Origin of the sequence: Sphingobium lignivorans (assembly GCF_014203955.1) — a bacterium.
Taxonomy (GTDB): Bacteria; Pseudomonadota; Alphaproteobacteria; order Sphingomonadales; family Sphingomonadaceae; genus Sphingobium; species Sphingobium lignivorans.
In genome coordinates, this window is the sequence record NZ_JACHKA010000001.1 from 3937672 (window position 1) to 4048538 (window position 110867).

Annotated in this window: 113 protein-coding genes, 2 tRNA genes and 4 pseudogenes (2 of these 119 only partly in view); 52 read left to right on the top strand and 67 right to left on the bottom strand. The window is 65.8% G+C overall.

Features of this window, described 5'->3' with window-relative positions; translation table 11 throughout:
* On the top strand, positions 1–629 hold the 3' portion of the coding sequence (locus HNP60_RS18355) for a glycosyltransferase family 2 protein (protein ID WP_184156379.1). The gene continues 325 nt to the left of window position 1, outside the view; the window shows 629 of its 954 coding nt (coding positions 326–954); its start codon lies beyond the left edge, outside the window; its stop codon occupies positions 627–629.
* A gap of 33 nt (positions 630–662) precedes the next feature.
* Here the strand turns inward: HNP60_RS18355 and cobT are convergent, their stop codons facing one another.
* Positions 663–2489: a cobaltochelatase subunit CobT gene (gene cobT, locus HNP60_RS18360; RefSeq protein WP_184052250.1), complete on the bottom strand. Its 1827-nt coding sequence runs from the start codon at positions 2487–2489 to the stop codon at positions 663–665.
* Positions 2490–3201: 712 nt separating this feature from the next.
* Between cobT and HNP60_RS20375 the strand changes: the two are divergent.
* Together HNP60_RS20375 and HNP60_RS18370 are read left to right on the top strand one after the other, a co-directional pair.
* Positions 3202–3306, top strand: a pseudogene (locus HNP60_RS20375) (PEPxxWA-CTERM sorting domain-containing protein); the annotation flags it as partial.
* A gap of 500 nt (positions 3307–3806) precedes the next feature.
* Positions 3807–4163, top strand: a complete 357-nt coding sequence (locus HNP60_RS18370; protein ID WP_014078027.1) for a PEP-CTERM sorting domain-containing protein — start codon at positions 3807–3809, stop codon at positions 4161–4163.
* 122 nt (positions 4164–4285) lie between these two features.
* On the opposite strand, the gene cobS is transcribed toward HNP60_RS18370, so the two are convergent.
* The 3 genes from cobS to HNP60_RS18385 all read right to left on the bottom strand — a co-directional run bounded on the left by cobS (position 4286) and on the right by HNP60_RS18385 (position 7285).
* Complete coding sequence (gene cobS / locus HNP60_RS18375) at positions 4286–5293, bottom strand: cobaltochelatase subunit CobS (RefSeq protein WP_184156383.1); 1008 nt, start codon at positions 5291–5293, stop codon at positions 4286–4288.
* 83 nt (positions 5294–5376) lie between these two features.
* The gene (locus HNP60_RS18380; RefSeq protein ID WP_184156385.1) at positions 5377–6675 is read right to left on the bottom strand and encodes an Hsp70 family protein; all 1299 of its coding nucleotides are present in this window, start codon (positions 6673–6675) and stop codon (positions 5377–5379) included.
* A 64-nt stretch (positions 6676–6739) separates the two neighbouring features.
* On the bottom strand, positions 6740–7285 hold the full coding sequence (locus HNP60_RS18385) for a J domain-containing protein (RefSeq protein ID WP_260394971.1): 546 nt from the start codon (positions 7283–7285) through the stop codon (positions 6740–6742).
* A gap of 197 nt (positions 7286–7482) precedes the next feature.
* Here HNP60_RS18385 and HNP60_RS18390 point away from each other — a divergent pair, with 197 nt between their 5' ends.
* From HNP60_RS18390 to HNP60_RS18405, 4 genes are read left to right on the top strand one after another with little or no spacing between them, the layout of a single operon-like run.
* Positions 7483–7767 carry a BolA family protein gene (locus HNP60_RS18390; protein ID WP_014078031.1) on the top strand — a complete coding sequence of 95 codons (285 nt, stop codon included), beginning with the start codon at positions 7483–7485 and terminating at the stop codon, positions 7765–7767.
* Positions 7764–8219, top strand: coding sequence for an NUDIX hydrolase (locus tag HNP60_RS18395; RefSeq protein ID WP_184156389.1), 456 nt, complete (start codon positions 7764–7766; stop codon positions 8217–8219). Before HNP60_RS18390 ends, HNP60_RS18395 begins: the two co-directional genes overlap by 4 nt.
* Positions 8220–8233: 14 nt before the next feature.
* Positions 8234–9121 carry a tyrosine recombinase XerC gene (locus tag HNP60_RS18400; RefSeq protein WP_184157182.1) on the top strand — a complete coding sequence of 296 codons (888 nt, stop codon included), beginning with the start codon at positions 8234–8236 and terminating at the stop codon, positions 9119–9121.
* Positions 9121–9486: a GatB/YqeY domain-containing protein gene (locus HNP60_RS18405; RefSeq protein WP_184156391.1), complete on the top strand. Its 366-nt coding sequence runs from the start codon at positions 9121–9123 to the stop codon at positions 9484–9486. Before HNP60_RS18400 ends, HNP60_RS18405 begins: the two co-directional genes overlap by 1 nt.
* Before the next feature lie 27 nt (positions 9487–9513).
* On the opposite strand, the gene HNP60_RS18410 is transcribed toward HNP60_RS18405, so the two are convergent.
* Genes HNP60_RS18410 through rsmI form a run of 4 tightly spaced genes read right to left on the bottom strand, consistent with a single transcriptional unit; the run spans position 9514 to position 12352 of the window.
* On the bottom strand, positions 9514–10122 hold the full coding sequence (locus HNP60_RS18410) for a DedA family protein (protein ID WP_184156393.1): 609 nt from the start codon (positions 10120–10122) through the stop codon (positions 9514–9516).
* A gap of 29 nt (positions 10123–10151) precedes the next feature.
* Entirely contained in the window at positions 10152–11111 is a 960-nt protein-coding gene (gshB, locus tag HNP60_RS18415; RefSeq protein ID WP_420825233.1) for a glutathione synthase, read from the bottom strand.
* 27 nt (positions 11112–11138) lie between these two features.
* On the bottom strand, positions 11139–11516 hold the full coding sequence (locus HNP60_RS18420) for a YraN family protein (RefSeq protein ID WP_184156397.1): 378 nt from the start codon (positions 11514–11516) through the stop codon (positions 11139–11141).
* Positions 11513–12352 (bottom strand): 16S rRNA (cytidine(1402)-2'-O)-methyltransferase, encoded by an 840-nt coding sequence (rsmI, locus tag HNP60_RS18425; protein ID WP_184156399.1) that lies wholly within the window; start codon positions 12350–12352, stop codon positions 11513–11515. The genes HNP60_RS18420 and rsmI overlap by 4 nt, the downstream gene beginning before the upstream one ends.
* Before the next feature lie 11 nt (positions 12353–12363).
* On the opposite strand from rsmI, the gene HNP60_RS18430 reads away from it, so the two are divergent.
* Positions 12364–13566 (top strand): penicillin-binding protein activator, encoded by a 1203-nt coding sequence (locus HNP60_RS18430; protein WP_260394972.1) that lies wholly within the window; start codon positions 12364–12366, stop codon positions 13564–13566.
* A gap of 201 nt (positions 13567–13767) precedes the next feature.
* On the opposite strand, the gene fsa is transcribed toward HNP60_RS18430, so the two are convergent.
* On the bottom strand, positions 13768–14421 hold the full coding sequence (gene fsa / locus HNP60_RS18435) for a fructose-6-phosphate aldolase (RefSeq protein ID WP_184052224.1): 654 nt from the start codon (positions 14419–14421) through the stop codon (positions 13768–13770).
* Between the two features lie 179 nt (positions 14422–14600).
* Here fsa and HNP60_RS18440 point away from each other — a divergent pair, with 179 nt between their 5' ends.
* Positions 14601–16769, top strand: a complete 2169-nt coding sequence (locus tag HNP60_RS18440; RefSeq protein WP_184156400.1) for a primosomal protein N' — start codon at positions 14601–14603, stop codon at positions 16767–16769.
* 101 nt (positions 16770–16870) lie between these two features.
* On the opposite strand, the gene HNP60_RS18445 is transcribed toward HNP60_RS18440, so the two are convergent.
* Positions 16871–18076: a hypothetical protein gene (locus tag HNP60_RS18445; RefSeq protein WP_184156402.1), complete on the bottom strand. Its 1206-nt coding sequence runs from the start codon at positions 18074–18076 to the stop codon at positions 16871–16873.
* Positions 18077–18169: 93 nt separating this feature from the next.
* A complete protein-coding gene (gene ada, locus HNP60_RS18450) occupies positions 18170–19210 on the bottom strand; it encodes a bifunctional DNA-binding transcriptional regulator/O6-methylguanine-DNA methyltransferase Ada (RefSeq protein ID WP_184156405.1) in 1041 nt (346 codons plus the stop codon).
* Between the two features lie 233 nt (positions 19211–19443).
* On the opposite strand from ada, the gene HNP60_RS18455 reads away from it, so the two are divergent.
* Positions 19444–21018, top strand: coding sequence for a S1C family serine protease (locus HNP60_RS18455; RefSeq protein ID WP_184156407.1), 1575 nt, complete (start codon positions 19444–19446; stop codon positions 21016–21018).
* Positions 21019–21025: 7 nt separating this feature from the next.
* On the opposite strand, the gene HNP60_RS18460 is transcribed toward HNP60_RS18455, so the two are convergent.
* Positions 21026–22771, bottom strand: a complete 1746-nt coding sequence (locus HNP60_RS18460) for a methyl-accepting chemotaxis protein (protein ID WP_184156409.1) — start codon at positions 22769–22771, stop codon at positions 21026–21028.
* A gap of 376 nt (positions 22772–23147) precedes the next feature.
* Here HNP60_RS18460 and HNP60_RS18465 point away from each other — a divergent pair, with 376 nt between their 5' ends.
* The 5 genes from HNP60_RS18465 to HNP60_RS18485 all read left to right on the top strand — a co-directional run bounded on the left by HNP60_RS18465 (position 23148) and on the right by HNP60_RS18485 (position 28013).
* Positions 23148–23702, top strand: a complete 555-nt coding sequence (locus HNP60_RS18465; RefSeq protein ID WP_041393709.1) for a F0F1 ATP synthase subunit delta — start codon at positions 23148–23150, stop codon at positions 23700–23702.
* Between the two features lie 34 nt (positions 23703–23736).
* Complete coding sequence (atpA, locus tag HNP60_RS18470) at positions 23737–25266, top strand: F0F1 ATP synthase subunit alpha (RefSeq protein WP_184156411.1); 1530 nt, start codon at positions 23737–23739, stop codon at positions 25264–25266.
* A 77-nt stretch (positions 25267–25343) separates the two neighbouring features.
* Positions 25344–26216 (top strand): F0F1 ATP synthase subunit gamma, encoded by an 873-nt coding sequence (locus HNP60_RS18475; RefSeq protein ID WP_184052211.1) that lies wholly within the window; start codon positions 25344–25346, stop codon positions 26214–26216.
* A gap of 28 nt (positions 26217–26244) precedes the next feature.
* Positions 26245–27690 (top strand): F0F1 ATP synthase subunit beta, encoded by a 1446-nt coding sequence (gene atpD, locus HNP60_RS18480; protein WP_014078050.1) that lies wholly within the window; start codon positions 26245–26247, stop codon positions 27688–27690.
* A 68-nt stretch (positions 27691–27758) separates the two neighbouring features.
* The gene (locus HNP60_RS18485) at positions 27759–28013 is read left to right on the top strand and encodes an ATP synthase F1 subunit epsilon (protein ID WP_014078051.1); all 255 of its coding nucleotides are present in this window, start codon (positions 27759–27761) and stop codon (positions 28011–28013) included.
* A 23-nt stretch (positions 28014–28036) separates the two neighbouring features.
* Here HNP60_RS18485 and HNP60_RS18490 read toward each other — a convergent pair whose 3' ends face one another.
* From HNP60_RS18490 to HNP60_RS18510, 5 genes are all read right to left on the bottom strand, one after another.
* Positions 28037–28963, bottom strand: coding sequence for a lysylphosphatidylglycerol synthase domain-containing protein (locus HNP60_RS18490; RefSeq protein WP_184707848.1), 927 nt, complete (start codon positions 28961–28963; stop codon positions 28037–28039).
* 82 nt (positions 28964–29045) lie between these two features.
* Positions 29046–29840 (bottom strand): class I SAM-dependent methyltransferase, encoded by a 795-nt coding sequence (locus tag HNP60_RS18495; RefSeq protein WP_184156415.1) that lies wholly within the window; start codon positions 29838–29840, stop codon positions 29046–29048.
* Complete coding sequence (locus HNP60_RS18500; RefSeq protein ID WP_184156417.1) at positions 29828–31087, bottom strand: glycosyltransferase; 1260 nt, start codon at positions 31085–31087, stop codon at positions 29828–29830. The genes HNP60_RS18495 and HNP60_RS18500 overlap by 13 nt, the downstream gene beginning before the upstream one ends.
* Positions 31087–32760: a glycosyltransferase family 39 protein gene (locus tag HNP60_RS18505; protein ID WP_184156419.1), complete on the bottom strand. Its 1674-nt coding sequence runs from the start codon at positions 32758–32760 to the stop codon at positions 31087–31089. The genes HNP60_RS18500 and HNP60_RS18505 overlap by 1 nt, the downstream gene beginning before the upstream one ends.
* 5 nt (positions 32761–32765) lie before the next feature.
* Positions 32766–33764, bottom strand: a complete 999-nt coding sequence (locus HNP60_RS18510) for a glycosyltransferase family 2 protein (protein WP_184156421.1) — start codon at positions 33762–33764, stop codon at positions 32766–32768.
* Between the two features lie 260 nt (positions 33765–34024).
* Here HNP60_RS18510 and HNP60_RS18515 point away from each other — a divergent pair, with 260 nt between their 5' ends.
* Together HNP60_RS18515 and HNP60_RS18520 are read left to right on the top strand one after the other, a co-directional pair.
* Positions 34025–35551: a TadA family conjugal transfer-associated ATPase gene (locus tag HNP60_RS18515; RefSeq protein WP_184156423.1), complete on the top strand. Its 1527-nt coding sequence runs from the start codon at positions 34025–34027 to the stop codon at positions 35549–35551.
* Positions 35552–35666: 115 nt separating this feature from the next.
* Positions 35667–36473, top strand: a complete 807-nt coding sequence (locus tag HNP60_RS18520; RefSeq protein ID WP_184156425.1) for a class I SAM-dependent methyltransferase — start codon at positions 35667–35669, stop codon at positions 36471–36473.
* 499 nt (positions 36474–36972) lie between these two features.
* Here the strand turns inward: HNP60_RS18520 and HNP60_RS18525 are convergent, their stop codons facing one another.
* The gene (locus HNP60_RS18525; protein ID WP_184156427.1) at positions 36973–38163 is read right to left on the bottom strand and encodes a trypsin-like serine protease; all 1191 of its coding nucleotides are present in this window, start codon (positions 38161–38163) and stop codon (positions 36973–36975) included.
* 330 nt (positions 38164–38493) lie between these two features.
* Positions 38494–41169 (bottom strand): aconitate hydratase AcnA, encoded by a 2676-nt coding sequence (gene acnA / locus HNP60_RS18530; protein ID WP_184156429.1) that lies wholly within the window; start codon positions 41167–41169, stop codon positions 38494–38496.
* Positions 41170–41477: 308 nt separating this feature from the next.
* On the opposite strand from acnA, the gene HNP60_RS18535 reads away from it, so the two are divergent.
* Both HNP60_RS18535 and HNP60_RS18540 read left to right on the top strand, forming a co-directional pair.
* Positions 41478–42554, top strand: a complete 1077-nt coding sequence (locus HNP60_RS18535) for a helix-turn-helix domain-containing protein (RefSeq protein WP_184156431.1) — start codon at positions 41478–41480, stop codon at positions 42552–42554.
* 61 nt (positions 42555–42615) lie between these two features.
* Positions 42616–42691 (top strand) — tRNA-Val (locus HNP60_RS18540).
* 167 nt (positions 42692–42858) lie between these two features.
* On the opposite strand, the gene HNP60_RS18545 is transcribed toward HNP60_RS18540, so the two are convergent.
* The 8 genes from HNP60_RS18545 to HNP60_RS18580 form a co-directional block, all read right to left on the bottom strand.
* Positions 42859–43260: a VOC family protein gene (locus tag HNP60_RS18545; RefSeq protein ID WP_184156433.1), complete on the bottom strand. Its 402-nt coding sequence runs from the start codon at positions 43258–43260 to the stop codon at positions 42859–42861.
* Positions 43261–43430: 170 nt separating this feature from the next.
* On the bottom strand, positions 43431–43877 hold the full coding sequence (locus HNP60_RS18550; protein ID WP_184156435.1) for a TonB family protein: 447 nt from the start codon (positions 43875–43877) through the stop codon (positions 43431–43433).
* Positions 43878–44158: 281 nt separating this feature from the next.
* A complete protein-coding gene (locus HNP60_RS18555) occupies positions 44159–46312 on the bottom strand; it encodes a TonB-dependent receptor (RefSeq protein WP_184156437.1) in 2154 nt (717 codons plus the stop codon).
* A 139-nt stretch (positions 46313–46451) separates the two neighbouring features.
* Positions 46452–46859 (bottom strand): DUF2946 family protein, encoded by a 408-nt coding sequence (locus tag HNP60_RS18560; protein WP_184156439.1) that lies wholly within the window; start codon positions 46857–46859, stop codon positions 46452–46454.
* Positions 46859–47005, bottom strand: a complete 147-nt coding sequence (locus HNP60_RS18565; protein ID WP_184156441.1) for a hypothetical protein — start codon at positions 47003–47005, stop codon at positions 46859–46861. The genes HNP60_RS18560 and HNP60_RS18565 overlap by 1 nt, the downstream gene beginning before the upstream one ends.
* A gap of 14 nt (positions 47006–47019) precedes the next feature.
* A complete protein-coding gene (locus HNP60_RS18570) occupies positions 47020–47880 on the bottom strand; it encodes a class III extradiol dioxygenase family protein (protein ID WP_184156443.1) in 861 nt (286 codons plus the stop codon).
* 1 nt (position 47881) lies between these two features.
* Positions 47882–48256, bottom strand: a complete 375-nt coding sequence (locus HNP60_RS18575; RefSeq protein WP_184156445.1) for a protocatechuate 4,5-dioxygenase subunit alpha — start codon at positions 48254–48256, stop codon at positions 47882–47884.
* A 188-nt stretch (positions 48257–48444) separates the two neighbouring features.
* Positions 48445–49905, bottom strand: coding sequence for a lignostilbene-alpha,beta-dioxygenase I (locus HNP60_RS18580; RefSeq protein WP_184156447.1), 1461 nt, complete (start codon positions 49903–49905; stop codon positions 48445–48447).
* A 204-nt stretch (positions 49906–50109) separates the two neighbouring features.
* Here HNP60_RS18580 and dinB point away from each other — a divergent pair, with 204 nt between their 5' ends.
* Entirely contained in the window at positions 50110–51210 is a 1101-nt protein-coding gene (dinB, locus tag HNP60_RS18585) for a DNA polymerase IV (RefSeq protein ID WP_184156448.1), read from the top strand.
* 54 nt (positions 51211–51264) lie between these two features.
* Here the strand turns inward: dinB and HNP60_RS18590 are convergent, their stop codons facing one another.
* Complete coding sequence (locus tag HNP60_RS18590) at positions 51265–51855, bottom strand: ankyrin repeat domain-containing protein (RefSeq protein ID WP_184157186.1); 591 nt, start codon at positions 51853–51855, stop codon at positions 51265–51267.
* A gap of 115 nt (positions 51856–51970) precedes the next feature.
* On the opposite strand from HNP60_RS18590, the gene HNP60_RS18595 reads away from it, so the two are divergent.
* From HNP60_RS18595 to HNP60_RS18605, 3 genes are read left to right on the top strand one after another with little or no spacing between them, the layout of a single operon-like run.
* Positions 51971–52627: an SCO family protein gene (locus tag HNP60_RS18595; RefSeq protein WP_184156450.1), complete on the top strand. Its 657-nt coding sequence runs from the start codon at positions 51971–51973 to the stop codon at positions 52625–52627.
* Complete coding sequence (locus HNP60_RS18600) at positions 52624–53049, top strand: YcgN family cysteine cluster protein (protein WP_184156452.1); 426 nt, start codon at positions 52624–52626, stop codon at positions 53047–53049. Before HNP60_RS18595 ends, HNP60_RS18600 begins: the two co-directional genes overlap by 4 nt.
* Positions 53030–53743 carry a M48 family metallopeptidase gene (locus HNP60_RS18605; RefSeq protein WP_184156454.1) on the top strand — a complete coding sequence of 238 codons (714 nt, stop codon included), beginning with the start codon at positions 53030–53032 and terminating at the stop codon, positions 53741–53743. The genes HNP60_RS18600 and HNP60_RS18605 overlap by 20 nt, the downstream gene beginning before the upstream one ends.
* Before the next feature lie 30 nt (positions 53744–53773).
* Here the strand turns inward: HNP60_RS18605 and HNP60_RS18610 are convergent, their stop codons facing one another.
* From HNP60_RS18610 to HNP60_RS18645, 8 genes are all read right to left on the bottom strand, one after another.
* Positions 53774–55873 (bottom strand): transglycosylase domain-containing protein, encoded by a 2100-nt coding sequence (locus tag HNP60_RS18610; RefSeq protein ID WP_184156456.1) that lies wholly within the window; start codon positions 55871–55873, stop codon positions 53774–53776.
* A 105-nt stretch (positions 55874–55978) separates the two neighbouring features.
* Positions 55979–56377, bottom strand: coding sequence for a peptide-methionine (R)-S-oxide reductase MsrB (gene msrB / locus HNP60_RS18615; RefSeq protein ID WP_184052160.1), 399 nt, complete (start codon positions 56375–56377; stop codon positions 55979–55981).
* Positions 56378–56438: 61 nt separating this feature from the next.
* A complete protein-coding gene (locus HNP60_RS18620; protein WP_184156458.1) occupies positions 56439–56717 on the bottom strand; it encodes a TehB family protein in 279 nt (92 codons plus the stop codon).
* Positions 56714–57163 carry a group III truncated hemoglobin gene (locus HNP60_RS18625; RefSeq protein WP_184156460.1) on the bottom strand — a complete coding sequence of 150 codons (450 nt, stop codon included), beginning with the start codon at positions 57161–57163 and terminating at the stop codon, positions 56714–56716. Before HNP60_RS18625 ends, HNP60_RS18620 begins: the two co-directional genes overlap by 4 nt.
* 61 nt (positions 57164–57224) lie before the next feature.
* Positions 57225–58208, bottom strand: a complete 984-nt coding sequence (locus HNP60_RS18630) for a DNA polymerase III subunit delta (RefSeq protein ID WP_184156462.1) — start codon at positions 58206–58208, stop codon at positions 57225–57227.
* A gap of 10 nt (positions 58209–58218) precedes the next feature.
* Entirely contained in the window at positions 58219–58707 is a 489-nt protein-coding gene (gene lptE, locus HNP60_RS18635; RefSeq protein ID WP_184052152.1) for an LPS assembly lipoprotein LptE, read from the bottom strand.
* Positions 58707–61232: a leucine--tRNA ligase gene (gene leuS / locus HNP60_RS18640; RefSeq protein ID WP_184156464.1), complete on the bottom strand. Its 2526-nt coding sequence runs from the start codon at positions 61230–61232 to the stop codon at positions 58707–58709. The genes lptE and leuS overlap by 1 nt, the downstream gene beginning before the upstream one ends.
* 124 nt (positions 61233–61356) lie before the next feature.
* Entirely contained in the window at positions 61357–61806 is a 450-nt protein-coding gene (locus tag HNP60_RS18645; protein WP_184156465.1) for a DUF3576 domain-containing protein, read from the bottom strand.
* A 500-nt stretch (positions 61807–62306) separates the two neighbouring features.
* Between HNP60_RS18645 and HNP60_RS18650 the strand changes: the two genes are divergently transcribed.
* The gene (locus tag HNP60_RS18650) at positions 62307–62927 is read left to right on the top strand and encodes a hypothetical protein (protein ID WP_184052148.1); all 621 of its coding nucleotides are present in this window, start codon (positions 62307–62309) and stop codon (positions 62925–62927) included.
* 57 nt (positions 62928–62984) lie between these two features.
* On the opposite strand, the gene HNP60_RS18655 is transcribed toward HNP60_RS18650, so the two are convergent.
* Positions 62985–63521 carry a thiamine phosphate synthase gene (locus HNP60_RS18655; protein WP_260394973.1) on the bottom strand — a complete coding sequence of 179 codons (537 nt, stop codon included), beginning with the start codon at positions 63519–63521 and terminating at the stop codon, positions 62985–62987.
* A 73-nt stretch (positions 63522–63594) separates the two neighbouring features.
* Between HNP60_RS18655 and HNP60_RS18660 the strand changes: the two genes are divergently transcribed.
* On the top strand, positions 63595–64287 hold the full coding sequence (locus HNP60_RS18660) for a YggS family pyridoxal phosphate-dependent enzyme (protein ID WP_184156471.1): 693 nt from the start codon (positions 63595–63597) through the stop codon (positions 64285–64287).
* 33 nt (positions 64288–64320) lie between these two features.
* Here the strand turns inward: HNP60_RS18660 and HNP60_RS18665 are convergent, their stop codons facing one another.
* Both HNP60_RS18665 and pdeM read right to left on the bottom strand, forming a co-directional pair.
* Positions 64321–67179, bottom strand: coding sequence for a TonB-dependent receptor (locus HNP60_RS18665; protein ID WP_184156473.1), 2859 nt, complete (start codon positions 67177–67179; stop codon positions 64321–64323).
* Between the two features lie 143 nt (positions 67180–67322).
* Positions 67323–67994, bottom strand: a complete 672-nt coding sequence (gene pdeM / locus HNP60_RS18670; protein ID WP_184156475.1) for a ligase-associated DNA damage response endonuclease PdeM — start codon at positions 67992–67994, stop codon at positions 67323–67325.
* Positions 67995–68116: 122 nt separating this feature from the next.
* Between pdeM and trhO the strand changes: the two genes are divergently transcribed.
* Complete coding sequence (gene trhO / locus HNP60_RS18675; protein WP_184156477.1) at positions 68117–68971, top strand: oxygen-dependent tRNA uridine(34) hydroxylase TrhO; 855 nt, start codon at positions 68117–68119, stop codon at positions 68969–68971.
* Here the strand turns inward: trhO and HNP60_RS18680 are convergent.
* The 6 genes from HNP60_RS18680 to HNP60_RS18705 form a co-directional block, all read right to left on the bottom strand.
* Positions 68918–69988, bottom strand: a complete 1071-nt coding sequence (locus HNP60_RS18680) for a retroviral-like aspartic protease family protein (RefSeq protein WP_184156479.1) — start codon at positions 69986–69988, stop codon at positions 68918–68920. The two genes, trhO and HNP60_RS18680, sit on opposite strands and share 54 nt — an antisense overlap.
* A 71-nt stretch (positions 69989–70059) precedes the next feature.
* Complete coding sequence (locus HNP60_RS18685; RefSeq protein WP_184156481.1) at positions 70060–72471, bottom strand: ligase-associated DNA damage response DEXH box helicase; 2412 nt, start codon at positions 72469–72471, stop codon at positions 70060–70062.
* A gap of 31 nt (positions 72472–72502) precedes the next feature.
* On the bottom strand, positions 72503–72700 hold the full coding sequence (locus HNP60_RS18690) for a hypothetical protein (RefSeq protein WP_014078090.1): 198 nt from the start codon (positions 72698–72700) through the stop codon (positions 72503–72505).
* A gap of 230 nt (positions 72701–72930) precedes the next feature.
* The gene (gene pgmG, locus HNP60_RS18695; protein ID WP_184156483.1) at positions 72931–74313 is read right to left on the bottom strand and encodes a phosphoglucomutase/phosphomannomutase PgmG; all 1383 of its coding nucleotides are present in this window, start codon (positions 74311–74313) and stop codon (positions 72931–72933) included.
* A 67-nt stretch (positions 74314–74380) separates the two neighbouring features.
* Complete coding sequence (locus HNP60_RS18700; protein ID WP_184156485.1) at positions 74381–74791, bottom strand: J domain-containing protein; 411 nt, start codon at positions 74789–74791, stop codon at positions 74381–74383.
* A gap of 3 nt (positions 74792–74794) precedes the next feature.
* A complete protein-coding gene (locus tag HNP60_RS18705; RefSeq protein ID WP_184052129.1) occupies positions 74795–75595 on the bottom strand; it encodes a division plane positioning ATPase MipZ in 801 nt (266 codons plus the stop codon).
* A 109-nt stretch (positions 75596–75704) separates the two neighbouring features.
* Between HNP60_RS18705 and panC the strand changes: the two genes are divergently transcribed.
* Both panC and HNP60_RS18715 read left to right on the top strand, forming a co-directional pair.
* Positions 75705–76547, top strand: coding sequence for a pantoate--beta-alanine ligase (gene panC / locus HNP60_RS18710; RefSeq protein ID WP_184156487.1), 843 nt, complete (start codon positions 75705–75707; stop codon positions 76545–76547).
* A 121-nt stretch (positions 76548–76668) separates the two neighbouring features.
* Entirely contained in the window at positions 76669–76968 is a 300-nt protein-coding gene (locus HNP60_RS18715; protein WP_014078095.1) for a sel1 repeat family protein, read from the top strand.
* Positions 76969–77013: 45 nt separating this feature from the next.
* Here the strand turns inward: HNP60_RS18715 and HNP60_RS18720 are convergent, their stop codons facing one another.
* The 4 genes from HNP60_RS18720 to HNP60_RS18735 form a co-directional block, all read right to left on the bottom strand.
* The gene (locus HNP60_RS18720; RefSeq protein WP_184156489.1) at positions 77014–78159 is read right to left on the bottom strand and encodes a GNAT family N-acetyltransferase; all 1146 of its coding nucleotides are present in this window, start codon (positions 78157–78159) and stop codon (positions 77014–77016) included.
* A gap of 68 nt (positions 78160–78227) precedes the next feature.
* The gene (locus tag HNP60_RS18725; RefSeq protein ID WP_014078097.1) at positions 78228–78692 is read right to left on the bottom strand and encodes a RidA family protein; all 465 of its coding nucleotides are present in this window, start codon (positions 78690–78692) and stop codon (positions 78228–78230) included.
* Between the two features lie 32 nt (positions 78693–78724).
* Positions 78725–79366, bottom strand: a complete 642-nt coding sequence (locus tag HNP60_RS18730) for an HAD family hydrolase (RefSeq protein ID WP_184156490.1) — start codon at positions 79364–79366, stop codon at positions 78725–78727.
* Positions 79363–79635 (bottom strand): DUF3572 family protein, encoded by a 273-nt coding sequence (locus tag HNP60_RS18735; protein ID WP_184052120.1) that lies wholly within the window; start codon positions 79633–79635, stop codon positions 79363–79365. Before HNP60_RS18735 ends, HNP60_RS18730 begins: the two co-directional genes overlap by 4 nt.
* Positions 79636–79703: 68 nt before the next feature.
* On the opposite strand from HNP60_RS18735, the gene HNP60_RS18740 reads away from it, so the two are divergent.
* The gene (locus HNP60_RS18740; RefSeq protein ID WP_014078100.1) at positions 79704–80087 is read left to right on the top strand and encodes a response regulator; all 384 of its coding nucleotides are present in this window, start codon (positions 79704–79706) and stop codon (positions 80085–80087) included.
* Positions 80088–80194: 107 nt separating this feature from the next.
* On the opposite strand, the gene rpmG is transcribed toward HNP60_RS18740, so the two are convergent.
* The gene (gene rpmG, locus HNP60_RS18745; protein WP_184052116.1) at positions 80195–80362 is read right to left on the bottom strand and encodes a 50S ribosomal protein L33; all 168 of its coding nucleotides are present in this window, start codon (positions 80360–80362) and stop codon (positions 80195–80197) included.
* On the bottom strand, positions 80316–80474 hold the full coding sequence (locus HNP60_RS18750; RefSeq protein ID WP_184156492.1) for a hypothetical protein: 159 nt from the start codon (positions 80472–80474) through the stop codon (positions 80316–80318). Before HNP60_RS18750 ends, rpmG begins: the two co-directional genes overlap by 47 nt.
* A gap of 117 nt (positions 80475–80591) precedes the next feature.
* Between HNP60_RS18750 and HNP60_RS18755 the strand changes: the two genes are divergently transcribed.
* From HNP60_RS18755 to HNP60_RS18765, 3 genes are all read left to right on the top strand, one after another.
* Positions 80592–80966, top strand: coding sequence for a hypothetical protein (locus HNP60_RS18755; protein WP_184156494.1), 375 nt, complete (start codon positions 80592–80594; stop codon positions 80964–80966).
* 14 nt (positions 80967–80980) lie between these two features.
* Positions 80981–81562, top strand: a complete 582-nt coding sequence (locus HNP60_RS18760; RefSeq protein WP_184156496.1) for a hypothetical protein — start codon at positions 80981–80983, stop codon at positions 81560–81562.
* A gap of 131 nt (positions 81563–81693) precedes the next feature.
* On the top strand, positions 81694–82185 hold the full coding sequence (locus HNP60_RS18765) for a Dps family protein (RefSeq protein WP_184053857.1): 492 nt from the start codon (positions 81694–81696) through the stop codon (positions 82183–82185).
* Positions 82186–82263: 78 nt separating this feature from the next.
* Here HNP60_RS18765 and HNP60_RS20130 read toward each other — a convergent pair whose 3' ends face one another.
* Positions 82264–83058 carry a cold-shock protein gene (locus tag HNP60_RS20130; RefSeq protein WP_184156497.1) on the bottom strand — a complete coding sequence of 265 codons (795 nt, stop codon included), beginning with the start codon at positions 83056–83058 and terminating at the stop codon, positions 82264–82266.
* A gap of 273 nt (positions 83059–83331) precedes the next feature.
* On the opposite strand from HNP60_RS20130, the gene HNP60_RS18775 reads away from it, so the two are divergent.
* The 5 genes from HNP60_RS18775 to rpoN all read left to right on the top strand — a co-directional run bounded on the left by HNP60_RS18775 (position 83332) and on the right by rpoN (position 87660).
* Positions 83332–83949, top strand: coding sequence for a ribonuclease D (locus HNP60_RS18775; RefSeq protein ID WP_014078106.1), 618 nt, complete (start codon positions 83332–83334; stop codon positions 83947–83949).
* Entirely contained in the window at positions 83942–84631 is a 690-nt protein-coding gene (gene lptC / locus HNP60_RS18780) for an LPS export ABC transporter periplasmic protein LptC (protein WP_260394974.1), read from the top strand. Before HNP60_RS18775 ends, lptC begins: the two co-directional genes overlap by 8 nt.
* A complete protein-coding gene (locus tag HNP60_RS18785; RefSeq protein WP_014078108.1) occupies positions 84631–85179 on the top strand; it encodes an LptA/OstA family protein in 549 nt (182 codons plus the stop codon). Before lptC ends, HNP60_RS18785 begins: the two co-directional genes overlap by 1 nt.
* 151 nt (positions 85180–85330) lie before the next feature.
* Complete coding sequence (gene lptB, locus HNP60_RS18790; RefSeq protein WP_184156499.1) at positions 85331–86107, top strand: LPS export ABC transporter ATP-binding protein; 777 nt, start codon at positions 85331–85333, stop codon at positions 86105–86107.
* Positions 86108–86151: 44 nt separating this feature from the next.
* On the top strand, positions 86152–87660 hold the full coding sequence (rpoN, locus tag HNP60_RS18795; RefSeq protein WP_184156501.1) for an RNA polymerase factor sigma-54: 1509 nt from the start codon (positions 86152–86154) through the stop codon (positions 87658–87660).
* Between the two features lie 100 nt (positions 87661–87760).
* On the opposite strand, the gene HNP60_RS18800 is transcribed toward rpoN, so the two are convergent.
* Both HNP60_RS18800 and HNP60_RS18805 read right to left on the bottom strand, forming a co-directional pair.
* A complete protein-coding gene (locus HNP60_RS18800; protein WP_014078111.1) occupies positions 87761–87946 on the bottom strand; it encodes a DUF1328 domain-containing protein in 186 nt (61 codons plus the stop codon).
* Between the two features lie 154 nt (positions 87947–88100).
* Entirely contained in the window at positions 88101–89168 is a 1068-nt protein-coding gene (locus HNP60_RS18805) for a peptidylprolyl isomerase (protein WP_184156503.1), read from the bottom strand.
* Positions 89169–89233: 65 nt separating this feature from the next.
* Between HNP60_RS18805 and HNP60_RS18810 the strand changes: the two genes are divergently transcribed.
* A tRNA-Ser gene (locus tag HNP60_RS18810) sits at positions 89234–89324 on the top strand.
* 185 nt (positions 89325–89509) lie between these two features.
* Positions 89510–90763: a tyrosine-type recombinase/integrase gene (locus HNP60_RS18815; RefSeq protein WP_184156505.1), complete on the top strand. Its 1254-nt coding sequence runs from the start codon at positions 89510–89512 to the stop codon at positions 90761–90763.
* On the opposite strand, the gene HNP60_RS20235 is transcribed toward HNP60_RS18815, so the two are convergent.
* The 8 genes and pseudogenes from HNP60_RS20235 to HNP60_RS18855 all read right to left on the bottom strand — a co-directional run.
* Positions 90660–90941: a helix-turn-helix domain-containing protein gene (locus tag HNP60_RS20235; RefSeq protein ID WP_184156508.1), complete on the bottom strand. Its 282-nt coding sequence runs from the start codon at positions 90939–90941 to the stop codon at positions 90660–90662. The two genes, HNP60_RS18815 and HNP60_RS20235, sit on opposite strands and share 104 nt — an antisense overlap.
* The gene (locus tag HNP60_RS18825; protein ID WP_184156510.1) at positions 90938–91162 is read right to left on the bottom strand and encodes a DUF2274 domain-containing protein; all 225 of its coding nucleotides are present in this window, start codon (positions 91160–91162) and stop codon (positions 90938–90940) included. The genes HNP60_RS20235 and HNP60_RS18825 overlap by 4 nt, the downstream gene beginning before the upstream one ends.
* A gap of 1 nt (position 91163) precedes the next feature.
* Positions 91164–92347, bottom strand: a pseudogene (locus HNP60_RS20380) (TraB/TrbI/VirB10 family type IV secretion system protein).
* Complete coding sequence (trbG, locus tag HNP60_RS18835) at positions 92344–93180, bottom strand: P-type conjugative transfer protein TrbG (protein WP_184156512.1); 837 nt, start codon at positions 93178–93180, stop codon at positions 92344–92346. Before trbG ends, HNP60_RS20380 begins: the two are co-directional and overlap by 4 nt.
* Complete coding sequence (gene trbF, locus HNP60_RS18840) at positions 93177–93998, bottom strand: conjugal transfer protein TrbF (protein WP_184156514.1); 822 nt, start codon at positions 93996–93998, stop codon at positions 93177–93179. The genes trbG and trbF overlap by 4 nt, the downstream gene beginning before the upstream one ends.
* A 3-nt stretch (positions 93999–94001) precedes the next feature.
* Positions 94002–95327, bottom strand: a complete 1326-nt coding sequence (gene trbL / locus HNP60_RS18845) for a P-type conjugative transfer protein TrbL (protein ID WP_184156516.1) — start codon at positions 95325–95327, stop codon at positions 94002–94004.
* Positions 95328–95467: 140 nt separating this feature from the next.
* Positions 95468–96223, bottom strand: coding sequence for a P-type conjugative transfer protein TrbJ (trbJ, locus tag HNP60_RS18850; RefSeq protein ID WP_184156518.1), 756 nt, complete (start codon positions 96221–96223; stop codon positions 95468–95470).
* Positions 96223–97746 (bottom strand): annotated as a pseudogene (locus tag HNP60_RS18855) (TraG/VirB4 family ATPase); the annotation flags it as partial. The pseudogene HNP60_RS18855 and the gene trbJ, both read right to left, overlap by 1 nt.
* Between HNP60_RS18855 and HNP60_RS18860 the strand changes: the two are divergent.
* The 3 genes and pseudogenes from HNP60_RS18860 (at position 97702) to HNP60_RS18865 (ending at position 99764) form a co-directional block, all read left to right on the top strand.
* The gene (locus tag HNP60_RS18860) at positions 97702–97971 is read left to right on the top strand and encodes a DUF2958 domain-containing protein (RefSeq protein WP_184157189.1); all 270 of its coding nucleotides are present in this window, start codon (positions 97702–97704) and stop codon (positions 97969–97971) included. The pseudogene HNP60_RS18855 and the gene HNP60_RS18860 overlap by 45 nt on opposite strands.
* A gap of 103 nt (positions 97972–98074) precedes the next feature.
* Positions 98075–98182: pseudogene (locus HNP60_RS20250) on the top strand (hypothetical protein); the annotation flags it as partial.
* 1 nt (position 98183) lies between these two features.
* Positions 98184–99764, top strand: coding sequence for a ParB/RepB/Spo0J family partition protein (locus HNP60_RS18865; protein WP_338056743.1), 1581 nt, complete (start codon positions 98184–98186; stop codon positions 99762–99764).
* 173 nt (positions 99765–99937) lie between these two features.
* Here HNP60_RS18865 and HNP60_RS18870 read toward each other — a convergent pair whose 3' ends face one another.
* Together HNP60_RS18870 and HNP60_RS18875 are read right to left on the bottom strand one after the other, a co-directional pair.
* Entirely contained in the window at positions 99938–100291 is a 354-nt protein-coding gene (locus HNP60_RS18870) for a hypothetical protein (protein ID WP_184156520.1), read from the bottom strand.
* Positions 100288–100563 (bottom strand): HU family DNA-binding protein, encoded by a 276-nt coding sequence (locus HNP60_RS18875; RefSeq protein ID WP_184156522.1) that lies wholly within the window; start codon positions 100561–100563, stop codon positions 100288–100290. Before HNP60_RS18875 ends, HNP60_RS18870 begins: the two co-directional genes overlap by 4 nt.
* A gap of 362 nt (positions 100564–100925) precedes the next feature.
* Here HNP60_RS18875 and HNP60_RS18880 point away from each other — a divergent pair, with 362 nt between their 5' ends.
* The 6 genes from HNP60_RS18880 to HNP60_RS18905 all read left to right on the top strand — a co-directional run bounded on the left by HNP60_RS18880 (position 100926) and on the right by HNP60_RS18905 (position 104312).
* A complete protein-coding gene (locus HNP60_RS18880; RefSeq protein WP_047166849.1) occupies positions 100926–101225 on the top strand; it encodes a DUF736 domain-containing protein in 300 nt (99 codons plus the stop codon).
* 120 nt (positions 101226–101345) lie between these two features.
* Positions 101346–101576, top strand: coding sequence for a helix-turn-helix domain-containing protein (locus HNP60_RS18885; protein ID WP_184156525.1), 231 nt, complete (start codon positions 101346–101348; stop codon positions 101574–101576).
* The gene (locus tag HNP60_RS18890; RefSeq protein WP_338056744.1) at positions 101573–102154 is read left to right on the top strand and encodes a S26 family signal peptidase; all 582 of its coding nucleotides are present in this window, start codon (positions 101573–101575) and stop codon (positions 102152–102154) included. The genes HNP60_RS18885 and HNP60_RS18890 overlap by 4 nt, the downstream gene beginning before the upstream one ends.
* On the top strand, positions 102142–102753 hold the full coding sequence (locus tag HNP60_RS18895) for a lytic transglycosylase domain-containing protein (RefSeq protein ID WP_184156529.1): 612 nt from the start codon (positions 102142–102144) through the stop codon (positions 102751–102753). The genes HNP60_RS18890 and HNP60_RS18895 overlap by 13 nt, the downstream gene beginning before the upstream one ends.
* Before the next feature lie 109 nt (positions 102754–102862).
* The gene (locus HNP60_RS18900) at positions 102863–103234 is read left to right on the top strand and encodes a hypothetical protein (RefSeq protein ID WP_260394976.1); all 372 of its coding nucleotides are present in this window, start codon (positions 102863–102865) and stop codon (positions 103232–103234) included.
* 127 nt (positions 103235–103361) lie between these two features.
* Positions 103362–104312: an IS1595 family transposase gene (locus HNP60_RS18905; protein ID WP_184156534.1), complete on the top strand. Its 951-nt coding sequence runs from the start codon at positions 103362–103364 to the stop codon at positions 104310–104312.
* A gap of 164 nt (positions 104313–104476) precedes the next feature.
* Here the strand turns inward: HNP60_RS18905 and HNP60_RS18910 are convergent, their stop codons facing one another.
* On the bottom strand, positions 104477–105277 hold the full coding sequence (locus HNP60_RS18910; RefSeq protein WP_184156535.1) for a DUF3800 domain-containing protein: 801 nt from the start codon (positions 105275–105277) through the stop codon (positions 104477–104479).
* A 1-nt stretch (position 105278) separates the two neighbouring features.
* Between HNP60_RS18910 and HNP60_RS18915 the strand changes: the two genes are divergently transcribed.
* Positions 105279–105431 carry a hypothetical protein gene (locus tag HNP60_RS18915; protein WP_184156537.1) on the top strand — a complete coding sequence of 51 codons (153 nt, stop codon included), beginning with the start codon at positions 105279–105281 and terminating at the stop codon, positions 105429–105431.
* Here HNP60_RS18915 and HNP60_RS18920 read toward each other — a convergent pair.
* A complete protein-coding gene (locus tag HNP60_RS18920; RefSeq protein WP_184156539.1) occupies positions 105428–105796 on the bottom strand; it encodes a hypothetical protein in 369 nt (122 codons plus the stop codon). The two genes, HNP60_RS18915 and HNP60_RS18920, sit on opposite strands and share 4 nt — an antisense overlap.
* 245 nt (positions 105797–106041) lie before the next feature.
* Between HNP60_RS18920 and rlxS the strand changes: the two genes are divergently transcribed.
* Positions 106042–108006: a relaxase/mobilization nuclease RlxS gene (gene rlxS / locus HNP60_RS18925; protein ID WP_184156541.1), complete on the top strand. Its 1965-nt coding sequence runs from the start codon at positions 106042–106044 to the stop codon at positions 108004–108006.
* A gap of 166 nt (positions 108007–108172) precedes the next feature.
* On the opposite strand, the gene HNP60_RS18930 is transcribed toward rlxS, so the two are convergent.
* Positions 108173–109309 (bottom strand): cysteine desulfurase family protein, encoded by a 1137-nt coding sequence (locus tag HNP60_RS18930; RefSeq protein ID WP_184156543.1) that lies wholly within the window; start codon positions 109307–109309, stop codon positions 108173–108175.
* A gap of 99 nt (positions 109310–109408) precedes the next feature.
* On the opposite strand from HNP60_RS18930, the gene dndB reads away from it, so the two are divergent.
* The gene (gene dndB / locus HNP60_RS18935; RefSeq protein ID WP_184156546.1) at positions 109409–110482 is read left to right on the top strand and encodes a DNA sulfur modification protein DndB; all 1074 of its coding nucleotides are present in this window, start codon (positions 109409–109411) and stop codon (positions 110480–110482) included.
* On the top strand, positions 110472–110867 hold the 5' portion of the coding sequence (gene dndC / locus HNP60_RS18940; protein ID WP_221414667.1) for a DNA phosphorothioation system sulfurtransferase DndC. 1164 nt of this gene lie beyond the right edge of the window; the window shows 396 of its 1560 coding nt (coding positions 1–396); it begins with the start codon at positions 110472–110474; the stop codon falls past the right edge of the window. Before dndB ends, dndC begins: the two co-directional genes overlap by 11 nt.

Consider the following 110867-nt stretch of genomic DNA (forward strand, 5'->3'; position numbering starts at 1 on the left):
CCAGCGCCCTCGCCGCGCTGGCGACTTCTCCGCAGGCCGGCGCTTATGTCTGCGGCTATGACAGCGGCGCTTTCCGCGCCCAGCGCCCCAACAAGGTCGCGGCGCTCGTCGACCGGGCCACGACGCGCGGTCTCGACCCGCAGGCAAGTGGCGAGGCCATCAAGCAGATGGTGGATGCGCTGCATTCCAGCTGCGTCGTCATCCGCAAGACGCTTTTCGACCGGATCGGCGGCTATTTCGCCCGCTATCGCTGCCTGTATGGCGAGGATTCATGGCTCTGGCTGCAAGTGCTCTTCGCCGGGCCGATCCACTGGGATCCTGCCGAGCATGTGCTTTTCCATGTCGAGGATTCCGCGCTCGGCTTCGCGCATCGCGGCGGCCGGAAACGGCCTCGCCCGATCTCCTCGCACCCCGATCTTCTGCTCGATGGCTGCCCGCCCGATCTGCGGGACGCGATGAGTCGCGCCATCGCGCGCTTCGTGGCCCTCGATCTGCCCCTGCTCAATGCCGCCCATGCCTATATCGCGGCCTATCGGCTGCGCAGGCTGCACGGCATGCCGGCGATCCGTGGGCTGGTGGCGGACCTTGGCGGCCGGGTCCGCAACAAGATCGGCTTCGGGACGCGGTGAACTGCCAGGACGACCTGTCCCGGGTCCCTGCGTTCAATCCTTGTCGAACAGGGCCGCGAGCTGCTCCACCATCGCGCCGCCAAGCTGCTCGGCATCCATGATCGTGACGGCGCGCTTGTAATAGCGCGTCACGTCATGGCCGATGCCGATGGCGATCAGCTCGACCGGCGACCGGCTCTCGATCCACGCGATCACTTGCCGCAGATGCCGCTCCAGATAGGTGCCGTTGTTGACCGAAAGCGTCGAATCGTCGACCGGCGCGCCATCGGAGATGACCATCAGGATGCGCCGCTCCTCGGGCCGGGCAAGCAGCCGTCCATGGGCCCAGAGCAGCGCCTCGCCGTCGATATTCTCCTTGAGCAGCCCTTCGCGCATCATCAGACCCAGATTGGCCTTGGCGCGGCGCCAGGGTTCATCCGCCTGCTTATAGATGATGTGCCGCAGGTCATTCAGCCGGCCGGGCTTGGGTGGCCGCCCGGCGGCAAGCCACTGCTCGCGGCTCTGCCCGCCTTTCCAGGCCCGCGTGGTGAAGCCGAGGATCTCGGTCTTCACGCCGCAGCGCTCCAGCGTGCGAGCCATGATGTCCGCGCTGATCGCCGCGATGCCGATGGGGCGGCCGCGCATGGAACCGGAATTGTCGATGAGCAGCGTGACCACGGTATCCCGGAAATCGGTATCGCGCTCCATTTTGTAGGACAGCGAATGGGCGGGATTAACGACCACGCGAGCGAGGCGCGCGGCATCGAGCAGCCCTTCCTCCTGATCGAAATCCCAGCTGCGGTTCTGCTGGGCCAGCAGCCGCCGCTGCAGCCTGTGCGCCAGCTTGGAGACGGCGCCCTGAAACGGAGCGAGCTGCTGGTCGAGGAAGCCGCGCAGGCGCACCAGTTCATCGACATCGCACAAGTCGCGCGCGCCCACGGTTTCATCGAACTTGGTGGTGTAGGCCGTGTAATTGAAGTCGGGCGGCAGGTCCGAGAAGGGACGGTTCGGCCGCACCGGCATGACGCCCTCGTCGTCCTGCGCGTCGCCATCGCCCTCGTCGTCCGAATCCGAATCGTCATCCTGACGATCCTCGGTCATTTCCTCGCCCGATTCGCCCTTGTCTTCGCCGCGCGTCTCGGCGCGGGACTGGTCGTCATCCTCGGGCTGCTCGTCCTGATCCTGCTCGTCCTGCTGCTCCTGCTCGCCTTCCTCGCTTTCCTCATCCTCATCGGGCGATTCGGGCGGGACCTCGGCGCGCACGAGCTCGAGATGCTCGAGCATGGACATCACCTTGTCCTGGAACGCGGCCTGATCGTCGAGGCAGAGCGCCAGTCCCTCGAAATCCGTCGCGGCCTTCTCGTCGATCCACTCGCGCAGATATTCGATGCCCTTGAGCGCTTCGGGGGGCGGTGCCTGCCCGGTCAGCCGCTCGCGCAGCAAGAGGGCGACGGCGCCCTGAATGGGCACTTCGCTCGCCGACTGGGCCCGCGTGATGGGATCGGCATGCGTGCGCATGTCGAGCGCGGCCGCGAGATTCGCCCGCATGCCGGGATAGTTCCGGGAACCCAGAGCCTCGTAGCGGACCATCTCGACCGCATCATAGACTGCCCGCGCCGCCGGCTGGGCAGGCGCGCGACTGGCATGGAGCCGCGCATCATGATGACGAAGCTTCAGCGCGAAGCTGTCCGCGAAACCACGGGCGAGCGCCACCTGCTCGGGCGGCAGGCCGCGCGTGGGCGTGGGCACCTTGATCTGCTTTCCGACCAGATGAGGGGCATCGGCCGTGAAGCCGAGCTCGACTTCCGGGTCGTGCGCGATGGAGCGGGAAGCGCCGGCAAGGACATCCTTGAAGCGATCAAGCAGGGAACGGTCGGCCATGCGGATGGGGCTGAGCCAGGCTTGCCCGGCTGTCAAGCCTCTCGCCGCCGCGCGGACCGCCTGCAAGGTCGCTCGTTCGCCTCGTTAACTTCTTCGCTCGCCGCTGTCTCGCCGCGAGACAGCGGGAAAAGACCAGGGAATTTCGTGGTTAAGCGCGTTTATGATCGGCCCCGCCTCCCCTAACTCCGCATCGGGGACATCGCCGCAAGCACCCGTTCGCGGTTTGCAAAGGAAGCCACAGCCCATGATCCGCGTCGTCAGCCTTATCGCCATCGCCATGGCCACCGCATCGCTGCCAGCGCAAGGCGCGCAGGCGACCGTCACGATCAACGGGCGGATCAGCCAGGTGGTCGGCGCGCTTCACAGCAGCGCCCATCTCTCGCCCGACGGCTTCGCCTTCTCCGTCCGGAACGGCGCCACCACGCAGCAGCTGTTCACCGGCATCGAAGGTGTCCGCGCGTTCAACCAGATCGGCCAGCTGAACAGCTGGGCCAACGGTTTTGGCAGCTCTTCCTACGGCTCGGGCTACAGCTTCACCCATTCCGTGCTCGGCAGCTACTTTAACCAGGGCCAACAGGGCGGCGGCTATCGCTTCACGCACAGCGTGCTCAACAGCTATTTCGGATCGCCCTCGCCGGAGCCGGCCCTGACCGCCCAGCTGAGTTTCGCCGAACCGCTGTCCGAGCCCCTCCCCACCGAGGTCGCGCCGATTGCCGGCACCGTCCCCGAGCCCGCCACATGGGCCATGCTCATTGCGGGCTTCGCGGGGATCGGCGCCCTGATGCGCCGCCGGTCGCACGTCGCCAGCCTGGCCTGATCCGTCAGGCCGGCCCGCCGCGCGGACCCCCTATCACCGGGCGGCCTGATCCCCGTGGAGACGCGGACGCCGTTGTGCCGCGCACAATCAGGTCATGGCAAAGCGTGCACAGCTTATCGACGCTTTCGGCGCTTCGTGCCGGTAAAGCCGCCCAACAAATGCATGAAATTCAATCGGAAAGATTCGGCATCCGCTTGTCGCCGAGTGCCTGAAGAGCCCATGAATCCGGGCTTTCCTGGCCTTTCCGGAGCCACGACGGGCCGAAGCATCCGCGCCCGCAACGGACTGATCTGGCGATCCGGACCGGCTCCGGCCGGATTTGTCACGGGCCGTTAACTATGGCAAAGTTCTCCTGCTGCATCGCAATGAGAGCGATGACTGGTCGCTGATTCCGACGGCATTTTGCCGAGTGGAGCGGAAGATGAAGGCGCTGCAGCGACATCGAGCGTAACCGCGGCTCGGCCTCGCGAGAGGTCCGCCGCAAACAAGTGGGAGAACGCATGTTCAAGACTGCGCTCATGATGACGGCCGCCTCTGCCGTGTTGCTGGCGACTGCGCCGGCAGCGGCAACGGTGACGCTATCCGGGACCCCGGTGGCATCCTCCTCCCCGTTCGGGGAGAAGAGCGATTCCACGTTCAGCTGGGTCAACATCAAGCCCGGCGTATGGGCTTTTGAACCCGGAAAGCCGACCGTGTTCGAGGCAAGGGGCGGACCGGCTCCGATCACCGATTTCGATGAGGTCACGGCGCTGCCCGAGCCGATGAGCTGGGGTATGATGCTGATCGGTCTCACCGCCGTCGGCTGGACCTTGCGCACGCGCAAGCGTTCGGAGCAGAGGATCGTCTCCTTCGTTTGAGACGCCCCGTCAAATGATCGAAAGGGCGGCCCTATGCGGGGCCGCCCTTTCTTTTTTCCGATGATTTTGACGGGACCAACCGGCGCCTCATGGACCGGCGCGCGAACCCGTCACGCGATCCTTCAGTCAGCCTTGGCCGCCACGCTTTCCGGCAGATCCTTGCCGAAGACGCGCTGATAATATTCGGCCACGAGTGCACGCTCGGCCTCGTCGCACTTGTTGAGGAACGACAGCCGGAACGCGAAACCCACATCCTTGAAGATCAGGGCGTTCTGCGCCCAGCTGATGACCGTGCGCGGGCTCATCACGGTCGAGATGTCGCCATTGACGAAGCCCTGCCGGGTAAGCTCGGCGACCCGGATCATGTTCTGGACTTCCTTGCGGCCGCCCTCGTGATCATATTCGCCGGACTTGGCGAGGACGATCTGCGCCTCGGTTTCGGCGGGCAGGTAATTCAGTGTGACCACCAGGTTCCAGCGGTCCATCTGGCCCTGATTGATCTGCTGCGTCCCGTGATAGAGGCCGGTCGTGTCGCCCAGGCCCACCGTGTTGGCGGTGGCGAACAGGCGGAACCAGGGGCTGGGGCGAATCACCCGGTTCTGGTCGAGCAGCGTCATCTTGCCGTCCGCTTCCAGCACGCGCTGGATGACGAACATGACATCGGGGCGACCGGCGTCATATTCGTCGAACACCAGCGCGACGGGGCGCTGCAGGGCCCAGGGCAGCAGCCCTTCCTTGAACTCGGTGACCTGCTGGCCATCCTTCAGCACGATGGCATCGCGCCCGACGAGATCGATGCGGCTGATATGCGCGTCGAGATTGATGCGGATGCAGGGCCAGTTGAGCCGCGCCGCCACCTGCTCGATATGCGTGGATTTACCGGTGCCGTGATAGCCCTGCACCATCACGCGGCGATTGAAGGCGAAGCCGGCGAGAATGGCGAGAGTCGTGTCCGGGTCGAACACATAAGCGGGATCGACATCCGGCACCCGCTCGTCCGCTTCGGAGAAAGCCGGGATGGCCATGTCCACATCGATACCGAAGACCTGGCGCGCGTCCACCGTGCGGTCGGGAGCATCGAGCAGTACTTCGCTGCGCATGTCGGTATTGGTGTTCGGAATATCGGTCATATCGTCTTTTCCACAGAGTCGAGACTGCCCCTAACCGATCGGGGAAGCATGTGTCGAGGGACAGGGGCCGTTCACGGCGCCGATCATGCCTCCCATGCGGCGGGATCGTCTTCCTGTCCGATGAGCGCAAGCCCGTGCGCGATCGACGTCAGCTCGCCCCCGCTGGCGATGCGGCCGGCGCCGAAGCGCGCGTCGAAAAGGCGACGGATCGCCGGGATCAGGGACGATCCCCCGGTCAGGAAGACCTGGTCGATGTCCGCCTCGGTCACGCCTGCCGCCGCGAGCGCCTGATCGACGGTCGCGTCGATCCGCGCGATGTCCGCCGCGATCCAGCGCTCGAAATCGGCGCGCTTTATGTCGGCCTCGATGAGGAGGTCCTCCGCCTCGAACCGGAACGAGGCATGCTCCGCCTGCGACAGCGTCCGCTTGAGCGCGCCGACCGCATCGTAGAGCCGATAGCCCAGTTCCTGCTCGATCAGCATGATCATGCGCCCGATCGCCGCCGGATCGCTCGCGCTGCGCCGGAGACGGTCGAGCTCGCCCAGCGTCCGCCGGTTGCGCATCAGCGCGAGCCGCGACCAGTCCGCGAAGTCCGCGAAATAGTTGCGCGGGATCTCCAGTAGCTTGTCGAACGAGCGATAGGTGCCGCCCTTGCCCAGCATGGGCAGGACAAGATGGTCGACGATGCGATAGTCGAACGTGTCGCCCGCGATGCCGATGCCGGCCGAGCCCAGCGGCTCGCAGCGACGATTCGCGCCTGGCGCAGCGATGCGGACCACGGAGAAATCGCTGGTGCCGCCGCCGAAATCCGCGACGAGAATGGTCGCCGGGCGGGTGAGCCGGCTTGCATAGCTGAACGCGGCGCCCAGCGGCTCGTACACATAATGGATCCGGGTGCCGAAGGCTCGGAACATGGCGTCGTAACGCTGGCGGGCCAGTGCCTCGTCCGGCCGCGCGCCGGCATAGCGCACCGGCCGCCCGACAATGATCCGCTCGGGCCGTGCGTCAAGACGGCCGCCGGCATGCGCCACCAGCCTTTCGAGGAACAGGGCGCCCAGTTCCTCGAACCGGAACCGCTTGTCGAACACGCTGGCATGCTCGAACAGGGCACTGGCCGCCACGGACTTGAACGACTGGATGAACCGGCTGCCTTCCGGGAAGTCGAGATATTCGGCGATCGCCCAGGGGCCGGCCTCGTGCGCCAGGCCGCCACGCACCGCTTCATCCTGCCAGAAGCACAGGGCCGAGCGGAAGACAGCGCTGCTCGCTGCCTCTCCCTTGAACTCGACAAGGCGCGAGCCATCCCCGTCCGCCAGCGCGACGACGCTGTTGGTCGTGCCGAAATCGAGCCCGAGGGCGTGAACCGTCACGCCGTCTGGCATGGCCTGTCTCCGGTCTTGAAGGGCCGGCGCCTATGGCAGCCGTGGCACGGAACCGCAAGGCCGCTCAGGCGAATGCCGGCGCCTTGCGCAGATGGCCATAAGCCGCGATCACGTCCTGAAGCGCCTTCTCATGGGTGCGGTCGCCGCCATTGTGATCGGGGTGGAAGCGCCGCACCAGCTCCGTGTACCGTGTCCGCAGCGCCCGCCGGTCCGCGTCCGGCTGCAAGCCGAGCGTCTTCAGCGCGGAACGGTCCGCGCCGGAAAGCGGCTTGCCATCGCGCCGCTCGGCCATGTCCGCAGCGCGGGAGCGGAAGCGGGCACCGATGGCATCGAGCGGATCGGCAAAGTCCGCCCAGCGCGGCGGCGGCGTGCCGCTCGCCGCCTGAGAGGAGAATGCCCGCGTCTCGGCGCCCCAGCCCGAATAAGGCCGTTGGGCTTCGTCAATCTCTTCCGCGCTCATTCCCTTGAAGAAATTATATCCCTGATTGAACGCGCGGATATGGTCGAGGCAGAACCAGCGCCATTGCGGCGGTCCATCGGGCGCGTCCCGGGGATTTTCGGGCGGCGCGCGAAATTCCCCCGCCTCCTCGCAGCCGGGGAAGAAACACATATGGCGCGTGCCTTCGACCCGGCCGTGGAAACGCGTGTGGCGACGTCGACCATTTTCACTGGCGTCCTGCCCTGACAAAACTGCGCGATCCTTTCTGCTTGTATTGAGCGTCGCTGAAAAGGCGGCCGGGCGACCCGAAACCGGCCTGAAAGGCGAATTCTCGAACTGACTTTGGGCAAAGCGCCTATATATGGGAAATGACTGACTCTTCGCTAGGCCCGGTAGGGCGTGAAATTGCCGAACGGCTGATGGCCGCCCTGTCGCCTGACCGCCTCGTCGTGACCAATGACAGCGCGAAGCATCGCGGCCATCTGGGGGACGATGGATCGGGCGAAAGCCATTTCACCGTCGAGATCGTGACCGCGCGCTTCGCCGGCCAGTCGCGTCTGGCGCGCCAGCGCATGGTCAATTCCGCGCTGGCCGATCTGCTGCGGGAGAAGGTCCATGCCCTCGCCATCGTCGCGCGGGCGCCCGGGGAATGATCCGGCGCGCCAGGCGGCCCGCTGCCCGGCTGCTGGTCCTCGACCCGCAAGGCCGGCTGCTGCTCTTCCGCTTCACGCCGGATGATCGTCCGCCCTTCTGGGTGACCCCGGGCGGTGCCGTGGACCGGGGGGAGACGTTCGAGCAGGCCGCCCGGCGCGAATTGCGCGAGGAAACGGGGCTGCTCCACGATCCGGGACCGGAAGTGGCGGTGCGCCACGTGACCTTCGTGACGCTCGAAGGCATCGAGGTGGATGCCGAGGAGCGTTATTATGCGGTGCGTGTCGAGGACACGGCGATCGACACCTCCGGCCATACGAATGTCGAGCAGGCCTTCATGCTGTCCCATCGCTGGTGGACGCCCGAGGACCTGCTGGCGCAGGAGGAAGTCTGGTATCCGGTCGACCTCATCGACATCTGGCGTGATCTGCTCGACCGCCGGAGCGCGGCGTGAGCGCGGAGACGCCGATGACGCTCGTCGGGAGCTGGCGTGGATATCTCGCGCAGGGCCGGCGTCGCTCGCCTCACACCGTCCGGGCCTATGTGGCCACGGCGGAGCGCCTCATGTGCTGGATGGAGGAGATGGACGGCCGTGCCCCGGACCGCGCGGCGCTCCTGGCGCTGACGACGTCCGACCTGCGCGCCTATCTCGCGGCCCGGCGCGCCGAAGGCATCGAGAACAGCTCGACGGCGCGTGAGCTCTCCGCCCTGCGCGCTTTTCTCCGCTTCATCGGCGGCGAAGGCGCGTCCATCCCGCTCATGCGCGGGCCGCGCGTGAAGCCCGGCGTCCCTCGCCCGGTGAGCCCCGACGAAGCCATTGCCCTCGCGCAGGACGTGGCGGAAACGGCACGGGAAGGCTGGATCGGCGCGCGGGACTGGGCCGTGCTGCTGCTGCTCTACGGCGCCGGCCTGCGTATCAGCGAGGCACTGGGGCTCATGGGCGATGTGTTGCCGCTGGGCGAGACGATCCGGGTGCTGGGCAAGCGCGGAAAGACCCGCATCGTGCCGCTGCTGCCGCAGGTGCGCGAGGCGATCGACGACTATCTCGCGCTTTGCCCTTTCGCGCCGGCCGGGGATGAACCGCTGTTCCGCGGCGCGCGGGGCGGCCCGCTCTCCCCTGCGCTGATTCGCCGGGCCGTGCAGGGGGCCCGCAGGCGCCTTGGCCTGCACGAGCGCACGACGCCGCATGCGCTACGTCACAGCTTCGCGACGCATCTCCTCGGTCGCGGTGCGGACCTGCGGGCGCTTCAGGAACTGCTGGGCCATGCCAGCCTTTCCTCGACGCAGATATACACCCGGGTGGACGCGGCTCATCTGCTCGACGTCTACCGCAACGCGCATCCCCGCGCGTCCTGATGGGCGCGGATGCCGCCGCCGCGATGCAGGCACGCCTGCGCGCCGACCTGAAGCAAGCCATGCAGAGCCGCGCGACGCTGGACACGCGCGTCATCCGGGCCCTCATCGCCGCGATCGACAATGCGCAGGCCATCACAATCGACCTGGATGGCGCGGCCAGCGCCATGCGCGCCTTCGGCGATTCGTCCGGCGAAGTTCCTCGGCGGCCGCTCTCGGCTGAGGACCTGCGCGCGCTGCTGATGCGCGAGGCGGGGGAGCGGGAGGCCGCTGCGCTGGACCTGAAGGATCTCGGCCGCCCGGAGGACGCCAACCGGCTTCTGGCCGAAGCGGCGATCGTGCGGCGCTACGCTGCCCTGCCGGGGTAAAGGCCAGTGAGCGGCGCGGAGCTATGGCTAGGCGCCCCGGTCCTGATCCTTCCAGCGCACCAGTCGCCACACATAGGCGATGGCCATCAGCCCCACGGCCGCATTGGCGAGCGGCCCCAGCCAGTCATCGATCGCCTTGAAGTTGGTGCCGAGATAATAGCCCGCGCCCACCAGCACGACGTTCCAGATCAGCGCGCCACCCGTCGTCCAGAGCGCGAAACGCCAGGGCGACATGCAGAAAAGCCCAGCCGGCAGCGAGATGATCGTCCGGAAGGCAGGCATGAAGCGGAAGATGAAGACGATCTTCTCGCCATGCCGCCGGAACATGTAGCGCAGCCACTTGATGTCGCGCCAGCGCAGGGTCAGCCATCGCCCGTGCCGCTCGACAAAGGGGCGCAGGCGCTTCCAGCCCAGCCGGTATCCCAGGAAATACCAGAAGAAATTGCCGATCGTGGTGCCGAGCGTGCCGGCGACGAGGAGCGGGAGGACGGCCATCCGGCCCTGCCCCACGCGAATGCCGCCGATGCCCATGATGAGTTCGGACGGAATGGGCGGGAACACATTTTCCAGCACCATCAGCAGGGCAATGCCCCAATAGCCGCCCCCGTCGATGAGGCGGACGACCCAGTCATTCATGGCGGGTGCTCATGCGGAGGGCCGGCGGCTCAGGCCGCCCGCTCCCGGAGACGGCGCTCGACGGCGTCCCAGATCATCGCTCCGGTGTCCGTGCCGTTGAAGGCGTCCATTGCCACGATGCCGGTCGGGGAGGTCACATTGATCTCGGTGAGATATTTTCCGCCGATCACGTCGATGCCGACGAACAGCAGGCCTTTCTGTCTCAGCTCCGGACCGAGCGCCGCGCAGATCTCCAGTTCGTCGGGCGTGAGATCGGTCTTCGCGGCCGTGCCGCCGGCGGCGAGGTTGGAGCGGATCTCGCCCTGGCCGGGAATGCGATTGATCGCGCCTGCGACCTCGCCATCCACCAGCACGATCCGCTTGTCGCCCTTGGCGACATCCTTGAGGAACGCCTGCACCATGAAGCTCTCGACCCACATCTGGCCGAAAAGTTCCACCAGCGCGGCGAGATTTCCGCCGTCCTGACCGATCCGGAAGACCGCCGAACCCGCATTGCCGTAAAGCGGCTTCACCACGATCTCGCCATGCTCCGCCAGAAAGGCGCGCGTTTCGTCGAGACTGCGCGTGATCATCGTCGGCGGCATGAACCGGGCGAAATCGAGCACATAGAGCTTCTCGGGCGCATTGCGCACCGAAGCGGGATCGTTGACCACAAGCGTCTCGCCGGTGATTCGCTCCAGCAGATGCGTCGCCGTGATATAATTGAGGTCGAAGGGCGGATCCTGGCGCATCCAGACCACATCGACATCCCGCCCCAGATCCAGCCGGACGGTCGCTCCGAACCTGTAATGATTGCCTTCCACGCGCTGAACCGTCACTTCGCGCGCCTGCGCATAGAGCCGGTCATCCCGCCAGGTCATGTCGTCGGGGCGGTAGTGATAGAGACGATGCCCGCGCGCCTGCGCCGAGAGCATGATCGCGAAGGTCGAATCGCCCGCGATGTTGAGCGATTCCATGGGGTCCATCTGCAAGGCGACCTTGAGCGACATGCGGGGCATTCCTCCCTTTGCGGGGCTTCATCCCCCGTGCCAGACATTCTCCAGATGGCGAGGCGGGCGGCCCGGCGCAAGGAGGATCACGTCGATGCGCATGTCGTCCCCCGGGCCGAGCCATGTGGCGGCCACTGCCTCGGCGGCGGCAGCGACACGGGCAAGCCTCCGCTCGTCGATCGCTTCGTCCAGCGACCGGGCGCTGGCTCTGGCCTTCACTTCGACAAAAGCGACCATATTGCCGCGACGCGCGACCAGATCGATCTCGCCGGCCCGGGTGCGCACGCGCCGCGCCAGGATGGACCAGCCCTTGAGGCGCAGCCACCAGGCCGCGAGCCGCTCTCCCTGCCGGCCCCGTTTCTCCGCGGCAAGCCGGGAAGGCACGGGCCCGCCGCCTCGCGTCATGCCTTGCCCCGCATGGTCATGGCGCGCGCATAGAGCGCCTTGCGGTCGAGCCCCAGCGCGCGGGCGACTTCCCCGGCGGCCTGCGAAACGGGCAAGCGCGCCAGCGCATCGCGCAGAGCCGCCTCGATCTCGGCTTCATCCGGCGGCGGCCGCTCGCCCGGAGGTCCGACCACAAGCACGATCTCGCCCCGGGGCTCGCGCGCCGCGCAGGCAGCGGCGAGTTCAGAAAGCGAGCCGGTCAGCACTTCCTCGAAGGTCTTGCTGATCTCCCGGCACAGCGCGGCGGGCCGATCGCCTAGCACCGCCTGCATATCCCCGAGCGCCGCGGCGCAGCGCGGCCCGCTCTCGTAAAAGACCAGCGTCGCGCGCACCGCACGAATCTCGTCCAGCGTGTCGGACCGCGCCTTGGTCTTGCTGGGCAGGAAACCCATGAAGAGGAAGCGGTCGCTCGGCAGGCCGGAAAGCGTGATCGCGGCAATGGCGGCGCAGGGGCCGGGAAGGCTCGTCACCATTCGCCCGGCCGCGCGCGCATCGCGCACCAGCTTGTAGCCGGGGTCGGAAATCAGCGGCGTGCCGGCGTCCGACAGGAGTGCCACCGCCTCTCCCGCCATGCGCTCGACGAGCCGGGCACGCACTCGCTCGTCGCTATGATCATGGTACGGCACCATCGGCCGGTCGGACCCCGCATGGCGCAGCAGCCGCGCGCTTACCCGGCTGTCCTCCACCGCGATCACATCGGCATCCCGAAGGATTTCCGCCGCGCGCGGCGACAGATCGGACAAGTTGCCGATCGGTCCTGCAACGATATATAGGCCGGGCGAAAGTTCAGCGGACATAGAGGTGAGCCATGGCAGAGAGGAGCCTTGCGGGGCAAGAGGGGGTTGGATTCGTACCGACCCGGTTGCGGCAGGGCCTTGCGCTGCTGGGCGCGTTGTTGCTGTCGGCGTGCGCCTCGGTCGTCCCGCGCACCGAACCGCCTCCGCCGCCCCCACCGCCAAAGACGGGCGATCTCGATCTCGACAAGGGACTGCCCACCGACACGGAGCGGCATCGCGTCGCGCTGCTGGTGCCGCTGAGCGGGACCAATGCGGGCGTCGGCCGTTCCATCTCCAATGCCACCACGATGGCGCTGCTCGACACCAAGACCGAGCGCCTGCGCGTCACCACCTACGACACCGGCAAGGGCGCTGCGGAAGCGGCGAAGCAGGCGGTGGCGGAAGGGAACCGGCTCATCCTTGGGCCGCTGACCGCTGACGAAGTGCGCGCCGCCGCGCCGGTCGCCCGGGCAGCGAAGGTCCCGATTATCAGCTATTCCAACGACGAGAGCGTGGCCGGAAATGGCGTGTTCCTGCTGGGCTACAGCCCCGAGCAGTCCGTGGAGCGCGTGGTCGGCTATGCTCGCTCGCGCGATCTCACCAATTTCGCCGCACTGGTGCCGCGCGGGGTCTATGGCGAGCGCGCGGGCGCCGCTTTCCTCTCGCGCGTGAAGGCGGCCGGCGGCACTGTCGTCGCGATGGAAACCTTCGATCGGTCAGCTGCTTCGGTGCAGGCGGCGATCAAGCGCCTCGCGGCCAGTTCCAGCTACGATGCGCTGCTCATCGCGGATGTCGGGCGAATCGCGTTGCAGGCCGGGCCGCTCGTGCGGGCCAATGGCGGGGCCGATGTCCGCATCCTCGGCACGGAACTGTGGAATACGGAAACCGGCCTGACCAGCAGCACTGCCCTGCGCGGCGCCTGGTATGCCAGCGTCTCGGACAATCTCTACCGCACGCTTTCCAGCAAATATCGCGCATCCTTCGGCACGGCGCCCTATCGGCTGGCCTCGCTCGGCTATGATTCGGTGTTGCTGGCCGTGCGAATCGCGGCGGACTGGAAGCCGGGCACGGCCTTCCCCGTCGGGCGCCTCACCGATCCGGAGGGTTTCTCCGGTATCGATGGCGCGTTCCGCTTCAGCCGGGACGGCATTGCCGAACGGGCGCTGGAAGTCACGGAGATCGGCGCCGGCGCCACCAGCGTCGTCGACCCCGCGCCCCGGGGCTTCGCGAAATAGGCGAGGCTCCCCGGCGGGGACGGCTCGGAAGGGAACGGCGCGGGCCGGTGGAATGGCTTACAGTCCGCCGGTCGATCCGAGGGCCCGCCATGGCCCGGAAAACCGTTCTTTTTTTGCCGATCGGCGGCGGAGAAACCGGACAAAACAGGACACATAAAAACAGCACAGCCGCCGCCCTTGCCGGGGCGGCGGCTGCGATCGTTACAGGATCGACTGGCCCGTCTTCGCCCAGTCGGCCGCGAAGGAAGCAAGGCCCTTGTCGGTCAGGACATGGTTGAACAGCGACTTGATGACTGCGGGCGGCGCGGTGATCACGTCGGCGCCGATCTTCGCGCATTCCAGCACATGGATGGGATGGCGCAGCGAGGCGGCGAGGATCTCGGTCTCGAAGCCATAATTGTCGTAGATCAGCCGAATGTCCTCGATGAGCTTCATCCCATCGAACCCGTTGTCGTCATGGCGGCCCACGAACGGGGAAATGAAGCTCGCGCCCGCCTTGGCCGCGAGCAGCGCCTGATTGGCCGAGAAGCAGAGCGTCACATTGACCATGCAGCCCTCTTCGCTCAGCGCCTTGCAGGTCTTGAGCCCGTCAATGGTGAGGGGCACCTTGATCGCGACATTGTCCGCGATCTTCCGCAGCACGGCGGCTTCCTTCATCATGGTTTCGTGGTCCAGCGCCACGACTTCGGCGGAGACGGGGCCGTCGACCAGCCCGCAAATCTCCTCCACCACTTCCAGAAACTTGCGGCCGGACTTGTGGATCAGGCTGGGATTGGTGGTCACGCCGTCCAGCAGGCCCGTCTCGGCGAGGTCCCGGATTTCGGCGGTGTCGGCTGTATCGACGAAGAATTTCATGGTCGGCGCGCTCCTGTCTCTCAAATCGTGGGGCGCCTATAGCGAAGGGCGCGGCCCTGCGTAAGGAGATTGCGCCCGTCTTGCGCAGCCAGTGCAGGGGGGCCTGCGAGCATATATTCCGCGCGTGGCCGCCATGCGGGTTCCAAGGTCCGGGCTCAGCGCCTAACTAGGCAGCTTCGATGACCCGCGCGCGCCTCATCCTGCTCAATGCCGCTCTTGGCCCCCTCGACTACCGCGTGCCGGCAGGCATGTCGGTGGAGCCGGGCAGCATCGTCGTGGCGCCGCTCGGCCCCCGGCCCATGATCGGCGTGGTCTGGGAAGCCGAGCGCTTTCCCGATGTGCCCTCGGTGGGCGACAATCGCCTGCGGCCGCTGCTGGGCGTGCTCGATGCGCCGCCACTGCCCGCGCCGCTGCGGCGCCTGATCGAATGGACCGCTGCTTATTATCTGGCGCCGCACGCCGCGGTGCTGCGCATGGCGCTTGCCTCCATGTCCGCTCTGGAAGGCGGCAAGACCGTCATCGAATATCGGCCGAGCGGCGCCTTGCCGGAGAGGCTGACCGCGCAGCGCGCACAGGCGCTGGAGCGAATCGGCGAGCGGCAGGGCCTCGTGCGCGAGCTCGCGGCGATCGGCGATGTCAGCGACGCGGTCATTCGCGGCCTCATCAAGCAAGGCGCGCTCGAGGCCGTCGAGGTGTCGACCGACCTGCCCTTCCCCCGGCCCGACCCCGACCACGCCGCCATATCGCTGAGCCCGGGGCAGGAAGCCGCCGCGCAGCGCCTCGTCGAACAAGTGAGGTCCGGCGAATCCCATACCGTGCTGCTCGACGGCGTCACCGGATCGGGGAAGACGGAAGTCTATTTCGAGGCGATCGCGGAAGCGCTGAAGCAGGACCGCCAGACCCTCGTCCTGCTTCCCGAGATCGCGCTGACGGAACCTTTCCTCGACCGCTTCACCGCGCGCTTCGGCTGCGCGCCTGTGCCCTGGCACTCGGGCCTCAAGCAATCCGACCGGCGGCGGGCATGGCGCGCCATTGCCGAGGGTGAGGCCGGCGTCGTCGTCGGCGCCCGCTCCGCTCTGTTCCTGCCCTATCGCAAGCTCGGCCTGATCGTCGTGGACGAAGCGCACGAGACCAGCTTCAAGCAAGAGGAAGGCGTGCGCTACCATGCCCGCGACGTGGCGGTGATGCGTGGCCTCATGGAAAGCTGCCCGGTAGTGCTCGCGTCCGCCACGCCGGCCATCGAAACCCGCCATCAGGTGGAGCTGGGCCGCTATGAGGAAATCAAGCTCCCGTCCCGTTACGGCGGGGCAGAGCTGCCCGAGATCATCGGGGTAGACCTCACCCACGACCCGCCGGATCGCGGGCGCTGGCTGGCACCGCCGCTTGTCCAGGCCATGCGCGAGACGCTGGCGCGCGGCGAGCAATCGCTGCTATTCCTGAACCGGCGGGGCTATGCGCCGCTCACCCTGTGCCGCCATTGCGGCTACCGCTTCCAGTGCCCCAATTGCTCCGCCTGGATGGTCGAGCATCGCCTCACGCGGCGCCTTGCCTGCCACCATTGCGGTCATGAGGTCCCGACGCCGGACAGCTGCCCGGAATGCCATGAGAGCGACGCGCTCGTCGCCTGCGGCCCCGGGGTGGAGCGAATCGCGGATGAAGTGAAAGCGCTTTTCCCGGACGCGCGGACGGCCATCGTCACGTCTGACACGCTCTGGTCGCCGGCCAGGGCGGCGGCGTTCGTAAGGGATGTGGCGGGCGGCGCGGTGGACATCATCGTCGGCACGCAGCTCGTCACCAAAGGCTATCATTTTCCGGAACTGACGCTGGTCGGCGTCGTCGATGCCGATCTGGGCCTTGATGGCGGCGATCTGCGCGCGTCCGAGCGGACCTATCAGCAGATCGTGCAAGTGTCCGGCCGCGCCGGGCGGGGTGAGAAGCCCGGCCGGGTCTTCATCCAGACGCGTGCGCCCGATGCGCCGGTGATGCGCGCCCTGCTCGAAGGGGACGACGCGGCTTTCTATGCGGCGGAAACGGCGAGCCGCCGCTCCGCCAACGCGCCTCCGTTCGGGCGATTCGCCGCGATCATCGTGAGCGACACGGACGCGGCGCTCGCACGGGAAACGGCGCGGCGTATCGGGGCTGCCGGACCCCGGCAGGAAGGACTGGAAATCTATGGACCGGCCGAAGCGCCGCTCGCCGTGCTGCGCGGACGGCACCGCTGGCGGTTGCTGGTGCATGCCCGACGCTCGATCGATCTGCAGGCCATCGTGCGGGACTGGCTCTCGGCGATCGACTGGAAAAGCAGCACACGCGTGAGCGTGGACGTCGATCCTTACAGCTTCGTTTGAGAGAAGCACGACGCAGCCGCCCGGCGGTGGGAGGGGGGTGGTGCCGGGCGGCTGCTCGACCCTGTCAAAGGGCCGACTTGCGTTCGAATTTACTCCAGAGCTTATGTACGGGCAGGCTTCCAGCCCCGCGAGGGCGATGCGACTGGAGCACCGAAGCTGTAGACAGGCTGACGCGCGGGCTCGGCTGCCGGCGCCGGGGCGGGCGTGACCTGCGCCGGACGATGGGGCTCCTGCGTGGAGGCCACCGGGGGCGTACCCTGGCGGAGGAGGAAAGAGGCCCGACGCAGGCGCTGACGACGCGTGCGGAACGGATTCTCGGCAGAGGGCGCCTCGGCAACCATCGCCTCCAGCGCGCTGTCGCCCTTGAAATCCCTCGCCGGACTTGCCGCGCGCGCGGCAGCCGGGGCGGGTGCCGTAGCAGACGCCGTAGCAGACATAGCGGCGGGCTCGACCGGACGCGCGGCAGGGGCCACCGGCGACACCGGAACCGCGTCAGCCTGCGTCACCACGACCGGCTCATGCGCGGACGTAGGTGCAACATGATCGCGAGCGGGGACATAAGCCGGAGCAATGGCGTCTTCGCCGCGCTTGCGACGACGGAGCATCACGAGGCCGCCCGCGCCAAGGACGAGAACGGCACCGGCCGCGCCAAGAGCCCAATAAGCGGTCTCGTCGCTCTCAGCCTGCTGCGGCGTTGCGGCCATGGTTTCTATCGCGGCCGGGCTCTCACCCGCGCCTTGTGGGACAACCGTCTCGTTCGGAACGTCAGGGGCGACCGTGGCCGCGAGCGGGGCCGGGGCTTCCTGTGTCTGGGCTGCTTCCTGGGTAGGGGTGGATTCGCGCGGGGCTTCAGCGGCCGGGGCGCTGGCTGAGCGCTGCGTGCCTTCACCCGACCGGGCCGTCGACGCGGGCGTTTCCGCACGCGGCGCAGCCGGCGCCTGGCGTGCTTCCGGGGCCGGGGCGTTCACCGCGGGCAGCGGCGGCGCAGCGACCGGAGCCGTTGAACTCATCGACGGCGCCGGAGCGGCCGTCGTCGCGACCGGCGGAGGCGCACTGGTGGCGGGCGCATTGGTCGTGGGCGCATTGTTGGTAACAGGGGGCAAAGTCGTCTGGGGCAGCGGGATGGGCTGGCTCGACTCTGCACGCGGCACCACGATCGATGGCGCACCGGTTTGCGGGGCCGCGTCGGACGGCGCGGGCTCGGAAACCGGCGCCGCGACCTGCGCGACCCCAGTTGTTGAAAGGAGCGCCAATGCGGCGGCAATCGCCGTCGGCGCAGGGCGGATGAGGGGGGTGTGGTTCTTCATAGCAGGGCAAAAACTCCGCGTGGGGATGGCGGGTTGCTTCAGAGGGGCCCGTTTCGGGGCGATTTGTTGGATATGAGCGCCAGAATGACGCGTTCAGCCCTGCGACTCGCGGGAAAGGAGCGCCGCTTTCCGCTCCACGCCATAAGCATAGCCGCCCAGAGACCCATCGCTGCGCAGCACACGATGGCAAGGAACGAGCACGGCGAGACCGTTTCGACCGCAAGCCGACCCCGCCGCGCGGACGGCACCCGGCCGGCCTGCGGCGGCCGCAATCTGGGCATAGGTTCGCGTCTGCCCGGCCGGAATGGCGCGCAGGGCCGCCCAGACCGCTTGCTGGAAAGCCGTGCCCGCGACGTCGACAGGCAAGTCGATCGAACGGGCCGGGTCATCCACCAATGCCACCACATCGCGGATCAGCGCCTCGAAATCGGCATCGGCTTCCACGATGCGCGCATTCGGGAACCGTGCGCGCAGGTCTGTCGCGGTTTCGTCGAACGCGATGCGGCAAAGGCCGCGCGCGGTCGCCGCGACGAGCAGCGGGCCGAGCGAACTTTCGGCCAGCGCGAAGCGGATGACAGCGCCCTCTCCGCCCTTGCGCCAGGCGGACGGGCTCATCCCCAGCCGCGCCTGCGCATCGGCATAAGCGCGGCTGGGCGCTTCATAACCGGCTTCATAAATGGCGTCGGTGATCCGGCCTTGCCTGCCCAGTTCCTCCGCGAAGCGCCGCGCGCGCAATCCGCGCGCATAAGCGGCCGGCGAGACGCCCACCTCCCGGGTGAAGAGGCGCTGGAAATGGTGCGGCGCATAGCCAACCGCAGCGGCAAGCGCCGCGAGGGCAGGCGCACTCTCGCTGTCGCCCAGGATGGCGAGGGCCTGGTCGATCGCCCGCCGGTCCCGGCTCACCTCATCGGGCCGGCAACGCAGGCATGCACGATAGCCCGCCGCGCGCGCGGCTGCATTGTCCGGATAAAGCCGGACATGTTCCGGGCGCGGATGGCGGGCGGGGCAACTCGGCTTGCAATAGATGCCCGTGCTCGTCACCGCGATGACGAACTGCCCGTCCTTGCTGCGATCACGCGCCTCGAAGGCCGCCAGTGCGGCTTTCTCGCCGAGCTCCTCGAGCATTGTGGGCATGGCATCTGGTCCTGTGGTTGCGGGCCGCGAAACGATCAACGGCGCTCGCGGGGTTGACTATAGGCCGCAGCCCTTTGCCCGGACAACATGCGGATCGAACGGGCTTGCGATCCCGAAGGAACCGGGGCCTTGTCGTCGATGCCGGCGGCTCCCGCTTCCCATCGATTGCGATCAAAGCGGGCGCGTGCAAATTCCCCTGTTGGGGAAGCCGTGTCGACGCTAAGAAGCCCGGCATGACGGCATGCTTCCACGGACCGCGCTCGCGCCTCATTGCGGCCCTTCTCCTCTCGTTCCTGATGCTCGTGCGGGCGCCTTCCGCTCATGCGGAAGTGCAGGACATTGCCGCGGCATCGCGCAGCGTGGTCCGCGTGGCACTGGTAGCCACCGATGGCGACAATGCCTATTTCGTCGGCCATGGCAGCGGCGTGGTCGTTGCGCCGGGGAGGGTCCTCACCAATGCGCATGTCGTCGAGCTCACCCGCAGCGAGCCGAACATCGTCATCGGCATCATCCCGCCCCAGGGCAAGAAGAGCTTTGGCGGCAAGGTCATCGCTTATTCGCCGGGGAACGACCTTGCCCTGATCGCCGTGGACGGCGCATCGCTGCCGATCGCCACATTCTTCACCGGCTCGCCGCAGGATGGCGACCAGGTGACGGCGATCGGCTATCCCGGGTCCGTGGACCGCGCGCAGGGCATGAGCCTCGAGGACATCATCCGGCCGATGGCGCCGGTGCGCACCTCCGGCACCGTGTCCGGCGGACGCGCCTCCAAACAGTTCGACACCGTGCTGCACACCGCGCCGCTCGCCTCCGGCAACAGCGGCGGACCGCTGGTCGACCAGTGCGGGCGCGTGGTGGGGCTCAACAGCTTCGGCTCGCTCTCGGAAGGCAGCGATGCCGAATATGGCTTTGCGGTCTCCAATCGCGAGATCGCCAGTTTCCTGCGTCAGGCGGGAATCCAGGCCGCCCGCTCCAGCGAGGCCTGCCGCTCGATGGACGAGATCGAGGCGGCGCAGGAAATCGCCGACGAGCGTGCCCGCGCCGCGGCCGCCAAGCGCGCGAGCGACGCGGAAATGGCGCGGCGCGAACAGGTGATCGCTGCCCGCGCGCAGGCGCAGCAGGACGTGATTGCCCGGCGCGAGAACATGATGGCGCTTTCGGCCCTGCTGCTTGCCCTCGCGGTCGCCGCCGGCGGCATGGCGATGCTCGGCCAGTCCAAGGGCGATGTCACACGCACCCGCCGGTTCGGCGCCGCTGCGGGCTTCCTGACGCTGGCCGCGATCGCCGTCTTCCTGCTTCGCCCCGGTTTCGACAGCCCCAATGACGCAGAAGGGGACGCGACGAATGAAGCGGCCGGGCCCGACAACATGGCGGAAGCAGCCCCCGCAGCCTCCGGAGATCGCCTTTGCAAGCTCGATACGAGCCTGAGCCGGGTGACCGTCTCGGAGACGCAGGACATGTCCTTCAACTGGCGGGCGGACGGCTGCGTGAATGGCCAGACACAATATGTCCGGGCCCAGGAGCAGTGGGTGCGGGTCCTCGTCCCCACCGACGACGCGGCGATCTCGGTGCGCCGCTTCGATCCCTCGATCGGCCGCTATCGCACCGACCAGTATCTGGTGGACGCCGAGACGCTCGAAAATGCGCGGACGATGCGCGATGGCCTCGCCCGGTCGGGCTGCACGACGGACCCGCAGAAGCTGGCGGAGCTTGCCGCCGCCCAGGCTGACATCCAGGCCCTGCTGCCGGCGCAGCCCAACGAGCGGCTCGTCTACCAATGCCAGGCTGCCGCGCGCGGCGAGCCCTGACCTCGGATCAGGCCGCGCTGCTCAGGTCGCCGCGCAGGGCACTGAACTCGCGGCCCAGCTCCGCGATCTGACCGGCAATGGCATCCGCCGTGTCACGCAGGCACGCCGCAGTCTCGACCAGCTCGGACGAGCCGGCGCTCGCGTCCTGCGCAGCCTGCGCGATTTCGCGCATCTGGACATGCGTATCCGAGATCGAAGCCACCATGCGCCGACTCGCATCTTCCTGAGAGCCGGCGAGAGCCTCCACCGAATCGGCCTGCTCGCCGACGCCCGTGGCGAGTTGCTCGACGAGAGTCGTGCTCGCCAGGAAATCCGCCGCCGTCTCGTTCACGAAGGCGAGCTGACGCGCGATCTGCCCGGCCGCCTCGCCTGAATCGAGAGACAACGCCTTGATCTCCCGCGCCACCACGGCAAAGCCGAGCCCCGCCTCGCCGGATCGATGCGCCTCGATATTGGCATTGACCGAAAGCAGATTGGTCTGCGCCGCCACGCGCTTGATGAGATCCAGCGCATGGCTGATGCCGCTCACCAGCTCCGAGAGGCGCTGCGCATGCGCGCGGTTGCGACCCGACTGGTCTATGACTTCATTGCTGTGCATGCGCGTGGTGCCCGCGCTGCTGCGCACGTCACCGACCAGCCGCAGCAGGCCGATGCCGTCCTTCTGCACCTCGTCCGCCCGCATCGCCGCGGCAGCGATGCTCCGCGCGATGGCGTCGGCCCGGTCCCGAGACTGGGAGGACGCCGTCGCAAGCGTCATCGCCATCTCGCGCATGATCGCGGAGGCATGGGAAAGCGCGGCCACGAGCTGGGACAAGGCGGCGTCGAAACGCGCGAAACCCTCGTCGACCAGCCGGGCACGGGCCTGAGCGCGACGCGAATCGTCCAGTTCGCGGCGGCGCAGCGCGTCCTCGGCCTGTTCCCGGTCGCGTCTCGACTGGTCGGCCAGGCGCGCCGCATCCTGCGCGTCACTCAAAGCCCGCGCGATCGCCCCGATCTCATCCTCGCGCTCAAGGCCGGGCACCGCCTCCGCCGCCGGTCCCGTCCCGCCCTGCCGCACATGATCGGCAATGGCGACGAGCGGCCGCGCGAGGCGTCTCTCCGCCATGCGCGCGATCAGGATGCCGCCCGCGAGCGCGGCGATGGAGACGGCGACGAGCAACAGTTCAGCGGCAAGATTGACCCAGCGAAGCACCGCGCGATCCTGCCCGGCAGTCGCGCGCAGTTCCTCGGTCGTCCGGGCGATCTTCCCGAGCAGCGGATCGACCCCGCCGAAGAACTGCCCTGAAAGGAAGAAGTCCAGCCGTTCGCGATCGCTTCGTTCGAGCAGGACCTGGAGACGATCCAGCGCCCGGTCGGCATCGGGCCGCTCTCCCGAGAATCGCGTGGCCACGGTCGCGCCCGATTCGCCCAGCTCTCTCCAGTCCCGGCCCGGCCTGCTCCTGATATCCCGCAGGGCGGTCGCGCCGCCGGTCGGGTCGATGGTGCCGACACGCACCTTGTCGGCAATGGCCCAGCTCGTCTGATAGGCCGAAGCGATGGTCTGCAGCTGGCTCATCGGCGCGATGCGCTGCTCCACCAGCCGGGTGGAAATGGTCCGGTTGATCGTCAGCGCGCCGAGCTGGGCCACGATCAGCAGCGAGAGCAGCGCCCCGGCGGCCAGCAGCAACCGGCGAAACTGTCGCGAGATCGAATCTCTTCTTTCATACCGCGTGACGATGGTCCCGCCCGACTGCCCGTCGCGAAGCGCATGCATTGATATGGCCTCTTGCTGTTCCCTGGTCCGGCCCGCCGAATCCCCTGCGCGGCCAGATAGTGAATCGCTCGTTGACGAACCATGAAGATTTCGGGAATATGGCTGTAATATCAATGTCATAAAACTGTCATCGAGCCGCGGAGGAGCGAGATCGCACGGTGTCGGCGATGCCAGGCATCGCCTCCGATGCGCGCATCGGGAGGACCGGCGGCGTCGCTCCGGCGGGCGGAAAGGCGGACCCGGCGCGCCACGTCGCCTCTCGACTTGCATCCGCGGGCCACCCCTGCTAACCGCCGCCGCGTGTCGAGGGGGGTGCTGCAACGCCTCCCCTTTTCTGGCGCAATTCAACTCGATGAAGACGAGGTATCAGGCGCGCGTGGAGAATTCCGGCGGTATTCAGGCTAGCTTGGCAGGGCGCTATGCGCTTGCGCTGTTCGAGCTGGCACGGGACGAGAAGGCTCTCGATTCGGTCGACGCGAGCCTGACCACGCTCAAGGCGGCAATTGCCGATTCGGCGGATCTGCGGACGCTCATCCAGAGCCCGCTCATCGGGCGCGACGCTGCGGGCAAGGCAATCGCTGCCGTGGCCGCCCAACTGCAGCTCGACATGCTGACGACCAGAACGCTGGGCGTGCTCGCACAGAATCACCGTCTCGGGCAGCTGCCGGCCGTCATTCGCGCGTTCCGCACCCTGCTCTCCGCCCACAAGGGCGAGACGCGTGCCGAGGTGACTTCGGCCTTCCCGCTGACCAAGACGCAGCAGACTGCGCTTGCCAAACAGCTCAAGGCACGCACCGGCCGCGACCCGGCTCTCGATCTCACTGTGGACCCCGCGATCATGGGCGGCCTCATCGTCAAGATGGGCAGCCAGATGATCGACGGCTCGCTCCGCACCCGACTGAACAGACTCGCCCAGGCGATGAAGGGCTGAAGAGCCCTCACAAAGGTTCGATGAAAGGCTGAACATGGACATCAACGCCGCAGAAATCTCGAAGGTCATCAAGGACCAGATCGCCAATTTCGGCACCGAGGCCGAGGTCAGCGAAGTCGGCACCGTGCTGAGCGTCGGCGACGGTATCGCCCGCATCCATGGGCTCGACAATGTGCAGGCCGGCGAGATGGTCGAGTTCGCCAATGGCGTGCAGGGCATGGCCCTCAATCTCGAGGCGGACAATGTCGGCGTCGTGATCTTCGGCTCGGACGCCGAGATCAAGGAAGGTGACGTCGTCAAGCGCACCGGCACCATCGTGGACGTGCCCGTCGGCAAGGGCCTGCTCGGCCGCGTGGTCGACGGCCTGGGCAATCCCATCGACGGCAAGGGCCCGATCATCTCCGATCAGCGCAGCCGCGTCGAGGTGAAGGCGCCGGGCATCATTCCGCGCCAGTCGGTGAGCGAGCCGGTGCAGACCGGCCTCAAGGCCATTGACGCGCTCGTGCCCGTCGGCCGTGGCCAGCGCGAGCTGATCATCGGCGACCGCCAGACCGGCAAGACCGCCGTCGCGATCGACGCCTTCATCAACCAGAAGGGCGTGAACGCCGGCACGGACGAGTCGAAGAAGCTCTACTGCATCTACGTCGCCGTCGGCCAGAAGCGCTCGACCGTCGCGCAGATCGTGCGCCAGCTCGAAGAAAATGGCGCGATGGAATATTCGATCGTCGTCGCCGCGACCGCGTCCGAGCCCGCGCCGCTGCAGTTCCTCGCGCCCTATACCGGCGCCGCGATGGGCGAGTTTTTCCGCGACAACGGCATGCACGCCGTGATCGTGTATGACGATCTTTCCAAGCAGGCCGTCGCTTATCGCCAGATGTCGCTGCTGCTGCGTCGTCCTCCGGGCCGCGAAGCCTATCCGGGCGACGTCTTCTATCTGCACAGTCGTCTGCTCGAGCGCGCGGCCAAGATGAACGATTCGCTGGGTGGCGGCTCGCTGACCGCGCTGCCGATCATCGAGACGCAGGCCGGCGACGTCTCCGCCTACATCCCGACCAACGTGATCTCGATCACCGACGGCCAGATCTTCCTCGAGACCAACCTCTTCTATCAGGGCATCCGCCCGGCCATCAACGTGGGTCTCTCGGTGTCGCGCGTCGGCTCCGCCGCGCAGACCAAGGCGATGAAGAAGGTGTCCGGCTCGATCAAGCTGGAGCTCGCGCAGTATCGCGAAATGGCCGCGTTCGCGCAGTTCGGTTCGGACCTCGACGCCTCGACGCAGAAGCTGCTCAATCGCGGCGCGCGCCTCACTGAGCTGCTCAAGCAGCCCCAGTTCAGCCCGCTGCCCTTCGAGGAGCAGACCGTGTCGATCTTCGCCGGCACGCAGGGCTATCTGGATAGCATCGCGACTGTCGATGTCGTGCGTTACGAGGCGGCGATGCTGGCGCACTTCCGCGCGCATCACGCCGATATCCTCGCCGCGATCCGGGACAGCCGGGACCTTTCCGACGATGTCCGCGCCAAGGTCAAGGATGCGCTCGACGCCTTCGGCAAGACCTTCGCCTAAGCACATGCCGGGCATCCGCACCGGCGGGTGCCCGGACGGGGTTCTCGCTTCAAAGGGAACACGACACAGGGAAAGACATGGCTAGCCTCAAGGAACTCAAGGGCCGCATCGTCTCGGTCAAGTCGACCCAGAAGATCACCAAGGCCAAGCAAATGGTCGCTGCGGCCAAGCTGCGCCGTGCGCAGGCCGCTGCCGAGGCCGCTCGCCCCTATGCGGAGCGCCTGGAAAAGGTGGTCGCCAGTCTCGCTGGCAAAGTGACCGGTGACAGCGCGCCCCGCCTGCTTGCCGGCACGGGCAAGGATGACACGCATCTGCTGGTCGTGGCGAACGGGGACAAGGGCCTGGCCGGCGCCTTCAACGCGAACATCGTCAAGGCTGCCGTCGTCAAGGCGCGCGCGCTGATCGCGCAGGGCAAGACGGTCAAGTTCTACCTTGTCGGGCGCAAGGGCCGCGCCGTCATCTCGCGCACCTTCCCCGGCATGATCGTCGGCGAATATGACACGACCGAAGTCCGCACGCCCGGTTTCGACGAGGCCAGCGCGATCGCGCAGGACGTCTCGAACCGCTTCTTCGCGGGCGAGTTCGACGTCGCTCACCTCTTCTATTCGGGGTTCAAGTCGGCCCTCGCGCAGATCCCGACCGAGCAGCAGATCATCCCGGTCAAGATCCCGGCCGATGCGCCGGCCTCATCGGGCGCCGCAGTCGAATATGAGCCGGACGAGGAAGCGATCCTCGCTGACCTGCTCCCGCGCAACATCACAATCCAGATCTTCAAGGCCCTCCTTGAGAACATGGCATCCGAGCAGGGCGCCTCGATGACCGCGATGGACAATGCGACGCGCAACGCGGGCGATCTCATCAAGAAGCTCACCATCGAATATAACCGCAGCCGTCAGGCCGCGATCACCACCGAGCTGGTGGAAATCATTGCGGGCGCCGAAGCGCTCTAAACCGGATTAGAAGGCAAGGAACGAAACCATGGCAGCTACCAACAATGTCGGCAAGATCAGCCAGGTGATCGGCGCCGTCGTCGACGTGACCTTCGATGATGCGCTCCCGGCGATTCTCTCGGCGCTCGAAACGAGCAACAACGGCCAGAAGCTGGTTCTCGAGGTTGCCCAGCACCTCGGCGAGAACACCGTCCGCACGATCGCCATGGACTCGACCGATGGCCTGACCCGCGGTCAGGACGTGGTCGACACCGGCGCGCAGATCTCCGTGCCGGTCGGCCCCAAGACGCTTGGCCGCATCCTCAACGTCGTCGGCGAGCCGATCGACGAACGCGGCCCGGTCAATGCCGAGATGAAGGCACCGATCCACGCCAAGGCCCCCGAGTTCACCGACCAGGCGACCGAGGCGGCCATCCTCGTGACCGGCATCAAGGTCATCGACCTCATCGCGCCTTATGCGCGCGGCGGCAAGATCGGCCTGTTCGGCGGCGCCGGCGTGGGCAAGACCGTGCTCATCCAGGAGCTGATCAACAACATCGCCAAGGGCCATGGCGGCGTGTCCGTGTTCGCCGGCGTCGGTGAGCGCACCCGCGAGGGCAACGACCTCTATCACGAGTTCCTCGACGCGGGCGTCATCGCCAAGGATGCCGATGGCAACCCCACGAGCGAAGGTTCCAAGGTGGCGCTGGTCTTCGGCCAGATGAACGAGCCCCCGGGCGCCCGTGCACGCGTCGCGCTCTCGGGCCTCACCATGGCCGAGTATTTCCGCGACCAGGAAGGCCAGGACGTGCTCTTCTTCGTCGACAACATCTTCCGCTTCACCCAGGCGGGCTCGGAAGTGTCGGCGCTGCTCGGCCGCATTCCCTCGGCCGTGGGCTATCAGCCGACGCTCGCGACCGACATGGGCGCGCTGCAGGAGCGCATCACCTCGACGACCAAGGGCTCGATCACTTCGGTGCAGGCCATCTACGTGCCGGCCGACGACTTGACCGACCCGGCCCCGGCCACCAGCTTCGCGCACCTTGACGCCACGACCACCCTGTCGCGCGCCATCTCCGAGCTCGGCATCTATCCGGCCGTGGACCCGCTCGATTCCACCTCGCGCGTGCTCACCCCGGCCGTCGTTGGCCAGGAGCATTATGAGGTTGCCCGTCGCGTCCAGCAGACGCTGCAGAAGTACAAGTCGCTGCAGGACATCATCGCCATTCTCGGCATGGACGAGCTCTCCGAAGAGGACAAGCTGACCGTCGCGCGCGCGCGCAAGATCCAGCGCTTCCTCTCGCAGCCCTTCCATGTGGCCGAGGTCTTCACCGGCATTCCGGGCAAGTTCGTCCAGATCGAGGACACCGTGAAGAGCTTCAAGGCAGTGGTCGACGGCGAATATGACCATCTGCCGGAAGCCGCCTTCTACATGGTCGGCGGCATCGACGAGGCTGTCGAGAAGGGCAAGAAGCTCGCCGCCGAAGCGGCCTGATCGCCCCCGGATGATTGAGAACCCTTCCCGCTCCCGCGGGGAGGGCCTTTGATGAAGGTATCGAGGCCATGGCCCTGCATTTCGAACTCGTGACCCCAGAGAAGCTTGTCCTGGCCCAGGACGTCCACATGGTCGTCGTGCCGGGCGCCGAGGGCGAGTTCGGCGTGCTGGAGGGCCATGCGCCCTTCATGTCCACCGTGAAGGACGGCGTGCTCAAGGTCTATGACCGCGACGGCGCCGAGCCCCGCCTGATCCCCGTCGAGGGCGGTTTCGCCGAAGTCAGCGAGGCAGGCCTCACGGTGCTGGCGGAGAAAGCGGGCTGAGCGGGCTGCGGGGCCGGATCCGGTCAGGACCCCGCGATCACGTCATTTCGAATGACCCCGGTTCTATCGAGCCGGGGTTTTTTCTCGTCTGCGCCCGGCGCACGGGTATAGCGGAGCAGGACGAGCCCCAGCGCGAAGGCGAGCAGGTCGCCCAGCGTCGTCACGAGCCTCAGCAGAAGCGCTGCGGCGATGGCACGCTCGGGACCGATGATCGGTGCCAGCCCTTCGCTCAGGATGAACTCCCGCACGCCAAGCCCCGCCGGAGCGCCCACCACGAGAAAGCCGGCGACCCATGCTCCGCAGAATATCGACACGCTCCGGGCGATCGTGGCGGGATCACGGGCAAGGGCAGGCTCAAGGAGCAGCAGGGCACAGGCTGACAACAGCGCCCCCGCTACCGTGAGCAACACCGGTACGGCGAGGCGCCCCGGGGGGCCGAGGATGCCGAATCTGGCGGCAAGCATCCCCGCGGCCAGCCGGCGGGTCCTGATTGCAAAACCGCCGACCAGGGCCGCAAGCGCGAGGATGCCAGCGGCGATCGCGGCCGCCCGCCACATTTCGTCGAGATGCCCCGCAAGCAGCGGCGCGCCCAGAAACGCCATGACCAACACGCCGATCGCCATTTCGATAGCGACGGAGGTGATGGTCAGGCGGACCGGAACGCCATGGCGAAGCGCCAGGGTCGCGCGGCCGATATGCTGTGCGATATTGCCCGGCAGATATTTCCCGAACTGCGTGGTCAGGAAGATCGCGGCTGTCAGGCCGATCGGAAGGTTTTTGCCGAGCATGGCAAGAATGGCGCGCCACGCCATGGCCACGAAGATGCATGCGATGAGACAGAGCAGCACCGCCAGCGGCATGGCGGCGACCGCCTCCCGCGCCAGCGTCGGCAGGCTCTCCTGGAGCGAGTGAACGCGCTGCGCGAAGAACAGCAGGCACAGTAGGCCCATGAACAGCCCGAGACGGCGCAGCCAACAGACGAGCCCATCGCTCTTCCTTCCGGCAGGTGCATCAACTTGGACGTCGTCCGGATCAGCCATCGGCCTTGCGTCCGACGGCGATCCATCCGGTTCCGTGTTCGGAGTGGCGGAAGAGACGCTGCAGCCGGACGGCGGCTTGCAGCATCTGCCGGCATGGGAATGCCGTCATCACCGGAAAGAGTCGCGTCTCCAGCCCGCGATCGACCCCGCTGTTCTCCGTTGCCGCCTTCATCGACCTGCTGCCGTCCCCCGCCTTCAGCTTGCGGCCGTGATAGGCGTTGCGCAGCGGTTCGACGAGATTGGAAACAGGAAAGCCATAGGCCTCGATCCGCACGTCTGTGAGCCCGGCAGCTTGAAGAAGCGCTTCGAACTGCGGCCTAGAATAGCGCCGGAAGTGGCCTGCGAAGACGTCCGAATTGCCCCACAATTTCATGTGCGCCGGCACGGAAAGCACGGCCAGCCCCCCCGGTTTCAGCCAGCCGACCCATTCACGCAGCGCCGCGAGGTCATCCTCGATATGCTCCAGGACTTCGAAGCTGAAGAGGTAGGAGAAATGCGCGTGCCAGTCCTCCGGCTTCTCCCGCACCGTCATCCGCGCTTGCCCATTGGCGAAAACGTCCGAGAGCGCGCGCCCTTCGACCGACATTTCCAGCCCGGTGACATCGAAGCCGAGAGCAGCGAACTCCGAAAGCAGCGCTCCCGCCCCGCAGCCGACCTCGATGATGTTTCCGGGCGGCAGATCCCGCATGGCTTCCATGATGGCGGCGCGCCGGAGGATATAGCGCGGCGCGGGCACCCATCCGCCCTCCGGGAGAGCGGGGCCAAAGGGCGACATTACGAGCGACATGCGGGTTCTCCCCGGGCAAGAGTCAGAAGCTGGACGAGGGCATCCACGCCATCGTCCGGAGACAGCGCGGCGCGGGCGGTTGCCGCGATCGCCGCGGAGCGAGGCCGGGCGAAGGCTTGCGCAACCGCTTCCGCCAGCGCGGGCGCATCACCCGGCGGCACGAGGCGAATCGCATCGGAATAGCGCTGGGCAAGAGCGGCCACGGCAGGGCTATCGCGCGTGATGATCGCGCCACCTGCGGCCAATATCTGAAACATCTTGTTGGGAATGACGCGGGCCGCCTTGTCGCTGGTCCCGAAAATGCCGAGCGAAATGACCGCCCCGCGAATGATCGAGGGGAGCTGCGCATAGTCGACCCAGGGAAGCCAGGTGACATTCCCGGGCGCGTGGCGGTCCAGAAAGGTCCTCGCCGCGGCACCTTCCTGCCCCCGGCCGATGATGAGCCAGTGGACCGGCGTGCCCACGCTCGCCAGTGCCGCTTCAAGGATCGTTTCGATGCCATGCAAGGGAATGAACTGGCCATAGAAGAGCGCATAACGGGTGGGCAGACCGGCATGCGGCGGAGGCAAGGCCGAGTGGCGCGCGTCCCAGAACAGCGGTTCGGCGCCAACCGGCACCGTGATGCATCGTGCAGCCGGCACGCCAAATGTTTCGCTGAAATATCGCCCATGCTCGTCCGTATCGACGAGCACGACATCGGCCATGGCGAGCGCAAGCCGTTCAACCTGCCACAGCAGCCTTGCGCGCAAGCTCCCGCGACGCAGCCACTTGCGGTCGTTCACGATCGTGTCGTGCAACGGAATGAACGCATCGAAGATGATCGCCTGCCGACGCAGGCGCGCGAATGGCCACAGGACAAAGGCGTCGAGAATGGCCGGATAGGGCAGCAGGACAGGCAGCGTGCGCGGCTGACGCAGCAATTGCCGGATCGCGCGGGGATAAGTCGCAAGGGCACGGGCCATCGCGATCGCCATCCGGCCCTTGCCAGCCACCGCCTTGTCTTCAATGCCCTGCCATATGTCGATATGGATTTCCCGGGCCAGGCTTCCCTTGCGCCGCAAGGCGTCGAGCAGCAGCCTCACGCGCGGCTTGCCCTTGTCATAGCTTCCCCAGGCGACCAGCCGGACGTCCGCCTTCGCGTCGGTGCCCGCGTCTTCCGACGAGGACTTGGCAGAGCCACCCCAGCCTGTGCCGGACGCTGCCGGTCGAGAAGGCGTCGCAGCGACGCGGGAGACGGTGTCGTACATCAGAACGACGTCACATAAGGCTCGGGGGGTGGCGGGCTGTCCGGAACGCGGAGGTCGCGCCCCCAGACGAGGCTGGCATCACGCGCGCCGCCGGCGCCAATCTCATGCCGCCCCCGCGCGAGATTGATGATCGCGCCCGGCTGATAGGTCACGCCGTCGAGGCGAACCGCGCCGTCGCGCACCGTATACGGCCCCGGTACCAGGATCTCGACGGGTTGGACGGCCGAGTCGCCCGGCACCTGGCGTCCGGCGACCCAGTAAGGGCCCCACAGATGGATATAGGTGCTGCGCATCGCCGCCACGTCCTGCGGCAGGAACTCGGGCGCCGGCCCCTGCCCCTCGAACACCGCGTCGAACATCGGATCATTGGCCATGACCAGCGGAACGGTCTCGCGCGCCATGATCGCCTCCATGCTTGGCGACATGCCCATCCGGTATTGCTCGCCGCCCCATGGGGTCATGAAGATATTTGCCTTGGGGAAGCGGCCCAGCATGCCGCTGAAGTCGAAATAGGCCACCGGCTCGGGGAACATGGCTTCGGCCGCTTCGATAAGCTGGCGCTGCTTGTCGATCGGGCTGGGTGGCTCCAGCGCCCGCACGGTCAGGGCACAGACCAGCATCAACAGAGCGAGCAGGCCGGCCCCGTACCGCGCGGCAAGCATCTTCGCGCTCGCCGCGCAGGCCACGACGACCGGCGGCAGCATGAAGGTATAATAATAAGGCGCGCTATTATGATAGAAGGCCAGGGTCGTGAGCGGCAGGAACAGGCCGAGAAGCGCAAGCCGTTCGGCGGGACGGAAATCCGATGTCATCAGCGCGATAGGGAATGCCAGGATGAAGAGCGTCAGCACCGGCGCCAGGATCGCGCCCTTCACCGCAAAGCGCCAATAAGGCGGTATCCCCAGGCTGAACATCTTGCCGGAAGAGCTGGCGATCACCGCCTTCGCATGCTCATCGGCATATTCTCCCAGCCCCCGGGCGTGGAGCCAGTAGACCAGCGCGAAGACGATCGCAGCCAGGAAGCCGGTGCAGGCGACTCTCAAGGCATAGGCAGGGCTCCGCCCCAGCTCGGTCCATCGCAGCCAGAGGATGCCCGCGAAGGCCGGCGCATAGAGGACCGCCTTTATCGTCATCATGAAGGCCAGCCCGAGGAGAAGGCCCGTCGCAAGGATGGCTTTTGCATCCAGTCGCGAGCGCAGCAGGACCCAGAGGGCGAGCATGAGCAATGCCGCCGTCGGCGCATCGAAGCGGAAGGAAAATCCGTGCTGCAGGACGAACCCGGCCGAAAGATATCCGAGCGCGCAGAGCAAAGCGACGGTGCGATCTGCAAATCGCCCGGCAATCCCGACGATCGCCGCCAGGATCGCGATCTCGCTCAGATACATGAAGACGCGGATGAGAAGGATGTGCTCGACGACCGAGCCGGGAACATGCACCACCCAGGCGAAGAAGCGGGTGTAGAGTGTCTGGAGCGGGAGGGTGAGCGTCCCTCGCGCCAGCATCTCCACGCGGCTGTAATGGTAGAACTCGTCCCAGTTGATGGCCCTGCCGAAGACCATTTCCAGCTGAACAAGCAGGATCACCGCGAGGGCGGCGATCGAAAGCGCCTGCGTGTTTATCCACGCCGGCCGCGCAGAGCCCTTCTCTCCTGCGTTCAAACGCAATCCTGCCATGCCGGTCACGCTTGCCTCTTCCGGGGCTCGCGCCGCGCAAGGCTGCCGCCGGCGGGAGGGGCGAGGCCCTGCTCCTCCAGCTTGCGCACCCGCTCTAGCGTCATTTCCAGCAGTTTCCGGTTGCCCGCGATCAGGTCGGCCAGCACGCCGAGCATGACGGATACGGTGCCGAGCACCAGCAGCGCGCCGCCCAGCACCAGCGACTGGACGTGCCCCGCACCCTCCCCCACCGCGTAGTAATAGAGGAACCGCACGATCGGGATCGCGCCGGTCAGGCTGCAAAGACCGCCCGCCAGAACGAAAACCCGGAGCGGATTGTACATGGTGTAGGTGCGCGCCATCGTGACGCAGGTATTCAGGATGAACTGGGGAATGCTGCGGAACAGCCGCGAGGGACGGACCGTCCGGTTGGTCGGCACGGGCACACTGACGATCCCCAGCCTCTTGCGCCCGGCCTGGATCAGCATGTCGGTGGTATAGGAAAACTCGGTCGTGATGGCGAGGCGCTGCGCGGCTTCACGGCTGATGGCGCGGAACCCGCTGACGGCATCGGGAATGTCGGTCCGTGCCAGCCGCTGGACGACCGCGCTGCCCAGTTTCTGCAACAGGCGCTTGACCGGTCCGAAATGGGCATTGGTTCCCACCCCCCGATCACCGACCACGATGTCCGCCATGCCGTTCATGATCGGAGCGACCAGCGCGGGAATGGCGGCGCCATCATACTGCCCGTCCGCATCCGTGTTGACGATGATGTCCGCGCCGGCGGCCAGCGCGACATTGAGGCCGGTCTGGAAGGTGGCCGCAAGTCCACGGTTGGTGCGATGGCGCACGACATGATGAACGCCGAACCGCCGCGCCACCGCGCCGGTATCGTCATCGCTGCCATCATCGATGACCAGCAGTTCGATCTCGTCGATGCCTTCGATCCGGCGGGGAATCCGCAGGAGCGTATCAGGGAGGCTTTCCGCTTCGTTGAAGCAGGGTATCTGCACGATCAGCTTCATTCGCAGCCTTCCCCGCGTGGTGCGGTCTCGTCGCTCCGGGGTGCCGGTCCTGAAGGACATGCACGAGCGCGCGTTCCTGCGGATTGCTATGCCAATGACGGTTAATTTTCCCTTGCGCGCCGATCCCGGCATCCCGGTTTCAGGCAGGATCGGAGCCTCAGGATGGCGCCCGCCGAAGCCCATTAGCCATTTCTCAAACCTTGCCGCCTAGTCCCGTGCCACTGTGCCGGTCAGCCGGCGCCTCGAACATGGGCCGTGAGATGAGTGCATTTGGACGAAAGAACGGTTTGGGCGGCAAGTCATCCTTCGGTGTGGCCCGCCCCATGCACGTCTCCGGCGGCTCGCCCTTTGCTTCCCCGGCCGCGCCTGCGGGCGGCGCGCAGTTTCCGCCGATTTCGCCCGATCAGCCTCCGCTGGGCGGGTCTCCGTCCGGAGCGCTGGGCCTCGACCGCAATGCCGATGCCATGGGGCGCCTCAACGAGCGGATGAATGCGGATCATGCGCCGAGCGAGCAGGCGCAAGGTTTCGAGGCGAGCGTCCACAAGATCAAGGAACAGGTGCTGCCGCGCCTGCTCGAACGGGTCGATCCGGAAGCGGCGGCCACGCTCACCAAGGATGAGCTGGCCGAGGAATTCCGGCCGATCATCATGGAAGTGCTGGCCGAGCTCAAGCTGACGCTCAACCGGCGCGAGCAATTCGCGCTCGAGAAAGTGCTGGTCGACGAACTGCTCGGCTTCGGCCCGCTGGAAGAGCTGCTGGCCGACCCGGAAGTCAGCGACATCATGGTCAATGGCCCGGAACAGACCTACATCGAGAAGAAGGGCAAGCTCCAGCTCGCGCAGATCCATTTCCGCGACGAGGAGCATCTTTTCCAGATCGCCCAGCGCATCGTGAACCAGGTCGGCCGTCGCGTCGACCAGACCACCCCGCTGGCCGACGCCCGCCTGCCGGACGGTAGCCGCGTCAACGTCATCGTCCCGCCCCTTTCGCTGCGCGGCACGGCCATCTCCATCCGCAAATTCTCCGCCAAGCCGATCACGCTGGACATGATGGCCAAGGGCGGCTCGATGTCCGAGAAGATGGCGACCGCCCTGAAGATCGCCGGCGCCTGCCGGTTCAACATCGTCATTTCCGGGGGCACGGGCTCGGGCAAGACGACGATGCTCAACGCCCTTTCGAAAATGATCGACCCCGGCGAACGCGTGCTCACCATCGAGGACGCGGCTGAACTGCGCTTGCAGCAGCCGCATTGGCTGCCGCTCGAAACGCGCCCGGCCAATCTGGAAGGCCAGGGCGCGATCACCATCGGCGACCTTGTGAAGAACGCCCTGCGTATGCGCCCGGACCGCATCATCCTGGGCGAAATTCGTGGCGCCGAGTGCTTCGACCTGCTCGCCGCCATGAACACGGGCCATGACGGCTCCATGTGTACGCTCCACTCCAACAGCCCGCGCGAATGCCTGGGCCGCATGGAGAACATGATCCTGATGGGCGACATCAAGATCCCCAAGGAAGCCATCTCCAAGCAGATCGCCGATTCGGTGGACCTCATCGTCCAGGTGAAGCGCCTGCGCGACGGCTCGCGCCGCGTCACCAACATCACCGAGGTGATCGGCATGGAGGGCGAAGTGATCGTGACGCAGGAGCTGTTCAAATACGAATATCTCGACGAGGATGCCGAAGGACGGATCATCGGCGAGTACCGCTCGATGGGCTTGCGGCCCTACACGCTCGACAAGGCCCGGCAGTTCGGGTTTGACCAGGCCCTGCTCGACGCCTGCCTCTGAACGGGTCAGGTGCGGCACGCCTGCCCCGGTCCCCCGAAGATTTCAGCGGCTTGCCCTTCCGAAGGCATTGCGACACTGTGCGGGCTACGCAACGCCCTGCCAGGAGAGAGCTGCCATGTCCCCCTTCCCCATCCGAACCCTGTTTGCTGCCTTCGCGCTGACCGCCGGCGCGGGATCGACGGCGGCTTACGCCCAGTCGTCCGCGAGCCCGAAGGCCAGCGCCGACGTCAAGGCAGCCGTCGCGGCGCCGGGCAGGACGCCGGCCAATGTCGCACGGGACAAATATCGTCATCCGGCCGAGACGCTGAGCTTTTTCGGCGTGAATGGCGGGCAGACGATCGTCGAATATTTCCCGGCCGGCGGCTGGTATATGGAGATCCTCGCGCCGCTCACGGCAAAGGGCGGCGGCACTTATTACGGCGTGCAGCCGGCCGGCCGCTATCGCGATGCCGCACAGAAGACGGTCGACTCGAACCCGGCCCTTTCCGGCAAGGTGAAGCTCGTCGAGCTTGCGGACGTGCCCGCGGGGAGCGCCGACACGGTGCTGACCTTCCGCAACGTCCATAACATGGTGATGGGTGGCAACGCGCCGTCCGTCTTCTCGGAATTCTTCCGGATGCTCAAGCCGGGCGGCGTGCTCGGCATCGTCGACCATCGCCTGCCGGAAGGCAGGGACGTCGCGCTGGAGAAATCCAGCGGCTATCTCAAGGTCTCGACCGTCCGCAAGCTGGCCGAGGACGCGGGCTTCGTGCTGGATGCCAGCTCCGAAGTGAACGCCAATCCCAAGGACACGGCCGATTGGCCCAAGGGCGTCTGGACACTGCCGCCCACCCTGCGGGAAGGAGACACGGACCGCGAGAAATATCTCGCCATCGGCGAGAGCGACCGGATGACCTTGCGCTTCCGCAAGCCGGCAGCCTGATCCACCGCAACAAGGGCGCCCCGCTCTCCCTCGGGGAGCGAGGGCGCCTGACTGCGCGATCGATGACAGCGCGGGGCGTGATGAGTCGTGGCGCGGCGATACGGAATGGCGGGCGGTTTTCGTTCGATCGGTAGCGGCCCCCGATCGACCGGTGTCGCCGGGAAGGCCGGCCTGCTTCCTATCGAGGTGCGCCGGACGCTGGCCGGAAGCTCGGCAGGCTCCACTCTCCTGACGGCAGTCCCTCGCTGCCGGCCGCGCCGTCGCATTGCGATATGTTCGCGATGCAGGTGCGCAGGCTGATGGGTCGACCTTAGATAGCGAAAGAGCGGCCCCGCTTCACTGCCCGGACAGGCCGGTAAGCAAAGCGACACCGCTCTTCCATGATCCGATAGAGCGCGCACCCGGCGCATGATCGCGACGCCGCGCGCTCTATATCTGATTTGGCATCTCGGTCATGGCCGGAAAGCCACCTGGGCTTCCCGGCATCATGATCTCGACGTCAGGCGCCGGCGAGCGCCGTGCGGCGAGCCCGGATGCGCAGCGCGCTACCGAGAATGCCGAAGCCAGCGATCATCTGCAGCCAGACGGCCGGCTCGGGGATCGGAGCGATCGCCGGAACCAGATTGCCGAGGATGAAGTCCTTGTGGAGGTAAACCGGCACAAAGCCGCCGAACTCACCGCAGCTGCTGTTCAGCCCGTTGCGGCAGTCGCCCCAGGCCGTCCCGAACGACAGACCATAAGAGTTGATCGACGCCAGCTTGCCATCGACGAAGCCCGGACCGCCGGAGTCACCGCCAGCGATGCCAGCCTCGCGCTCACCATGGCCCAGATCGCAGAAGACCGCGCCCGCGGCACCGGCAATATTGCTCGCCTGCGCGATACGGCAGGAAGCGTCATTGGCGGCAAGACCGCTGTCGAAGTCCGCGATGTAGGAATATTCGATCTGCGAGAAGGGCTCGCCCAGCACAGTCGCCCAGTTGGTGCCGAAGAGCTCGTCACCCAGACGGAAGTCATAGGTGTTGTCGCCTTCGCGCAGCCAGCCGGTCTGTGCGTCGTTGCCAAGCGCACCACCGACGGTCGAACGACCGCCATAACCGGCCACGTTGAAATCGACGCCGGTCAGGTCGTTCTCGAAGTAGAAATCATAGCTCTGGGCGAAATCGGGCGCCGCCTGATCGAGGCGGAGCACGGCGATGTCATTGTGGTCGATGACTTCACCGGTGTAGAGCGGGTTAACGAAGATATCGCTCACCGAGATCATCGACGACAGCGCGTTGAAGGGCACGCGAACGTCCCCGCTCGAACCGTCGTAGAAATAGGCGTCGACCGATGCCAGGCCGGCATCCGGCACGCCGCCGCTGCTGACGCAGTGAGCAGCCGTCACGATCGAGCGACGATCCGGCGCCAGCGAACCCGAGCAGATGAAGCGCGAGCCGTCATTGTAGGTCATGATGAGCGACGCGACGCCTGCATGGACGCTGTAGTCCGGCAGGAAGGTCGGGTTGCCGCCACCCGAGGTCGGGCCATCGGCGGTCGGGGTCATTGCGATGATGGTGTTCTGAGCGGTCCAGCTCATGTCGCCATAGGAGCCGGATGCCTTGTTTCCGGCCGCATGCGCGGCGCTCAGCGCCACGGGTGCGAGCAACGCAGCCGATACAAAGGCCGCGCGCCTTACGAACTTGATAGTCATGATACCTCCCACTTTAGGTCCCACGACGCCGAGTCCCGTCGGCGTCCTTTAACCATGTTGCGACGCAAAAGCGGGGAGGTCAAGACGTGGTTAATAAGCTGTTAACTGAGCAGGATGTGCCACAGTGGCACGTTCGGAGCGCCGATCCGGGATAAGGCGGCCGGAACGCCGTTCCCGAAGGCGACAAAGCGCCCGGTAAAAGCGACGTGTTGAAGGGGGCGAGCGCAACCCTCGGCGTGCGGCTGCGAAAAAGGCCCGGCTGCACTGGGATATCATCCCTGGCACCGGGAGAGGAGCACGGGACGCCGCCGCGCGGCGCCCCGTTGCGGATCAGGCCGCGAGCTTCCTCAGAACATAAGGCAGGATGCCGCCGTTCAGGAAATAATCGAGTTCGTTCACGGTATCGATCCGGCAGAGCGCTTCGAAAGTGAAGGCAGTGCCGTCGGCGCGCTTCGCCTCGACGGTGACGATCTGGCGCGGCTTCAGGCCGCCGACATTGCGGATCGTGAAGCTCTCGTCGCCCGTCAGGCCCAGCGTCTCGCGATTGACGCCATCCGTGAACTGCAGCGGCAGCACGCCCATGCCGACCAGGTTCGACCGGTGGATCCGCTCGAAGCTCTCCGCGACGACGGCGCGCACGCCCAGCAGACGCGTGCCCTTGGCGGCCCAGTCACGCGACGAGCCGGTGCCATATTCCTTGCCGGCGATCACCACGAGCGGCGTGCCGTCGGCCTGATGCTTCATCGCGGCATCATAGATGGGCATCACCTCGCCCTTGTAGCTGGTCATGCCGCCCTCGACGCCATCCAGCATCAGGTTGCGGATACGAATATTGGCGAAGGTGCCGCGCATCATCACTTCATGATGGCCGCGGCGCGAGCCGTAGCTGTTGAAGTCGGCAGGCGCCACCTGACGCTCCTGCAGCCACTGGCCGGCGGGGCTGGAGGCCTTGATCGAGCCGGCCGGCGAAATATGGTCGGTCGTGATCGAATCCGCAAAGATGGCGAGCGGCCGGGCATCGAGAATGTCCGACACCGGGGCAGGCGTCATTTCCATGCCCTCGAAATAAGGCGGATTGGCAACATAAGTGCTGCCCGCGCGCCAGGCATAAGTGTCCGATCCCGTCACGTCGATCGCCTGCCAGCGATTGTCACCGGTGAAGACGCCGGCATAGCGGCTCTGGAACATCTCGCGGCTGATCGCGCCATCCATCACCGAGCGGATCTCGTCATTGCTCGGCCAGATGTCCTTGAGGAAGACGTCCTGCCCGTCCTTGCCGGTGCCGATCGGCGTCTCGACGAAATCGGTCGTGACGGTGCCCTTGAGCGCATAGGCGACGACCAGCGGCGGCGAGGCGAGGAAGTTCGCCCGCACGTCCGGCGAGACGCGGCCCTCGAAGTTGCGGTTGCCCGAGAGGACCGAGGCGGCGACGATATCATTGCCATTGATCGCCTTGCTGATCGGCTCGGCCAGCGGACCCGAATTGCCGATGCAGGTCGTGCAGCCATAGCCCACGAGGTTGAAGCCGACGGCATTCAGATAGTCCTGAAGACCGGCCTTCTCCAGATAATCGGTGACGACCTGGGAGCCGGGCGCCAGCGAGGTCTTCACCCAGGGCTTGGGCTTGAGGCCGAACTCGACCGCCTTCTTGGCGACGAGGCCGGCGGCGACCAGAACGCTCGGGTTGGAGGTGTTGGTGCAGCTGGTGATGGCCGCGATCACGACGTCGCCATCGCCGATGTCGTGATCCCTGTCCTCGACAGGCACCCGCACGGCCGCCGCCTTGTTGTAGACCCGGGAAAGATCGTCGTTGAAGACGTCATCCACCTTGGTCAGCACCACCTTGTCCTGCGGGCGCTTGGGGCCCGCGAGGCTCGGCGTCACGCTGCCCATGTCGAGCTCCAGCGTATCCGTGAAGATCGGATCGGCCGCTTCCGGATCGAGCCAGAAGCCCTGCGTCTTGGCATAGGCTTCCACGAGCGCGATCTGATCCTCGTCGCGACCGGTGAGGCGCATGTAATCGAGCGTCTTGCCGTCGATCGGGAAGAAACCGCAGGTCGCGCCATATTCCGGCGCCATGTTGGCGATGGTCGCGCGGTCCGCGAGGCTGAGCGAGGAAACGCCCGGCCCGAAGAATTCGACGAAGCGACCCACGACACCCTTGGCGCGCAGCATCTGGGTGACGGTGAGCACGAGATCGGTGGCCGTGATGCCCTCGGCCAGCGCGCCGGTCAGCTTGAAGCCGACGACTTCCGGGATGAGCATGGACACCGGCTGGCCGAGCATCGCCGCTTCCGCCTCGATGCCGCCGACGCCCCAGCCCAGCACGCCCAGGCCGTTGACCATCGTGGTGTGGCTGTCGGTTCCGACGCAGGTGTCGGGATAGGCCACGGTTTCGCCATTCGCGTCCACGCTGGTCCAGATCGCCTGCGCGATATGCTCCAGATTGACCTGGTGGCAGATGCCCGTGCCCGGCGGCACCACCTTGAAGTTGTCCAGCGCCTTGCTGCCCCATTTGAGGAATTCATAGCGCTCGGCGTTGCGCTGATATTCCAGCGCCACATTGTCCTCGAAGGCCTGCGGTGTGCCGAACTCGTCGACCATCACCGAGTGATCGATGACGAGATGGACCGGAACCTGCGGATTGATCTTGCTCGCGTCCGCGCCCAGCGCGTTCATCGCGTCGCGCATCGCCGCCAGATCGACCACGCAGGGCACGCCGGTGAAATCCTGCATCAGCACGCGGGCGGGCCGGTACTGGATCTCGCTGTCCGACGCGACCGGGTTCTTCTGCCAGTCGATGATGGCCTTCACGTCGTCGGTGGTGACGGTGACGCCATCCTCGAAGCGCAGCATGTTTTCCAGCAGGACCTTCATGGAGAAGGGAAGCCGCGAAACATCGCCGAAGCGAGCCGCCGCCTTCGACAGGGAATAATAGCCGTAGCGCTTGCCACCGACATCCAGCGTATCGCGCGTGCCAAGCGTGTCCTGTCCGGTCGCGGTCATCAGTTCTGTCTCCTCAATGTCTGTGTCGGACGCTCGGCGGAGGCGGGCTGAGCGGGCGGGCGAACGCCGGGCGCTGCGTCTTCACCGCTGGGCCATAGCGCTTCAAGGCAGTGTGTCAACGGGCGCCCGGACAAGGACGGCGGGCGCGGCGCGAGAGGAGCATTCCCGATATTCCTCCGGCATGGAGGAAGTTTCCGGCTCCGCTCCGGGTTCCGCATGAGCTTCCGCCAAAACGGATCAAACAGGGTTCAAAACTGGTTTTTTATGGTACATAAAGGAAACAAACCAAATACATCCGGAGGGTGAGAATGAGATCGGGCTTTGAGGTCGGCCAGCCGGGCGAGAGACTCCCGCTCGTGGCGAGCATCGGCAAGCCGGTAGCGCCAGCGGAAACGAATCGAAAAACCGCACTCGTGATCGGGACCGGCACAAGGGCGTGCGCCCTCGCGCGCGCGGCCAGCGGGGTGGGATTTGGCTGCACCGAGCCGGAAGAACCCCGGCATGCGCTCGCGCGGCTGGAGAAAACGGCCCGGCTCGATCTTCTATGCCTGGACGCGCGCGGCTTCGAGGCGGCGGCACTTCTGGATTGCGGGATGGCGGCGGACCTGCTTGACCATGTGCGACGCATGCAGGCCCGGCTGGTGGTCATCACGGATCTTGCCGGTATCGATCCCCTTCTCGCGGCGCTCGATGAGGGCGATACCGAGTTCCTGTGCGAGCCGGAAGATGCCGACATCGCCGCGCTTCTTGTTCTGGCGACCACGCGCGCGACGCAGCCGCGCCGCGGCGGGTTCTGCGACTCGACGGGACAGAGCGAGAAGATGCGCCTCGAAGAACTCAGCGAGGAAGTGCGACGCCTCACGGCGACCATCGAACGCCTCACCGGACGACACAGGGCTGCTTCTGAAGAGGGATCGCCAGACCGGTTCGCGGGACTCCGGACGGCACGGACGGTGCCGAGCATGCCGGCTCATTTTCCGGCGGGCGGCGCGCCGGGCCGATCGACGCAGACCCCTGATGAAACCTCGCCGAGCCATGCGGAATTGCGTGCGCTGGTGCGGGCGCGGCGGATGCGCGACCAGTTCCTCCCGGCCGACCTGTTCGGCGAACCGGCATGGGACATGATCCTCGATCTCATGGCCGCCCGGACGGCCGGGCAGCGCGTGTCCGTATCCAGCCTCTGCATCGCGGCCGCCGTTCCGCCCACGACGGCGCTCCGCTGGATACGCCACCTCACGGACCGGGGCATCTTCATCCGCATCGACGATCCCATGGATCGCCGGCGCGTGTTCATAGAACTCAGCGAGTCGGCCGCCGAGGCTGTCAGCGCCTGGGCACTTTCGGTACGCAAGAAAGGTGGCTTGCTTGCCCCGGGGTTTCACTGAGCGCCACGCTTGACCGGCGCCCCGATCGCCGCGATAGGGGCGGTGACCCGGACGAAGACGGGGGCGATTAGCTCAGTTGGTAGAGCGTCTCGTTTACACCGAGAATGTCGGCGGTTCGAGCCCGTCATCGCCCACCATTCCTATCCGCCGCGTGTCGCCGCTCACACCGCGCGGCCGAGGGGCGCGAGGCGTCCGACAATCTCCATCACCTCCGTTCTGTAGGCTCCTGGCAGCCATGGTCTGGCCGCGCCTTGATGAGCATCCAATGCTTCCCTTCCGGGCGCACGCCGGGGCCATCATCGTGTCAGCTTTCATGCTGCCAGCTCTTGAAGACGAATTCGAGGCTGTAGCCATCCGGGTCTGCGACCTGCGCCGCGAAATAGCGAGGATCATAATGGAGCTGCGGGCCGGGTGCATGGATCTCCGATGCGCCGGCCGCCAGAGCCTCGGCATAAGCGGCCTGCACCATCGCTTCGGATCCGGCCACGAAGCCGACATGGACGGCGCCGGGCGCCGCCGCACCCTCCCGCAGCCAGAAGAACATGCGGCCCCTGGCACCGAAGCCCTTGAGATCCGGATGCCCGGCCGGGCCAGCCTTGCCATCATAATCGAGACGCGCGGTGATGCCGAGGACGGGAAGCACCCTCTCGTAAAAGACGAGCGAACGATGGATGTCGCTCACGGTGAGGAAGATGTGATCGAGCATGACGTCTCCCGGGAGGAATGTTGGCGCCGGCCATCCAGATGGTCCGCGCCCTGATCGGCTGATTTTCCTGCGCCTGCAAGCGGGCCAGCTAGCCGGCGAGCACCGCCTCGGACCTCGCTTCATCTCGTCCCTACCCCTCTGCGAAGGACTGCCTGCGCGGGAGATATGCTTCAATCGTGGCGTTCCCGGCCGAACGTGACAGGCACTTCGAACTGAAGCGCATCTTCCGCCAGTTCCTCTGGCGGCGCCGGAAAGGGACTGGCCTGCCGGACGGCCCGCAAGGCGATACCGTCGAGAAGCATGAGCCCGCTCGATTTGGTGACCTCGCACGAAATCAGCGCGCCGCCATGATCGAGTTGGAACCGGACTCGCACCGTACCCGCCATGCGCGTGGCGCGCGGGCGATGCGCCGCGATCTGCGCCCAGAGAATTTGCTGATAGGCTTGGAGGCGCGACGGCTCATCGGGGCGCTTCCTCTCGTCCAGCGGTGCCGCAGCCGGCGCGGACGCCGTCAGCGGGGCCGGCACCAAAACCGCCGGCGCACCGACGGTGAGGAGCGGCGCTGATCCCTCGACCGATCCGGCAGGCGGCTTCGCTTTGTCGCCGTGCAACGGCACCAACGATCTCTTGGCTCGGGGGAGCGCTTCGTCTCGCGCTCTCTCGACGTGCCTCGTCTCGTGGCGAGGCAAGGGCTCCGCCGGCCGCGGCAGGGCAAAGACCCTGATAGCCTCTCCGCCTGACGCCCCCGGCCGCGACGAAGGCGCCAGCAGGAAAAGAAGCGCGACGAACCCATGCACGGCAAGGGCCGCAAACATGGCGGCCGCCCGGCCCCCGCCCCGCCCGCCGAGCATCCGGCGAGCCGATCTGGCGGGCAGGGAAGGACCGGGCGGCACCATCGTCAGAAGCGCGTCGAGAGCCCGATGTTGAACGATCGTCCCCGTCCGGGCACCGGGCGCAATGGTCCTCCGGCGATATAGTCTCCCAGCGAGAGACCGCCGAGCGGCAGAGCATAGCCCGCGTCGAACAGATTCTCCGCCTCGACGCTCAGCCGCACCGCGCCCACCGTGTAGGCGACACGTGCCGTCACCAGAGCATAATCGTCGGTGCGCGGCTCGTTGCGCGTGATGTCCACCCGCTTCTTCTCCGCGACCCAGTCCAGGTCCACACCTGCCTCGAACGCACCCTGGCGATGCTCGAGGCCCATCTTCAGGTTGAGCGGCATCTGGCGATAGAGCACGCCGCCGTCCGAGAGATTGTCTCCATGGACATAGCTGAGCGCGAAGGTCATCGCGGTGCCATCGGTCCCCTGGCCTTCCCGCAGGCGGACCATGCCGGACACGTCGATGCCGTAGAACTCGGCCTTCTGGTTCACGAAGCCCAGCTGCACGAAGCCGCTCGGCATGCCCATCATGTCCGTGAAGGCCTTGATCGGGGTGGCATCGATATAGTCGTCGACATGGGTATAATAGGGCGCGACCTTGAGCGACCAGCCCGCCTGCCTGTCCTCCAGCGCGAGCGCGGCGCTCACGGTGTCGGCGCGTTCGGGCTTGAGATCCATGTTGCCGACATAGCCATTGCCGTCGCCATACCAGCCGATCATCCGGCTCGACATGGAGCCACGGCCCCATGCATAGCGCTCGTAGAGATTGGGCGAGCGAACCTTGTGCGCATAGCCCAGTTCGAGCGCCACCAGATCGCTCGGCGCATAGCTGACCAGGGCCGATGCGCTCCAGTTATTGTCGGTTCGCTTGCGGTCGCGGGCATTGAACGCGTTCGCCGCCATGGCGTCGTCCATGTTCATCATGCTGGTCGAATAGGGCTGCACGTCGCCCGTATTCATGCTCACGCGATCGTACCGGACGCCGAAGAGCGTCGAGAGGGCTTCCGACCAGTGCCGCTCCCATTCACCGAAGGCGCCGATCCGGTCCCGATGAGCGGCATTCACGTTGATGTAGCGGTTCGGCCCCATCATCATGCTGCCCGCAACCGGCGGCCAATAGTCGTCCAGCCACTGATGGTGGAACTCGGCACCGGCGCGGACGCTGTCCCGCGTGGAAACAGGCATATCGATCTTCAGCGCGGTGCTTGCGGAATGCACCTGCGTGTTCATCGGCATGCCCCCGTCGGCCGTGCCGCCCTTGTCGGCAAGGAAGTTCATCTCATGATCGGTGTCGCGATAGTCGGCCCGAAAATCGACCGAGCCCCAGTCGAAGCTGCCCTGATAGCGCCCGCTCAGGAACCAGCTCTTGTTGGAGGTCATGTCCATGTACTGGTTGGGAAACCCCTCATAGGGGGAAAAATGATAGCCGCCCTTCAGCTCGAAGAGGCCGGCCATGGATTGCCAGGCAAGCGCCAGCGCATGATCCGTCTTGGCATATTCGGTGGAGCGCACGGTCCCCTTGCCGTCCCCGCCGGCATAATTGCCCGCTTCGGTATAGGAGCCGGTATAGGTGGCACTCAGCGTTCGTCCCGCGACGGTGAGCGTCGTGCCGCCGCCAAAGCCATCGCCATTGGACCGGTAGAAGGCCGAGGCCTCGCCCGTGACGAGCAGGGCGCCGTCCGTGGCGAAACGCGGCGCCGGACCGCTCACGCTGATGACGCCGCCGATGCTGTCACCGCCCATGCTGACCGGGGACACGCCGGTGATGACCTGAATGGCATTCACCGTTTGCGGATCGGTGTAGGAGAGCGGCGTGTTCATGTCATTGGGGCAGGCCATGTCGATGGGCGTGCCGTCGACAAGGATCGTGAAGCGCTGTTCGGAAAGACCGCGCAGCACCGGCATGGCCGAAAAGCCGCCGCCTGTGTTCGCGCTGACGCCCGGCAGGCGCGTGAGCAGGCCCGCGACGTCACTGGACTGGCTTTGCAGCCTGCGCAGCCGGTCCCGCGAAACCGTCTCGCTGGCGAGGGGCGCGGTCGCGATCGTGGCGGGGCCGGGGGCGCCCTCCACCTCGACAGGGGGCAGTTCATGCACAGGCTGGGCGAAGAGGGGCGTGCCTGTGCAGGCGGACGTAAGAAGGGCAAGGCGCAGCGCGCCGGAAGCGATGGTCATGTATCGGACTTTCCAATGAATGCAGGTTTCCAGACGCCGGGAGGCAGCCAGATCGGCCGCGCCCGGCGGGAATGGTGACGCGGCGCCAGTGCCGGACGTTCGGCGGCTGGCGACTTCAGGTCACGTCATCGATGCTTCATCAGGAAAGGGGAGGCCCCCGGAGGGGTGGACGCAGGAAGGGAGTCCGCCCCCGCGAGGCCGGACGCACCGGCACAAAGCCGGACACCAGGATGAACAGGGCCGCTGCCGCTGCGATGGGCGCATCGATCGCACCCCAGGCCCCCATGCCGAGCGACGTGAACGGGCAATGCTGGTCCGGCTCGTCGCGATCGCCCGACTTTCCCGGCGCGCTTTCCATCGGGATGGCGATCTGGGCCGTCCTGTGAGTCGCGCCGTCGAAGCAGAGCTGAACCGTCAGGTAGCGGGTTTCAGCCTCCCGGCCGAGCATGAAGCCTTGCGGGATCAGCAGCTTCACGCCCAGGGCGAGCGCGAACAGCCATATGACTGCGACGCGATTGGCTCGCCAGAAGGAACGGATAGCGCTCATCACATGCGCTCATAGCGCTGCGACAGGATCGCGCAATCGCTGCTGGCGACGGCAGCGAACAGATCGGCGCCACATGCCGGGCGACATGCCTTGTCGCCGCAATCATCAGGGCCCGCCGCGCCACGATCGGCACGGCGGGCCCTCATGGCATTCCCGTCCCTCAGGCGACGCGGCTGAGCGCTTGCCCGGCTTCCAGCAGCATGGTGGCGGCTGCGGTGTTGGAAATGGGGATATGATAATTGCGGCTCACTTCATGGACATGCGGCCCCATGGCGCCCCGCGCGGCGATCCAGTTGACGATCTCGATGCCCTGGCTGCCGGCCAGTTCCACGATGTCCACCGCGCTGTGCGTGGTGAGCGCGTCCGGGTCGGCGCCCAGATTGTCCATGCAGAACCGGTCATAATCCTTGTTGATGAAGCCGGCCCGCTCGCCATCGAGCTGATGCGAGAGGCCGCCGGTGCCGAAAATGACGACCCGCTCCGCGCCTTCCCATGTGAGCAGCGCCTCGTGCACGGCCCGCCCCAGCGCGAGACAGCGCTTGGGGCTCGGCAACGGGTGCTGCACCGTGTTGATTGCGATGGGGACGATCTTCACCGGCCGGTTGTCGGCCCCCGGCCAGGACAGGGCGAGCGGCACGGTGAGCGCATGGTCCACCGTCATGTCCTGACACATGGTGATGTCGAACTCGCTGTTCACCAGATGCTCGATGATATGCCAGGAAAGCGCCTGCGCGCCCGGGAAAGGCTTCATCACCGGCAGGCCCCAGCCCTCGTCGGCATTGTGATATTCGGCTGCGGCGCCCACCGCGAAGGTCGGCATCTTGTCCAGGAAGAAGTTCAGGCCATGGTCGTTGTAGAAGATCACGGCCACGTCCGGCCGCGCGCCTGCCAGCCAGCGATGGATGGGGTGGAAGCCATCGAAAAAGGGCTTCCAGTAGGGATCATCCTGCAATCCCCGGGCGATCGCCCCGCCGATCGCGGGCACATGGCTGGTGAAGATGCCGCCGACGATGTGGGCCATCTCAGTTCTCCGCTTCCTGAAGGAGTTTTTGCTTGAACGCCTCGACCGTCATGCCGGTCTGCTGCGCGCCCACATCCTGCACATTGAGACCGAAGATGCCGGCCAGCTTGGCGAGATAGTAGATGTTGCCGCCCGCCGCGATCATGGCGAGCACATCGCGCGCGGCGACGGCGTCGCGCTGCGCGGGCGTCAGGCCGAAGCGCGCGCAATAGGCATCCTCATCGGCGCGGAAGGCCTCGCGGTTCGCCGCGTCGTTGAAGGAATAGCACATGGCGTTGAGGGCATAGCCGCGCGAAGCGGCATCGCCGTCGAACAAAGGCGTGCCCGGAATGGTCCGGCTTCGCTTCGTCGAAGCGGTGTCGACCGTCATGTTCATGAAACGCATCCTTCTGCAAACTCTCCCGGTCGAGGATCGGCCAAAACGCTGCTGTCGCATTGACGTGAATCAAATGACGATCATTCATCAACTTGCCCGGAATAGACGTACGCCAGAAGGGAGCCGCGCACTCTGGCACAGCCCCGCTTCTGGCCGGGATGGACTCGTTTCTGGCGAAGATGGAGGCGTCAGGCGGCGACGGCCAGCCGGCTTGCGTCGGCCCAGTTCCCATGGAGACCCTGCCGGATGCGCACCGGCAGCTTCGCGCGCGCGATGGGGCCCTGATCGACATGCTGCGCGTCGAAAATCGCCAGATCGCTGTAGTTGGCGACATGATCGTCCACGAGCGCGATCACATAGCCGTCACCTTCCGGCGCATCGGGGCTGCGGGGAATGAAGCAGGGCTCCTGGATCGCGCAGCGGGGCCCGGCCCACCAGCTGCTCGACTTGCCCGTCGCCAGATCGATATGCCCCAGCGTATTGGTGAGCGCATAGAAGGCGCCGCCCGGGCCCTCATAAGGCTTCTCCGTATCCAGGATGAGCATCCAGCCATGGCGATAGGCCTGGGTCGCATAGCGCTCGTCGATGCGGGGAAATTCGTCTGGCCGGTCGAACAGCCGCTCGGTCTTCTCGAAACTGTCGCCGTTCGAGGCCATGTCCACCGTCCAGCGGGTGAGAAAGCCCTGCCCGGCAACGGGATCGAAGGGGGCGCCATGCACATCCGGAAAGAAGGGGAAGCTGTTGTTCCACGAGACGGGCATGTCGATGTGCACTTTCGTGCCATCGTTGAACGCGTTCATCACATGGCCGACGAAACAGTTGCCGGTCTTGAACCAGCGCAGGTCCCGCGCGTCCCCGTTACGCGGCAGAATGCCCAGATAGCAGGGAAGCGTGGTGTCGAAGCCGAAGAAGGGCAGGCGCTGCTTCAGCCGGTCCCATGAACTGAGCAGGGGCATGACGGCGAAGACGGCATAATCCTCGGTCACCCCGAAGTCATGCATCATGCAGTAATAGGGGTTCTGGAATTGTATCTCCTTCAGAAGCTCTCCCGTCGGGCTGATCTCGATATAAGCCATGTCCAGCGTCATCAGCCCCTTGGCGCCATAAGCGAAGGCGCAAAGATTGCCGGTGACGGGATCGATCTTGGGATGCGCGCAGAAGGTCTGGCTCTTCAGCTTGCCGTCGAAATTGGTGTAGCCCTCGGTCTCCAGCGTCAGCGGGTCCATGATGAGGCACGGGCTGTCCTCCTTCATGGCGTAGAGCTTGCCGGCATGGACCATCACATTGGTGTTGGCAGTGCCCCGGATCATCCCCTGGACGCTCGCATCGTCCGTCAGCGGATTGCGATAGGCGCCGAACAGCGACTTGCCGGCCTTGCGCTCCACTTTCCACTTGTCCGTCTGGGCGTAGCGCTGGCGGAAATCGATCTTGCCGTCGTGAAAGCGGAACAGGCTCACCATGCCGTCCCCGTTGAAGAACTGGTCGTCCTCGAAGCGGGGCGGGAATTGCGCATCGGGATGCACCCGGTGGAAGGTCCCGTTCAGCTGCGGGGGCACTTCACCCTCGATCTCGATGTCCAGAATGTCGCCTTCGATCCGGAGCGGTCGAAGTGTCCCGGAAAAGCCGGGTGTCTGCGGGAAATGGGCCATGCATCCTCTCCATGCGTGAGCCACCAGTCTAGGGCTCGCGGGGCGGGCGCTCTTGATCTCGATCAATCCAAGAGAGCCCGCGCGCATGCGGCCGCACTGCCGGTGCCACGATGCACCGCGCCTCGGGCAATCCGCTCTAAATTTGGGAAACGTGCATCATTGTTCCCCTTTCGTTCGAACAGTTGCCGTGGCATAACGCGCCGCATGGAGGCGGCACCGGTCCAGCATCGCAAGATCATCCATGTCGACATGGACGCTTTCTATGCGTCGGTGGAGCAACGCGATGACCCGTCCCTTCGCGGCAAGCCCATCGCTGTGGGCGGGGGCGGCCCGCGCGGCGTCGTGGCCGCGGCGAGCTACGAGGCGCGTGTGTTCGGCGTGCGTTCGGCCATGCCGGGCGGACAGGCACGGCGCCTGTGCCCCGAGCTCGTCTTCGTGCGTGCCCGTTTCGATGCCTATCGCGCGGTATCCCAGCAGATTCGCGGCATTTTCGAGCGGTTCACGGATGTGATCCAGCCGCTCTCGCTGGACGAAGCCTATCTGGACGTCACGCAGAACAAGCTCGGGATCGTCGCGGCGACCTATGTCGCGCAGGAGATCCGCCGCCTCATTCGCGAAGAGACCGGGCTCACGGCATCCGCCGGCGTTTCCTGCAACAAGCTCATCGCCAAGCTCGCGTCGGACCAGAACAAGCCGGACGGCCTGTGCATCGTGAAGCCGGAAGAGGCGGAAGCCTTCATGGCGGCCATGCCGGTCGGGCGTATCCATGGCATCGGCCCCGTGACCGCGCGCCGCATGGCGACGCTCGGCATTCACAGCGGCGCCGATCTCAAGGCCTGGCCGCTACCCGCCCTTCAGCGCCATTTCGGCAAGTCAGCCACTTTCTATCATGATGCCGCGCGTGGCATCGACGATCGTCCGGTGCGGGATCGCGAGACGCGCAAGTCGATCAGCGTGGAAGATACGTTCGAAAGCGATATCGGCGCCGAGGGCCAGTTGCTGGCGGAACTGGAGAAGATCGCCGCCCGTCTGTGGACGCGCGTCATCGCGGCGCGCGCGCTCGGCCGGACCGTGACACTCAAGATCAAGCTCGGCGACTTCCGGATTCTCACCCGCTCGCGCACGCTACCCGCGCCGCCCGTCAATGCAGAGGACCTGTACGCGATCGGCACGGAACTGTTGCGCGCGCAGCTTCCCTTGCCGATCGGCGCGCGGCTGCTGGGGCTCGGCCTGTCCAATCTGGTCGACCCGTCGGCCGAAGAGGATGAGCAGGAGCAGGTCCAGCTCAGGCTTGCCTTCGGTTGATCATGCCGTGGGTGAGATAGCGGTCCCGTCAGCCCGACGGACCGGATGCCTGGCTTAAAGCGAAGGCCCCTGCACGGCCTTGTCCTTCGGCGCACTCTGCTTGGCGGTCAGCGCCTCGATCAAGCCGCCCACGGGCGGGCCGGCCTTGGCGTAATCGAGCGCGGACATGCCTGCCAGCGCATCGCGGCGATTGGGGTCCGCGCCATTGTTCATCAACAGTCTCACCATCTCCAGGTCGCGCATGTGGACGGCCCGGATCAGCGGCGTCTCGCCACTGCCGTTGGGCTGGTTGGGATTGGCCTTCTGCGCGAGCAGGCGCTGGGCGCCCTCGATGAAGCGCTTCTCCACCGCCAGCATCAGCGGGCTTCGTCCCGAATTGTCAGTGAGATCGGGCCGTGCTCCGCGGGCCAGCAGATAATTGGTCATGGTGAGATCGCGACGACCGATGGTAATGAGCAACGCCGTTTCGCCGTTCGTCTTGTCCTTGGTGTTGACCAGCGTGACGCCGGGCTGCTCCAGAAATTCCAGGATCTTGCTGTTGTCGGACTTCCGCACGGCCTCAAGAAACTTGTAGCTGTCCGAGAACTGCGCCGCAGCCGGCTGCGCGACGAGCAGGAGGCCGATCAGCGCCGCCAGCGCGGCCATGGCCCGTCGGGCCAGCGGACGCATCGTCAGGTCACGGCCAAGCTGTATCACGTCTGAAATCCCCCTCGTACCGGCAGGCTGCCTCTTGCGGTTGCGTTGGCTCCAATAGCAGGGCATGGCTGGCCCTGTCATGAACAAAGGCCGCAAAAACATCATTTTCATCCTGGCCGCGCTGAGTCTCGCGGGCTGCCAGACGGGCGGCCCCGGCAACGAAACCAGTGCGGTGCCGGAAGGCAATCTGGTCGGCGCCCGGATCGGCGGCGATTTCGCGTTGACGGACCAGACCGGCAAGACTGTCCGCTGGAGCGATTTCAAGGGCAAGTATCGGCTCGTCTATTTCGGCTACACCTGGTGTCCCGACGTGTGCCCGGTCGACCTCAACAAGTTCATGGCCGGGCTCAAGCTGCTGGAGGCTTCCGACCCTGCAAAGGCCGCGAAGATCCAGCCAATCTTCATCACCGTGGATCCCGAGCGGGACACGCCCGACGTCATCGCGCCTTATGTGGCAGCGTTCCACCCCCGCCTCATCGGCCTCACCGGCACGCCCGAGCAGATCGAGGCGGTCAAGAAGGATTTCGTGGTGATCGCCGGGAAGGAAGGCGACCCGGCCGCCAAGAGCGACTATCTCGTCAGCCACACCCGCACGCCGGCCCTGTTCGATCCGGATGGCAAGCCGATTGCCCTGGTGCCGGTCGACGATGTGCTGAACGATGACAAGGATTCGGCGCCGCCCGAGGCGGTGCGGGACTTTCTTGCGGCCTATGTGCGATGAACTTCTGGGAGCAGCCGCTCGAGACGCTTGACCGCGCACAGTGGGAAGCCTTGTGCGACGGCTGCGGGAAATGCTGCCTTCACAAGGTGGAAGATGCCGACACGGGCCGCATCTATCCCACGAATGTCGCGTGCCGGCTGCTGGATCGGGAAACGGCCCGGTGCAGCAATTATCGCCAGCGCCGGGCCTTCGTGCCCGATTGCCTGCGCCTGACGGCCGCCAAGCTGCGCTCCATTGCCTGGTTGCCCGCCACCTGCGCTTACCGGCTGCGGGCGGACGGCGAGCCTCTGCCGGCGTGGCACTATCTCATCTGCGACGACAGGGAAGCGGTGCATCGCGAAGGCCATTCCGTGCGGGGCTGGACCATTGCCGAAACGCTTGCCGGCGATCTGGAGCATCACATTGTCGAGCGCCCGCTCTGAACATGCGCTGATCCTCGCCGACGGCGCCACGGTGCCGCTCGTCGTCCAGCGCCATGCCCGCGCCCGCAGACTGCGCCTGCGCTTCGACGGCCTGGCAGGGGAGGCATTGCTGACCATGCCGGCGCGCGCGTCCCTGCGCACCGCGCTCGACTGGGCCGGGCAGCAGACGGGCTGGGTGGAAGCGCAACGCGCCCGGGCGGCCGGACGGGTGGTGCTGGGAGATGGCGTCTGGCTGCCCGTGCAGGGCGAGCCGCTGCGCATCGTCGCCACCGGCGCTCCGGGTCGCCGGATCGCGCGAGAGGGCGACCGGCTGCTCGTCGGCGGACCTGCCGACCATATCGGCGCGCGGATCTTGCGCTGGCTCGCCACTGAAGCACGCGCGGTGCTCACGGACGACACGCGTGCGCTTGCCGGAGAGCACGGGCTGCCCCTCGGCCGCGTATCGATCGGCGATCCGAGAGCGCGGTGGGGAAGTTGCTCGGCGCGCGGCGACATCCGTTACAGCTGGCGACTGATCCTCGCGCCACCCCATGTGCGGCTCGCGACCGTCGCGCACGAAGTGGCGCATCTGCGGCATATGCATCACGGACCGGACTTCCATGCGCTCGTCCGGGCGATTTCCCCGGTCGATCCGGACGTGGCCCGCGCCTGGCTTCGCCGCGAAGGCACTGGCCTGCACCGCTACGTCGGCTGATCGCTCTGGCGTGAGGAGGGGCCGGGCAGGTCAGCCCTGCGGCCGCGCCGGCGCCGCTTGCGACGGGCTCGGACGGGGCGACGGCTGCGATGCGGGCGGCGTGCGCTGGCCGCGGCCCAGCACTTCGTCGATCCAGCGCTGATCGATGCGCTGCGGCGCTTCTGCCGGTGCGGCCGGCGGCGCGGGCGACTCGGTTTCGCCGGTGGAATCGGTCTCGGAAGCCGATACCGGCGCGTCGAGAGGCAGGCCATTCTCGTCGACCATCATGCCATTGTCCGGCTGGCCATAGGCCTCCTCGTCCGGCTCCAGCTGCCATTCGGGCAGCGTGACTTCGGTCTCGAAGGTTTCGACCGGCCGGTTCGCGACCGCGACTTTCATATAGTTCGCAAAGGCACGCGCCGGTGCGCGTCCGCCCGCGAGGCCACCCACGGCGCGCCCATCGTCCCGGCCCATCCAGACGCCGGTCGTGATGCCGCTCGAAAAACCGATGAACCAGCCATCCTTGTTGCTGCTCGTCGTCCCGGTCTTGCCGGCGACGGGGCGGCCGATCTGCGCATTGCGGCCCGTGCCGGTGTTGACCGCTGTCTGCATCAGGTCCGTCATGCCCGCCGCCACCCAGGGCGCGACCAGAACGCGGCTGGTATCGTCCTTGTGCTCGTACAGGACTTCGCCGTCCGCCGTCGCGACCTTGAGGATGCCATAGGGTCGCACCGCGACGCCCTTGCGCGCGACGGAGGCGAAGGCCTGCGTCATGTCGATGAGGTGGACCTCGGACGTGCCAAGCACCATCGAGGGATGCGTGTTGATCGTCGTCGAAATGCCGAAGCGCCTTGCCATGTCCGCGACCGATGCAAAGCCCACTTCCATGCCCAGCTTGGCCGCGACCGTGTTGACCGAGTAGGCGAAGGCGGTCCGCACATCGATCTCGCCGACATTCTTGCGATTGTCGTTGCGCGGGCTCCAGCCGTTGATGGTCACCGGACTGTCGTTGACGCGCGTATCCGGCGAATAGCCCGATTCGAGCGCGGCCAGATAGACGAACAGCTTGAAGGCGGAGCCCGGTTGCCGCTCGGCGGTCGTCGCGCGGTTATAGTTGGAGCTGATATAATCCAGCCCGCCGACGAGCGCCCGCACCGCGCCGTCCCGATCCAGGCTGACGAGCGCGCCTTGCGCCCCGCCCGGGACATTGCCCTTGATCGCGGCAACCGCCGCCCGCTGCAGGCGCAGGTCAATGGTGGTGTAGACATCGAGCGGCTGCTCCTGCTCGTCGATCAGGTCGTCGAGCTGCGGCAGGACCCAGTCAGTGAAGTAGCGCACGCTGTCCTGCGCTTTTTCCGGCACCATCTCGACACTGCCGAGATCCACGGCCGCCCGTTCGGCCTGGCTGATGTCGCCATTGGCCGCCATCACGTCGAGGACCACGCCGGCACGGCCGGTTGCCGCCTCGGCATCGGCCGTCGGCGAGTAATGGGAGGGCGCCTTGACGAGGCCCGCGATGATGGCCGCTTCCGCGAGGCTCAGCTCGGTTGCCGGATGATTGAAGAATTTGCGGCTCGCTGCGTCCACGCCATAAGCGCCACCGCCGAAATAGACCTTGTTCAGGTAAAGCTCGAGAATTTCGCGCTTGCTGAACTTGCGCTCGATCGCCAGCGCGAGCACGATCTCACGCAGCTTGCGACCGGCGGAATAGCTGTTGTTGAGGAAGATATTGCGGGCGAGCTGCTGGGTGATAGTCGAGGCGCCCTCGATCCGGCGCCCCTGCCCGCGCCGCTCGAACGCGCGCCAGGCGCCGCGTCCCATGCCGATCGGATCGACGCCCGGATGCATGTAGAAGCGCTTGTCCTCGACCGAGACGAGCGCGCGCGTCATGACTTCCGGAATCTGGTCGTAGCTCAGCCAGCGCCCGTAACTCGGGCCCAGCGAGACGATCACCGTGCCGTCCGCAGCGTGGACGCGAATCATCTGGCCGTTCGGCGAGCTCTTGAGCGCGTCAAAGCCCGGCAATGACTGCATCGCGATCACGACCGCGATGGCCAGCATGATGAGCCCGGCGATGCCGAGCGCGATCCCGATCTTGAGCAGCCTGAAAAACCAGAGCCGGACGCGGCTCACCGCTTGTGCCTTGGCCATGCCTCGCCTTGCTTCGCTCCGCCCTGCCGCGCGCACGTTTCGCGCAGCACGCTAGAAGCGTTCCCCGCCTTTACACGCGCTGAATGGGATTTCCAGCCGCTTTCCTCAATCGTCCTTCGGCTCGAAATCGAGAGCGACACTGTTCATGCAGAAGCGCAGCCCGGCCGGTCCCGGCCCATCGGGAAAGACATGGCCGAGATGGCCGTCGCAGCGCCCGCAGCGGACTTCCACGCGGCGCATGCCGTGGCTGCTGTCCTCATAGGCGGTGACGGCATCTTGTGCCATCGGTGCGGTGAAGCTGGGCCAACCGGAGCCGCTGTCATATTTATGGCCACTGTCGAACAGCGGCAGGCCGCAGCCGGCGCAATGATAGATGCCGGCATCCTTCAGCCCATCATATTTGCCGGCGAAGGCCCGTTCCGTCCCGTGCTCGCGCAGGACGTGATATTGCTCGGGTGTGAGCCGTTCGCGCCATTCGGCGTCGCTGAGATTCATCTTGTCCATGGCGGTGATATCGGGAGGATGCCGGCGAGCGTCAATGGCGCCGCGCCGCCCGAAGGCACGCTCAGGCGGACAGCGGCGGCAGACTGTGGAAATCCACCTGCATCTTCATGGGACCAAGGGGCGTCACGAAGTGGATTTCGCCGGGGTTCACTTGCCCGGGCTTTCCGGGTGCGAGCAGCAATATGCGGCCGGTTTCGGGGAAAGTCAGCCTCAGCTCGCCTTCGATCACGCGGATCAGCCCCCAGGTGCCGGCCTTGGTGCTGTGGCTGGCGCGCAGCGCGGCGGGCAGCGTCTCCTCATCGAAGACCGGCGTCGAGCGATACGGCCGGGGGGCAATCATGGCCGGCCGGCGTCGGTCAGGGATCTGGCCGCACGCTGTCGATCGACGGCGGCGAGGTCATCGGGCCCGAAGAACATCGCCAGCTGCAGGCTCTGCGCGATGCGCTGCGCCCGGTCCTGCAGGGCGAGGGCTGCCGCGGGCGTCATCAATTGATTGCTCACCTGCGCCCAGAGGTTGAGCCATCGCTCGAACAAGGCGGGTGTGATCCGCGCGCGATGCTTCATGTGGGCCGGGACCGGCCGGCCCTTGTAACGGCCGCTCGTCAGCATCACCGAGGACCAGAAGGCGGCCAGCTTTTCCAGATGCGCCGGCCAGTCGTCGATCGCATCGTCGAAGATGGGCCCCAACGCCGCATCGGCACGCACCCGTTCATAGAAGGCGGCCACAAGGCGGCTCAGTCCCTCCTCGTCCAGCTCGAGCAGGCCGTCATGAATTTCCTGGGTCATAACATGGCATCTAGGGACGGGATCGGGCGCCTGCCATCCGGCGATCTACGGATATGCCTGCTCAGCGACGGCGGGCCGCCAGCCTCGCGACGTTGACCAGTTCCTGCGCCAGCACTGTCTCCCCGATGCCGTGCGAGAGGCGGCTCGTCCGCTCGGCCTGCGCCATGCGCCGGATGGCGCGCCCCAGATCGTCAGCCGACCAGCGCTGCGCGAGATCGTCGTCTCCCCGCCCACCGTAGCGCTGGCCCTGGCCCGCCTGCGTCTGCGCCAGCCCGACGGCTCTCTGCAGCGTGATGCGCAGGAGGCCGGCGAGCGATCCGCCGCTCTGGCGCAGCCGCGCCATCTCCTGCTCCGTGCCCCTTATGTTGCCGGAGAGCACGGTCATCGCCGCCTTGAACAGCTGCTGCTCGCCGCCCTCGGCGCCAAGCGCGTCCAGCGCTTCGTCGGTGGCCGCCCTGGGCGTTTCCGGCGTAGCATCGAGATAGAGGACCAGCTTCTCGATCTCGCCGGCCAGCAGACCCCGTTCCCCGCCGGAGAGAGCAACCAGCCGTCGCGCGAGATCGCCGGGCAGTTCCAGACCGGCCTCGCGCGCCATGGTGACGGCGAGCTGCTCGGCATTGCGGCCTTCCGGCGCATAGCTGACGATCGTCACGGCGGCCCTGTGCGCATCGCAGAAACCGAGCAGCTTGCTGGTCTTGCGCAGGTTGCCGGCAATCATCACGACCGGGTCGCCAGTGGCATCCGCCTCCAGCAGCGTCTGCACGGCCGGCAGGACTTCCTCACCGGCGGGCTGGACGCGGATCCAGCGACGATCCCCGAACATGGAAATGGCGGCGGCTTCGTCCGGGAGGCGAGCGGGATCACTGCGCAAGGCCGCACCGTCCAGATCGACGCGTTCCGCGCCGGGTCCCATGGCCCTGGCAAAGCGGGCGGCCAGTGCCTCGCTGCCCGCTTCATCGGGACCGAAAAGCAGATAGAGCCGGATGTCCGCGGCGGGATTGTCGAGCGCCTTGAGCGCCGCTGCATTGTCGGCGCGCAGGCTCATGCCGCGCCGGTCATGGCCGCGCGTCCAGCGCCACCCGCGCCAGCACCCGATCCGCAACGATCTCTGTCAGCCGTTCGAGCGCACTGTCCTCCGCGGCGACTGTCGCATATTCGCTCGAAGTGACGTCGATGCCCGCGTCCCACCCGGTCGTGTCATCCAGCACCGTCTCGCCGCTGCTGGTGTCGACCAGCTGGTAGCGGGCCCGCAGAGTGCGCCGCTCGCGCGTCACCACGTCATTGGCGCGCACACCCAGCCCCTCGATCCGGTCGTCGAGCTGGACCTTGAGCAGATAGCGCGCCTCGCCGTCACCCATGGCCGCCAGCCGATCGTTCAGCGCGTTGCGCATCAGCCAGCCGCTCTTGCCTTCAATGGCTTCCACCCGCACCCCCGCAAGCGCGCGCGCCGCTTCGCCGCTGCGGCCGCCCGCATACATTGGCTGGAGGCCGCAGCCCGCGAGACTCGCGAGCAGAAGAAGCAAGGCTGGGGCTGTCCTGCGCATCAGATGACCACATTGACCAGGCGGTCGGGCACGACAATCACTTTCTTCGGCGCCGCCCCATCCAGGGTGCGGACGACATTGGGCGCGGCCAGCGCCAGCGCTTCCAGCGTGGCCTTGTCCGTACCCTTGGCGACGGTCAGCGTATCGCGCAGCTTGCCTTGCACCTGCACGGCAATGGTCACTTCGTCCTCGACCAGCAAGGCCGGATCGACGACCGGCCACATGGCATCGGCAATCAGACCCTCGCCGCCCATTTCGGCCCAGGCTTCTTCCGCCAGATGCGGCGTCATGGGCGCGACGAGCAGCGCCAGCGTGCGGATGGCATCCGCACGGCTCGCGGACGGATCAGCCTTCTCGATCGCGTTGGCCAGTTCGTAGATCTTGGCGACGGCCTTGTTGAAGGCCAGCGCTTCGACGTCCCGGGCCACGCCGTCGATCGTCTGGTGCAGCTTGCGATCGAGCGCCTTGTCGATCGCGCCGTTACCTGTCTCGGTGACTTTCCCGAAGATGCGCCACAGCCGGTTGACGAAGCGCCAGGCACCATCGATGCCGGCCTCGGTCCATGGCAGATCGCGCTCGGGAGGGCTGTCCGACAGCATGAACCAGCGCACCGCGTCCGCGCCGTAACGCTGGATGATCTCGTCCGGGTCCACGACATTCTTCTTGGACTTGGACATCTTGACCACGCGGCCAAGCGTGACCGCTTCCCCCGTCCCGTCCACGAAATAGGCGCCTTCCCGCCGCACGACCTCCTCCGGGGAAAGCCAGCGGCCATCCGGGGCCTGATAGGTCTCGTGCGTGACCATGCCCTGCGTGAACAGGCTTTCGAACGGCTCCGTGATGCCGATCTTCTGGATGTGGTTGAGCGCCCGGGTCCAGAAGCGCGCATAGAGCAGGTGAAGGATCGCATGCTCGATGCCGCCGATATACTGCCCCACCGGCAGCCAGCTCTCGGCCTCTTCCCGGTCGAAAGGCTTGTCCGAAGGCTGGCTGGCGAAACGGATGAAATACCAGCTCGAATCGACGAAGGTATCGAGCGTGTCCGTCTCGCGAACGGCGGCCTTGCCGCATCTGGGGCAGTCGACATGCTTCCAGGTCGGGTGCCGGTCGAGCGGATTGCCGGGCGTGTCGAAACTGACGTCCTCGGGGAGGACCACGGGAAGCTGGTCTTTCGGCACCGGCACCACGCCGCAGCCGGCGCAGTGGATGAACGGGATCGGCGTGCCCCAGTAACGCTGGCGCGAGACGCCCCAGTCGCGCAACCGCCAGACCGTGGTGCCCTTGCCCCATCCGCCGGCTTCGGCGCGGGCAATCACCTCGGTTTTGGCAGCTTCGACCGCCATGCCGTCGAGGAAACGCGAATTCACGAGCTTGCCCGGCCCGGTATAGGCCTCGTCGTGGATCGGTGCGGACTCCTCGCCCGCAGGCGCGACGACGCGCTCGACCGGCAGCATATATTTGCGCGCGAAATCGAGATCGCGCTGGTCATGCGCCGGCACGCCCATCACGGCGCCGGTGCCATAATCCATCAACACGAAATTGGCGACGAAGAGCGGCAGCTTCCAGTCCGGATCGAAGGGATGGACCACCGACAGGCCGGTGTCATAGCCCTTCTTCTCCTGCGTCTCGACCTCGGCGGCGGCGGTGCCGGTGCGGCGGCACTCCTCGGCGAAGGCCGCGAGATCGGCATCCTGCTGCGCCAGCGCCAAGGCGATCGGATGATCGGCGGCGATGGCGGCGAAGCTGGCGCCGAAGATGGTGTCCGGCCGGGTGGAGAAGACCTCCAGCCGCTCGATCCCCTCGACCGGCGTTTCCAGCGCGAAGCTGAATTGCAGGCCGACGCTCTTGCCGATCCAGTTCTCCTGCATCAGCCGCACCTTGTCCGGCCATTTGTCGAGATCGCCCAGCCCGGCAAGCAGATCGTCGGCGAAATCGGTGATCTTGAGGAACCACTGGCTGAGCTTGCGCTTCTCGACCAGCGCGCCCGAGCGCCAACCCCGCCCGTCGATCACCTGCTCGTTGGCGAGCACGGTCATGTCGACCGGATCCCAGTTCACCGCGCTTTCCTTGCGGTAGACGAGGCCGGCTTCGTAAAGGTCCAGGAACAGGGCCTGCTCCTGCCCGTAATAATCGGGCTCGCACGTCGCCAGTTCGCGGCTCCAGTCGAGCGCGAAGCCGAGGCGCTTGAGCTGCGCCTTCATCGCCTGGATATTGGAGCGCGTCCAGGCGCCGGGGTGGACGCCCTTCTCCATCGCCGCATTCTCGGCAGGCATGCCGAATGCGTCCCAGCCCATCGGATGCAGCACGTCATGGCCGCGCATGCGCCGGAAGCGCGCCAGCACGTCGCCCATGGAATAATTGCGGACGTGCCCGATATGGATGCGCCCCGAAGGATAGGGAAACATCTCGAGCACATAGCTTTTCGGCGCACCGGGGCGGGCGCCGGCCCGGAAGCTCTCTCGTTCGTCCCACACGGCCTGCCAGCGGGCGTCCGCTACGGCGGGATTGAAGCGTCTCTCGCTCACATCATGCCTCGTTTAACGGAGCTGTTCGGATTCCCCTGCGGGTGGGGCCGGGCTCCCTTCATGAATTCCGCCTGTTCGGCCTGTCCGGTACGGGCGGCCGCATGCCGCCCGGCCGCAGCCCGGCTCAGCCGCCGATCGCGCGGCGGCGCAAGTCACGCGCCTTGGTGAGGATGATCTCCTCGAGCTTCTGCGTCGTTGCCGCCTGAACCGGTGCGTCGATCCATTCGCCGTTCTGCAGCGTCTGCCGGCTCGCCGCGACGCGCAGCGCATCGGCGCGCAGATCCTGATCGAGGATCGTCACCGTCAGTTTCATCCGCTCATTGGCGGCCGCCGGATTGATGTACCAGTCGGTGAGGATCACGCCGCCATCGGAATCGGTCTGGAGCAGCGGCATGAAGGCAAGCGTGTCGAGGCTCGCGCGCCAGAGATAGCCATTGACGCCGATACTGGTGACGCGCGACGCCGCGAGATCGGCACGCGGCCGCTCCCGGCCACCGCCGCAGGCCGCAAGGGCACAGCAGGAGAGTGCCAGTACCAGCCCGCTCGTCAGTCTCTTTCGTTCGCACCGAACCATGTCGTTCCGTTCCTGTGATGTCCGGCCTTGGCCGGGCTCCCTGTCGATCAGCCTCTATAGTGTACGCCGTCCGGGGGGCAAGTGGCGGATTCCGCCGCCGGACGGGGCTGGATATGCCCTTCGGCATGGCCCGGCGCGCCACCGGTGAAGGGCGCCGGGGGCTTCAGGCCGGATCGATTCATGCTTGATCTGGCCCGCGACGATGTGAAAGAGAGCGGCCGAGGGGATGCGGCTTTCGCGGACAAGGCGGCGACTGTGGATAAATGGTCACGCTTCGGGGCAATTTACGTGCCGCGCTAGTTCCTTAAGACCCTTGATGCTATATCACGACTTCGTAATGCCCGGAGTCGGGCTGGGAGTGAAACGTGCGTTTGAGTCGGAGCCGTATCGCGATTTTTGGGGGTCTTTTGACCGCCGGTTCGCTTGCGCTCTCTCCTGCACTGGCTGCGGTCGTCCAGGCGATGTCTCCGGGGTCGGAAATTTCCCCCGTATCGCTCAAGATGCTCGGCAGCATCGGTTCCTTCACACCGGTGACGACGGACGACAAGCTGGCGAAGGCCTATGCGCGGGCCGCGCGCGAATCGCAGAGCCGGGGTTTTCGCTTCACGCCGAGCAGCGGTTCGGTCAACGGGCGCTCGCTTACCATTCTCGTCAGGGCGCCGGGGGCAACGCCTTCTGCCTCCGATGGCACGTCCGGTCGCGTCCTGCCGAATCTGGGTGTGGCGCCGGTGGCGTACCGGCTTGGCGTCTCCAAGGGACTCAGCCAGTTCATGGCCGCGCCGGGCCTCGATCCCGCGATTCCGGATCCGATCCTCGAGAAGAAGCTCAAGGAGCCCGTGCCCAGCTATACGCTGCGTCCGAAGAAGGATCGCTTCTCGGCCAATGTGCAGATCGAGAATCGGGAGGCTACCGCCATTTCCCCGGTCGAGGAGGCGCCGCAGACGCTCAGCACGGAGCAGAGCTATGCGGTTGACGTGTCGAGCAGCTATCGCCTGACCCGTAACCTGAACCTGCAGGCCGGCGTCCGCTACAGGGGCCCGAACAATCGTCTCGCGCCCATGGTGACGGATCAGACGCAGGACAGCCAGGCCGTCTACGTCGGCACCACCTTCAAGTTCTGACCTCGACCGTCTGAAATCGGTCCGGCGCGCTGCATTTGTGCGCGCGAAGCCGTCTTCTCACCGCCGCCGATAGCCCGACAAGCCATCGATGGCGGCAAAGCCATGCGCGCCCAGATGGCGGACCAGCGCGGCATGATGCGGACGAACCCCGCCCAGCGCGATGACCGGAACCGGCGAGCGGCGAGCAAGCGCGGCGAACCGGACGGCGCCGAGCGGCCTGGCGCCCGGGTGGGATCGCGTGGCGAAGAGAGGCGAGATCAGGACGGCATCGGCACCGGCACGAACGGCCGCGCGCAATTCGCGCTGGTCATGGACCGGTGCGCTGTGCAGCCATGGCCGCTCGCGACCGGTGGAAAATCGCGAAGGCTTCACCCGTCCATGATACCCGTCCGCGCCGAGAGCGCGCGCCACCGCCGGCTCGCCCGCGACCAGCAGACGGCATCCCCGCCGCAGCGTCAGGGTGCGCAGGCGGTCGAACAGCGCGAGGCGCGCCGTCTGCGCTGTCGCATGGTGTCGCAGCACGACAGCCGATCCGCGCGGCAGCCGCGCCACGGCCCGCAGCAGCTGGGCTTCGCTCAGGCGCTCATCCGTCATGAGCCAGATGGCAGGGACATCCCCGCGCGATTTGCCGTGGCCTTGGCGCATGGGGCCTCTTATAGCGGCGCCGATGAACGGGCATAGCGACGAGATGACGGCCGCCGCCGGGCGATTGGCGGATGTCAGGGAAGCAATCCTGCGGGCCGAGCGGATTGCCGGCAGGGCCGCGGGATCGGTGCAGCTGATTGCCGTCAGCAAGACGCATGACGCCGATGCCATCCGCCCCCTCATCGCGGCCGGGCAGCGGCTGTTCGGTGAGAACCGGGTCCAGGAAGCGCAGGCGAAATGGCCTGCCCTCCGCGCGGAAACGCCGGACATCGCGTTGCATCTGATCGGGCAGCTCCAGTCCAACAAGGCGGAGGATGCCGTCGCGCTGTTCGACGCCATTCACTCGGTGGACCGTCCCTCGCTGGTCGAGGCGCTGGCGAAGGCCATGGAGAAACTCGACCGCCGGCCGGAATGCTTCATCCAGGTGAATATCGGGGAGGAGCCGCAGAAAGGCGGCTGCGCCATCGCGGACCTGCCCGCCCTGCTGGCACAGGCGCGCGCGGCGGGTCTGCCGGTGATCGGGCTCATGGCGGTGCCGCCGCTCGATGTCGAGCCGGCACCCTATTTCGCCCTGCTGGACAAGCTCGCCCGCGATCATGGCCTGCCGGGCCGCTCCATGGGCATGTCCGGCGATTACGAGACGGCGATCATGCTCGGCGCGACGCATGTCCGCATCGGGACGGCCTTGTTCGGGACCCGCCCGCCGATCGCCTGACTCCCTCCCCGCCGGGAGAGGGAGCCGGCATTTTCAGAACTTGCCGCGCAGCGTGATGCCGTAAGTGCGCGGCTCGGCCAGATAGGCCGAGAAGAGCTGGTTCGACATCGTCCCGAAGCGGCCGAGCTGCCCGGTCGACTGGTTGTTTGGGCTGGAGCTTTGCAGCGGGCTGTTGAAGGCCACCTGCGTATAGTCGCTGTCGAAGATGTTCTGTCCCCAGAACTCGATCGCCCAGCGTTCGTCCGGGCCTCGGATGCCGATCCGGGCATTGGTGACGATATAGCCATCCTGCCGCTTCTCGGGATAGAGGTCCGAGCCGGTGTTGTGATCGCCGGTCATGCGGGTATCCACATAGAGAAGGCCCGAATAGCCACCGCCGATGGGCGGCGTCCAGGCGAGGCTGGCGGTGGTCACCCAGCGCGGCGCGTTGCTGTTGTCCTGCCCTTCGAGCAGGAACAGCGCCGGATCGAGCGGGGTGGAGCCGCTGGCATTGCCGACGAGCTGATCGGCGAATTGCGCCTTCGCATAGGTAACGCCGGCCGTGCCGCGCAGATAGCGCGTGGGCGCGACATAGGCCTCCAGCTCCACGCCCTCGCTGATGAGGCCGGGCTTGGTATCCTCGCACGTGCCATTCGCCGCCTTCGCGCTCTTGCAGCCATTGATGTTCTGCACGACGAAGCTGGTGCCGTTGAAGGTGTTGAGCTGGAAGTTGCTGAACTCCTGACGGAACAGGGCGGCATTGAAGCCCCAGCTGCGCTTGTTGATCTTCAGGCCGATCTCGAACGCGTCCACCGTCTCGGCGCCGAACAGCAGCGAGGAGGCATCGGCATTGGTGCGCGGCGAGAAATAGGTGATCGGCGAGATCGCTGGAGCGACGCCCCGATTGCCGAGTTCGAAGCGATCGAGATTATAGCCGCCCGCCTTGTAGCCGCGCGAATAGCCGCCATAGACCATCACGCCGCCGCCGACCTTGTAGGAGAGGACGGCGGTTCCCGTGAATTCGTCGTCGTTAAAACTGTCCTGCAAGTCGAGGCCGTTCAGGCTGGTGCTCGCATTGCCCAGGCACGCGAGAGTCAGGATGCCGCCCGCGAGCTGTGCCGCGCTGCCGAGCTGCGCGTTGGTCGCAACGCCGGGCAGAGCGGAGGCCTGCAGCGCCGCGCACGTCGCGTTGTTGTTGTTGAGATCGGCGGAGAAGCGCTTGCGCTCGTTGGTGTAGCGCAGGCCCAGCGTCAGATCGAGCCGATCAGTCAGGTGGACGATGTTATGCGTGAACAGCGCCCAGTTCTCGCTCTTCTGATAGTAACGCGTATCGGTGTCACCCGCACCGGTCGGGATCGTGGCGAGCGCCGTCAGACCCTGCCCCAGACCGCCCGAGATGGCCGCCGCCTGCGCCTGCGCGTTGGCCAGCGGCAGACCGGCATTCACGAAGGCCTGCGTCAGTCCGGCGTTGAGATTGGCCTGGGTGCCGGCGATCAGATTGCCCACGTCGGGCGTTGCCGGATTGCCGTCGATCGGAGCGCCGCAGAGTGCAAGCTGGGTCGGAGCCAGATTGCTCGTGTTGCCGGCGCCCGCCATCAGCCGGCACGCCGCGAAGCGGCCATAATCTGCGCCGAAGCGGATATTGTCGCGCAGCGTCAGCTTCTCGTTGGCGTAATAACCGCCGACGAGCCAGTCGAGCGCCTCGCCGAAGGCCGAGCCCTGCAGGCGCAGTTCCTGCGTGAAGGTCCTGAACTGGCGGAACGTGCCGGGGTCGCGATAGAGCAGATCGGCAGTCGAATAATCATAATCGCCATAGTCTGCCGACTTGTAGTCGCGATAGGCCGTGATGCTGGTCAGCTTCGCGCTGCCCAGATCATAATTGATCTCCGCGGAGACGCCCCAGTCCTTGAGATCGCTCACATAGTCGCGACCGGGCGTGATGCTGATCTTCCGCTCATAGGGATCCTGCGCGTAAGGCGTGGCGCCGTTCGGAAAACGGGTGCCCAACGCGCCGAGGATCGTCACGATCCGGTTGGTGGCGTTCTGCGTGTAGTTGGTCGGGCTGGTGCCGACTTCCTCGCCCGTATCGATGAACACCGCGCCGCAGCAGCTCTCGTCGCGATTGGTATAGTCACCGATAAGACGGATGGAGAGATCGCTCGTCGGCTCGAAGAGCAGCTGACCGCGCAGGAAATAGCGGTTGCGGTCATTGGTATCGCCCGTCTCGTTGCCGGTCGCATCGACGATCTTGAGGAAGCCGTCGCGGCGTGAATAGACGCCATCGAGGCTGGCGGCGATCGTCTCGCTGATCGGGCCGGTGACTCGCCCGGCCGCGCGCCAGAACTCGTAATTGCCATAGCTCAGTTCGCCGCTGGCGCCGAAAGTGAAGCTCGGTGACTTGCTGACGATGTTGAGCAGACCAGCCGAGGCGTTGCGCCCGAACAATGTGCCCTGTGGCCCGCGCAGCACCTCGATCCGCTCGATCTCGCCCAGATCGGTGAGGCCGGCACCGGTGCGCGAGCGATAGACGCCGTCGATGAACACCGCCACCGAGCTTTCAAGGCCCGGATTGTCGCCCACCGTGCCCACGCCGCGGATGCGCGCGGCGCCATTGGCTTCCGAGCCGGTCGAAGACACCAGCAGCGAAGGCGCGAGCTGGTTGAGCTGGCGGATATCGTTGGCGCCGCTGTTCTGCAACGACTGGGCCGTCACGGCGGAGACCGCGATCGGCACTTCGGCGAGGGGACTGGCGCGTCGGGTCGCGGTGACGATGATGTCGCCTGCGCTATCGGGATCGTCGGCCGCATCCTGGGGAAGGGTGCCGGCACTCCCATCCTGGGCCAGAGCTGGCGCGGCGAGCGCGCAGAGCATTGCCGCCAGACTGGCGGACACAAAGAAGGCGGGCCGTTGCATGGCTGATACTCTCCTGCGTTCTTTTTTCGGGCGGCGTCTGCCGCTTCTGGCGAGAATCATACGCCATGCCCGATCGCGCTGGAATTCCCCCTTTTCCGTTGATTCGTCCCTGTTGCCGATTTGCGACACTGGCGTGGGTTTAGTCAGGCGGGAACGGAGAATCTGAGCAGCCGGTCGGAGATCGGGACGAGCGCTTCGCTCCCCTGTCCCACCAGTGCGCGGATTGCCGGCGCCGCTACGTCAAGGCCGCCGGCATAAGCACCGAACGCCGGCATGATGAGCTTGCGTGCGCTCAGCACGAAGCAGCGCCGCGAGACAAGCCGCCCTCGAAGATTGAGGCGCCACTTGGGATGAAAATGACCGGATATTTCAGCCCCGGCTTCGTTCGGCCGGGCTTCGTGGCGCAGGATGATGTCCGCGACTCGGGTTTCATGCAGGGTTTCGCCGCCCATGTCCGGCGTCGGTCTCGGATCGTGGTTGCCGGTGATCCAGATCCAGCGACAGCTGGCGGTGAGTCCGGTGATGCGGCGGCGCGTGCCCTCGTCCATGCGGTCGCAGGCGCCCATGTCATGGAAGCTGTCACCAAGGCACCACACCTCGCGCGGGCGGATGCGCGCCATCAGCCCTTCAAGAGCGTCCAGCGTCGCAACGCTGTCATAGGGCGGCAACATGCTGCCCCGGCAGGCATAAGCGCTTGCCTTCTCGAAATGCAGGTCGGCGAGGATCAGGGCCGATCGTTCCTGCCACACCAAGGCCCCCTCGGGCAAAGCCCGCCAGGTCTGACCGCCGAAAGAGAAAAGGGATTGCGCGCCCATGGTGATGCTAATGGCGCGATGTCGGCGCGCTTTCAATCGCTCTTTCGAACAAAAGCGGAACCCTGCCCGGCCCCGGACGATGCGGCATTCCCATAAGCCCGCTCTGCGCCTAGAGCGGCGCCATGTCCGACTGTCAGCCAGCGCCGGTGCGCGTCGCCGCTTTCTATCGTTTCGCGCCGCTTGCCGAGGTCCAGGCGCTTGCCGAAGACCTGCGGGCGCAGGGCAGCCGCGACGGGCTGGTCGGCTCTGTCATTCTGGCTGAAGAAGGCGTGAACGGCACGATCGCCGGGGCGTCGGACGCCGTGGACGGCCTGCTCGATCGCTTGCGGGCGCTCCCGGGATGCGCCGATCTCGCGCCGCGTGTCCATCAGGCGGAGAGGCTCCCGTTCGCGCGCTGGAAGGTCAAGGTGAAGCCGGAGATCGTGACGATGGGATGCGAAGGGATCGACGCGGCGCATGGCGCGGGCATCCATGTGCCCCCGGCGCAATGGAACGCGCTGATTGCCGATCCCGACACGATCCTCATCGATGCGCGCAATGACTATGAGGTGGCATTGGGCCATTTTGCCGGGGCCATCGATCCCGGGACGCAGGGCTTCGGGGATTTCCCGGAATGGTTCGACGCGCAGGCGGATGAATGGCGGCAGGAAGCGGAGGCCCGGGGGCGCAGGCCGCGCATTGCCATGTATTGCACAGGCGGCATTCGCTGCGAGAAATCGACCGCTTACGCGCGGGCCCGCGGGTTCGATGAGGTCTATCATCTGGAAGGCGGCATTCTCGCCTATCTCGCCGAAATCGAGGAAGAAGAGAGCCTCTGGCGAGGTGAATGCTTCCTGTTCGACGAGCGCGTCTCCATCGCGCATGGCGAGCGGACCGGGGCCGCGGCCCTGTGCCCGGACTGCGGCCAGCCCTATCTCGTCGGCTCAGGGCAGGACTGCGGCCGGTGCGGCGGCGCTGGCGAGCCGGGCGGCATCTGACTTGCGAAAGCCGGTGTCGAGGTGGAAATCGACGCGCCGGCTGCCGAAATCGATCGCGATCCGGTCGAAGAGGCGCAGCATGCGCATGCCGAGCAGCATGGCGGGCTTGTCCGCAAGATCGAGCTCCTCGAAAGGCGCGGCGTCGAGGAACACCATGGGCACATTGTCCAGCGTCACAGATCCGATCGTGATGCGCCGCACGACCGTGAACAGCGCCGGCACCTCGGCCCCGGTGACGCTGGTGAGCATGGTGGGCTGCGGGGGCACCACGAGCTTCTTGAGCTTGAGGCTGCGGAACAGGGCCATGTTGCCCACGCTCATTTCGGCCCCGGTATCGAGGATCACGCTCACGCGGCGTCCCTCCACGCGGGAGTCCACGAGAATGAGCTGGCCGAAACGGCTGCGTGCCTGCACCACGATGGTATCCGGGTCGCTGGTGGGCGGCCGTCGCCGGCTTTCCCCGATGTCCATCCGCCGTTTCCTGAAGTCGAGCGTGAGGCGCTTGTCCTTCAGCGTGTCGAGCCCGATCAGCCCGGCCCCGCCGAGATCGGCATGGGCGATACTGAGCGCCTTGAGGTCCTCGATGGCATGTTCGCCCAGCCTGAGGCCTTCCAGCGCCACGGAGGCGACGGTGACCCGCCCGGCCATGCTGACGATCTCGACCGGAGGCAGAGACGGCAAGGCAAGACGCTGCGCGAGTTCCGTCGCGACGATGGTGCGCTGGGAGCCGGTGTCGATGAGGAAATCATAGGAGCTGCCGCCGATCTCGACCGGCATGGTCATCCGGTTGGACCGGTCCTTGCCCAGCAGGAGCAGCCGCTCGGTCAGCTCGAACAGTGAGGGATCGAATGCCTGCCCGTCCTTCCCTGCCCCCACGACGAAATCGCCGGGAACCGGGTCGGGCGAGGGGGCCGGGGCAGCCGTGGATTTTTGTGCCATGGCCCCCGGCGCTATGAACGGCGTGCCGAACGCCAGCGCCACCAATCCTCTCATGATGAGCCTGCGTGCGAACGACATGACTCGGCCTCTCCTTGGAGCGGCAGATTATCATGTCGCGGACGCAGGCCAAAGCGTCCCGTGCACCCTGCTCAGTCGGGCGTCATGGCGATCCGCGCAAGGGCTTCGGCCTCGATCAGCAGGGCTTCGTCCGTGGCGCGCCCAGCCACCTGCTCGCGGCCGATCATCACCAGCACGGGCACGGCGAGCGGGCTCACCCGGTCAAGGGGCACATGCAGCAGTGTCCCGGCGGCACGGTCGATCAGTTCGCCCAATCGCCCCACATCCGTCATCCGGGCGCGGGCATCGGCCCAGGCGGCCCTCAGCAGCAGGTGATCGGGCTCATAGCGGCGCAGCACATCATAGATGAGGTCGGTCGAGAAGCTGACTTGCCGACCCGTCTTCCGCGCACCGGGCTGCTGGCGCTCGATCAATCCGGATATGACCGCCACGTCGCGGAAGGCCCTTTTCAGCAGGCTGCTGTCCTCCACCCATTCGACGAACTCATGGTCGAGGATATCCGCCGAGAAAAGAGGCGTGGGGTCCTTGACCGGCTCCAGCGCGTAGACCGCAAGCGCATAATCGTTGGAAACGAAACCGACGGGCTTCAGCCCACGCTCTTCCATCCGGCGCGTGAGCAACATGCCGAGCGACTGGTGCGCGTTCCAGCCCTCGAAGCTGTACACCACCATGTGATGCAGCCCCTCATGCGGGAAGGTCTCGACCAGCAGCTGGTCCGGCCGGGGCAGGACCGAGCGTATCGCCTGCATCGCCAGCCATTCGTGCACATCCTGCGGGAAACGATGCCATTGCGCGGGATCGGCGAGGAACTGGCGGACCCGCCCCGCGAGATGAGTGGACATCGCCATGCGCGTGCCGCCCCAGCTCGGAATGCGCGCGGACTTCGCGGACGCCCGAACGAGCAGCTCCGCTTCGGTCTGCCGGACGACTTCGAGCGACATGCCCGAGAAGAAGAAACTGTCGCCCGGCGCCAGCGTCGCGGCGAACATCTCCTCCACCGTGCCCAGCTTGCGCCCATTGGCGAAGCGAATGGCCACGGCAGGCTGATCGACGATGATGCCCGCATTGAGGCGGTGCATCTGCGCAAAGCGAGGATGGGCCAGCCGCCAGCGCCCGTCGCGCTCATGCACCAGCCGCTGGAAACGGTCATAAGCGCGCAGGGCATAGCCGCCGGTGGAAACGAAACGCAGCATGTCATCGAGTTGCGCGCGCGTCATGTCGGCATAAGGCGTGGCGCTCGTGATTTCGGCGAGCAAGGCATCTGGCTCTATGGGGCCCGCGCAGGCCAGCGCCATGATATGTTGCGCCAGCACATCGCGCGCGCCGGGGCGGAAGCGCTCGGCGTCGCGCTCGCCCGCCATCACCGCGTCCCATGCCGCCTGCGCTTCAAGATATTCGAATCGGTTGCCCGGAATGATGATGGCCTTGCTGGGCTCGTCCATGCGATGGTTGGCGCGGCCGATCCGCTGAAGCAGTCGCGAGGAGCCCTTGGGCGCGCCCATCTGGATCACGCAGTCTATGTCCCCCCAGTCGATGCCGAGATCGAGGCTGGCCGTGGCAACGAGGCCACGCAGCTTGCCTGCCGCCATCGCCGCCTCGACCTTGCGCCGCGCTTCGCGGGAGAGGCTGCCATGATGGATGCCGATGGGCAGATTGGCGTCGTTTCCCGCCCACAGTTCCTGGAAGATGAGTTCGGCCAGCCCGCGCGTATTGCAGAAGACAAGCGTCATGCGATGCGCCGCGATGATGTCGATCACCTGACGGGCAGCATATTTGCCGCTGTGGCCGGACCAGGGGACCCGGTCCTCGGGAACGAGTATGGAGAGATCGGGCGGCGCCCCGGGCTCGCTCTCGACCAGCGCCACGCGATCCGCCTCTCCTGCCGGCGCGAGCCAGCGACGATAGGCGTCGGGCTCCGCAACCGTTGCCGACAGGCCCACGCGCCGGAGTTCAGGTCGCATGGCCTGCAGTCGGCTCAACGAGAGACTGAGCAGGTCACCGCGCTTGTCCGCCGCGAAGGCATGGATCTCGTCGATGATGACGGTTTCGAGGTCCGCGAACAAAATGGCCGAATCGGGGTAGGACAGCAGCAGGGACAGCGACTCGGGCGTCGTCAGCAGCATCTGCGGCGGGCGCACCCGCTGGCGCGCCTTGCGTTCGGACGGTGTGTCGCCGGTGCGGGTTTCCACGCGGATCGGCAGCCCCATCTCCTCGATGGGCGTGAGCAGATTTCGCTGCACGTCGACTGCCAGCGCCTTGAGCGGCGAGATGTAGAGGCTGTGCAATCCGTCCCGGGGCCGGGAAACCAGGTCGGCGAGGCTGGGCAAGAACCCTGCGAGTGTCTTGCCCGCACCGGTCGGCGCGACCAGCAGCGCGTGACGTCCCAAGGCCGCAGCTTCGAGCATGGCAAGCTGGTGAGCGCGCGGCGCCCAGCCGCGCGCCGCGAACCAGTCGGTAATGGGTGCGGGAAGCGCGATGTCCATCCTTATAAGGTGGACATCGTTTCAGGCGGGCTCAAGCCTCCGTCGTGGTTCGATGATCCCGTCGCTTGTCTTCCTGATCGAGTTGATCGCGCAGGCGCTTGGCCGCCCGATCGCTGTGGGCGACGTCGCCCGGTCCGGTTTCCCTCCGGTTGCGCCAGATCGCGTAGGCCAGCGTGAGCGCAAGTAGGATGGGGCCGGCTACCGTGATGAGCAGCCAGAACGAGTCCATGGGAATCTCCTGTCGTGGTCCATGGGAAAAACGCAGGGATCGCCAGGGGGTTGCACGTAGCGCCGACGAAAAAAAAGGCCGCCCCGAAGGACGGCCTTGGAAGTTTTAGGAGAGGATGCCTGAAAGGCCCGATCCGTATGCGTTACATACTAATTTGATGCAATTGCGAAATGACGCGCATCGAGTGCAGAAACTGCAATTGCGATCATTATCAAGACATCTGCTAGAGTTCAGTGTCCCGCCTGAGCGCCCCTTTGCAGGCCAGAAAGCGCCAGTTGTTCGTCGATCTGGGCCATCAGCCTGTCCAGCCCCGCCTCGTCCCGAGCCTCGGCCCGGGCCACAAGAACATCCTGCGTGTTGGACGCGCGCAGCAGCCACCAGCCGTCCGGCGTGTTGACGCGGGCCCCATCCGTGGCGTCGACCTGCGCGCCCGATTCGCGCAGCCGGGCAAGCACCTCCTCGATCACGGCGAACTTGCGGCTTTCATCCACCTGGAAGCGCAACTCCGGCGTATTGACCATGGGCGGCATCTCGCCGCGCAGCTCCGTCACGGACTTGCCCAGATCGCTTGCCGCGCGAATCAGGCGGACGGCTGCGTAAAGCGCATCGTCAAATCCGTAATATTCGTGCTTGAAGAAGATGTGGCCGCTCATTTCGCCGGCGAGAGGGCTCCCGGTCTCGCGCATCTTCGATTTGATGAGGCTGTGCCCGGTCTTCCACATGAGCGGTGTGCCGCCAAGCTGCGCGACCCGATCAAACAGCGCCTGGCTGGCCTTGACGTCGGCAATGATCGTTGCGCCCGGCACCGCCCGCAGCACCGGCTCGGCGAAGATCGCCAGCAGCTGGTCGCCCCAGATGATGCGGCCCTCGCCATCGATCGCGCCGATCCGGTCTCCGTCTCCATCGAAGGCGACGCCGAAATCAAGCCCCTTCTCCGCCACCAGGGCGCGCAGATCGGTGAGGTTCTTTTCCTCGGTGGGGTCCGGATGGTGGTTGGGGAACGTGCCGTCCACCTCGGTGAAGAGCGTGTAATGTTCGCCGGGCAACAGGCGGACGAGCTTTTCGACAATCGGGCCCGCCGCGCCATTACCGGCATCCCACCCGATCCGAAAGGCCTTGCCCTCGAAACCTTCCACCAGCCGCGCGGCATAGCGGTCCGCGATCTCGACGGTCTCGCTCCCGGCCGAGCCGTCCACCCAATCGCCGCTGGCGGCCATCGTCCCAAGCGACTGGATGTCCGGTCCGAAGAAGGGCCCATGGTGCAGGACCATCTTGAAGCCATTATAGTTGGCGGGATTGTGGCTGCCCGTGATCTGGATGCCGCCGTCGACGTCCAGCACGGCTTCCGCATAATAGAGCATGGGCGTGGGCCCGAGCCCGATGCGCAGCACATGGATGCCGCTTTCGTTGAGGCCACGCACCAGTGCTTCTTCCAGAGCGGGCGAGGACAAGCGGCCGTCATACCCGACGGCCACCCGGCTGCCGCCAGCCCGTGCCACGCGCGTCCCGAACCCGCGACCGATGGCGTATGCGTCCCCCTCGCCCAGCGTTTCCCCTATGATTCCACGGATATCATATTCGCGCAGCGTGGTCGGGTGGAACTGATGCGGCATGAAGTCTCCTGCGTCTCTGAAGGATGGATCGGGTTCGGTTGCGACCGGTCTTATTTTAGTATCATGGCTATTTGAGTAAAAGGTCGCGCGCCGCGTTGAGACGGGCGGCAAGTCCGGCGGAACCACCGGCATCGGGATGGTTGCGCGCGATCAGCCGGCGATGCGCGGCAATGATGGCATCGCGATCGGCATCGGGCGTCACGCCGAGGAGTTCGGCTGCTTCCGCCCGGCTGAGATCGGCCCGGTTCGTCGGCATGGGAGCCGGGGATGCCCGGCCCATCAGCATGCCTCCGTAGCGCAGCCACAGCCCCGCACCGGTGGTCACCAGCGCGCCGACCACGGGCATGCCCTTCGCGACCAGCACGGCGCCGATGAGCGTGCCCGCAATGCCGAGCCAGGCCGCGGGGATCTGCTTGCGCCTTTTGCCCAGCCACAGCCAGAGGCCGAGCCCGGCAAGCGCGGCGAGCAGCAGCAGCATCGTTCAGGCGGCGGTTTGGGCCGGGTGCCCGCTGTTCAGCATGGGCAGCGCCAGCCCCGCGATCATTTCCCGCAATTCCTGCCGCGCCGCCACATGGCTGACGCCCAGTTCGCCCAGATGACCGCGATCGAGCAGCGTCAGGCCCGAGGGAAAAAGCTCGCGGAAGATCACGCGTTCGGACAGGCCCGGGATCACGCGGAACCCCACGCGCCGCGCGAGTTCGGTCAGGGCGTCGCCCACGCGCTTCTGGTTGCGGGCTTCCATATGGTGCAGGCGATTGCGCAGGACGACCCAGTCGATCGAGGAGCCATCGGCCTTGGCGCGTGTCTTGCGCGTTTCCCACATCAGCTCGGAATAGAAGCTGAGGCGCTTCACCTTGAAATTCTCCGGATCCACCTGCCCGATGAGGTCGAAATCGACGAAGCTGTCATTCATCGGCGTCACCAGCGTGTTCGCCGCCGTCGCCGCGTAGCGGGCGAGCGGATCGTCACGGCCGGGCGTGTCGATCACCACGACGCGGGCGTTCGTGGCCGCGCTGGCGATCATCTCGTTCAGCCCCGCGGTGCTGTCTCCGTCATAGACGTACCAGGAAGGCGAGGGCAGTTCGGCGGCGCGGCGCTGGGCCGTTTCCGCGCGATTCTCCAGATAGCGTGCCGAGGTACGCTGCCGGTGATCGAGATCGATGACCGCGACGGAAATGCCCTGCGCCGCCAGTGCGACGGCGGCGTGAACGCACGTGGTGGATTTTCCGGTCCCGCCCTTTTCATTGGCAAAGACGATGAGGTGCGGCGCTGCGCTGGTCATGGATCCCGTCGAAACTCTTCGTGATGGTCGCGGCCCCTTGACCGCCCGGGCCGGACAGGCGAAGCCAGCGACCGACCTTGTGACCGGCCTTATCGGAGCCTCGAGCGGCGTGCAAATCTTCCGTGACATTCCCTCGCTCCGCAACGGCGTGGCTGCCTTGCGTGCGAGCGGCGGCGGCATCGCCATGGTGCCGACCATGGGCGCGCTTCATGATGGGCACATGGCGCTTGTGGCCGAGGCGCAGGCGCGAGCGGCGCATGTGGTGGTGTCGATTTTCGTCAATCCCACCCAGTTCGGGCCCAATGAGGACCTTGCCGCCTATCCGCGCCGCGAGGAGACAGACGCGGCCATGCTGGAAGCGGCCGGCGTGGCTGCTCTCTGGGCGCCAGACGTGGACGTCATGTATCCGCAGGACTTCGCCAGCAGCATTCATGTCGCCGGCCTTTCGGAAGGACTGGATGGGCACTGGCGCCCCGGCCATTTCGACGGTGTGGCCACCGTGGTCGCGAAACTCCTGGGCCAGGTGCGACCGGACGTCGCCTGCTTTGGCGAAAAGGATTATCAGCAGCTCGCCATCATCCGCCGCATGGTCCGCGATCTCGATCTGGGCGTCAGGATCGTGGGCGTGCCGACGCAGCGCGATGTGGACGGGCTCGCCCTCTCCTCCCGCAATGCCTATCTCGGCCCGGAAGAGCGCGCCCGCGCCATCGCCTTGCCCGAGACCCTGGTCGTCGCCGGCGAGGCGATCCAGACCGGAGAGGACGTGCCGGCGATTCTCGCCTGGGCGACGCAGTTCCTCCTCGATTCCGGCTTCGACTCGGTCGATTACTTTACTCTTTGCGATGCAGAGACACTCGAACCTGTCACCCGGCTGTCTCGGCCCGCCCGTCTCCTCGCCGCCGCGAGAATCGGCGGGACGCGGCTGATCGACAATATCGCCATTAACCTCTGAAACGCCCGGATCATCGGCGAAGAGACCGCGAGCACGGCGCACGCCTCACCGCGGCGTTAACCATTTCTCAAGCCGCCCATGATTGTTTCATCCCCATAGCGAAGTGAAGCTGGGGATTATCATGGCGAGCAGCATGGAGAGTGCCCGTTTTCTGATCGACAGTCGCATGCGGGAAGCGGCCTATGGTGATGCGCAGGCCCGTTTCGACCTGGGCGTTGCCTTCAGTTGCGGTACCGGCGGCGTCGACGTCAATCTCGTCGAGGCACATAAATGGTTCAATCTCGCAGCCCTTGCCGGCAGCGAGGAAGGGCAGGCGTGCCGCGCGGAGATCGCCGATGAAATGACCGCGCGCGAAATCGCCGAGGCCCAGCGCCAGGCCCGCGCCTGGCTGATGCAGACGGCGCCCCGCTGCGCTGCATGAGCTGATCTGCGGCGCACGGCACGCAGCCCGACGCTCAAACAAGGTTCAGCGCTCGGGCTCGCTCCTGCGGAACGGCGTGCGCTCTTCGAGTAGGGGCATGTCGCCGTTCAGCATCATGGCTTCGCGCTCCACATAATCCGCCACGGCCCTGCGAAAGCCGGGGTCCGGTATATAATGCGCCGACCATGTCGCGACGGGCCGGTAGCCGCGCGAAAGCTTGTGCTCGCCCTGCGCCCCGGCCTCCACGCGACTGAGGCCGCGCGCGATGGCGGCATCGATCGCCTGATAGTAACAGAGCTCGAAATGCAGGAACGGCACGTCCTGCGTGCAGCCCCAATAGCGACCATAGAGCGTGTCCGAGCCGATGAGGTTGAGCGCGCCCGCGATCGGCACGCCATCGCGCAGCGCGAACATCAGGAGCACTTTCTGCGCCATCCGCTCGCCCAGCAGCGAGAAGAAGCGCCGGGTCAGATAGGGATGTCCCCATTTCCGGCTTCCGGTATCCTGGTAGAAACGCCAGAAATCGTCCCAGTGTCGCTCCTGCAGGTCGCTGCCTGTCAGGTGGACGATCTCAAGCCCGGCCTGCGCCTTCGCACGCTCCTTGCGCATGTCCTTGCGATGCCGGCTGGAGAGGACGGCGAGGAAATCCTCGAAACTGCCATAGCCATCATTGGTCCAGTGGAACTGTGTCCCTTGCCGGATGAGCCAGCCAGCCGAGCGGAACAGCGCCCGCTGGTCTTCGGTGATGAATGTCGCATGGGCCGAGGAAAGGCCGTTCTGGTCGATCACGGCCTCGATCCCGGCGATCAGCGCCGCGCCCCCCTCCCCGTCACGGAGCAGCAGGCGAGGACCGGGCACGGGGGAGAAAGGCGAGGCGATCTGCAGCTTGGGATAATAATGTCCGCCCGCACGCTCCCATGCGTCCGCCCAACCGTGATCGAACACATATTCGCCCTGGCTGTGACTCTTGAGATAGGCCGGCGCGGCCGCGATCAGTCCGCCCGCCTCATCATAGACGCCCAGCGGCGCCGGCGACCAGCCGGTGCCCGGGCCGACGCTGCCCGATTCCTCGAGAATGGCCAGAAAGTCATGGGAGACGAACGGGTTGTCGTCTCCCGCACACGCATCCCACGCGCTGCCATCGATCGCAGCGACCGAATCATGCAGGTGGATCGTCGCGCCGTCCGTCATTCAGGAAAGGCGACCATCAAGCGGCTCAGCCGCCGGATAAGGGGATAGGAAAGAGGCGCCGCCTGGCATCAGGTCCGGATGGCGACGACGGCATCGATCTCGACCGAGGCGTCGAGCGGCAGCACGGGCACGCTGACCGCGCTGCGCGCATGCCGCCCTGCCTCGCCGAAAATCCGCACCATCATTTCGGAGCAGCCATTGGCGACCTTGGGTTGATCGGTAAAATCGGCGGTGCTTGCCACGAAGGCGCCGAGCTTGACGATCCGCTCCACGCGGTCGAGATCGCCCAGCGCCGCTTTCATCTGCGCCACCAGCATGAGCGCGCACCGTTCGGCGGCCTGCTGACCCCACGCCAGATCGCGCTCGGCACCAAGCTTGCCGGTCATGAGCGCGCCATCGGCCGCAAAGGGCAATTGCCCGCTGATATGAAGCAGATTGCCCACCTGTACCGTCGGCACATAGGCGGCGACCGGGGCGGCGGGCTGCGGAAGGACGATGCCTTCTGCGGCGAGGCGGGTTTCGATGCTGCTCATGAGCTGAGCCTCAGCATGAGAGGGCGAGCGCGTCAAGTATGACGCAGATCTTCCGCGACGGCCTCGAACTCCTCGAGCCGCGCGTTGATCCAGCGTTCCGCTTCGTTCCAGTCGTCGATCCGTGCGTGCGCTTCATGGGCCACGTCCACATGCGGCGCCATTTCCGGCTCACCGACGAAATGCAGTCGCCAGCACTGGGGCGCATCCTGCGCCACGGACGCGTGGTTGTTCGCAAGATCGTCAATGAAGAGCGTGAGCGGTGCGCCGGTCTCTTCGATCAGCTTCGCGACAGCGGGCCCCTTCCCGCCACGATTGCCGATCACCCGGTAGGGCAGGCCGTGCCGATGGATCTGGTCCGCCCGTGCGGCCGCCAGCTCTTCCCCGATGTTCGTGACGATGACGATGTGGGCACGCTGCGCAAGCCGCGCCATGGTCGCGACGGCACCCGATATCGGCGTCTGGCGATGCATCTCCGTCTGGAAGAAGTCGTTCAGCAAGGTCCATATCCGCGCCCGCTCCACGGGATCGCCGCTGTCCTTGTGACGCAGGGCCCGTTCGAAGCCTTCGGAGAAGCTGAAGTGGATGCCGTGCAGTTCATCGAGCCAGGCGCGAAACGGCACGACCATGTGCATGAGCACTTCGTCGCAATCGCTGATGATGAGCGGACGGTTCATCGGCCGATTCGCGCGCGTGCCGCCACCAGCGCGGCGGGCTCGACGGCGAGGTCCCGGGCGCAGGCGATGAGGTCCGGCTCATGGCTTATGACGAAATCCATGAGAGCGCCGAGCAGCGCGGAGTCGGAGAGCCCCGCCCGCAGCGAAGCGGGATCAAGCCCCGTCAGGGCCAGCATCCTGTCGGCACGAACCGAATCAGCCACAACCCACCCGATAAGGCGCAGCGCCATGCTTTCGTCCGCTTCGCTGATCGGATATTCGCTGTTCATCCGGTTAGACCTTGCGTTCGGCAATCCTGTCGAGAAAACAGCATCGTCCATCGGCTCTGGGAGCAGCCGTGTCAAAACGTGTGTTGGTTGTCGAGGACAATGAGCTCAATCTGAAGCTCTTCTGCGATCTGCTCAAGGCGCATGGGCACGAGACGCATGCGGTGCGCGACGGGCGGGACGCATTCGCGGATGCCACGGCGTTCCAGCCGCATCTCATCATCACGGATATCCAGTTGCCGCATGTCACAGGGCTGGATCTCATCGCCTCTTTGCGAGTCGATGCCAATCTCGCCACCGTGCCGATCATGGCCGTGACCGCTTATGCGGGCGTTGGCGACGAGGAGCGTATCCGGGCAGCCGGAGCGAGCGCTTATGTTTCGAAACCGATTTCGGTGATGCGCTTCATGGAAGTTGTGAACAGCCTGCTGGAGCAGCCGTCCGTCAGCATATGAACGGGCCGGCCGTGACGGCCGGCACATACGCAAAAACCCGGGCGTTGCCACCCGGGCCAGCGATTCGTCCCGAACGGCGCGCCTTTAATGGTGCGCCGGGTCCGCCGTCACTTGATCTTGGCTTCCTTGAACTCGACGTGCTTGCGCGCCACCGGGTCATATTTGCGGAAGGTCAGCTTCTCGGTCTGATTGCGGGGATTCTTCTTGGTCACATAGAAAAAGCCCGTGTCAGCCGAGCTGACCAGACGGATCTTCACTGTGGCGGGCTTCGCCATGGCCGGTTTCCTCAACAAAAATGCGCTTGTTCGCCGAAGCGGTGAAGAAGCGCTCAAACTCGTGAAATATGGACGCTGCCTTGCCTGCAACGTCCGGTTCGGCGGCGGCCAATGCGGGAATCGCGCAACTTTGTCAAGCTTTGCTGGGGTTCCGGCGCGTCGTCTTCGTCTGCAACATGGCCCCTGCACCGCGGCAAGACGAACGCCGTCTTAACCCTGGATGTGGAATATGGCCATGGCGGCCGGCGAGTCCTGGCCGCCGCTCGCCGCTGTGGGAGGAATGACGGTGCATCAGGACGCGACCTTGTTCGTGCGGGCCCAAATGCTGGGGCGCATCGAAACCTTGCAGGAGACTTGTGCCACACTGTCCCTCGCGGCCCTGTGCACACAGCTGGATGAGGTGCGCTCCCTCGCCCGCCGGAATGACTATCACGCGGTCGAGGGGCTCGCGAGCATGCTCGAGTCGGTGATCGCCTATAACGGCCACCGGCAGATCGCGCTCAATTACCTCGCCCTGATGCGGGAAGCGGCCGAAGGCGAGACCATGGGGCCGGAGTCCGCCCGGGTCTATCTTGCGGCTGCCGCGCTCCAGGGCTGTCGCTGACGAGATACTGAACGATGGACGCGCTGCTGCTGGCCCTGCTGATCGGGCTGCTGCTGGATCAGGGGGACCGATCGCAGAGGCTGGCGCGCGAGATCGGGCCTGGCGGAGCCACTCTCGTCATCCTGATCGTGATGGCCGGCGCGGCAGTCTCGGCCGGGCTTGGCATGCTGATGGCGCGCCTGCTGCCCGGGGCTGCGGGCATTCTCTTTTTCTCTTTCACCCTGATTGCGGGCGGCCTCGGCCTGCTGGCCACGGGACGCAAGGCGCCGCATGCAAAGGAAGCGCGCGCGACGGAAACCCACGCGATGGGAAAGCACGCCACGACGAAACGCACGCGACTCTATATCGCCCTGCTGGCGAACAGACTGACGGGACGCACCGCCTTCCTGCTTGTCGGCGTCGCGGCAATGACCGGCAATGGCTGGGCCACCGCGATCGGAGGCGTGCTCGGCGGCCTCGCCGGCCTGCTCCCGCCGCTGTTCGCCGGCCGCGCCTATGAAGCGGCCTTCCCCCTCGCCCGAATCATGCCCTTGCCGGGCGGCGCGCTCGTCATCGGCGGGCTGGGTTGCGCGCTCTGGTCGCTGGGGTTGCTCTGAATCAAAGATCGAGCCAGTCGATCGGTCTATCCATATGTATCCGTTCGCCAAAGGCTCGGGGCCGTGCCATATCAAGGGCAGTCGCGGGGAGATCGCGACGGAATGATATTTTCGTACCGATGGAGATCAAGATGACGGACAGTGCGCTCAAGACACCGACGGATCTCAAGGGAAATGCGGTCAAGGCGGTTGCCCATGCGCTTAACGGGCTGCTGGCGGATTATTACGCGCTTTACCTCAAGACCAAGAATTTTCACTGGCATGTGTCCGGCCCGCATTTTCGCGATTACCACCTGATGTTCGACGAGCAGGCCGCTGAAGTGCTGGCGACCACGGACCTGATCGCGGAGCGCGTCCGGAAGACGGGCAACACCGCCCTGCGCTCGATCGGCGATGTCGCGCGCCGCCAGTCGCTCAAGGATAACGAGGCCGAATTCGTCAGCCCCGCCGATATGCTCGCCGAACTGCGGAAGGACAATCTGTCGCTGGTCGAGTCGCTGCGTGCCGCCAAGGAACTGGCCGGCGCCGCGAACGACAACGCCACGGACGGCGCCATCGACGACTGGACCGATCAGGCCGAGCAGCGCGCCTGGTTCCTGTTCGAGGCCAGCCGCAACGTCTGACCTGCCCGCGTCACGCAAAAAAAGAGCCGGGAGCAAATTGCTTCCGGCTCTTTTCATATTGTCAGGTGCCGCTGGCCGTCAGTCGGTCTTGGGCTCCAGGTTGACGGCCGCATATTTGCCGCGCCGATCCACCTCAAGCTCGAAGTCCAGGCGATCGCCTTCCTGAAGGGAAGCGAGCCCGGCCCGTTCCACCGCGCTGATGTGCACGAATGCGTCAGGCTGGCCATCGTCGCGCTGAATGAAGCCGAAGCCCTTCATCGCATTGAAGAACTTCACCGTGCCGCTCGCGCGCTCGCCGGTGAGCTGGCGCACCGGGGTGCGCTCCTGACGTTCTTCCCGCTCGGGCACAGGCAGAGCCTCGCCCTCGATCTGCAGTTCGGTTGCCGAAATCTTGCCGCCGCGGTCCACGAGCGTGAACTTGAGCTGCTGGCCTTCGGCAAGTCCGGTCAGGCCGGCCTGCTCCACGGCACTGATATGAACGAACACGTCTTCGCCGCCGTCGTCACGGACGATGAACCCGAAACCCTTCTGGCCATTGAAGAATTTGACCGTGCCGGAGCCTTCGCCCACGACCTGGGCCGGCATGCCGCCACGACCGCCGCCACCGCCGCCGCCGCGAAAACCGCCGCCGCCGCCACCGCCGCCACGGAAACCGCCGCCGCCGCCGCCGCGATCACCGAAGCCGCCACCACCGCCGCCGCCGCCGAAACCGCCACGATCACCAAAGCCGCCTCTATCGCCGCCGAAACCGCCTCTGTCGTTCCGGGAGCCGCCGTATCCGCCGCCGAAATCGGAATATCCTTCGAACTGCGGTTCTCCGAAACCATCCCGCTTGTCCCTGCCGCGCCCGCGGCGTCCTCTGTCAAAACTCATGCCCTGTTAATCACTTTCGCGCGTCCCTTCTACGGTCATCACCCGTGCCGGACGACAAGCACGGAGACTCGGCCGAAGCCCAAACTCAGCCAAGTTTCGCTATAGCGGTATTTATCCACAAGGGCGAATGATTTTGGCGCGTTTCGTCGTGACGAAATGTTTCGTCGTCCGAATCTGGAGATGCCGGCGCTTGTTTCAGGTGCCTGACGCCGTCCCGATCACTTTCTTCCAGGGAGGTTTCCCTGCGGCCGACATGCGGCTAAGGATGCCGTCATGACCGTATATCTGCATGAAGAAGACCTGCCCGCAGACGTTCTGGCCGAAGGGGCAGTGGCGATCGACACGGAAACCATGGGCCTCATCACCCCGCGCGACCGATTGTGCCTGGTCCAGATCAGCGATGGCCGGGGGGACGAGCATCTCGTGCGTTTCGCGCCGCACAGCAATTTCGCCGCGCCCAATCTGCGCGCCATCATCGCCGATCCGAATCGACTCAAGCTCTTCCATTTCGGGCGCTTCGACATCGCCGCGCTCCAGCATTATCTCGGTGTGCTCGCCGCGCCCGTCTACTGCACCAAGATCGCCTCGCGGCTCACCCGGACATATACGGATCGCCATGGCCTCAAGGAGCTGGTGCGCGAGCTGCTGGGTTTCGACATCAGCAAGCAGCAGCAGAGCTCGGACTGGGGAAGCCCGCAGCTGAGCGACGCCCAGCGGGATTATGCTGCCTCGGACGTGCGCTATCTTCATTTGCTCAAGGCCGAACTCGATCAGCGGCTCGCGCGCGAAGGGCGGACGGCACTGGCCCAGGCCTGCTTCGATTTCCTGCCCCATCGGGCGTTGCTCGATCTTGCCGGATGGCCGGAGACAGATATCTTCGCCCATGCGTGACCGCCGCGGCCATATACTGACCGGCGAAGAGATGGCCTTGTCCGCCGAGGCCACGGCCCAGCGGACGAGGCGGCAGCATTGGGCCACGCCCGGCGGCAGCCATGACAGGATGATCACGCTGCTCAAGCGTGTGCTGCCGGTGGTCGTCGCGGTCCTGGCCATCTTCCTGTTCACAGCCCCCTTCACGCATGAGAACGAAGTGAGCTTCGTCCTCGACAAGAATCGCGTGGACATGGCGACGGAACGGCTGAAGGTCGTGGAAGCGCTTTATCGCGGCGAGGATGCCAGCGGCCGTCCCTTTTCCCTGCGCGCCGGCTCGGCGCTCCAGCGCAGCTCGCGCGATCCGGTCGTCGAGCTGAACGAACTGGAAGCCCGGCTCCAGATGGAGAAAGGCGGCGCAGTCGTGACCGCCCGGCAGGGCAATTACAATATGGACAAGGAAACCGTCTCGGTGATCGGGCCGATCCAGTTCCAGAGCGCCAACGGCTATCGGCTCACCACCCGGGACGTGGACATCCAGTTGCAGCAGCGCAGCCTGCGCAGCCGGGGCAGCGTCGAGGGGCGCATTCCCACCGGGACATTCCGGGCCGACCATCTGAGCGCCGATCTTGAGGCCCGGACCGTGACTCTGGAAGGCAACGCTCGCTTGCGCATGGAACAATTTGGACGCAAGGGGCAGTGATGTTGCGCAACCCGTTGACCCTTTTTTCCATGGCGACCGGATGTGTGGTCCTGATGGCCATGATGCCGGACGGCCGCGCCGACGCGCAGGTGCTGCGCGGGCACGATACGACCGCCCCCGTCGACTTCTCCGCTGACCGCATCGAGGTCCAGGACCGTGCGGACAGGGTCGTCGTCACTGGCAACGTGCAGGTGACGCAGGCCGGGTTGACCCTCACCGCTCAGCGGCTCACCGTCGCTTATCATGACAATAATGGTGTCGAGATCGATCGTCTCGACGCCTCGGGTGGCGTCGTGGTGACGCGCGGCAACGAGCGGGCGAGCGGGTCGGTCGCGATTTACGATCTCAACCGGAAGCTGATCACGATGATCGGCAATGTGCAGCTCAATCAGGGTGGCAACCGCCTGACCGGATCGAGACTCGTGATCGACCTCAATACGGGCCGCTCAACCGTCGACGGCTCCGCCACCGGCGCGCCCGGCACGAGCACGTCGCCCGGCGGCCGGGTATCGGGAACGTTCAAGGTGCGCCAGCAGCCGGGGCAGTGAACGCGCGAATAAATCCGGCGCGGCCCCCTTGCGTTCTGCCGCGGCCATGCAAATTTCCGGCCACATGGAGATTGCGGGGAAAGTCGCAACATGCCAGCACTAAGGTGAATGGCCAGCGGCGGTCGGCAACCTGTCATGAAGAGGACCAAGGATGAGTGACGTGGCTGCTCCCCTCAAGCCGAACGAAGCGGAATCGGAAGCCGGCGAACATCGCCTTCAGGTCATTTCGATCGCGAAAAGCTATGACAAGCGCACCGTGCTCGCCGATGTCAGCCTTGAGGTCGGCCATGGGGAAGTGGTCGGGCTGCTCGGCCCGAACGGCGCGGGCAAGACGACATGCTTCTATTCCATCATGGGGCTGGTGAAGCCGGACAGCGGGCGGATCATCCTTGAGGGTGTCGATATCACTGGCCTGCCGATGTACCGCCGGGCCATTCTTGGTCTGGGTTATCTCCCCCAGGAGACCTCCATCTTCCGGGGCATGACGGTCGAGCAGAATATCCTGAGCGTCCTCGAGCTGGCGGAGCCGGATGCGGCCGCGCGGCGCGAGAAGCTGGAGACGCTGCTGGACGAATTCGGCCTTGCCCGGCTTCGCTCTAGTTCCGCGATGGCCTTGTCCGGCGGCGAGCGCAGGCGCTGCGAAATTGCCCGGGCCCTCGCGGCCAATCCGTCCATCGTGCTGCTCGACGAGCCGTTCGCGGGCATCGATCCGTTATCCATTGCCGACATCAGGGACCTGGTGAAGGATCTCAAGGTCCGGGGCATCGGCGTTCTGATCACGGACCATAATGTGCGGGAAACCCTGGAGATCGTCGACCGGGCCTGCATCATCTATGACGGGAAAGTGCTGTTCGCCGGCAGTCCCGAAGAGCTGGTGTCCAACGCGGAGGTGCGGCGCCTCTATCTTGGCGAGAGTTTCTCGCTGTGAGGCGCCTCTCGCCTCGCGGAATCCGCTGAGGGGATCGCCCGGGCATGACCTTGGCGCCTCGCCTCGATCTTCGGCAGAGCCAGTCGCTGGTCATGACGCCGCAGCTCCAGCAGGCGATCAAGCTGCTGGCGCTGTCCAACCTGGAGCTGGAAGCCTTCATCGGAGCTGAGCTGGAACGCAATCCCCTGCTGGAAGCGGGGGACATCGACAGCCGGCCCGCGCGGGAGGAAGTCGAGCGGCCCGACGGCGCCGAGCCTCTGTCGGGCCCCGAGGCCGGAGCCGACACGCTGATGGGCCGGGGCGCGGGCGAGGCCGATTCCCCGCTGGATGTCGATTATGCCTCGGAAACCTTCATCGACGATGGCCCAAGCGACTTGCCCTCCCCGCAGACCGGCTCCGGCGCGGACGCGGGCGGCATGGGTTCGACCTCCTGGAACGAGGATGCGCCGGACTTCGACAGCTTCGCGGCCGCCGACATCGGCCTGCACACGCATCTGACGCAGCAGGCGGAAGCGGCCTTGTCCGGCACATCCCTGCTCATCGCCCACCAGCTCATCGGGCAGATCGACGAATGCGGCTATCTCGAAGCCGATCTTCTCGAGACGGCTTACCGGCTCGGCGTCCCTCTGGCGCAGGTCGAAGAAGTGCTCGCGGTCATCCAGGGCTTCGATCCCACCGGTGTCGGCGCGCGCACATTGAGCGAATGCATCGCGCTCCAGGCCCGCGAGGCCGATCGGTACGATCCGGCCATGGCCTGCCTCATCAACAATCTCGATCTGCTCGCGAAGGGCCAGATCGCGCATCTGCGCCGCATCTGCGGCGTGGATGAGGAAGATATGAGCGACATGATCCGCGAGCTGCGGACCTATGATCCCAAGCCGGGGCTGGCCTATGGCGGAGAGAAGCCGCCCGCCGTCACGCCGGACGTGCTGGTGACCGAGCGCGGCAAAGGATGGGCAATCGAGATCAATGGAGCGACGCTGCCACGCCTGCTGGTGAACCGGCGCTATCATGCCCAGCTGGCCGGGGGATCGCGCGACAAGACGACAAAGGCCTGGCTTTCGGATTGCCTCGCCAATGCCAACTGGCTGATGAAGGCGCTCGATCAGCGGCAGCGCACGATCCTGCGGGTCACCGAGGAGATCGTGCGGCGGCAGGAAGGCTTTTTCCGGCACGGCGTGACGCATCTGCGCCCCTTGACGCTGAAGGTGATCGCGGATGCTGTCGATCTGCATGAATCAACGATCAGCCGCGTGACGAGCAACAAATATCTCGCCTGCGCGCGGGGCACGTTCGAACTCAAATATTTCTTCACCAGTGCGGTGGCCTCGGCCGATGGCGGCGAGGCGGCTTCGGCGGAAGCGGTCAAGAGCCATATCCGCGCGCTGATTGCCGAGGAGAAGCCGGACGCGATCCTGAGCGACGACACGCTGGTCGATCTGCTGCGGCAGCGCGGCTTCGAACTCGCACGCCGTACGGTCGCCAAATATCGCGAAGCCATCGGCCTGGGCTCGTCAGTTCAGCGGCGACGGCAGAAGGCAATGATGCGCTGATTGCTTCAGCCTGCTCGCCCTGTAAAGGCAGCGGCGCGTGGACCTTTCCGGACATTTTAGGACACATCCTCAAGCCGGAGTCATGAGGCCAGCAAGGGCCTTAATCGAGCCGCTTCGAAACGCTCCTGCCCGCCAGCAAGCCCAGAACGAGAAAGAGGACGAAAAGGGCAAGGCCGGCAAGGACGAGGATCTTGGCGATGCCGACAAAGGTTCCCGCGGCGCCGCTGAAGCCCAGCAGGGCTGCGATGCCGGCAATGATCAGACAGATGACGGCAAGCCGAATCATGATTTCATCCCTTCCGATGTTCCGGAATGCCAACGCGCCTGGGGGAAGGGCGGTTCCCATCGGGGCAGGCAGTGGACGGCCGCCAGTCCACCCGACTGGGCCATGGGCAGGTCCGTCAGAGGACTAAACGAAGCGAAAGCGGCCGCTCGCCCGCTCAGGGTTTGCGACGGGTCGGCACCGGCATGCTGCAGACGTCGGCCCCGCCTGCAGGCACCTCGAAGAAGGGATCGCTGCGATTGGCGCGCGTGTTCACATAGCGCGCGAAGCTCTCGCTTTCGGTGGACAGATACTGAAATGAAGGCTGCTCGCGAGCGGGGAGATCACTTGCGGTCCGGATGGAAAGGATGGGGACCTGCTGCGCCTCACGCTCGTAGAAACCCAGGGGCCCGGTGCCGCGCGGCAGGGTCGAGAGCTGCTCGATCCCCTCGATCACGCGACCCACGACCGCCACGTTGCGGTCCAGGTGACGCGGGGCATGGCCGATCACGGCGTAGAGCTCCGCGCCCGTTCCCGTGTCCGGCGCCATGCCGCGGCCGACGCCGACCGTGGCATAGCAGTGCACTGGCCACATATGCTCACCGTCCGAAGCAAGTGGCCAGCCCTGCCGGATCTCGACCCAGGGCGCGAAAGCATCCCGTTCGTGCCAGCCGTTAGGCGCCTTCTCCGTGCGCGAGCCGGCCATGGCGAGCTCGGCGATCCGCGCCGCTTCCTTCTGCTCCGAAGCCAGGCTCTCGCTGAAATCGGCCAGCCCGTCGGCGGCGATCGTCCGGGTCATGGCGTCGGCGACGGCGTCCAGAGATGCCTCATAGTCGCTGCGGGGCACCGGTCGCACCGTGGCAGGCACCGGCCGTGCCCGCGCGGCATCTTCCGCGTGCGGATCGCCCCACTGAACCACATAATTGTCCTGCACGCGGTTGATGACGGCCCCATCATACCAGCGCGCCTGCGCCAGCGCCCTGATATTGCTCACCCAGCCCTGGCTGAAAGGCGGGGGCAGGAGCTGAATGACCACGCGCCGCGGCTTCCCCTCGGCATCGGGCGCCAGTGTCATGACCAGCAGGTCGCTTGCCGGGATGTCGATCCAGTCGCTCTGCGGCGCGGCCTGCACGATTTCCGCAGGCGAAAGCGCCGGGCCCTGCGCCTGCACGGCAGCGGAAGGAGCAAGGGTCAGCAAACAGGCGAGGAACCGCGCGCGGGGAGCATATTTCATCATGACGGACATGCCACAGCGCAGAACCTTGCGAAAGTCGCAATAGCCCGCTAGGGCGCCCGAACTCCAGAGCATGCGGAGCGGTGGCCGAGTGGTCGAAGGCGCTCGCCTGGAAAGTGAGTATGGGTCAAAAGCCCATCGAGGGTTCGAATCCCTCCCGCTCCGCCATTTTCCACTTTACCGGCGTTCGCCCATGCTCGGAAAATCCGGATAAATTACAGAAATCGCTTGATAAAGTTCCTCTGGCGATCGGAGGCGTTCGCTGACCTTCGGAAAGTCTTGTGGGACTGGATGTGGGACTGAGGCGGGGTGGCGGTCTTCAACATCCGGCAGCGAAGTGCTATGAATCCCGCATGGGAAAGCTCACCAAAGCGATTATCGAAGGCCTGAAAGAGCCTGGTCGGTATGCCGACGGTGACGGGCTTTATCTCAAGATTTCGCCGAGCGGCGGCAAAAGCTGGGTGCTGCGCATCCAGATCAAGGGCACGAGGCGCGATATTGGCCTCGGCGATGCTCGTTACGTCCCGGCTCAAACGGCGCGCCTTGAAGCCGCCGCAGCAAAGAAGTTGGCGGCGTCTGGCATCGATCCGCTTGAGGAGCGGCGCAAGGTGGCAAAGGTCGTACTGACCTTCGAGCAAGCCGCCAAAAAGGCGCACGCCGAAATGATCAAGGGATGGAAGAACGGAAAGCACACCAAGCAGTGGATCAAGACCCTCGAACTTTACGCCTATCCCAAGCTCGGTAAGCTGAAGGTCGACAAGATCGACGGACCACTCATACGTGACGTGCTGGCCGAGATCTGGCTCGAGATTCCGGAGACCGCGCGACGCGTGCGCCAGCGGATCGGCACGGTGTTGGACTGGTCCTACTCGAACGGCCTCCGCGATACAGAGGCACCGATGCGATCAATCTCGAAAGGTTTGCCTCGACAGCCGAAAAAGACGGGACACTTCGCTGCCCTGCCACATGCAGAGGTGCCGGCATTTCTCGTCCGCCTTCGGGCCAAGGAGCTATCCGCAAGTCAGCTTGCACTTGAAGCTCTGATTCTCACCGCCGTCCGATCCGGCGAGGTTCGGGGCGCGCGGTGGCCCGAATTGAACGAAGACCTCACGCTTTGGAAGATTCCCGGCGATCGGATGAAGGCCGGCGTCGATCATGTCGTACCGCTCTCCCCCCAGGCGGCGGACGTGTTTCGGCGTGCGCAGACCCTTCGAGTCGAGGACTGTGAGCTCGTTTTTCCGTCCAGCATGTCGGCGACGGTACTTTCGGACATGGCGCTTCTCGAGTTGGTGCGCGGCATGGGCGTCGCTGCCACGGTCCACGGGTTCCGATCGAGCTTCCGCGATTGGGCGGCGGAGGAGACCGACGTTGCGCGCGAGATCGCCGAGGCTGCCCTGGCGCACACGCTCGAGAACAAGGTCGAGGCAGCGTATCGACGGACAGATTTCCTGGCAAAGCGGCGTGCGTTGATGGAGGCGTGGGCGAACCACTGCCTCGGCACGCCTAAGTCTCGCGCCCGGAAGCCAGCTCGCGAAAAGTCTTCCTCGGTCGCCCGCGCTTCCGGGGCACCGGCGTTGCGGAGACCGGCTCGCGCTGCCGCTCGATGAAGGCCTCGATGCTTGCACTGATTATTAGGGTGGCGCGCCCGAGCTTTATGATTTCAATCTCACGCGCACCAATCAATTCGTAGATTTTCGTCTTGCCGACACCCAGCAGCCCCGCGGCGTCGGCGACCCGGACCGTCAGGGGGCTGGATCGGAGCGCTCGGTCGGATGGCTTGGTCACGACCGCTGCGCACCCCTCTCCCGAGCTTTTGCGAAGCCCCTGTCGGTCGAAAGGAACGCCGCGAGCATATGCGGGATCAGCTCGGTGACCGGCTCTTCGCTGCCATAGGTGTCCGCGTAGCAGCGTGCATAGTCGCGAAGTGCCTCATGTAGATCGGGCATGACGCTAATGGATAGTTTGACCGGCGTACGATCGGGCAATTTGCCGAGCTTCAATTCCATCTCAGCCCGCCTTTCCGCGCCACGGCGCAAGGATGAGGTCGCGGGTCACCAATACGCGCACGGGCGCACCAGGGCGGATGGTGATCGTCGGCTGAATATCGAGATTGCGTTGCGTAATCTGATCGCCCGCGCGTGCGGTGTTGGATTGGGCGGACTCTCGGATCGCCTGCACGAGATCGCTTTCACCGGAAATCGACAGCTCCGAACCAACTCCGAGCAAGGTGGCGATCGCGACGCCCTTGAGCAGCGTCCACGTGTGAAAATCCACCTTGTCTGCGAGGCCGGCATACCCACCTGCATCGGTCGCGGGCATGTTGTCGAGCCGCACCGAACTTCCGTCAGGCAGGATCAGCCGCTGCCAGATGACCAGAGCGCGACGCTGGCCGAACGCGACCACCGAGTCATATTTGCCGATGAGCCGGGCGCCTTGCGGCACGAGCGGAATATTGCCGGTGACGGTGTCGAATACGTTCTGCGTCACCTGCGCCGTGACCATGCCAGGGAGGTCGGAGTTCAGCCCGGTGATCAGGCTCGCCGAGATCACGCTGCCGGCAAGCAGGCTGTAGGGCGAGACGGGCGCGACCAGCCCGCCCGAGTTGAGATCGCCGCCCGCGTCGCGTGCGGAGGCGAATTGCTCTTTCCGGGTGCCAGCCGGTGTCGAACTGGCGGTTAGCCCGTCAGGCGACGCGACATCGCCATTGGGCGTCGCCGTCGCCACCGTGCCCCGACCACTCGTGGTCTGGGCCATCAGTCCAGACTCGCGCGCGGCCTTCAGATCGGCAAGACGCTGCTGGCGTGCGGCGGCCGCGGTATCGACCGTCGTGGGCGTACTGGTCGCTTCGGCCCGCTCCTGCGCACGTAGGATCGGTCGCCCAAGATCACCCGGCAATGGCGGCCCGAGCTTCGGCGCATCGCCATAGCTGGCCGGCAATCCCGACAGCGCATCCGACGCCGGCTTGCCATCGGTTGCGACAGTTCGCTGTCCTGCGCGACTTGCCGAAAGACCTGCGGCTTCAACGCCATCCAGGCGATGCCCATCAGACTGGCCGAGCCGAGCGCGGCCGCGCCGATGATTGCCCCACGCTTGAAACGGATAGCTCGCGCAGGCCGGGAGCGGATGCTGAGCGTTTCGGGATCGACTTTCGGCGCCGCGATCGGCGGGTCGCTGGCGATGGTGTCGGTCATGCGCCCCTCCGCTTGGCTGGGCGCGATACACGGTCGATGCGGACGACCTGCTGCTTCTTCAGACCGAGCCGCAGCTCGGCCGCGTCGAAGATGCGGTCTACGACATAGAAGCGGTCGCGCAGCCGGTAGTTGACCAGTTCAGCCTTGCCATCCGCGCCGATGACGAAAAGCGGGGGCGCCTCGCCGTTGCCGAGCGATGCCGGAAACTCGACATAGGTCTTCGCCCCATCGTCGAACACGCGCAGCGGACGCCAAGCGGGACGGTCGCCGCTGATCGCATAGTTGAAATGCAGCTGCTCGATTGCCAGCCCTGTCGCCACCGGTGCAGCCGCCTGTGCGGCCTCGGCCTTGCGTCGCAGCGCCGGCAACTCGTCCTGCGGATAGGTCCACCGCATCGATGACAGGGCCGTTGCCGAGGTGCTGACTAGCCGGACGTGATACGCGCGCCTGTCGGTGGTGATGACCAAATTCGTGAGCAGTCCGGCCGAGAAGGGCTTCACCAGGACATGGGTCTGCTTGCCTTCGCCAGAACCGCTTATCGTGTCGCCGATCACCCAGCGGGCGGTATCGCCGCTCGCGACCGCGACGAGGTTCTCGCCGGGCTGGAGCATGATGTCGGTGACGAGCCCGGGCGCGGCGTAGACCTGGAAGATCGTGCCCTCGCTGAACGGATAGACCTGCGCCCCGGCGACGAACCCGGTGGCGGCGGGTTCAATCGTGGCACTGCGCGTCGCCGAGCGCACCGCCTTGAGCGGTGATGCGGGACGGTCCTGCGCGAGCGCGGGGCTTGCGAGGACGATACCGGCGATCACCGGCAACAGGACGAGTTTCATGGGTTCTTCTCCTGCGAGTTGGACGGGGTTGGTGCATCCGTTTGGACACCCAGGGTGGGATCGAGCGGCGATCCGAGCGGAAGCGTCGGTTCGGGCTGCGCTACCGGGCGGGCAGCGGGAGGCGCGGTGGGCGCCGTGTCGAGTTCGCGGCTCCAGTCGATGGCGTCGACATAGATGCCGAGCGGGTTCTTACGCAGGACATCGGCCGATGCCGGCGGGCGCGTGACCGTGGTCACGATCGCCGTCCAGCGGCTGACGCCCGCCTGAGACCCGCGCTCGAACGCCGTCTCCGTCCACTTCACCTGGAACGACTTGTCGGACGCCCGCACGACGCTGGTGACCTGCACCGAGACGGTGCGCTCGCCGACATTCGCGAACGGGGCTGCCGAGCGGGCATATTCGCCGAGGAACTGCGCGCCCCGCTTGGTCGCGAAGTCATAGGCTTCGAGCCAGTCGCGGCGCATCAGCACCGGGTCGAGCGACACAGCGCGGACATTGGTGATGAAATGTGAGAGGTGCCACGCGACCTGCGGATCGGTTGGGCGATAGTCGACATCGGCCGCCTGCACCGCGCGCGCTTCGCCGAGGCGGTCGACCTCGACCACATAGGGCGTCACCCGGCTTTGCAGCGACTGCCATGCAAGGCCGGCGGATGTCCCCGCGGTCAGGACGAGGCAACCGAACGCCATCAGCCGCCAGTTGCGTGCCTGCACCCGTGCCGACCCGATCCGCTCGTCCCAGAGCTGGCCGGCGCGCTGGTAGGGCGTCTCGGGAGGTGGCGTGCGCCCGTAGCGCTGCGCACTTCGCTTGAAGAACATGGCTCAGTCGTTCCTTTCCTTGATGTCGGGAGTGGCGGACGCGCCGCCGCGATCGCCTTGCTGGAGCGTATGGATCGCGAGTTGGCGGCGATGGCGGCTGGTCTGCTGGTCACGCATTGCCCGTGCCCAGGCGGGCGTGCCGCCGGTCTCCCCGCCGCCGCCCGGTCCACCCGAAGACGGTGCCGAAGAACCTTGGGCCGAGTTCTGGTTGAGCGCGTTCCATGCTGCTTGCCGGCCGCCAGCCGCGGCTTCGCCAAGACCCAACGATCCGCTGACACGCGACCGCGCGGCGTTTCCGGCAGCGCGCGCGACGCCGCCGAGGCCAGCACCGACCGAAGGCGTGGACGCCGTTTCCTTGCCGAGGCTGTAGGCGGTCGATGCCGCCGACCCCATCGAGGTGCCGGCGCGGACAGCGCCAACCGCCGCGCCACCGAGCGCGCGTGCCCCGCCGACCGCCGCGCCGCCCGCGAGCATCGTGACGCCAGCCGCGCCGAGTGTGGTGCCGAGTGCAGCGCCTGCGCCGAGTTGCGGCGCGCCGGAGACGAGGCCCGAGGCGATCGCAGGGCCGAAGATGCCGAGCCCGAACAGTGACAGGCTGGCCAGGACGAGGCTCATGGCCTGGCCGACGTCCGGCTCCTGCCCCTGAAGCGCGTCGGTGAACTCGGTGAAGAAATTGGAGCCGATGCCGACAATGACGGCGAGCACCATCACCTTGATGCCGGAACTGACGACATTGCCCAGCACACGCTCGGCGAGGAAGCTGGTCCGGTTCCAAAGCGCGAACGGCACCAGGATGAAGCCGGCGAGGCTCGTCAGCTTGAACTCGAGGATGCAGACGAACATCTGCACGGCGAGAATGAAGAAGGCGACGATCACCAGCGCCCAGGCGAACAGCAGCACCATGATCGTCAGGAAATTGTCGAAGAAGGTCGTGAACCCGACCATCTCGCTCGCCTGTTCGAGCAGCGGCCATGCCGCCGAAAAGCCGGTGCCCGCCAGACGCCCGGGCTTGAGCAGGTCGTCCGCGGACAGCGTGCCGCCGCCGGCGGTGAGGCCCGCCTGCGCGAACGAGCGGAAGATGATGTCGGCAAGGGTCGAGAAGCTATTCAGGATGAACGCGAACGCGCCGACATAGAGGATCTTCTTCAGGAAGCGGCCGATGACATTGTCCTCGCCGCCCATCGCCCAGAACAGGCCGGCGAGCGTGATGTCGATGCCGATCAACATTGCGGTCAGGAACCCGACTTCAGGCCCGAGTAGCCCGAACCCGCTGTCGATGTAGGTGATGAACGCCTGCAGGAAGCGATCGATGACGTTGAGGTCGTTCAAGGCGGTTCTTCCTGCGTACGTGAAAGGTATGTCGCGGGACGCGGCTGGGGGAGCTGCGCCGCGCCCCGCGACGGCGACCGGCGGCCGGAGGGGGGCCGTCAGTCGCTGGTGACCGGATCGGGCCGTGCGGCCGACGGGGGCTATTGCGGCGTGTAGGCCGATCCGGAGCCGAGGAACTTCTTGGTCGCCGCGCGAGCTTCCGCGGCCTGCGTCGCGCGGCGCGCTTGTTCGACCGCTTCGCTGCGAAACTGCGCCGCCATCATGTGCTGAAGCTGGAACTGCTGCTTGGCGGTAAGCGCGAGGAGCTGGTTGGTCGCCTGCTGTGCCTGGAGCGACCCTTCCGCACCTTGGCTGCGCGCGACGATGTCGGCGAGCGCCCCGGTGTCGGTCTGGATGTTCTCGACGACCTGCGCCTGCACCGTCATCGTCTGGCGGAATGCGCCCATGCTGGCATCCAGCCGCGCGCGGGCGTCGCGGATGCGGGCATCGGTGCGCAGCGCCGACGAGAAGTCCTGCGGGAACAGCGACTGGAACTTGTCGTCGAGCTGGTCGACCCGGAAGTCGATCGCCTGCGCGCGGCCCATCAGGCGGTCGATCTCGGCGAGCTTGCGCTTCAGCGCTTCGAGCTGCGGGAAGTCGATGCGGCTGAGGTTCTTGCCCATGTTCACCAGCATCTGCGCTTCGTTCTGGAGCTGCTGGATCTGCTGGTTGACACTCTGGAGCGTGCGCGCGGCGGTCAGGATGTTCTGCGCATAGTTGCTGGGATCGAACACGACGCCGCCGAACTGTGCATGGGCCGGCGTCGCGGTCATCGTGATCACGCCCATGCCGAGCGAGCCGCAGGTACCGAGGCCGAGGACGGCCGCGATCACATGCTTTCGAGTAGGGATACGCATTACTTGTCTCCTTCTTGGGGGGCTTGGGGAGTGGGAGGACCGGGGAAGTCAGCGGCGAGATCGGCGGCCCAGTCGAGGCCGGCATTGCGCAGGAAGGCTTCGGCAAAGCGGTCGCGGCCATGTTCGGCGAAGGTCGCATCGATCCGCGCCTGCGCCGCAGGGTCGGACGAGCCGCATAGCGCGAGCGCGACCGGACCGAGGCCCAGTTCGAACAGCCGGTTGCCGCGCGCGGATTGGAGGTAATAGTGCCGCTTGGGCGTCGCTCGCGCGATCAGCTCGATCTGACGGTCGTTGAGGCCGAAGCGCGCATAGATGTCATGGCCCTGCGGCTCGCTCGCGCGGTCGTTGGGGAGCAGGATGCGCTGCGGACAGCTTTCGATGATGGCTGGGGCAATCGCGGAGCCGGCGATGTCGGCAAGGCTCTGCGTCGCGAACAGCACCGCGACATTCTTCTTGCGCAGCACCTTCAGCCATTCGCGGATGCGCGCGGCGAACAGCGGATGGTCGAGGAAGATCCAAGCCTCGTCGAGGATCAGCAGGGTCGGCCGCCCGTCGAACCGCTCCTCCAGCCTGTGGAACAGATAGGTCAGCACCGGCGCGACCGCTCCGGTCTGTCCCATCAGCGCCTCGGTCTCGAAGCATTGGACGTCGGCGGGCGTGAGATGCTGTTCGGCCGCATCCAGCAACCGGCCGTGCGGCCCTTCGAGCGTATAGGGCTGAAGCGCGATGCGCAGCGCGTTCGACTGGAGCAGCAGCGCGAGGCCGGTCATGGTCCGCTCCTCGCGCGGGGCAGAGGCAAGGCTGCCAAGCGCCGTCCAGATCGCATCCTTCACTTCGGGCGTGACGGGTACATTCTCGTGCGCCAGCAACGCCGCGATCCATTCGGCGGCCCAGCTGCGCTCATTGGCGTCGTCGATGTTCGCGAGCGGCTGGAAGGCGAGCGTCTCGCCGTCGGCTTCGGCCGATCCGAGGGCATGATGGGCGCCGCCCATCGCCAGCACGGCGGCACGCGCGCTGTTGCCCTTGTCGAAGATATAGATCTGAGCGGCCGGGTAGCGGCGGAACTGGAGCGCGATCAGGCTCAACAGCACCGACTTGCCGGCGCCGGTCGGTCCAACGACCATCATGTGCCCGACATCGCCGACATGAGTGGAGAGCCGGAACGGCGTCGAACCGGCGGTCTTCGCGACCAGCAGTGGCGGACCATCGAGATGCGCGTTGCGCACCGGGCCGGCCCATACCGACGAGAGCGGCATCAGGTGCGCGAGGTTGAGCGTGTGGACCAGCGGCTGCCGGACATTCGCATAGACATGCCCCGGCAGCGACGAGAGCCAGGCTTCGACCGCGTTAACGCTCTCGCGCACGCAGGTGAAGCCGAGACCGTTGACGATGCGCTCGACAGCGCGGACCTTGTCCTCGACCGCGGCACGGCTGCGATCGGTGACGGTGATCGTCGTGGTCAGATAGCCGAAGGCGACATGGTCGCCGCCGAGTGCCTGAAGCGCCTGGTCGGCCTCGCCGACCTCGGGTTCGGCTGTCCCGAGCTTGGCCCGTTCAGCCTCTCGGAAATCGCCTCGGTACGGCTTCCCTACGGCCTGCGGATCGAGCGCGACATCGCGTTCGAAGGCCGGTTCGCACTGTCGATCTGGGCAGCGTGGAGCCGCCGCGCCGGGTCGATCATCCACGGCGAGGCGCTGCTGCGCCGGATGCCAAAAGGTCAGGAAATCGGGCCGCCGCCCGAACTGTGAGCAAGCCCGCCGGTCCCGGCGGGGACCGGCTTTCATCAGAAAGGAATGACCCATGACCCTTATGTTCATCGCGCAGGACCGCCTGTCGGTCAGCAAGACCAACATGCGGCACAGCCGCAAGGCCCCAGATGTCAGCGACATCCTGCCCACCATCCGCAAGCGCGGCGTGATCCAGACTTTGCTGGTCCGCGCCTGCCAGGCCGAAGGCGATTATGAGATCGTCGCGGGCGCGCGGCGCTTCCACGCCGCACAGCTGGTCGCTGCCGAAACCGGCGAGGGCCGAGCCGCTGCCGTGCCGCGTGCTGGCGGCTGGCGACGACGCCGCCGCCATCGAGGCGTCGATGATCGAGAACCTCGCGCGGCTCGACGCCGACGAGGTGACGCAATGGGAAACATTCACTCGGCTGGTCAGGGAAGGCCGCGAAGTGGCGGACATTTCCGAGACCTTCGGGCTTCCCGAACTCACCATCCGCCGCGTGCTGGCGCTCGGCAATCTCATGCCGCGCGTCCGCGACCTCTACCGCCGCGAGGAGATCGACCGGGCGACCGTTCGCCACCTCACCATGGCGAGCAAGGCGCAGCAGCGCGCTTGGCTGGCGCTGCTCGACGACTCGAATGCCTATGTCCCGACTGGCCACAATCTCAAGGCGTGGCTGCTCGGCGGGCAGTCGATCAGCGCCGCGCATGCACTGTTCGACCTCGACGGGTTCAAGGGCGCGTTGGTCGCCGACCTGTTCGGCGAGGACCGCTATTTCGCGGACGCCGATGCGTTCTGGACTGCGCAGAATGCGGCGATCGACGAGCGGCGCGAAGCCTATCTCGACGCCGGTTGGAGCGATGTCGTGATCGTGCCGCCGAGCGAGCACTTCGCCACTTGGGAGTATGAGAAGGCAGCGAAGCGCAAAGGCGGGCGCGTCTATGTCGATGTCCGGCAAACAGGCGAGGTGACCTTCCACGAAGGTTATCTGACCCGCGCCGAGGCCCGCCGCGTTGCGCGTGGCGAGCCGGTGACAAGCGCCGAGAAGCCTACACGGCCCGAGATCACCAGCGCCATGCAGACCTATGTCGACCTGCACCGCCATGCCGCCGTGCGCGCCGCGATGTGCGGCCATGGCGGGGTGGCGCTGCGCTTGATGGTCGCCCATGCCATCGTCGGTTCGCCGCTCTGGACCGTGCGCCCCGACGCGCAGTCCACGCGGAACGACGATGTGCGCGAGAGCGTCGAGACCAGCCTCGCCGAAACCCGCTTCGATGAGCATCGCCGCGCGGTGCTGGCGGTGCTTGACCTCTCGCCCGACGAGCCGACCGTTACCGGCGGCAATGGCGACGACCATGGCCTTTGCCAGCTGTTCCACCGCCTGCTGGAGCTTCCCGATGGCGTCGTGCTCGACATCGTCGCGGTGGCGATGGGCGAGACGCTGGCGGTCGGCAGTGCCGCCGTCGAGGCGGTCGGCAACCATCTTGCCATCGACATGGCCGATTGGTGGGAGGCCGATGCCTGCCTGTTCGAACTGGTCCGCGACCGCGAGGTGTCGCACGCATTGCTCGCCGAAATCGCGGGCGATGTCGTCGCCAAGGCCAACGAGAACGAGAAGGCCAAGACCGTCCGGAAGATCGCCCGCGATCATATCGCGGGGGCCGATGGACGCGCGAAGGTCGAGCGATGGGTGCCGCGCTGGATGCGATTCGCGCCCTCCGCCTACACGGCGCGCGGTGGGGTCGGGACGGTCGCCGCCGCCGCCCGCGCGGCGCGCGTGGAGCCTCGGCCCGAGCCGGAGAAGCTCGCCGCCTGATCGGAAAAGGGACGCGGGCGGCGGGTCAAGGACCGCCCGCGTCTCCCCGGCTTGCGACCCGAGGTCCGAAAAAATCGCGCCGCGCGCCTCGACCCCAGCATCGGGTGAACAGCGCCCCACGCTGTTCAAGTCATGCCGGGGGCATGACCGACCCGATGCTCCTCGGCGCGCGGCTAGTTTGGCTGGCTGCCGACACAGTCGAGCAGCAGCAGGCGCAGTTGCCGGGCGTTCTCCGCGAGCGCGGCTTCGTCGGCTTCGCCGTCATTCTCCAGCGCCACCGACAGCGCCGTGATCACCGCCCCGAGCAGTTGCAGGCGCACGGTGGCGGCGTCGAGCGCGCGCGCCGACGTCCTGGCCAGCCTCGCCGCGTCCGCGAGATCGTCAATGGCGGCCTGCGCCGCCATGCCGGTCGAGATGCCTGTGGGCATCATCGTCTCGATCGTTTCGAGCAGCGCATCGGCATGCCGTTGCAGGCCGCTGGCGTCGCGCATCAGGCTGTCGACGAGTTCGGAAACCTTCGCCGTCACCGCTTGGCGAGCCGGTCCTTGAGCGCCCTCGCGGCCCGGAATCCGACCCGCGTCGAGGGGCCGATCACGATCGTTTCGTCGCTCCTCGGGTTGCGGCCCGGCCGCGCGGCACGCCGCGATACCGAGAATTTGCCGAACCCGGCGAGCGCGACATCGCCCTTAGTGACGCCGTCCGCGATCGCTTCGAGCACCGCCGCCACCTGCGCGCGGGCGTCAGCCTTGCTGATTCCATGACGCGCGGCGAGCGCATCGGCGATGTCTTTGCTGGCCAATGTTCCGCCCCCTTATTTGGCTGCCGGCTCCGCTAAGGGATACGGAGCCGACGCCGGTTGAGACATGCGATCACGGGCTTTGGGTAACGCCGAGCGTGCTGATGACACCGCTTTTCTGATCGACACCGCCCGATGACCTCTTCTGGACGGCGGCCTGCGGCAGGCCGTCCGGCCCCGCAACGCGGGGCCACGAACTATCTTCCCCGGGCGCGTCCCGCGCCCTCCTCGCGCAGCAAGATAGCCCGCGCCCCGCGCCCTCCGCTGTGCTTCGGCCCTGTGGGTGCAGCGCCGTCCTGGCTGCCGCCGATGTCCGCCTGTCGAGGCCGCAACGGACGGCTTCGCGAGCAAAAGGAGATGACATCATGGCACAGATCGGCACCTTCACCCGCGACGAGAGCGGCATTTTCTCCGGCACGATCCGGACCCTCACCCTCAACACCAAGGCCACGATCCGGCCGAGCGAGCGCGACAACGACAAGGCTCCCGACCACCGAATCTACGCCGGCGCGGTCGAGATTGGGGCGGCGTGGACCAAGTCCGCGCGCGAGACCGGCACGGAATATCTCAGCCTCAAGATCGACGATCCGTCGCTGCCCGCGCCGATCTACGCGCAACTCGTCCAAGGCGACCTTCCCGAGTGGAAGCTGATCTGGTCGCGGTGACCGGGCACCGGGGGTGTCGAAACCGGAAATCGGTTCGACACTCCCGCCGCCGGGTCGGGCGCGGGAGGTTCGGGGACGCGCCGGCACTCTCGCCGCCGCGAGATTCGGATCCCGACGACCATGCAGGACGACACCGACATCGACAGGGCCGGCCGCGCAAAGCGCGGCTCGCCCTTTCTCACGACCGACCAGGCTGCGGCCTATCTGAAGATCTCAGCCAAATCGCTGAAGCGGCTGCGGCGCGACGGCAAAGGGCCGGCGTTCCGCCGTCATTGCCGCTTCGTCCAATATCACATCGACGACCTCGACAGCTGGAGCCGCGACAGCGGTGCGCAGGAGAAATGCCAGTGAGCGGGCGTCGGCAGGCGGGCGGCGAGGCGCAGCTGCTCGCCTGGGGCGACGCCTTGCGGGTTGCGAAGCTGCGTCGCCGCAGGCTCAAAATTCGCATGGCCGTGGCCGCGATCGGCATGGCGATCGTGCTCGGCTCCGCTGTTTTTCCGCCCGCGCCACGGCTCGTCTGGAACGCCTCGGCGAGCGCGCCGATCGGCCTTTACGCGGTATCGCCCGGGGGGCTTGCCGAGCCCGGCGACATGGTGATTGCGCGTGTGCCCGAGCCGTATCGCCGGCTCGCCGCGACCCGCCGCTACCTGCCGATCAACGTGCCGCTGGTGAAGCGCGTGAAGGCCGCTGCCGGCGACGAGGTCTGCGCGCTCGGGCAGGAAATCTTCGTCAACGGGCGCTGGATCGCCGAGCGCCTTGTCGCCGATGGAGCCGGCCGGCGAATGCCGCTGTGGAGCGGCTGCGTCCGGCTTCGCGGGCGGCAGGTGTTCCTGCTGATGGATGCGCAGGCATCGTTCGATGGGCGCTATTTCGGGGTGACCGAGGGCGATGACATCATCGGCAAGGCGCGGCTGCTATGGGCACGGTGAGGCTCTGGATCGCCGCCGTCGCGCTGGCGTTCGCCAGTCCCGCGCACGCGGAAACCGTCGCCAAGTGGCGATCCTATATCAACGAGGCTTCGGCCCGGTTCGGCGTACCGGTCGCGTGGATCGAGCGCGTGATGCGAGCCGAAAGCGGTGGGCGGACGACCCTGGCCGGCCGTCCGATCCGCTCATCTGCGGGTGCGATGGGCCTGATGCAGTTGATGCCCGGCACCTGGGCCGATATGCGCGAGCGGTTGGGGCTCGGCACCAACCCGGACGATCCGCACGAGAACATCCTAGCCGGCACGCTCTACCTCCGGCTGATGTACGATCGGTTCGGTTATCCCGGCGTGTTCGCAGCCTACAACGCCGGTCCCAAGCGCTATGCAGACTATCTGGCCGGACGGGTCAGGCTGCCGTCCGAGACGGTCGGCTACCTCGCCAGCGTCGCGCCTGCCGTACCAGGCCCGGTGCCTACGCCGGTGCGTCCAGCGGCTCCACCGTCGATCTTCGCAGTGCGCAGGGATGTGCGGGCAGCGGGTCCAGCGGAGACTAATCCTTCCCCAACGTCGTCGCTTTTCGTCGCACTGTCGCAGCGGAATTGATCGTGATGTGGTGCGTGACCGAGAGGGAGGAAGCTCGTCTCGACAGACCCAGCATGACGGCTGGCGGAGCGGCTCTCAAACGCCGTTCTCGATGGTGGGAACGCAAGCGTTGGAGGTCATCATGAGCATGTATCAGAGCATCGGAACGGCGTCGGATCGCGTGATGAGCGCATTGATTGCTGGGCTCGAACTGGAGTTCGGGCGCGGTGCCGGAGAGGCATTGGCGCACCGGTTTCTCGAGGCCGAGGAAGCGGATTCTCGCTGGGATGCGAGGGTCGAGGAGCCCTGGATCGGCACCTACGAAAGCATCGACGACGAGGAATTCGAACTTGACCGCATAGCAATTTGTGGACGCCTCGATGGCAAATGGTTCTGCGCCACCATGCTCGTGGATGGCGATGGCCAGGCGCACGGGATGATGGGATGCCGGGAGTTTCGGTCGCTGGTAAGGGCCCGGGATGCGATGCTCCATGCGCATTGATCGGGAGCGGTTTCGCGGGGAGAGGCGGCGTCGGTCCGGCGTCGTCTCTCCCCCTTTTTTGAGGTGTTTATATACCTTGCAAACACGGCTCCGATGTGACATAAGATTCCCACAAGGAGTCACCGACATGTCCGTTCTTTCCCGCCCCGAGTTCCACAGCGAAGAAGCTTCCTTCGCGCATCTGGAGCGGATCATCTGGTCGGACGGAGCGACGTGCCCCCACTGTGGCGGCGTTGATCGCATCACGAAGGTGAAGGCTAACCCGGCTAAGCGCATCCGTGAGGGCTTGTGGCGCTGTGGCGACTGCAAGAAGCAGTTCACCGTCAAGATCGGCACTGTGTTCGAGCATATGCGCTTGCCGCTGCACAAGGCCTTGCAGGCTGTCTATCTCATGACCAGCAGCAAGAAGGGCATCAGCGCCCACCAGCTTCACCGTGTTCTGGAAATCACTTACAAGAGTGCGTGGTTTCTGGCTCACCGCATCCGTGAAGCGATGCGCGACGGCGCGCTGGCTCCGTTCGGCGGCAACGGTGGAATCGTGGAAGTGGACGAAACGTTCATCGGTCGCGAGCCGGGTGTTGCGCAGCCAAAGGGCGGCTACAAGCATAAGATGAAGGTTCTTAGCCTTTTGGATCGCACGACCGGCGAGCGTCGTTCTTTCGTGGTGGACGGCGTATCCATCGCGGACGTCACCCCAATCCTGCGCGCCAATATCGCCCGCGAAGCCCATCTGCTCACCGACGACGCTGGCCAGTATCGTTTCATGAGCCAGCACTTCGCCAGCCACAACACGACCCCGCACATGAAGGGCGTCTACGTTGATCCTGAGAACCCCACGATCCACACGAACACGATTGAAGGAAGCTTTTCCATCTTCAAGCGCGGCATGAAGGGCATCTACCAGCATTGCCAGAAGAAGCATCTGCACCGTTATCTGGCTGAGTTTGATTTCCGCTACACGCATCGCGAGGCGACTGGCTTCAATGACGCTGATCGCTCCACGCAAGCGATCAAAGGCATCCTTGGCAAGCGTCTCACCTATAGGTCAACTGGTGAGCGGGCCACCGCTAATGCCTAAGCCAGAGAGGCGGAACCGGAGTCGATGGCGGACTAAGCCGCACCGGAAAAGCAAGAGCAAAGGTTGACTTGACGAAGCTAAAAACCTAGATTCTTCTTAATCCAGCTAAGGCTGGAGGGAGAACGTGTTTCGCGTTCAGCGGGGGCCTAGGGCCCCCGTTTTCGTTATGGAAGCCACTTCAGGCCCCAGCCTTGGATCAGGTCCGTCCGAGGCTTCCGCGCAAGCTTTGTGGCTTTAAGAATGTCAACGAGTCGAGCGCCGAAACCGGTCGCCGGCGGCTCATTTAAATTCTCAGTTTTCATATATCGCAAGATTGGATGGGCCAATGAATCGGCCAACTGATGGCCGGCAATGTCGTCACTTTTGCGCGCAAATTTGAGTTCTTTGCTAGTTAACACCTCTTGGGCCATTTCCGCCGTTACAGCCAAATTTCCGCTGTCGTAGAAGCGACGATATGCAGCCTTGAGCCGTTTATCCGCGTATTTGTCCCGAGACTCCACGACCACATCACCGCAGAACTTATGGCGCTTTAGCCACTTCACGAACCGTTCAAGCAGCATTTCTAGGCAATAGTGATAAGGATCATGCTGCCAAACGACATATTTCTTGATGTGCTCGTCTTTATCGATTGCACAAGCCATCGCCAGGTAAGCAGATTTCTCCACAAGATCCGTCCACCGTGTCTCGAATTCCATGGCGAAAAATGGATCTGCCTTAAGGCGCTCAAATGGGGGCTCGCCGCGCACCATGTCTCGTCGATGGAAGATAACCGGAGCCTCAGCACTATGGCCGAACATGTCTGTCTTGATCTTCAAGACCTCAGTAGTGAAGGCTTGATCGTGCGTCTCTTGAAGCATGACGATGGCCATGAGACAAAGGAACCGATCAACATGCGCCTTCTTGAGTGACTGTGTGCCAGTCTCGTCGATATAGAGGCGATAGCGCTTAGAGGGATGGACGAACATTATGGCCGACAATCCGCCGAAGGGTTCTCAGAGTCAACTCGACAAGTTCAAGGAAGCCGCCCGCGAGCTAGAAGCGGACGAGGATGAGGCGCGCTGGGATGAGCGGTTGAAGAAGGTGGCGAAGGCCAAGCCTCCGTCGCCGCCAGAAAATTAATCGGTTTCGTCAGATGGTTTTTGGGAATCTGCTATGATGGTGCAAGTAATTTCGGAGTCTTGGTTGCCCTTAGCTACTAAGCCGCGTTTATAGCCAAGTATTCGGACGTTTTTCATCCTGAAGCCAATGTTGTTTTCCAACAAAATCCCCGTTGCTTCGTCATGGATTTCAGCCCCCACCGCATCTTTCGGCCCCTTGCTCATGTCAACACCCTTCGCCAAACGACGCTGCCTAAGATATAACAGCAACGCAACTGCATAGCAGACTGCTGCCATTAGGATCAGGGTCACCGCATTGAGGATGATGCCTGCCGCCGTCATCAGCAGGCCTCCCCCCAAAGCGATCCATGTTTCGGCCTTCCCCATGACGCCATCATATCAACGGCCCCTGCGTTTGCAAAGTATACAAACGCCTTTTTTGAGCCGGGAAGGTGGAGAGGAAGGAAGAGAGGGGAAACAAGATAAAGGCAGTGTCTCGCGACACTTCCCAAGTGGTTGTCTGCACATCCTTTTTTCGGGAGACAGCAGCCTGCGGCTGCGAGACTGTCGCGCAAGAAATGACGGAAATTCGCCGTTTTTGGCGCAAAATCACGAGACTCCGGGACATTTCGATGCCGGACGATGATTTCAAGCCGAAGCTGGGCCGGAGCCGGAGCAAGGACGGCAAGCGCGCCACCAAATATGGCGGGCGCATCCTCGCCGCCGCGCGGCTCGCCGGCACCAAGACCGGTGTGAAGGCGCGCCGCTTCGACGGCAGCCGTATCGGGCGCGGCGCGAGCGTCGGGCGACTGTTGTCCAGCCGCGACCGCTTCACGGGCATGCGGGCGCGGCGGGCGGTGGTGAAAGCCAGCCTGATCCGCCTGCGGGGCAAGGCCGGGCAGGTCGCCCGCGCGCACATGCGCTACATCCAGCGCGACGGGGTCACGCGCGAGGGGCTTCCGGGCGAACTCTACGGCCCCGAGACCGACCGCGCCGATGGCGATGATTTCCTCAAGCGCACCGCCGGCGACCGGCACCAGTTCCGCTTCATCGCCTCGGCCGAGGACGGCGCCGAATATCCCGACCTCAAGCCCTATGTCCGGCGACTGATGGCGCAGGTCGAGCAGGACCTGGGGACCAAGCTCGACTGGGTTGCGGTCGACCACTTCAATACCGAGCGCCCCCACACCCATATCGTCCTGCGCGGTGTCGACGATCGCGGCGAGAACCTCATCATCGCGCGCGAATATATCTCGCACGGTCTTCGCGAGCGCGCGTCCGAACTAGTCACCCTCGACCTTGGTCCTCGCACCGATCACGAGATCGAGGCGCGCTTGCGTCACGATGTCGACCAGGAGCGATTCACCGCGATCGACCGGCGCCTGCTTCGTCGCATGGATGTCGATCGCACCGTGGCGGCGACGGACAACGATCCGTTCCAGCAATCGGTCGCGGCTGGGAGGCTGCGCAAGCTCAAGGCGATGGACCTGGCCGAGGATGTCGGAGGTGGCCGCTACCGGCTCGCCGACGGTCTGGAGGATACGCTACGCCGCATGGGCGAGCGCGGCGATGTCATCCGGGTCATGCAGCGCGAACTGACCGCGCGGCGGCTCGACCGTGCGGGCGTCGAGCAGGTGGTGTCGAATGACCTGCGCGAGCCGCTTGTGGGTCGTGTGATTTGCCGGGGCTTTTCCGATGAGCATCGCGACCGGCACTATCTGATGGTCGATGGCGTCGATGGGCGGGCCCACTATGTCGATATCGGCCGGGGTGACGCGACACCGTCCGTACAGGAGGGGGCGACCGTGCAGATCGCCCCGTCGCGGATCGAGGCGACGCAGGCTGACCGGACCCTCGATGCGGTCGCCCGCGCCAATGGCGGGCGCTACTCGGTCGACCTGCATCTTCGCCATGATCCAAATGCCAGCGAGGCGTTCGCCGCCAGCCACGTCCGCCGCCTCGAAGCAATGCGGCGCGCAGGCGCCGGGCCGGAACGCCTGACGGACGGGAGCTGGACCATTCCCGGCGATCATCTCGCCCGGGCCGAAGCCTATGCCGCGCGCCTGCAGCGGGACCGGCCTGTGACCCTGTTGGTGATGTCACACTCCCCGGTCGCTGACCTGTCCGTTAGGGGTGCCTCGACCTGGCTCGACCGGGAGCTCGCCGAAGGCGGCCATGGCGCCATTCGCGATGCCGGCTTCGGACGTGAGGTCCGGACGGCCCTAGCCGCACGGCGGCAGTGGCTGATCGAGCAGCAACTGGCAGACGGCGAACGCTCAGCATTCCGGTATCGTGACGGCGCGATCGACAGCCTCCGCCAGCGCGAATTGCGCGAAGCCGGCGAGCGGATCGGCACCGGGCTCGGCAAGCGCTTCGAAGCCGCCCGGCTCGGCGAGCGGATCGAGGGCGTCATCGCACGCAGGGTCGACCTCGAAAGCGGAAGCTTCGCGGTGGTCGAACGGTCGCGTGATTTTACATTGGTGCCGTGGCGTAACGTGCTCGACCGCAACATCGGCAAGGCCGCCACCGGAATTATGCGCGCCGACGGCATTAGTTGGCAGTTCGGCCGTGGCCGCTCGGGGCCGACAATTTCCTGAAGCGCTAATCTGGCGCTAGATGTTACCAGTTTTCGTCAGCTGGGTTGTCGGGATCAGTATGAACATAGGCCCGGTGCGGCGGCACAGAATTGCCCTGATCCGGTCTCTTGTCGGAGACAATGTGCGCAGCCTTTCTCTAGCTTCCTGATCTGAAGCGCGCCATTCGTCAGAGGCGAAGATCGGCAATACGCTGGGCGAACAATTCCCAAGGAACATCGCCCACATCGTGTGACCAGGAAACGCGCACTGTTCCGGCGATAACATCCTCGTCCAGTCCCATCGCGACGAGGACGTGGCTCGGCGCATATTCGGAGGAGGTACAAGCCGAGCCATTAGAAATTTCGACCAGGTCGTTTGCAGCAACCATGATTGCCTCGGAATCGACCCCTCGTACCGCGAAGCTCAGGATGTGCGGCAGCACCGCCCCATCAGTTCCGTGGACGACGGGCGCCAACGGAGCGAGTGCGTGCAACGCTTCCGACCGTATTGCCGCACATCGCGCGCGTCGGCTTTCCTGCTCCTTGTGCGCCAACTCACTTGCCAGGCCGAAGCCGGCAATCAGGGGCACCGGCAAGGTTCCGGGGCGTAAGCCTCTCTCCTGACCGCCTCCGACCATCAGCGGCTCCAACGGAACACGTTGGCGGTCGCGTCGCCTTACACATAAGGCACCGACTCCCTTGGGGGCGTATAGCTTATGCCCGCTCAGACTAATCAGGTCGATTCGGCGGTGGCGCAGTGCTGGAGTCTCGCGGCCGAAGCTTTGCGCGGCGTCGACGTGAAGATAGGCGTCCTTTCCTTCCAAACCGTCAGCGAGCGCGCCGATCGGTTGCACGGCACCTGTCTCATTGTTCGCGTGCATTACCGAAACAAGGAGCGTGTCGGGACGCACCGCCTCCAGCAGCGCCTGCGCATCGACCCGCCCATTCGAGTCTGGCGGCACAAGACTCAGCTCGAACCCACGGACTTCGAGACGCTGAAGCGGTTCTAGCACCGCTTTGTGTTCAATCGCCGTGGAGACGACGTGCATCCGTTTAACGCGCCGCCCGAACGCCTCAAGCCCGAGAAGCGCAAGATTGTTTGCTTCGGTTGCACCGCTCGTGAATATGATCTCATCGCTGGTGCTGCCCAGCGCCGTGGCGATCTGCTCACGCGCCTTATTGACGTGCTTCAGGGCGGCTGCGCCGGTGGCATGGGTGCGGCTGCCGGCATTGCCATATTCCTGCGTCATCAAGCGCAGAACGAGCTCGGCGACGCGCGAATCAACGGGCGTCGTCGCGGCAAAGTCTAGATAAACCGGCGTCATGTTTGGTTGGTTCGACACAAACTTCGTTTGCAATGTTGCCCTGTATGTTTCCAGCGAGTAGGGTAGAGCTACTGAGGCGCAAACAAAAGGGCCGATCGCATGATGCTCGAATTTCCCGCGGTTCGCGGGATCCAGGCGGGACGAGAATATTATGTCGCGATGTGCCCGCTTAGCATCGTCCACAAGCTCTTTCTGTTCACCGATGCCGCGCTCGATCCAACCCTGCGGGCGCAGCGGCAGCTCAATCGCGGGCGCCTACCGGAGATGGTCCGCTATCTGGTCGAGAATCGCGATAGCTATGTTTTCTCCGCGCTTACCGCATCGATTGACGGGGAGGCGAAGTTTACCCCCACCGAAGGCGCCAATGGTCAGCTCGGCGTACTTCGTGTGCCGATGGCATCTCGCATCATCATCAATGATGGCCAGCATCGGCAAGCGGCGATCCAGGCGGCGCTTGCCGAAGCACCCGAACTTGGCGACGAGACAATCGCTGTCGTGCTCTTCCATGACCGCGGGCTGGAGCGTTGCCAGCAGATGTTTGCGGACCTCAACCGCTATGCCGTGCGCCCCTCGCGCTCGCTGAGCGTGCTCTATGATCATCGTGATGACCAAGCACTGCTCGCCAAGCTCGTGCTTAGCCAGCTCCCCGAGATGGCGGAGCTTGTCGAGATGGAGCGCTCGAGCCTCTCGCCGCGATCCAAGCCACTTTTCACCCTAAGCGCGATCTATACTGCGACGGCCGCTTTGTTGAGCGATCTGGAGATCGAAGGCTCAGAAGAGAGAGCGGCGGCCGCCGCCCGTTTCTGGGGCAAGGTCGCGAGCCAATTTCCGCAGTGGGAGGAGGTGCGTCGCGGCGAACTGACCGCCGGCGCGGTCCGGGACGGCTTCATCCATTCGCACGGAGTCGTGCTTCATGCCCTAGGCCGCGTTGGCAACGCATTACTCAAGCGCAAGCCGGAGAAGCAGGATCGCCTCAACCGATTAGCGAGCCTCGACTGGCGCCGAGAGGCGCCGATTTGGGACGGGCGCGCCATCGTAGCTGGTCGCCTGGCTAAGAACCACCAGAGCGTCATCCTGACCGCAAACGTGATCAAGTCTCATTTTGGTCTCGCGCTTACGGCCGAGGAGCAGACGCTCGAAGACGCCTTTGGGAGAGAAGCACGTGCAGCCTGACTCCGGTGATCGCAAGGCGAGCGCTTCCGCGTTTCGTGAGCTTGGATTCCGCCAGACGATCAATCAACTGCTGGAGGAAATCACTGCGCTGTACCGGGCAGACAATACGCCTTGGGTTGTCGGTTACAGCGGAGGAAAAGACTCCACGGCGACACTCCAGCTCATCTGGATGGCATTGGCGCGGATCGACGCCACCAACCTTACCAAGCCCGTCTATGTGATCAGCACCGATACACTCGTCGAAAATCCGATTGTAGCAGCATGGGTCGGACGATCGCTTGAGAAGCTCGGGCAGGCAGCTGCTGAGAAAGGGCTCCCTCTGACCTCGCACCGCCTTACGCCGGATCCGACGGAGTCCTTCTGGACGACGCTGATCGGTCGCGGA

Bases quoted from the DNA above. Each gene is read 5' to 3' on its own strand.
- HNP60_RS18865 (WP_338056743.1), top strand. From the start codon at position 98,184: ATGAGATCGTCGCGGGCGCGCGGCGCTTCCACGCCGCACAGCTGGTCG.
- HNP60_RS18880 (WP_047166849.1), top strand. From the start codon at position 100,926: ATGGCACAGATCGGCACCTTCACCCGCGACGAGAGCGGCATTTTCTCC.
- msrB (WP_184052160.1), bottom strand. From the start codon at position 56,377: ATGGACAAGATGAATCTCAGCGACGCCGAATGGCGCGAACGGCTCACA.
- HNP60_RS18665 (WP_184156473.1), bottom strand. From the start codon at position 67,179: ATGCAACGGCCCGCCTTCTTTGTGTCCGCCAGTCTGGCGGCAATGCTC.
- HNP60_RS18775 (WP_014078106.1), top strand. From the start codon at position 83,332: ATGACCGTATATCTGCATGAAGAAGACCTGCCCGCAGACGTTCTGGCC.
- HNP60_RS18705 (WP_184052129.1), bottom strand. From the start codon at position 75,595: ATGACCAGCGCAGCGCCGCACCTCATCGTCTTTGCCAATGAAAAGGGC.
- HNP60_RS18400 (WP_184157182.1), top strand. From the start codon at position 8,234: ATGACGCTCGTCGGGAGCTGGCGTGGATATCTCGCGCAGGGCCGGCGT.
- HNP60_RS18410 (WP_184156393.1), bottom strand. From the start codon at position 10,122: ATGAATGACTGGGTCGTCCGCCTCATCGACGGGGGCGGCTATTGGGGC.
- dndB (WP_184156546.1), top strand. From the start codon at position 109,409: ATGATGCTCGAATTTCCCGCGGTTCGCGGGATCCAGGCGGGACGAGAA.
- HNP60_RS18485 (WP_014078051.1), top strand. From the start codon at position 27,759: ATGGCCCTGCATTTCGAACTCGTGACCCCAGAGAAGCTTGTCCTGGCC.
- HNP60_RS18730 (WP_184156490.1), bottom strand. From the start codon at position 79,366: ATGAACCGTCCGCTCATCATCAGCGATTGCGACGAAGTGCTCATGCAC.
- HNP60_RS18735 (WP_184052120.1), bottom strand. From the start codon at position 79,635: ATGAACAGCGAATATCCGATCAGCGAAGCGGACGAAAGCATGGCGCTG.
- HNP60_RS18500 (WP_184156417.1), bottom strand. From the start codon at position 31,087: ATGTACGACACCGTCTCCCGCGTCGCTGCGACGCCTTCTCGACCGGCA.
- HNP60_RS18610 (WP_184156456.1), bottom strand. From the start codon at position 55,873: ATGGCCAAGGCACAAGCGGTGAGCCGCGTCCGGCTCTGGTTTTTCAGG.
- HNP60_RS18620 (WP_184156458.1), bottom strand. From the start codon at position 56,717: ATGATTGCCCCCCGGCCGTATCGCTCGACGCCGGTCTTCGATGAGGAG.
- HNP60_RS18825 (WP_184156510.1), bottom strand. From the start codon at position 91,162: ATGGAATTGAAGCTCGGCAAATTGCCCGATCGTACGCCGGTCAAACTA.
- HNP60_RS18495 (WP_184156415.1), bottom strand. From the start codon at position 29,840: ATGTCGCTCGTAATGTCGCCCTTTGGCCCCGCTCTCCCGGAGGGCGGA.
- HNP60_RS20130 (WP_184156497.1), bottom strand. From the start codon at position 83,058: ATGAGTTTTGACAGAGGACGCCGCGGGCGCGGCAGGGACAAGCGGGAT.
- lptE (WP_184052152.1), bottom strand. From the start codon at position 58,707: ATGCGCAGGACAGCCCCAGCCTTGCTTCTTCTGCTCGCGAGTCTCGCG.
- HNP60_RS18690 (WP_014078090.1), bottom strand. From the start codon at position 72,700: ATGGACTCGTTCTGGCTGCTCATCACGGTAGCCGGCCCCATCCTACTT.
- HNP60_RS18560 (WP_184156439.1), bottom strand. From the start codon at position 46,859: ATGAGCGCTATCCGTTCCTTCTGGCGAGCCAATCGCGTCGCAGTCATA.
- HNP60_RS18895 (WP_184156529.1), top strand. From the start codon at position 102,142: ATGGGCACGGTGAGGCTCTGGATCGCCGCCGTCGCGCTGGCGTTCGCC.
- HNP60_RS18370 (WP_014078027.1), top strand. From the start codon at position 3,807: ATGTTCAAGACTGCGCTCATGATGACGGCCGCCTCTGCCGTGTTGCTG.
- trbG (WP_184156512.1), bottom strand. From the start codon at position 93,180: ATGAAACTCGTCCTGTTGCCGGTGATCGCCGGTATCGTCCTCGCAAGC.
- dinB (WP_184156448.1), top strand. From the start codon at position 50,110: ATGGAGGCGGCACCGGTCCAGCATCGCAAGATCATCCATGTCGACATG.
- HNP60_RS18520 (WP_184156425.1), top strand. From the start codon at position 35,667: ATGTCCCCCTTCCCCATCCGAACCCTGTTTGCTGCCTTCGCGCTGACC.
- HNP60_RS18455 (WP_184156407.1), top strand. From the start codon at position 19,444: ATGACGGCATGCTTCCACGGACCGCGCTCGCGCCTCATTGCGGCCCTT.
- HNP60_RS18505 (WP_184156419.1), bottom strand. From the start codon at position 32,760: ATGGCAGGATTGCGTTTGAACGCAGGAGAGAAGGGCTCTGCGCGGCCG.
- acnA (WP_184156429.1), bottom strand. From the start codon at position 41,169: ATGACCGCGACCGGACAGGACACGCTTGGCACGCGCGATACGCTGGAT.
- HNP60_RS18475 (WP_184052211.1), top strand. From the start codon at position 25,344: ATGGCTAGCCTCAAGGAACTCAAGGGCCGCATCGTCTCGGTCAAGTCG.
- HNP60_RS18565 (WP_184156441.1), bottom strand. From the start codon at position 47,005: ATGAGGGCCCGCCGTGCCGATCGTGGCGCGGCGGGCCCTGATGATTGC.
- rsmI (WP_184156399.1), bottom strand. From the start codon at position 12,352: ATGTCCGCTGAACTTTCGCCCGGCCTATATATCGTTGCAGGACCGATC.
- HNP60_RS18700 (WP_184156485.1), bottom strand. From the start codon at position 74,791: ATGCTGCTGCTGCTCGCCGCGCTTGCCGGGCTCGGCCTCTGGCTGTGG.
- rpoN (WP_184156501.1), top strand. From the start codon at position 86,152: ATGACCTTGGCGCCTCGCCTCGATCTTCGGCAGAGCCAGTCGCTGGTC.
- HNP60_RS18420 (WP_184156397.1), bottom strand. From the start codon at position 11,516: ATGACGCGAGGCGGCGGGCCCGTGCCTTCCCGGCTTGCCGCGGAGAAA.
- HNP60_RS18650 (WP_184052148.1), top strand. From the start codon at position 62,307: ATGCTCGGCAGCATCGGTTCCTTCACACCGGTGACGACGGACGACAAG.
- HNP60_RS18930 (WP_184156543.1), bottom strand. From the start codon at position 109,309: ATGACGCCGGTTTATCTAGACTTTGCCGCGACGACGCCCGTTGATTCG.
- HNP60_RS18445 (WP_184156402.1), bottom strand. From the start codon at position 18,076: ATGAAGAACCACACCCCCCTCATCCGCCCTGCGCCGACGGCGATTGCC.
- HNP60_RS18600 (WP_184156452.1), top strand. From the start codon at position 52,624: ATGAACTTCTGGGAGCAGCCGCTCGAGACGCTTGACCGCGCACAGTGG.
- trhO (WP_184156477.1), top strand. From the start codon at position 68,117: ATGTCCGACTGTCAGCCAGCGCCGGTGCGCGTCGCCGCTTTCTATCGT.
- HNP60_RS18915 (WP_184156537.1), top strand. From the start codon at position 105,279: ATGGCCGACAATCCGCCGAAGGGTTCTCAGAGTCAACTCGACAAGTTC.
- lptC (WP_260394974.1), top strand. From the start codon at position 83,942: ATGCGTGACCGCCGCGGCCATATACTGACCGGCGAAGAGATGGCCTTG.
- HNP60_RS18725 (WP_014078097.1), bottom strand. From the start codon at position 78,692: ATGAGCAGCATCGAAACCCGCCTCGCCGCAGAAGGCATCGTCCTTCCG.
- HNP60_RS18885 (WP_184156525.1), top strand. From the start codon at position 101,346: ATGCAGGACGACACCGACATCGACAGGGCCGGCCGCGCAAAGCGCGGC.
- HNP60_RS18760 (WP_184156496.1), top strand. From the start codon at position 80,981: ATGGACGCGCTGCTGCTGGCCCTGCTGATCGGGCTGCTGCTGGATCAG.
- cobS (WP_184156383.1), bottom strand. From the start codon at position 5,293: ATGACCGATATTCCGAACACCAATACCGACATGCGCAGCGAAGTACTG.
- HNP60_RS18575 (WP_184156445.1), bottom strand. From the start codon at position 48,256: ATGAACATGACGGTCGACACCGCTTCGACGAAGCGAAGCCGGACCATT.
- HNP60_RS18755 (WP_184156494.1), top strand. From the start codon at position 80,592: ATGGCCATGGCGGCCGGCGAGTCCTGGCCGCCGCTCGCCGCTGTGGGA.
- HNP60_RS18920 (WP_184156539.1), bottom strand. From the start codon at position 105,796: ATGGGGAAGGCCGAAACATGGATCGCTTTGGGGGGAGGCCTGCTGATG.
- atpA (WP_184156411.1), top strand. From the start codon at position 23,737: ATGGACATCAACGCCGCAGAAATCTCGAAGGTCATCAAGGACCAGATC.
- HNP60_RS18390 (WP_014078031.1), top strand. From the start codon at position 7,483: ATGACTGACTCTTCGCTAGGCCCGGTAGGGCGTGAAATTGCCGAACGG.
- HNP60_RS18440 (WP_184156400.1), top strand. From the start codon at position 14,601: ATGACCCGCGCGCGCCTCATCCTGCTCAATGCCGCTCTTGGCCCCCTC.
- cobT (WP_184052250.1), bottom strand. From the start codon at position 2,489: ATGGCCGACCGTTCCCTGCTTGATCGCTTCAAGGATGTCCTTGCCGGC.
- HNP60_RS18785 (WP_014078108.1), top strand. From the start codon at position 84,631: ATGTTGCGCAACCCGTTGACCCTTTTTTCCATGGCGACCGGATGTGTG.
- rpmG (WP_184052116.1), bottom strand. From the start codon at position 80,362: ATGGCGAAGCCCGCCACAGTGAAGATCCGTCTGGTCAGCTCGGCTGAC.
- trbF (WP_184156514.1), bottom strand. From the start codon at position 93,998: ATGTTCTTCAAGCGAAGTGCGCAGCGCTACGGGCGCACGCCACCTCCC.
- lptB (WP_184156499.1), top strand. From the start codon at position 85,331: ATGAGTGACGTGGCTGCTCCCCTCAAGCCGAACGAAGCGGAATCGGAA.
- HNP60_RS18430 (WP_260394972.1), top strand. From the start codon at position 12,364: ATGGCAGAGAGGAGCCTTGCGGGGCAAGAGGGGGTTGGATTCGTACCG.
- HNP60_RS18460 (WP_184156409.1), bottom strand. From the start codon at position 22,771: ATGCATGCGCTTCGCGACGGGCAGTCGGGCGGGACCATCGTCACGCGG.
- HNP60_RS18515 (WP_184156423.1), top strand. From the start codon at position 34,025: ATGAGTGCATTTGGACGAAAGAACGGTTTGGGCGGCAAGTCATCCTTC.
- fsa (WP_184052224.1), bottom strand. From the start codon at position 14,421: ATGAAATTCTTCGTCGATACAGCCGACACCGCCGAAATCCGGGACCTC.
- HNP60_RS18380 (WP_184156385.1), bottom strand. From the start codon at position 6,675: ATGCCAGACGGCGTGACGGTTCACGCCCTCGGGCTCGATTTCGGCACG.
- atpD (WP_014078050.1), top strand. From the start codon at position 26,245: ATGGCAGCTACCAACAATGTCGGCAAGATCAGCCAGGTGATCGGCGCC.
- ada (WP_184156405.1), bottom strand. From the start codon at position 19,210: ATGCCCACAATGCTCGAGGAGCTCGGCGAGAAAGCCGCACTGGCGGCC.
- HNP60_RS18860 (WP_184157189.1), top strand. From the start codon at position 97,702: ATGGTCGCCGCCGAGTGCCTGAAGCGCCTGGTCGGCCTCGCCGACCTC.
- HNP60_RS18715 (WP_014078095.1), top strand. From the start codon at position 76,669: ATGGCGAGCAGCATGGAGAGTGCCCGTTTTCTGATCGACAGTCGCATG.
- HNP60_RS18580 (WP_184156447.1), bottom strand. From the start codon at position 49,905: ATGGCCCATTTCCCGCAGACACCCGGCTTTTCCGGGACACTTCGACCG.
- HNP60_RS18905 (WP_184156534.1), top strand. From the start codon at position 103,362: ATGTCCGTTCTTTCCCGCCCCGAGTTCCACAGCGAAGAAGCTTCCTTC.
- HNP60_RS18570 (WP_184156443.1), bottom strand. From the start codon at position 47,880: ATGGCCCACATCGTCGGCGGCATCTTCACCAGCCATGTGCCCGCGATC.
- HNP60_RS18510 (WP_184156421.1), bottom strand. From the start codon at position 33,764: ATGAAGCTGATCGTGCAGATACCCTGCTTCAACGAAGCGGAAAGCCTC.
- HNP60_RS18555 (WP_184156437.1), bottom strand. From the start codon at position 46,312: ATGACCATCGCTTCCGGCGCGCTGCGCCTTGCCCTTCTTACGTCCGCC.
- HNP60_RS18630 (WP_184156462.1), bottom strand. From the start codon at position 58,208: ATGAGCCTGCGCGCCGACAATGCAGCGGCGCTCAAGGCGCTCGACAAT.
- rlxS (WP_184156541.1), top strand. From the start codon at position 106,042: ATGCCGGACGATGATTTCAAGCCGAAGCTGGGCCGGAGCCGGAGCAAG.
- gshB (WP_420825233.1), bottom strand. From the start codon at position 11,111: ATGTCGCTCAAGGTCGCCTTGCAGATGGACCCCATGGAATCGCTCAAC.
- pdeM (WP_184156475.1), bottom strand. From the start codon at position 67,994: ATGGGCGCGCAATCCCTTTTCTCTTTCGGCGGTCAGACCTGGCGGGCT.
- HNP60_RS18625 (WP_184156460.1), bottom strand. From the start codon at position 57,163: ATGACCCAGGAAATTCATGACGGCCTGCTCGAGCTGGACGAGGAGGGA.
- HNP60_RS18535 (WP_184156431.1), top strand. From the start codon at position 41,478: ATGAGATCGGGCTTTGAGGTCGGCCAGCCGGGCGAGAGACTCCCGCTC.
- pgmG (WP_184156483.1), bottom strand. From the start codon at position 74,313: ATGCCGCATCAGTTCCACCCGACCACGCTGCGCGAATATGATATCCGT.
- HNP60_RS18405 (WP_184156391.1), top strand. From the start codon at position 9,121: ATGGGCGCGGATGCCGCCGCCGCGATGCAGGCACGCCTGCGCGCCGAC.
- HNP60_RS18685 (WP_184156481.1), bottom strand. From the start codon at position 72,471: ATGGACATCGCGCTTCCCGCACCCATTACCGACTGGTTCGCGGCGCGC.
- HNP60_RS18645 (WP_184156465.1), bottom strand. From the start codon at position 61,806: ATGGTTCGGTGCGAACGAAAGAGACTGACGAGCGGGCTGGTACTGGCA.
- HNP60_RS18655 (WP_260394973.1), bottom strand. From the start codon at position 63,521: ATGACGGATGAGCGCCTGAGCGAAGCCCAGCTGCTGCGGGCCGTGGCG.
- HNP60_RS18590 (WP_184157186.1), bottom strand. From the start codon at position 51,855: ATGGCCGCGCTGGCGGCGCTGATCGGCCTCCTGCTCGTCGCGCAGCCG.
- HNP60_RS18720 (WP_184156489.1), bottom strand. From the start codon at position 78,159: ATGACGGACGGCGCGACGATCCACCTGCATGATTCGGTCGCTGCGATC.
- HNP60_RS18395 (WP_184156389.1), top strand. From the start codon at position 7,764: ATGATCCGGCGCGCCAGGCGGCCCGCTGCCCGGCTGCTGGTCCTCGAC.
- HNP60_RS18545 (WP_184156433.1), bottom strand. From the start codon at position 43,260: ATGCTCGATCACATCTTCCTCACCGTGAGCGACATCCATCGTTCGCTC.
- HNP60_RS18815 (WP_184156505.1), top strand. From the start codon at position 89,510: ATGGGAAAGCTCACCAAAGCGATTATCGAAGGCCTGAAAGAGCCTGGT.
- HNP60_RS18800 (WP_014078111.1), bottom strand. From the start codon at position 87,946: ATGATTCGGCTTGCCGTCATCTGTCTGATCATTGCCGGCATCGCAGCC.
- HNP60_RS18490 (WP_184707848.1), bottom strand. From the start codon at position 28,963: ATGGGCCTACTGTGCCTGCTGTTCTTCGCGCAGCGCGTTCACTCGCTC.
- HNP60_RS18910 (WP_184156535.1), bottom strand. From the start codon at position 105,277: ATGTTCGTCCATCCCTCTAAGCGCTATCGCCTCTATATCGACGAGACT.
- trbJ (WP_184156518.1), bottom strand. From the start codon at position 96,223: ATGCGTATCCCTACTCGAAAGCATGTGATCGCGGCCGTCCTCGGCCTC.
- HNP60_RS18805 (WP_184156503.1), bottom strand. From the start codon at position 89,168: ATGTCCGTCATGATGAAATATGCTCCCCGCGCGCGGTTCCTCGCCTGT.
- HNP60_RS18385 (WP_260394971.1), bottom strand. From the start codon at position 7,285: ATGTGTTTCTTCCCCGGCTGCGAGGAGGCGGGGGAATTTCGCGCGCCG.
- HNP60_RS18595 (WP_184156450.1), top strand. From the start codon at position 51,971: ATGGCTGGCCCTGTCATGAACAAAGGCCGCAAAAACATCATTTTCATC.
- HNP60_RS18765 (WP_184053857.1), top strand. From the start codon at position 81,694: ATGACGGACAGTGCGCTCAAGACACCGACGGATCTCAAGGGAAATGCG.
- HNP60_RS18660 (WP_184156471.1), top strand. From the start codon at position 63,595: ATGAACGGGCATAGCGACGAGATGACGGCCGCCGCCGGGCGATTGGCG.
- HNP60_RS18525 (WP_184156427.1), bottom strand. From the start codon at position 38,163: ATGACTATCAAGTTCGTAAGGCGCGCGGCCTTTGTATCGGCTGCGTTG.
- HNP60_RS18680 (WP_184156479.1), bottom strand. From the start codon at position 69,988: ATGTCGTTCGCACGCAGGCTCATCATGAGAGGATTGGTGGCGCTGGCG.